A 110,919-nucleotide genomic window follows, 5' to 3' on the forward strand; every position below is an offset into this window, starting at 1 on the left:
CCAGGTCCGTACGAACGATGTCGACGGCTACGAGTCCGTCCAGATCGCTTTCGGCGAGATCGACCCGCGCAAGGTGAACAAGCCCCTCAAGGGCCACTTCGCCAAGGCCGACGTCACCCCCCGTCGCCACCTCGTCGAGATCCGCACCGCGGACGCCTCCGAGTACACGCTGGGCCAGGAGATCACCGCTGAGGTGTTCGAGGCCGGCGTGAAGGTCGACGTGACCGGCAAGAGCAAGGGCAAGGGCTTCGCCGGTGTCATGAAGCGTCACAACTTCAAGGGCCTCGGCGCCGGACACGGCACCCAGCGCAAGCACCGCTCTCCCGGTTCCATCGGTGGCTGCGCCACCCCGGGCCGCGTGTTCAAGGGCCTCCGCATGGCGGGTCGCATGGGCAACGAGCGGGTCACCACCCAGAACCTGACCGTCCACGCCGTTGACGCGGAGAAGGGTCTGCTGCTCATCAAGGGCGCGGTTCCCGGTCCGAACGGCGGCCTCGTCCTGGTCCGCACCGCGGCCAAGGGGGCCTGAGGTAATGAGCACTGTTGACATCCTTTCGCCGGCGGGCGACAAGGCCGGTTCCGTCGAGCTCCCCGCGGAGATCTTCGACGTCGAGAAGATCAGCATTCCGCTGATCCACCAGGTCGTCGTCGCGCAGCTGGCCGCTGCCCGCCAGGGCACGCACAAGACCAAGACCCGTGGCGAGGTCCGCGGCGGTGGCAAGAAGCCGTACCGCCAGAAGGGCACCGGTCGCGCCCGTCAGGGTTCGACCCGCGCGCCGCAGTTCGCCGGTGGTGGCGTCGTGCACGGTCCCGTGCCGCGTGACTACTCGCAGCGGACGCCCAAGAAGATGAAGGCTGCCGCGCTGCGTCACGCCCTCACCGACCGGGCCCGTCACAACCGCATCCACGTCGTCTCCGGCGTGGTCGAGGGCGAGACCCCCTCCACGAAGGCCGCCAAGAGCCTGTTCGGCAAGATCAGCGAGCGCAAGAACCTGCTCCTGGTCGTCGACCGCTCCGACGAGGCCGCGTGGCTGTCCGCCCGCAACCTGCCCCAGGTCCACATCCTGGAGCCGGGCCAGCTGAACACGTACGACGTTCTCGTCTCGGACGACGTGGTCTTCACCAAGGCCGCTTTCGAGTCCTTCGTCGCCGGCCCGAAGGCCAACGACACCGAAGGGAGCGAGGTCTGATGGCCATCCGTCACCCCGCTATCGCCTCGAAGGCCGCGAAGAAGGCCAAGGAGGCCCGCGTCAAGAAGGCGCGTCGCCACGCCACCGAGGGCAAGAACACCGTCGAGACCCCGCTGAGCAAGTCCTTCACGGACCCCCGTGACGTGCTGCTCAAGCCGGTCGTCTCGGAGAAGAGCTACGCGCTCCTCGACGAGGGCAAGTACACGTTCATCGTCGACCCGAGCGCCAACAAGACCCAGATCAAGCAGGCCGTTCAGTCGGTCTTCTCGGTCAAGGTCACCGGGGTCAACACGATCAACCGCCAGGGCAAGCGCAAGCGGACCCGCACGGGCTTCGGCCAGCGCGCGTCCACCAAGCGCGCGATCGTGACCCTCGCCGAGGGCGACCGTATCGACATCTTCGGCGGTCCGACCGCGTAAGCGGTCAGGATCGTCCGGAATCGGACGAGGACTGAGAAATGGGTATCCGCAAGTACAAGCCGACGACTCCTGGCCGTCGTGGCGCCAGCGTCGCCGACTTCGTCGAGGTCACGCGGTCCACGCCGGAGAAGTCGTTGGTCCGCCCCCTGCACAGCAAGGGTGGCCGTAACAACTCCGGTCGTGTGACCGTCCGCCACCAGGGTGGTGGCCACAAGCGCGCCTACCGTGTGATCGACTTCCGTCGTCACGACAAGGACGGCGTGCCGGCGAAGGTCGCGCACATCGAGTACGACCCCAACCGCACCGCGCGCATCGCGCTGCTGCACTACGCGGACGGCGAGAAGCGCTACATCCTCGCGCCGCGTGGCCTGTCGCAGGGCGACCGCGTCGAGAACGGTCCCGGGGCCGACATCAAGCCGGGCAACAACCTGGCCCTGCGCAACATCCCGGTCGGTACCACGCTGCACGCCATCGAGCTGCGTCCGGGCGGCGGCGCGAAGTTCGCCCGCTCCGCCGGCGCCTCGGTGCAGCTGCTCGCGAAGGAGGGCTCCATGGCCCACCTGCGCATGCCGTCGGGTGAGATCCGCCTGGTCGACGTCCGCTGCCGCGCCACTGTCGGCGAGGTCGGCAACGCCGAGCAGAGCAACATCAACTGGGGCAAGGCCGGCCGTAAGCGCTGGCTGGGCGTCCGCCCGACCGTGCGTGGTGTGGTCATGAACCCGGTTGACCACCCGCACGGTGGTGGTGAGGGCCGTACCTCCGGTGGTCGCCACCCGGTGTCCCCGTGGGGCAAGAAGGAAGGCCGTACTCGTTCGCCCAAGAAGGCGTCGAACAAGTACATCGTCCGCCGCCGCAAGACGAACAAGAAGCGCTAGGAGCGGGTTTAGATGCCGCGCAGTCTCAAGAAGGGGCCCTTCGTCGACGACCACCTGATCAAGAAGGTGGACGCCCAGAACGAAGCCGGCACCAAGAACGTCATCAAGACCTGGTCCCGCCGCTCGATGATCGTCCCGGCCATGCTCGGCCACACGATCGCGGTGCACAACGGCAAGACCCACATCCCGGTGTTTGTCACCGAGTCGATGGTCGGCCACAAGCTCGGCGAGTTCTCGCCGACGCGCACCTTCCGGGGTCACGTCAAGGACGACCGGAAGTCGAAGCGCCGCTAGCCAGCGGGGTGTGAATGATCATGACAGACACTGAAGGGACAACCATGGAAGCCAGGGCCCAGGCGCGGTACATCCGCGTCACGCCCATGAAGGCCCGCCGCGTGGTGGACCTCATCCGTGGCCTGAACGCCACGGAGGCTCAGGCGGTCCTGCGTTTCGCCCCGCAGGCCGCGAGCGTGCCGGTCGGCAAGGTGCTGGACAGCGCCATCGCCAACGCCGCGCACAACTACGACCACACCGATGTCGACAGCCTCTACATCTCCGAGGCCTACGTCGACGAGGGCCCGACCCTGAAGCGGTTCCGTCCGCGCGCCCAGGGCCGTGCCTACCGGATCCGCAAGCGGACCAGCCACATCACCGTGGTCGTCAGCAGCAAGGAAGGAACCCGGTAATGGGCCAGAAGGTAAACCCGCACGGGTTCCGGCTCGGCGTTACGACCGACTTCAAGTCGCGCTGGTACGCCGACAAGCTGTACAAGGACTACGTCAAGGAAGACGTCGCCATCCGTCGGATGATGACGTCCGGCATGGAGCGCGCCGGCATCTCCAAGGTCGAGATCGAGCGCACCCGTGACCGTGTGCGTGTGGACATCCACACCGCGCGTCCGGGCATCGTGATCGGCCGCCGCGGCGCCGAGGCCGACCGCATCCGCGGTGACCTCGAGAAGCTCACCGGCAAGCAGGTCCAGCTGAACATCCTCGAGGTCAAGAACCCCGAGACCGACGCTCAGCTGGTCGCCCAGGCCGTCGCCGAGCAGCTCTCCTCCCGCGTCTCCTTCCGTCGGGCCATGCGCAAGAGCATGCAGTCCGCCATGAAGGCCGGCGCCAAGGGCATCAAGATCCAGTGCGGTGGCCGCCTCGGTGGCGCCGAGATGTCCCGCTCGGAGTTCTACCGCGAGGGCCGTGTGCCCCTGCACACGCTCCGCGCGAACGTGGACTACGGCTTCTTCGAGGCCAAGACGACCTTCGGCCGCATCGGCGTGAAGGTCTGGATCTACAAGGGCGACGTCAAGAACATCGCCGAGGTCCGCGCCGAGAACGCCGCTGCCCGTGCGGGTAACCGCCCGGCCCGCGGCGGTGCCGACCGCCCGGCCCGTGGTGGCCGCGGTGGCGAGCGGCGCGGTCGCAAGCCGCAGCAGGCTGCCGGCGCCGAGGCCCCCAAGGCCGAGGCTCCCGCTGCCGCCGCTCCGGCTGAGAGCACCGGAACGGAGGCCTGACCGACATGCTGATCCCCCGTAGGGTCAAGCACCGCAAGCAGCACCACCCCAAGCGCAACGGCATGTCCAAGGGTGGCACGCAGGTTGCGTTCGGCGAGTACGGCATCCAGGCGCTGACCCCGGCCTATGTGACGAACCGCCAGATCGAGGCCGCTCGTATCGCCATGACGCGTCACATCAAGCGTGGTGGCAAGGTCTGGATCAACATCTACCCGGACCGCCCCCTCACCAAGAAGCCGGCCGAGACCCGCATGGGTTCCGGTAAGGGCTCGCCGGAGTGGTGGGTGGCCAACGTCAAGCCCGGACGCGTGATGTTCGAGCTGTCGTACCCCAACGAGAAGATCGCGCGCGAGGCCCTGACCCGTGCGGCTCACAAGCTGCCGATGAAGTGCAAGATCGTCAAGCGCGAGGCAGGTGAAGCGTGATGTCGGCCGGTACCAAGGCGTCCGAGCTGCGCGAGCTGGGCAACGAGGAGCTGCTCAACAAGCTCCGCGAGGCCAAGGAAGAGCTGTTCAACCTCCGCTTCCAGGCGGCGACGGGCCAGCTCGAGAACCACGGTCGGCTCAAGGCCGTCCGCAAGGACATCGCGCGGATCTACACCCTGATGCGTGAGCGCGAGCTGGGCATCGAGACGGTGGAGAGCGCCTGATGAGCGAGAGCAACGTGACTGAAGAGACCAAGACGGACCGCGGATTCCGCAAGACCCGTGAGGGTCTGGTCGTCAGCGACAAGATGGACAAGACCGTCGTCGTCGCCGTCGAGGACCGCGTCAAGCACGCGCTGTACGGCAAGGTCATCCGCCGTACGAACAAGCTCAAGGCGCACGACGAGCAGAACGCCGCCGGCGTCGGCGACCGGGTTCTCCTGATGGAGACCCGTCCGCTCTCGGCGACGAAGCGCTGGCGCGTCGTGGAGATCCTCGAGAAGGCGAAGTAACCAAGCGGGGGCGCAAGTCCCCGCTGACCCCCGCCGGGGGCGGTCATGCGGCCCCCGGCGTGGGTTTTCGCCCGCAGAGGCTTAAGTAATTCCTTCGGGGGCTACCCCGCAGGACAGTTCCGCCAGGCTCGCAGGTGCGTCCCGAAAGGGCCCTGCGGGAACCGGCAGACAACCAGGAGATAGACGTGATCCAGCAGGAGTCGCGACTGCGTGTCGCCGACAACACGGGTGCGAAGGAGATCCTCTGCATCCGTGTGCTCGGCGGCTCCGGTCGCCGCTACGCGGGTATCGGTGACGTCATCGTCGCCACCGTCAAGGACGCGATCCCCGGTGGCAACGTGAAGAAGGGTGACGTCGTCAAGGCGGTCATCGTTCGCACCGTCAAGGAGCGCCGCCGTCCGGACGGCTCGTACATCCGCTTCGACGAGAACGCCGCCGTCATTCTGAAGAACGACGGCGACCCTCGTGGCACCCGTATCTTCGGCCCGGTCGGCCGTGAGCTGCGCGAGAAGAAGTTCATGAAGATCATCTCCCTCGCGCCGGAGGTGCTGTGAGCATGAAGATCAAGAAGGGCGACCTGGTCCAGGTCATCACCGGTAAGGACAAGGGCAAGCAGGGCAAGGTCATCGCGGCCTTCCCCCGTGAGGACCGTGTCCTGGTCGAGGGTGTCAACCGGGTCAAGAAGCACACCAAGGCCGGTCCGACGGCTCGCGGTTCGCAGGCCGGCGGCATCGTCACCACCGAGGCGCCGATCCACGTCTCCAACGTCCAGCTGGTCGTGGAGAAGGACGGCAAGAAGGTCGTGACCCGCGTCGGTTACCGCTTCGACGACGAAGGCAACAAGATCCGCGTTGCCAAGCGGACGGGTGAGGACATCTGATGACGACCACCACCACTCCGCGCCTGAAGCAGAAGTACCGTGAGGAGATCACGGGCAAGCTGCGTGACGAGTTCAAGTACGAGAACGTCATGCAGATCCCCGGTCTCGTGAAGATCGTGGTCAACATGGGTGTGGGCGACGCCGCCCGCGACTCCAAGCTGATCGAGGGCGCCATCCGCGACCTCACCACGATCACCGGTCAGAAGCCGGCCGTCACCAAGGCCCGCAAGTCCATCGCGCAGTTCAAGCTGCGTGAGGGCCAGCCGATCGGTGCCCACGTCACGCTCCGTGGCGACCGCATGTGGGAGTTCCTGGACCGCACCCTGTCGCTGGCGCTCCCGCGCATCCGCGACTTCCGCGGCCTGTCCCCCAAGCAGTTCGACGGCCGTGGCAACTACACCTTCGGTCTCACGGAGCAGGTCATGTTCCACGAGATCGACCAGGACAAGATCGACCGCGTCCGGGGTATGGACATCACCGTGGTCACCACGGCGACCAACGACGCTGAGGGCCGCGCGCTCCTTCGTCACCTCGGCTTCCCCTTCAAGGAGGCGTGAGCGAGATGGCGAAGAAGGCTCTGATTGCCAAGGCTGCTCGCAAGCCCAAGTTCGGTGTGCGTGGCTACACCCGCTGCCAGCGCTGCGGCCGCCCGCACTCCGTGTACCGCAAGTTCGGCCTGTGCCGCGTGTGCCTTCGTGAGATGGCTCACCGTGGCGAGCTGCCGGGCGTGACCAAGAGCTCCTGGTAATCCCCCCAATCAGGGATTAGCAGGGCTCTCGGTAAGCATCTGGGGCGGCAGGACGTCCAGCTCACATGCCTTAGGCTTGTGGGGTTGGGCGTCTGCCGCCGCCCTTACGACTTACTACGCCGTAGGTCCACCGCGCCGCACCCGTCCCGTCTCGGATCGGGGAGAGGGATGGCGCACCAGGAAACCCCGGCGAGAGAGGCCGAAGGCCAATTCATGACCATGACTGATCCGATCGCAGACATGCTGACGCGTCTGCGGAACGCGAACTCGGCGTACCACGACACCGTGGCGATGCCGCACTCGAAGATCAAGTCTCACATCGCGGAGATCCTCCAGCAGGAGGGCTTCATCACGGGCTGGAAGGTCGAGGACGCCGAGGTCGGCAAGAACCTCGTCCTGGAGCTGAAGTTCGGCCCCAACCGTGAGCGCTCCATCGCGGGCATCAAGCGGATCTCCAAGCCCGGTCTCCGGGTGTACGCGAAGTCCACCAACCTGCCGAAGGTGCTGGGCGGCCTGGGCGTGGCGATCATCTCCACGTCCCACGGTCTCCTGACCGACAAGCAGGCGCAGAAGAAGGGCGTGGGTGGGGAAGTCCTCGCCTACGTCTGGTAGTTCGGGAACGGAGGAGAGACAACATGTCGCGTATCGGCAAGCTCCCCATCCCGGTTCCCGCCGGCGTGGACGTCACCATCGACGGCCGTACGGTCGCGGTCAAGGGCCCCAAGGGCGAACTGACCCACACCGTCATCGCGCCGATCGACATCGCCAAGGCCGAGGACGGCACCCTTCAGGTGCTGCGGCCCAACGACGAGCGGCAGAGCAAGGCCCTGCACGGCCTGTCCCGCACGCTGGTGGCGAACATGATCACCGGTGTGACCCAGGGATACGTCAAGAAGCTCGAAATCAGCGGTGTCGGCTACCGCGTCGTGGCGAAGGGCTCCAACCTGGAGTTCTCCCTCGGCTACAGCCACCCGATCCTGGTCGAGGCCCCCGAGGGCATCACCTTCAAGGTGGAGTCCCCGACCCGTTTCTCGGTCGAGGGCATCGACAAGCAGAAGGTCGGCGAGGTTGCGGCCAACATCCGCAAGCTGCGCAGGCCCGACCCGTACAAGGCCAAGGGCGTCAAGTACGAGGGCGAAGTCATCCGCCGCAAGGTCGGAAAGGCGGGTAAGTAAGCCATGGCATACGGACAGAAGATCCTTAAGGGCGACGCCTACAAGCGCGCCGCGATCAAGCGCCGCCACATCCGGATCCGTAAGCACATCAACGGTACGGCGGAGCGTCCGCGTCTGGTCGTTACCCGCTCGAACCGCCACATCGTGGCCCAGGTGATCGACGACATCAAGGGTCACACCCTGGCGTCGGCGTCCACCCTGGACAGCTCGATCCGCGGTGGCGAGGGCGACAAGTCCGCGCAGGCCAAGCAGGTCGGCGCCCTGGTCGCCGAGCGTGCCAAGGCCGCCGGTGTCGAGGCCGTCGTGTTCGACCGTGGTGGTAACCAGTACGCGGGGCGCATCGCCGCCCTGGCGGACGCCGCCCGCGAGGCCGGACTCAAGTTCTGAGTCCTGGTTCCGTAGCTAGCGGAGACAGAGAGAGGTAATTCCAATGGCTGGACCCCAGCGCCGCGGTGGCGGTGCCGGTGGCGGCGAGCGGCGGGACCGGAAGGGCCGTGACGGCGGCGCAGCTGCCGCCGAGAAGACCGCGTACGTTGAGCGCGTTGTCGCGATCAACCGCGTCGCCAAGGTTGTGAAGGGTGGTCGTCGCTTCAGCTTCACCGCGCTGGTCGTGGTGGGCGACGGTGACGGCACCGTGGGTGTCGGATACGGCAAGGCCAAGGAGGTGCCGGCCGCCATCGCCAAGGGCGTTGAGGAGGCCAAGAAGCACTTCTTCAAGGTCCCGCGTATCCAGGGCACCATCCCGCACCCGATCACGGGTGAGAAGGCTGCCGGCGTCGTGCTGCTCAAGCCGGCGTCCCCGGGTACCGGTGTTATCGCCGGTGGTCCGGTGCGTGCCGTGCTCGAGTGCGCCGGTATCCACGACGTGCTGTCGAAGTCGCTCGGCTCGTCGAACGCGATCAACATCGTGCACGCGACCGTGGAGGCCCTGAAGGGTCTGCAGCGTCCCGAGGAGATCGCGGCCCGCCGTGGTCTGCCGCTCGAGGACGTCGCCCCCGCGGCTCTGCTGCGTGCGCGTGCCGGGGCGGGTGCTGCGTGATGGCTCAGCTCAAGATCACGCAGGTGAAGTCCTACATCGGCAGCAAGCAGAACCACCGTGACACCCTGCGTTCCCTTGGTCTCAAGGGCATCAACACGCAGGTCGTCAAGGAGGACCGCCCCGAGTTCCGCGGCATGGTGCACACCGTCCGCCACCTCGTGACGGTCGAGGAGGTCGACTGATCATGGCGGAGAACAACCCGCTCAAGATCCACAACCTCCGTCCCGCCCCGGGCGCCAAGACCGCCAAGACCCGTGTCGGTCGTGGTGAGGCGTCGAAGGGTAAGACGGCCGGTCGTGGTACCAAGGGTACGAAGGCCCGCTACCAGGTTCCGGAGCGCTTCGAGGGTGGGCAGATGCCCCTCCACATGCGCCTTCCGAAGCTGAAGGGCTTCAAGAACCCGTTCAAGACCGAGTACCAGGTCGTGAACCTCGACAAGCTGGCCGCCCTCTACCCCGAGGGTGGCGAGGTCACCGTCGAGTCGCTGGTGGCCAAGGGCGCTGTTCGCAAGAACAGCCTCGTCAAGGTCCTCGGCCAGGGCGAGATCTCCGTGGCGCTGCAGGTGACGGTCGACGCCGTCTCCGGCTCCGCCAAGGAGAAGATCACCGCCGCCGGCGGTTCTGTCACCGAGCTCGTCTGAACACCACAGGCGTCTTGATGACCTGAGCGATCCCGACCGGGGATACCCCACAAATGGGGTATCCCCGGTTGGTCGTTCCTAGGGCGGCAGTCCCGCCGGTAAGGTGGCCTGCACTGCCCTCTTTTCACGGGGTGCTGCACTTCCGGCACTCCGAGCGGCAGTTGCCCGTTACCTATTCGTCGAACCTCAAGACCGTCACCCTTGACGCAGTTGCGCGGGGGTCGCAGGAGGCACCGTGCTCACCGCGTTCGCCCGGGCGTTCAAGACGCCCGACCTGCGCAAGAAGCTGCTCTTCACGCTCGGCATCATCGTGGTCTACCGGGTCGGTACGCATGTCCCGATCCCAGGCGTCGACTACCGGAACGTCCAGACCTGTATCGACAACGCTCAGGCCAACCAGGGCCTGTTCGGCCTGGTCAACATGTTCAGCGGCGGCGCGCTGCTGCAGATCACGATCTTCGCGCTGGGCATCATGCCGTACATCACGGCGAGCATCATTCTGCAGCTGCTGACCGTGGTGATCCCGCGCCTGGAAGCCCTGAAGAAGGAGGGCCAGGCCGGTACGGCGAAGATCACGCAGTACACCCGCTACCTGACGGTGGCCCTCGCCATCCTTCAGGGCACCGGCCTCGTCGCCACCGCCCGCAGCGGCGCCCTGTTCTCGGGCTGCCCGGTGGCCAGCCAGATCGTGCCCGACCAGTCGATCTTCGTCACCATCACCATGGTCATCACCATGACCGCCGGTACGGCGTTCGTGATGTGGCTCGGCGAGCTGATCACGGACCGCGGCATCGGCAACGGCATGTCGATCCTGATGTTCATCTCGATCGCCGCCACCTTCCCGTCCGCCCTGTGGGCCATCAAGGAGCAGGGCGACCTGGCCGGCGGCTGGATCGAATTCGGCGCCGTCATCGCGGTCGGCCTCGTCATGGTCGGCCTGGTGGTCTTCGTCGAGCAGGCTCAGCGTCGCATCCCGGTTCAGTACGCCAAGCGCATGATCGGCCGCCGCTCCTACGGTGGTACGTCGACGTACATCCCGCTGAAGGTGAACCAGGCGGGTGTGATTCCCGTCATCTTCGCCTCGTCGCTGCTCTACATCCCGGCGCTGATCGCCCAGTTCGCCGGAGGCAAGTCGGACTGGAAGATCTGGATCGAGCAGAACCTCGCGGATCCCAAGGCGCCGTCGCACCTTGTCCTGTACTTCCTCCTGATCGTATTCTTCGCGTTCTTCTACGTGGCGATCTCCTTCAACCCCGAGGAAGTCGCCGACAACATGAAGAAGTATGGTGGCTTCATCCCGGGCATTCGGGCTGGCCGACCGACCGCTGAGTACCTCAGCTACGTACTCAACCGGATCACCTGGCCGGGTTCGCTGTATCTGGGTCTGATCGCTCTCGTCCCGACAATGGCGTTGGTTGGTTTCGATGCAAACCAGAACTTCCCGTTCGGTGGGACCAGCATCCTGATCATCGTGGGTGTCGGTCTCGAGACGGTGAAGCAGATTGAGAGCCAGCTCCAGCAGCGCAATTACGAAGGGTTCCTCCGCTGATGCGTATCGTCCTCGTCGGGCCGCCGGGTGCCGGTAAGGGAACGCAGGCCGCGTTCCTGGCCAAGAACCTGTCGATCCCGCACATCTCCACGGGCGACCTGTTCCGGGCCAACATCAGCCAGCAGACGGAACTCGGCAAACTGGCGAAGTCCTACATGGACGCGGGCAATCTCGTACCCGACGAGGTCACGATCGCCATGGCGAAGGACCGCATGGAGCAGCCGGACGCCGAGAACGGCTTCCTGCTGGACGGCTTCCCCCGCAACGTCTCCCAGGCCGAGGCGCTCGACGAGCTGCTCGAGACCGAGAGCATGCAGCTCGACGCGGTGCTGGACCTGGAGGTCCCCGAGGACGAGGTGGTCAAGCGCATCGCCGGCCGCCGCATCTGCCGCAACGACTCCGCGCACGTCTTCCACGTGACGTACAAGCAGCCGGCCAAGGAGGGCGTCTGCGACGTCTGCGGCGGCGAGCTGTACCAGCGGGACGACGACTCCGAGGAGACCGTCCGCAAGCGGCTGGAGGTCTACCACACACAGACCGAGCCGATCATCGACTACTACAAGGCGCAGGGCCTAGTGGTCACGATCTCCGCGCTCGGCAAGGTGGAGGACGTCACGACGCGCGCCATGGAGGCGCTCAAGCGTGGCGAGGACGGCAAGTAGTCGTTCATGCGCAGCTACGGCCGCGGTTCCCCCTGGGGAGCCGCGGCCGCTGTGTGGGCGGGGTCCTCGCGCGGCCCCGTATCGTTGAAGGCATTCATGTTCTCCGAAGGTCCAGAAAGGCCGTAGCCCCCATGGTGCAGATCAAGACCCCCGAGCAGATCGCCAAGATGCGCGAGGCGGGGCTGGTCGTCGCCGCCATTCACGCGGCGACCCGCGAAGCCGCCGTGCCGGGGGCCACGACGAAGGACCTGGACCAGGTGGCCCGCAAGGTGCTCGCCGAGCACAACGCCAAGCCGAACTTCCTCGGCTACGGCGGCTTCCCCGCGACCATCTGCACCTCGGTGAACGAGGTCGTCGTCCACGGCATCCCCTCCGACGACGTGGTCCTCAAGGACGGGGACGTGATCTCCATCGACTGCGGCGCGATCATCGACGGCTGGCACGGCGACGCCGCGTACACGGCCTTCGTGGGCTCCGGTCACTCCCCGGAGCTGATCGAGCTGTCCCGGGTGACCGAGGAGTCGATGTGGGCCGGCATCGCGGCCATGAAGCAGGGCAACCGGCTGGTCGACGTCTCCCGGGCGATCGAGACGTACATCCGCCGCCAGCCCAAGCCCGGCGGCGGCCGGTACGGGATCATCGAGGACTACGGCGGTCACGGCATCGGCACCGAGATGCACATGGACCCGCACCTGCTGAACTACGTGGACCGTCGGCGCGGCAAGGGTCCGAAGCTGGTGCCGGGCTTCTGCCTCGCGATCGAGCCGATGGTCTCCCTCGGCACCCCGAAGACAGAGGTCCTCGAGGACGACTGGACGGTCGTCACGACGGACGGCACGTGGTCGTCCCACTGGGAGCACTCCGTCGCGCTGACGGAGGAGGGGCCGCTGGTGCTGACGTCTCCCGACGGGGGGAAGGCGAAGCTCGCCGAGCTGGGCATTGTCGCCGCTCCGGATCCGCTGGGCTGAGCGCCTGCCGGGGAGGGCGGTGCGGTCGTGCGGCGGCTGCGGCTTCGTCGTGGCTTGTCGCGCCCAGCGGCGGAGCCGCATATCGACACAGCCCCGCGCCCCTGAAGAGGCGCTTAAGGATCTGTCCGCTGGGGCAGACTCTCTCGATTCGTGTTTCCGAGGGCCCTGTCGTAGACTGACTCGTCGGCTCTTGTGCATCCGCATGTCTGCATGCACTCGCACTGAGTCGATCAAGGTAGTCGATTCGAAGGGCGAAGCGTGGCCAAGAAGCAAGGTGCCATCGAGATCGAGGGCACTGTCGTCGAGTCTCTTCCGAACGCCATGTTCAAGGTCGAGCTCCAGAACGGCCACCAGGTCCTGGCACACATCAGCGGCAAGATGCGTATGCACTACATCCGCATCCTCCCTGACGACCGGGTCGTGGTGGAGCTGTCTCCGTACGACCTGACGCGTGGCCGGATCGTCTACCGCTACAAGTAGATCTTGCCCGCGCCCCGGCTTCCGGGGTGGTGGCACTGACCCGGAGAACCTCACCCATGAAGGTCAAGCCGAGCGTCAAGAAGATCTGCGACAAGTGCAGGGTGATCCGCCGTCACGGCCGGGTCATGGTCATCTGCGACAACCCGCGCCACAAGCAGCGCCAGGGCTGACGCACGACCGATCCCTCTGCCTTCATCGCAGGGATTCGCGCGACGCAAGCTGAATATGTTCATACGCAGGACCCAGACCCCCGGGTCTGACACCCCCGGTCGGAGGCCGGGGACCCAGTTCGTACCTCATACGGCGGCTGGGAGTCGGTTCTGCGGAAGACCTCCGTCAAGTAACTGGAGCCATTGAATGGCACGCGTTTCCGGTGTTGACATCCCGCGCGACAAGCGCGTGGAGATCGCCCTCACCTACGTGTTCGGCATCGGCCGGACCCTCTCGCAGCAGACGCTGGCCGCCACCGGCGTCGACCCGAACACCCGCGTTCGCGACCTCTCCGAGGAGCAGCTCGTCGCGATCCGCGAGTACGTCGACAACAACATCAAGACCGAGGGTGACCTCCGTCGCGAGATCCAGGCCGACATCCGCCGCAAGGTCGAGATCGGTACTTACCAGGGTCTGCGTCACCGCCGCGGTCTGCCCGTCCGCGGTCAGCGCACCAGCACCAACGCCCGCACCCGCAAGGGCCCGCGTCGCGCCATCGCCGGCAAGAAGAAGCCGGGCAAGAAGTAGTCCTCAGCGGACGCTCGTCAGCGGTCTTCGCTGCAGGACCGACCACCTCCCGTAGGAGTTATAGATGCCCCCCAAGGGTCGTCAGGGCGCTGCCAAGAAGGTGCGCCGCAAGGAAAAGAAGAACGTCGCTCACGGCCACGCGCACATCAAGAGCACGTTCAACAACACCATCGTCTCGATCACGGACCCGTCCGGCAACGTGATCTCCTGGGCCTCCGCCGGCCACGTCGGCTTCAAGGGCTCCCGGAAGTCCACGCCGTTCGCCGCGCAGATGGCCGCCGAGTCGGCTGCCCGCCGCGCCCAGGAGCACGGCATGCGCAAGGTCGACGTGTTCGTCAAGGGCCCGGGTTCCGGTCGTGAGACCGCCATCCGTTCGCTCCAGGCGACCGGTCTCGAGGTCGGCTCCATCCAGGACGTCACCCCGACCCCGCACAACGGCTGCCGTCCGCCGAAGCGCCGCCGCGTCTGACGCGACGCCTTCGGGTTCAGGTTTTCGGGCGGTACGGCTCCTTCGGGCCGTATCGCCCGTACCCTTGCAGTACCCGTCCCTTTTCGTCGGGGACGGTCGAGTCGGGCGTCATATAGCGGGCGCCCCCGACTGAAGGATCTGATCCACACATGCTGATCGCTCAGCGTCCCTCGTTGACCGAAGAGGTCGTCGACGAGTTCCGCTCCCGGTTCGTGATCGAGCCGCTGGAGCCGGGCTTCGGTTACACCCTCGGCAACTCCCTGCGCCGGACCCTCCTGTCCTCGATCCCGGGTGCGGCGGTCACGTCCATCCGCATCGACGGTGTCCTGCACGAGTTCACCACCGTGCCGGGCGTCAAGGAGGACGTCACCGACCTGATCCTCAACATCAAGCAGCTGGTCGTCTCCTCGGAGCACGACGAGCCGGTCGTGATGTACCTGCGCAAGCAGGGCCCGGGTCTGGTCACCGCCGCCGACATCGCGCCGCCGGCCGGTGTCGAGGTGCACAACCCCGACCTGGTCCTGGCCACGCTCAACGGCAAGGGCAAGCTGGAGATGGAGCTGACGGTCGAGCGCGGCCGCGGTTACGTCTCCGCCGTGCAGAACAAGCAGGTCGGGCAGGAGATCGGCCGGATCCCGGTCGACTCGATCTACTCGCCGGTGCTCAAGGTCACGTACAAGGTCGAGGCCACGCGTGTCGAGCAGCGCACCGACTTCGACAAGCTGATCGTCGACGTCGAGACCAAGCAGGCCATGCGTCCGCGTGACGCCATGGCGTCGGCCGGCAAGACCCTGGTCGAGCTGTTCGGTCTGGCCCGCGAGCTCAACATCGACGCCGAGGGCATCGACATGGGCCCGTCCCCGACGGACGCCGCCCTCGCCGCCGACCTGGCGCTGCCGATCGAGGAGCTGGAGCTCACGGTCCGCTCCTACAACTGCCTCAAGCGTGAGGGCATCCACTCCGTGGGTGAACTCGTGGCGCGCTCCGAGGCCGACCTGCTGGACATCCGCAACTTCGGTGCGAAGTCCATCGACGAGGTCAAGGCGAAGCTGGCCGGCATGGGCCTCGCGCTCAAGGACAGCCCGCCCGGATTCGACCCGACCGCTGCGGCGGACGCCTTCGGTGCGGACGACGACGCGGACGCCGGGTTCGTCGAGACCGAGCAGTACTGAGAGCTCGGACCTTCCGGTCCGTACCCGGGCGCGGGTGCGCTGTGCCTGATCGCGCAGTTCCCCGCGCCCCTTCCGGGGCGCACCCCGGATCTCCGACGGGCAACCGCTCGCTCGGATACTGACCCCGGTACCTGATACGGCCGGGGCAGACACCTAGGAGAAACACCATGCCGAAGCCCACCAAGGGTGCCCGTATGGGCGGCAGCGCCGCGCACGAGAAGCTGCTCCTCGCGAACCTCGCGAAGGCGCTGTTCGAGCACGGTCGCATCACCACCACCGAGGCGAAGGCGCGCAAGCTGCGTCCGTACGCCGAGCGTCTGGTCACCAAGGCGAAGAAGGGCGACCTTCACAACCGCCGTCAGGTGCTCCAGGTCATCACGGACAAGAGCATCGTCCACACGCTCTTCACCGAGATCGGCCCGCGCTACGAGAACCGTCCGGGTGGCTACACCCGCATCACCAAGATCGGTAACCGTCGTGGCGACAACGCGCCCATGGCTGTCATCGAGCTGGTCGAGGCGCTGACGGTGGCGCAGGAGGCGACCGGCGAGGCGGAGGCCGCGACGAAGCGTGCCGCCAAGGACGCCGAGGCTGCTGAGGCTCAGGTCGACACGACCAAGGCCGAGGACGCCGAGGAGTCCAAGGACGCGTAAGCGTCTGCCGGGGGCTGTTTGCCGGCGGCTGCGGCTGTGTCGTGGTTGTTCGCGCAGTTCCCCGCGCCCCTTGAAGGGCGTTGGCGGGTCCGTTCCTCTCTGAGGGGCGGGCCCGCTTTTGTGTTGCTGAGAGGATCTGTACGTGAGTGATGAAGCAGCAGCCGGTTACGTGCGTGTGCGTCTCGACCTGTCGTACGACGGGAGTGAGTTCTCCGGGTGGGCCAAGCAGGCCGGGGGGCGGCGGACCGTGCAGGGGGAGATCGAGGACGCCCTGCGGACCGTGACGCGGTCGGGGCAGACGTACGAGCTGACCGTGGCGGGGCGTACCGATGCCGGGGTGCATGCCCGGGGGCAGGTGGCGCATGTCGATCTGCCGCGTGAGGTCTGGGCCGAGCACAGCCAGAAGCTGCTGAAGCGGCTCGCCGGGCGGCTGCCCAGGGACGTACGGGTGTGGGCCCTCAGGGAGGCGCCCAGTGGCTTCAACGCGCGGTTCTCGGCGATCTGGCGGCGGTACGCCTACCGGGTCACCGACAATCCCGGGGGGGTCGATCCGCTGTTGCGCAACCATGTGCTGTGGCACGACTGGCCCTTGGACGTCGACGCGATGAACGAGGCCGCCCGGCGGCTGCTCGGGGAGCACGACTTCGCCGCCTACTGCAAGAAGCGGGAGGGGGCCACCACCATCCGTACGCTTCAGGAGCTGAGTCTCGACAAGGGCGCCGACGGGATCATCACGGCGACCGTGCGGGCCGACGCCTTCTGCCACAACATGGTGCGCTCGCTCATCGGGGCGCTGCTGTTCGTGGGCGACGGGCACCGGCCGCCGGACTGGCCCGCGAAGGTGCTGGCGGCCGGCGTGCGGGACTCGGCCGTGCACGTCGTGCGGCCGCACGGGCTGACGCTGGAGGAGGTCGGCTACCCGGCCGACGCGTTGCTGGCCGCGCGCAACAAGGAGGCGCGCAACAAGCGGTCGTTGCCGTCGGCGTTGCCGTCGGCGGGGTGCTGCTGACCGCCTTGTGCTGTTCCTCACCGGCGGGCGGAGTTCCAGGTCGTGACCAGCCCTGAGAGGGCCCTGGCGGCGGCGTCGGCGTCGGTGCCGTCGCCGCGTGCCCTGGGGGAGAGCTCCACGTGGAGGAACCTGGCGTGGTGGCGCTTCGCGGCCTTGCCCTGGACGTTCGTGGTGCCTTCCAGGGGGCAGCGGGCCGACCACGCCCGGCAGACCCGCAGCCCGTCGGCCTGCATGCCGTCGGCCAGGGCGGCCGCCTCGGTGAGGGTGCTGCGCGCGGCTCCGGTGGAGAGGACCGCCTCGTAGGGGCGGTCCGAGTCCTTGGCGAAGCCGTGCAGTTGCACGCCCGGGACGTCGCGTTTCTGGAGCTCCACGACGATGGCGTGGAAGAGGCTGTCCGCCCGGTGGGCGACGTCGGCGGCATCGTCCCGGCCCGCCTCGCGGTGCGCGCCGGCCAGGACCAGCGAGCCGCCGGGGTTGTCCTCCAGCAGCCGCACGCCGAGGCGTTCCGTGTCCTGGTCGGAGACCGGGTGCGGCACCTGGGCGTTCCAGCGGACGTCGGAGTCGGCGGTCAGGTAGAGGCGCCCCCAGCGTTCGGCCCGGCCCGGGCGGGCGGCGGCGATCTCGTCGTACCTGCGTCCGGACTCGGTGTCGGTGAGGCGGGTGAGCTTCAGGCCGAGGGGGGCGAGCAGTCGCTCGGCCTGCGTGGCGTCGCCGTCCAGGAGGTGGCCGACGCTCTCGGCGGCGCGCTCGCGCTGGGTGTCGTCCGGCGGGGTGTACGCGGCGTCGGGCTCCAGGCCGGCCGTGTACGCGAGGATCCTGCTGCGGAGGTCCACCAGTTCCCTGGCGCCCGGAGTGGAGTCGTCCGTTGACCGGTCTGGTGCCGATTGACAGCCGAACAAGGCGAGGACGAGTCCGAATTGGACCAAAATACGAGCCAAATGTGACTGTCTTGTGACGGTAACTTCCGTGGTGCTTGTGTGCTTCATGTGAATATGATGCGGTGACACTTCGTAATCCTCTCCGGATCGCTCGGGCGGCAATCGCTTTCCTGGCCACCGTCGCCGTCGCGACCGCGTGCAGCTCCGCGGCCTCCGCGCCGCAGGTGAAGCCGGGCGGCCGCTCGTTCACCGTCGCCGCCGCCGGTGATGTGCTGATCCACCCCGAGCTGGTCGACCAGGCCGCCAAGGATGCCAAGAAGACCGGCGAGGGCGAGGCCGGGCTGGACTTCAAGCCCCTGCTCGCCGGGATCAAGCCGGTCATCAGCAAGGCGGACCTGGCGATCTGTCACATGGAGACGCCCGTCGGAAATCCGCGGGGCCCCTTCGAGGGGTACCCGGAGTTCCTCGTGCCGCCGCAGATCCTGACGACGCTCAAGGATGTGGGCTACGACACCTGCTCGACGGCCTCCAATCACACCTACGACCACGGCCTCGGGGCCGTGCGGCGCACCCTGAACGCCATGGACAAGGCCGGCCTCGGCCACACCGGCTCCGCCCGCACGCCCGAGGAAGCGGAACGGATCAACATCCGTGACGTCAACGGCGTCAAGGTCGCCCACCTCTCGTTCTCCTGGATGTCGTTCCTGAACCCGACGCCGGAGAAGGAGAAGTGGGCGTTCAACCAGATCGACACGGACGCGATCAAGGACGCCGAGGCCCGCGCCCGCGAGAAGGGCGCCGAGGTGGTCATCCTCTCGGTCCACTGGGGCCTTGAGCACTACAACGAACCGAGTGTTCCCCAGCTGCAGTTGGCGGAGCGGCTCACCGAGGAGACCGGGGTCGACCTGGTGATCGGGCACCACGCCCATGTGGTGCAGCCGATCCAGAAGGTGAACGGCACCTGGATCGCCTACAGCCTGGGCAACCAGGTCGCCCGGCACTCCTCGCCCACCGGGCTCACCGAGGAGGGCGCGATCGGCTGGTTCGAGTTCCGCGAGACGACCGACGGCTGGGACGTCTCCGCCCGCTACGCCACCACGCTCGTGGAGATCCCGCCCGAGGTGGAGGCCGGTGAGAAGCCGCCCGCCGGCGCGGTCGAGGACCACCGGCTGGTGGACGTACGGCGGGCGCTCGACGCGCCGGGTGACCTCTCCGAGGAGCGGCTCGCCCGCTACCGGCTGGCGGCCGACCGCACGCGCGGCTTCCTGTACAACCGCGGGGCGCCGGGGGGCGACGGCCTGAAGGAGCTCACGCTGGAGCGTGACTAGCGCCACAGCGCATCCGGGGCGACCGGCACAACTTCGGCGCTCCCCAACAGTCTTGTATACGGCGGTCCCTCACCTCTCCCGCGGGAGCGGTGTTCTGAGCGGCCGTTCTTCACCCAGAGAGGCCGGAGGAGACCACCGGTGACACCCACCCGCGCCGTGCGCCCCGTGAAGGGAGGACGGCGGCGCAGCCGGAGACGCGCGGACATGCCGCTGCTGGGCGGCGTCCGTCCCCCGATCGCGCTGCTGTGCGTGCTGGTGCTCGCGCTCGCGGGCCTCACCGCCCAGGTGCTCGGCCCCGCCGGCGAGCAGGCCGTACCGCAGGCGGTGCTCTCCTCGCAGCAGCACTTCGCGGAGGACGGTGCCATCGCCCTGCGCGCCTCCATCGACGAGCGGGTCACCGACCTGAACCGCACCGCCGCCGCGCTGAACGCGGGGCCGCCGGTCAAGCCCGAGCGCGTCCTGTCCGACCTGGGGAAGACCTACCAGAAGTGGACGGGCACCACCGTCCTGGACCTGGAGAGCGGCAAGGTGCTGGCCGCCAGGGGTGAAACGATTCCCCTCGGGTGGCTGGACAAGGACGTCCTCACCGGGGACAAGGCCCTCAAACCCCGCATGGTGCGGCTGGAGACCGGCGACGTACGTCTGATGACGATGGCGGTCCTGGACTTCGAGGACGGGCCGCAGCAGCTGCTGCTCGCCTCCAACAGTCTGTCCGTGCCCGCCATCAACCTGGGCCAGTTCCGCTCCATGGCGGTCGTCGCCACCGGCGGGGAGATCCTGGCCACGGCGGGCTTCGAGCAGTCCGAAGCGCTCAACTCCGACCAGGAGCGCAAGGAGCTGGGCTTCCTCCAGAAGCAGATGAGCGGGCTGTCCGCCCGGGCGGCACGCGAGACCGAGCAGGATCCGGTCAGCGCCAGGGAACCGGGCTCCCACGGCTACCCCGGTGTCAGCGGGACCCTGGTCGGCGCGAGCTACAACGGCCGTATCGCCACGGCCGGTTACGCCTCCCTCTCCTCCTCCGACCCGGAGGAGAAGAAGAGCGTCGGCGCGGGCCTCGGGCTCACCGTCGTCGCCCTGCTGCCCGTGGTCCAGCAGCATGCCGCCGGTCCGGACCGGGAGCTGTACGGGCTGCTGGCGGCCGGAGCCCTGGTGGTCCTCGGACTGCTCGCCGCGGCTGTGCTGTGGGCGACCGTGCAACGGCCGCTGCTGCGGCTGTTCCTGGAGTCCCGCCGACTGGCCCGGGGCGACCTGACCCGCCCGGTGGACGTGCCCCGCTGGGGTGAGGCCGCGCGCATCGGCTCCGCACTGGAGAGGCTGCGCGCGCAGCTGGGCGGCCCGAACGATGATCCCGGCGGGCGTCAGCGCGTCAAGGGGCGGTTCGGGGTGCGCGGGCCGCTCGCACTGACCGCCGTCCTGCTGTTGCTGTGGTGTCTGCCCGTCGGCCTGCTGCTGAACCGCACCGACGACTCCGTCAGCATTCCGGCCAGCATGGTCGCGGACCAGCGTGACCGCACCGACCTGGTCGCCGACCGGGTGCGCCGGGCGCTCAACGAGGCGCAGGCGGACCTGGTGTCCACGTCCCGGCTGATCGACCCGGACGACGCCGACGCCGGCCGCGCTCTGCTGGAGGAGACCCTGCGCGAGCACACCCGCTACCAGGCGCTGTACCTCCTCGACGAGGACGGCGAGGTCGTCGCCCGCGCCGGGAAGGAGCCGCGCGCCGACTTCGCCGACGGGGACGACCTGCCGCTGGTCCGGGTCGCCGGCAAGGGCGGGAAGAAGCCGGTCGTCCAGGCCGCCGCGCCCCTGCCGGACGACAAGGGCATGACCCTGGTCGGCGAGGTCCGGGTCGAGTTCCTCAACTCGCTGCTGAAGCGGCCGGGACTCGGCGAGGTCCGCGTGGTGGACGCCGAGGCGGAGACCATCGCCGCCAGCGACGGCTTCCTGGCCTTCGAGGAACTGCCGCGCGAGGCGCTCGCCGACCTCGTCCGGGCCGGCAGGGTCCACGCCGGCGCCGGTCCCGTCGAGAACGGCCTGCTGATCCGCGAGGGACGTGGGACCACGGTCGCCGCGGCCGCCCCGTTCTCCGGCGGCGGCGTGGCGGCCGACATCGGCTGGACCGTGGTCAGCTGGCAGAACGCCAAGGACTTCCAGATCACCCCGTACGAGCGCGAGGACCGCAGCGTCCTGGCCGGACTGCTCGGTCTGGCCCTGATCGTCGTCTGCCTCGGCTGGGTGTACCTGGTCGTGGCCCGGCCGATGCGGGCCCTGGCGGCCAGTGCGGAGAAGCTGGCCGACGGCGACCTCAAGTCCGTGCTCTACCCCCGCTACCAGGACGAGGTCGGCGCCGTCGTGCGCAGCCTCGAACTGCTGCGCCAGCAACTCCACGCCCGTAAGCAGACCCAGGCGCGCCGGCTCGCGGAGCCGGAAGCCGGCGTTCGGGGAAGGTGACCCAGCCGTGCTCTATCTGTACTTCGTCCTGCTCACCGGCAGCGTGCTGCTGCTCGTGGCGGGCATCGTCGAACAGCGCCGGCACTACGCCAGCCTGCACAGCATCCCGTCGCGCGTGCTCGTGAACGGCATCCGCGGCAAGTCCTCCATCACCCGGCTGTGCGCCGGGGCGCTGCGCGGCGGCGACCTGGTCACCGTGGCGAAGACCACGGGCACGGCGGCCCGGTTCATCCACCCGGACGCCACCGAGGAGCCGGTCTACCGCAAGTTCGGCATCGCCAACGTGGTGGAGCAGATCGGCATCGTGCGCCGGGCCGCCACCTACCGGCCCGACGCCCTCGTCATCGAGTGCATGGCCGTCATGCCGGCCCTGCAGGAGGTGAACCAGAGCAAGCTGATCCGCTCCACGATCGGCGTGCTGTGCAACGTCCGCGAGGACCACCTCGCCGAGATGGGGCCCACTCTCGACGACGTGGCGCGGTCGCTGTGCCGCTCCATGCCGGAGGACGGCATCTGCGTCACCGCCGAGAAGGAACGCTTCCACATCCTCCAGGAGGAGGCCGACGCCCGTAACTGCCAGTTGATCTACGCCGACCCGGAGACCGTCACCGACGAGGAGCTGCGCGGCTTCAGCTGGTTCACCTTCAAGGAGAACGTCGCCATCGCCCTCGTCGTGGCCGAACTGCTCGGCGTGGAACGGCGGGTCGCCCTCCAGGGCATGTACGACGCCCCGCCGGACCCGGGCGTGCTGTCCGTCGAGCGCTACGCGACCCCCGAGGGCAAGCGGCTCGCCTTCGCCAACGTCTTCGCGGCCAACGACCCCGAGTCGACGCTGATGAACATCAACCAGCTGCTCGACCTCGGAGCCATCCACCGGCCGCTGAACGTCGTGATCAACTGCCGGCCCGACCGCGTGGAGCGCAACGGCCAGATGGGCGAGATCATCCCCGACCTCCAGCCGGACCACGTCTTCGTCATCGGGCACCCGGCCAAGAGCGCGATCGACGCCATCCCCGCCGAGTGGCGCGACCGCGCGGTCGACCTCGGCGGCGAACGGCGGTCGGCCGAGGAGTTCATGCCCGCCCTGCTGGAGCGCCTGGCCGCCGACTCCTCCCTGGTCGCCATCGGCAACATCCACGGCCAGGGTGAGGAACTGCTGGAGTACCTGGCCGAACTCCCGGCGGACGAGTCCACCCCCGCCGACACCGCGCGGCCCTCGGCCACGGCCGCACCGGTCCAGCCGGCCCGACTGGACCCCTACGCCTCGTACCCCATGGCCTACGAGGAGCGCTACCAGGCCTCCCAGACCCAGGAGATCCCGGTGGTCCGCATCCCCGCCCAGCAGGGGCCGTACACCGGCGCCGGGTATCCCGAGCCGGCCCGCTACCAGCAGGGGCCGTACGCCGCTCCGGCCCAGCAGGGCTGGCAGTACGCCGACGAGCCCTACGGGTACGTCCCGGCCGACGAGGGGGGACAGCCTCCCCGTCCCTGACGTCCACGGGCGGGACCCACGACTCACGCCCACCGCCCGCCCCGCACCCGCACCCGTGCCCGGAGACCTTCGTTGACCACCGCCGCCCTGACCCCCGAGATGGCCGCCCTCGGCATCGCCATCGGCCTGTTCTTCTCGCTGCTGTGCTACCTGACCACCAACCTGTCGCCCGGCGGCATGATCACGCCCGGCTGGCTCGCCCTGACCCTCATCGAGGACCTCCAGCGGGCGGCCATGGTGGTCGGCGTCACCGCCCTCACCTACGCGGGCACCAAGGTCATGCAACGGCTGGTGATCCTCTACGGCAAGCGGCTGTTCGCCGCGGTGGTCCTGCTGGGCGTGCTGCTCCAGGCCACCGTGATGATCGTGCTGTCGATCGAGTTCCCGCTGCTCTACGGCAACCAGACCCTCGGCTTCATCGTGCCCGGCCTGATCGCCTACCAGATGGTCCGCCAGCCCAAGGGGGCGACGCTGCTGGCGACCGGCACCGTCTCGCTCATGGCCTACATCGTCGTCGCCGCCGGACTGCTGCTCGGCATCATGCCCACCGCCTGAGACCGGCGTCCCGGCGACTGAGAACCCAGGAGAGAACACATGGCAGGGAAGAAGAAATCGAGGCCGGTCCTGTCCGGGCTCGTGGTGCTGGGGCTCGTCGCGACCTCCGGCTACCTCACCGTGGAGCTCCGCAAGCAGGAGGAAAAGGGCGTCCCGGAGATCACGAACGTCGGCGTGCTGGACGGCTCGGACCGGGCCGGCGGCGCGGCGAAGACCCGCGACAAGGGCGGGGAGACCTGGTCCCGGCTGGAGAACCCCGCCCGCTCCGTGCTGCGCGGGTCCGACGGCCAGGTCAAGGCGGTGTTCACCGACGGGGCGCGCACCGCGACCCTGACCGGACCGGCCCGCACCTTCACCGAGCCGTCCTCGACGAGCTCGAAGGTCTCCACGACGGACTGGGTCCGCCTCATGCCCGAGCCCTGGAAGAAGGGCGCGGACAAGCAGAAGTGGTTCAAGGACTGGTACGCCGAGAACGAGTCCAACAAGGAGGACGACCTCCTGGCCATCGCCTTCCAGTACGTCGCGGGCGCCAAGCAGAAGAAGGACGAGAAGGGCACCGTCTACGCCGGTGACGCCAACTTCGGACCCCTCAACACGAACGGGGCGGAGGGCGGCGACCTGCGCCTTGAGCAGTCCGACTTCTACGACTACCTCGGCGTCCAGTACCCCTTCCGCGACGGCGTGATCGGGCAGCCGGAGGCCGCGCGCGCCCGGTCGGTCGACTGCTCGGGCTACATGCGGATGGTGTTCGGCTACCGCGCCCGCTACCCGCTGATGTCCTCGGACGAGTCGGGCGACGGCCTGCCGCGCACCGCCAACGGCATGGCCCGCTCCAAGCAGGGGACCGACATCCTGCCGCTCACCGGCATCTCGCCCGAGGACCGGCCCACCGGCATCGACCAGCTCCAGCCCGGGGACCTCGTCTTCTTCAAGCTCGACACCCGGACGAAGCAGCGCCTGGACCACGTCGGCATGGTGCTCGGCTACGACACCGAGGGCCACCTGCTCTTCGTCTCCAGCCGCGAGGAGGTCAACGGACCGACCATCGGCGACGTCGGCGGAGTGTCCCGGCTGGACGGCAACGGCTACTACGCCAAGACGCTGCGCAGCGCGAAGAGGCTGTGACCGGCCCGGCCGCGGCCGGTCACCCGTCGGCCGCGGCCGACGCCTGCGCCTGGCCGCGGCGGTGGATCTGACGGAACGTGAACAGCTGCAGGTTGTCGCCCGTGGCGAACACCTTCGTGTCCTTCGTCGTCACGTCCTTGCCGCTGGTGAAGCCGGCGTTGGTGAAGTAGGCGTAGCGGCCGTAGGAGTTGCTGGTCGTACGGCAGAACCCGGATTCGCAGAAGGGCTTCACACCGCCGCCGGAGAGCGACTTGACGAAGCTCTTCTTGTTGGTCTGGCCCTTGGCCTTGGCGGCCTGCGCCTCGGTGTCGAAGACCGCCACGCCGACCGTCACGGCTATGCCGTCCGTGGAGTAGGTGACGCGTATCAGGCGCGTGCAGTCGTTCGCCGTGAGGATCTTCGGCAGCGTGCCGCCCGAGGCCGAGGCGCAGTTCTCGGTGTCGGCCGTGGGGCCCTTCTTGTACGTCGTCTCGCCCATGGTCAGCTGCGTGCCGGGGAAGAGGGTGTCCGGGCTGAGCGGAGCCGTGTCCTTCTTCGCGCTGGCGATGAAGTCCTTCGGGTCCAGCGGGGGCGGGGCGCTGGTCGGGGCGAAGGACGGGGCCGAGGCGGACTCGCTCGGGATGTCGGCCGAGGGCACCTGGGAGGTCGGGCTGCCGGCCTGGCTGTCGCCGCCCGCGGAGACCACGGCCACGGCGACGGCGGCACCGATCGCGACGGTGGCCAGCGCGCCGCCGCCGACCAGGAACAGCCGGCGTCGTTTGTTACGGGCCTCGGACGCCTCGGCGAGCGCGGCCCAGTCCGGAGACTGGCCGCCACCGCTGCTCCAGGGCTGCTGCGACTGCGGTTTCCATGGATCCCACTGGGACTGGGGTCCCCCCTGCCCAAAGCTCATGGGGCGCATCTTAGACGGGACATGGGGTGTGCTGGTCCGCCTGGACGGGCCCCGGAGCCCCTAGCGTTCCTCTCATGCGGACGGGCAAAGGCGACATCTGCGGGTGGTTGGGGCGACTGCTGCCGACCGGGGTGCTGTTGGTGTGCCTGTGGTCCTGGCCGTCGGCCGCGGCCGCGATCGGGGTGTGGCCGTCGGTCGCGGCCGGGGTGCTGCGGGCGCTGCGCGGGCCGCGCGGCGGCGGCTCCCTGCCGCGCCGGTGCGCCGCGGTGCTCGCCGACGTGCTGCTGCCGGCGGTGTTCCCGTACGTGCGGCCGGTGCGGCGCCGGACGCTGCGCAGGGCCGTGACTGTCTGTGCCGTCCTGTGCGTCTCCGTAGCCGATCGCCGGCGATGATCCCGCGTTTTGACCCCTGTGGTGAGCCCCGGTATTCTGCTCTTTCGTTGTGTATTGGCTTGCTCATTCTCACGGGACGGGCCCTTACACCGGTCCACCGGGCCGATGACCAGCGACCAGCACGCGGTTTGCGTCACCGCAGTGCGGTCAAGGCTGTCGTGATCGTTTCGGTGACCTGTTCAGGACCATTCACTCGAAGCGAAGGCTACGAACCGTGCGTACGTACAGCCCCAAGCCCGGCGATGTGACGCGCCAGTGGCACGTCATCGACGCCCAGGACGTTGTCCTGGGTCGTCTCGCCACCACCGCAGCGACCCTCCTCCGGGGCAAGCACAAGCCGATCTATGCGCCCCACGTCGACGCTGGTGACTTCGTCATCATCATCAACGCGGACAAGGTGCACCTGTCCGGCAACAAGCGGACCCAGAAGATGGCGTACCGCCACTCCGGCTACCCGGGTGGTCTGCGCTCCGTCCGTTACGACGAGCTGCTCGACAAGAACCCCGAGAAGGCCATCGAGAAGGCCGTCAAGGGCATGCTCCCCAAGAACACTCTGGGCCGTCAGATGCTCTCGAAGCTGAAGGTCTACAAGGGTGACCAGCACCCGCACGGCGCGCAGCAGCCGCAGCCGTACGAGATCACCCAGGTCGCGCAGTAAGTCCGGCCACCCCCTAAGACTGAAGAGAATCTGAGGAGAATCGTGGCCGAGACCACTGCCGAGCAGCCGCTCGAAGAGCTTGACATCGACAGCTACACCACCGAGTCCGAGGTGCCCGTCGAGGGCGAGTACACCTCGGAGTCCATGGCCTCCCGCTTCGGCGAGCCCCAGCCGGCCGCCGGCCTGGGCCGTCGCAAGAACGCCATCGCCCGCGTCCGGATCATCCCGGGCACCGGCAAGTGGAAGATCAACGGTCGCACCCTCGAGGACTACTTCCCGAACAAGGTGCACCAGCAGGAAGTCAACGAGCCCTTCAAGGTGCTCGAGCTCGAGGGCCGCTACGACGTCGTCGCCCGCATCGCCGGTGGCGGTGTCTCCGGCCAGGCCGGTGCGCTCCGTCTCGGTGTCGCCCGCGCGCTGAACGAGGCGGACGTCGACAACAACCGCGGCGCCCTCAAGAAGGCCGGCTTCCTCCGCCGCGACGACCGTGCGGTCGAGCGCAAGAAGGCCGGTCTGAAGAAGGCCCGCAAGGCCCCGCAGTACAGCAAGCGCTAATCGCGTCGCTGTCGTTGCGACTGTCTTCGCAACGTTGCGCCTGATTTCGCAACGATCGCCCCGGCGGCACGTTCTGTGCCGCCGGGGCGTTCCCGTACACAACCCCTGCGGATGTCGGACCGTCCCCGGGGATGTACTGGAGCCGCACTCTCTCGCAATTCGGAGGACACCACAGTGGGACGACTCTTCGGCACGGACGGCGTGCGCGGTGTCGCCAACGCGGATCTGACGGCGGAGATGGCCCTCGGCCTCTCCGTGGCCGCGGCGCACGTACTGGCCGAGGCGGGCACGTTCGAGGGACACCGGCCGACCGCGGTGGTCGGGCGTGATCCGCGTGCGTCCGGGGAGTTCCTGGAGGCCGCCGTGGTCGCGGGCCTCGCCAGTGCCGGCGTGGACGTGCTGCGGGTCGGCGTGCTGCCGACGCCGGCGGTGGCGTACCTGACCGGCGAGCTCGGCGCCGACCTCGGTGTGATGCTCTCCGCGAGCCACAACGCCATGCCCGACAACGGCATCAAGTTCTTCGCCCGCGGCGGGCACAAGCTCGCCGACGAGCTGGAGGACCGGATCGAGTCCGTCTACGAGGAGCACCGCACCGGCGCCCCGTGGGACCGGCCGACCGGGGCCGGAGTGGGCCGCGTGCGCGACTCCGAGGAGGGCGCCGACCGGTACGTCGAGCATCTGCTGCGCGTCCTGCCGAACCGGCTCGACGGGCTGAAGGTCGTCCTCGACGAGGCGCACGGCGCCGCCTCCCGGGTCTCGCCCGAGGTGTTCCAGCGGGCCGGTGCCGAGGTCGTCACGATCGGGGCCGAGCCGGACGGGCTCAACATCAACGACGGCTGCGGCTCCACGCACCTGGACAAGATCAAGGCCGCCGTCGTCGAGCACGGGGCCGACCTGGGCATCGCGCACGACGGGGACGCCGACCGGTGCCTCGCCGTGGACCACACCGGCGAGGAGGTGGACGGCGACCAGATCCTGGCCGTGCTCGCCCTGGCCATGCGGGAGGCGTCCACGCTGCGGGCCGAGACGGTCGTGGCGACGGTGATGTCCAACCTGGGCTTCAAGCTGGCCATGGAGCGCGAGGGCATCCGGCTCGTGCAGACCGCCGTGGGCGACCGGTACGTGCTGGAGGAGATGAAGGAGCACGGGTACGCCCTCGGGGGCGAGCAGTCCGGGCACGTGATCATTCTCGACCACGCGACGACGGGCGACGGCACGCTGACGGGGCTGCTGCTGGCGGCGCGGGTCGCGCAGAGCGGGCGTCCGTTGCGGGAGCTGGCGTCGGTGATGGAGCGGCTGCCGCAGGTGCTGATCAATGTGCGGGACGTCGACAAGTCCCGGGTGACGACGTCGGCCGAGCTGTCCTCGGCGGTTGCCGACGCGGAGCGGGAGCTGGGCGCTACCGGGCGGGTGTTGTTGCGGTCCTCGGGGACCGAGCCGTTGGTGCGGGTGATGGTGGAGGCGGCTGACATCGAGCAGGCTCGGTCTGTTGCGGGGCGGCTCGCCGATGCGGTGAAGTCCGCGCTCGGTTAGGGAACGGGCCCGGGGGTGGAGGGTTCTGCTGGGGGCGGGCCGCGGGTCGTGTGTGGCTTGTCGCGCCCGCGCGGCGGAGCCGCATATGGATATACAGCCCCGCGCCCCTGAGGACGCTGCCCTTACGGCGTTTTCCTGTGCTGTGTGGACCAGAGCCATTTCTGGGTCAGCAACGTCAGTGTGCCGGCGACGATGATGCCCAGCAGGTTCAGCAGGAGTTGTTCCGTGGAGCCCCAGGTCTGTTTCGTGTCGCCGTAGCTCAGGGCTACGGCGGCGTTCGCGGCGGCCGGGACCGTGGTCACCGAGATGGCCACGCCCACCAGGGCGCCCGACTTGGCGGAGGTCAGGGAGAGCGTGCCGGCGATGCCGGCCAGGACCGCCACGACGAAGGAGAACCAGTCGGGGGCGTAGATGAAGCCCGTGTTGGGGCGGTCCGCCCTGAGTTGCTCCTCGCTGAACAGGTGGACCGCGTCCATGAAGAGGCTGAAGCCGACCGTCACCGCCATCGCCACCGCGAAGCCCACCAGGAGGGCGATCAGCGAGCGCAGGGCCAGGCGTCCCCTGCGGCGGACGATCGCGGTGCAGATGCCGGCGAGCGGGCCGAACTCCGGGCCCACCGCCATGGCGCCCACGATCAGGATCGCGTTGTCCAGGACCACGCCGCAGGCCGCGATCATCGTGGCGAGGGTGATGAACGCGAGGTAGGTGACGGAGAGGGTCGACTCCTCGTGCGTCGCGTCGCTGAGGTGCTCCCACAGGACCGCGTCGGCGCCCTCGCCGGGTGCGTCGGCCTCGGCCCGCTCGGCCCGCTCGGACAGGGACAGGTCGATGGTCTCGACGGCTATGGAACCGCTGGTGTCGATGCCGAGTTCCCGCAGGCCGGTGAGCAGTTCGTCGCCCGCCTCCCGCGCCACGTCGCACATCACGACGTCCCCGGCGGGGTTGCGGGCGGCGGCCGGCAGGACGACGACGTGGGTGGTGCCGACCGTCTTCTCGATCAGCCGCATCACGTCGTCGGTCTGCCCGGACGGCGTGATCAGTCGCAGGTGGAGCATGACGACTATCTAACAGGTCTTTCCCCCGGGCGTCACAGCTTGCGCAGGCTGAGGCGCTGCACCTTGTGGTCCGGGCCCTTGCGCAGGACGAGGGTGGCGCGGCCTCGGGTGGGCGCGATGTTCTCGACCAGATTGGGCTGGTTGATCGTGCGCCACATCGTCCGGGCGTAGTCGAGGGCCTCCTCCTCCGAGACCTGGGTGTACTTGCGGAAGTACGAGGACGGGTTCTGGAAGGCGGTCGCGCGCAGCTTGCGGAAGCGGTTGAGGTACCAGCGCTCGATGTCCTCGACCCGGGCATCCACGTACACGCTGAAGTCGAAGTAGTCGGCGAGACCGACCCGGGTGCGGCCGTCCTTGCCGGGGAGGGCGGGCTGGAGGACGTTCAGGCCCTCGACGATCAGGATGTCGGGGCGGCGGACGGTGAGCTTCTCGCCGGGGACGATGTCGTAGATCAGATGGGAGTAGACGGGGGCCGTGACCTCGTCCTTGCCGGCCTTGATGTCGGCGACGAAGCGGGTCAGCGCGCGGCGGTCGAAGGACTCGGGGAATCCCTTCCGCGACATCAGGCCGCGGGCCTGGAGCTCCTTGGTGGGCAGCAGGAAGCCGTCGGTGGTGACCAGCTCGACGCGCGGGTGTTCCGGCCAGCGCGAGAGCAGGGCCTGGAGGAGCCGGGCGACCGTCGACTTGCCCACGGCGACCGACCCGGCGACTCCTATGACGAACGGGGTGCCGGACTGGGAGCCCTGCTCGCCCAGGAACGTGTTGAGCGCGCCTCTGAGGCCGTCGGTGGCGCCGACGTAGAGGTTGAGAAGCCTGGACAGCGGGAGGTAGATGTCCCGCACCTCGTCGAGGTCGATGACATCGCCGAGGCCGCGCAGCTTCTCGACCTCCTCGGCCGTCAGCGGCAGCGGCGTCTTGTCGCGCAACGCGCTCCACTCGGCTCGGGTGAGGTCGACGTAGGGAGTCGCCTCCGGCCGCTGCCGGTGGGCGCTCCGGGGCATCGAGGAAGCCGGAGAGATCACAGTCCATTGTTACGGCCGTACGAACGGACGGTGAGGTGGGATCCGTCACGCAGCGTCCTCAGGCCTTCCCATTCGCGAGGAAAGCGACCAAGGGGAGGAATGTCAGTGGCGTGCGTCACAGTTGTGGGAGAGGTGGGCCCGGGCCGGGGTCCAGGAACGCCGAGGGGTGACCCATGACGTATGCGATAGAAGCGGAAGGCCTGGTCAAACGGTTCAAGGAGACCGAGGCGCTGGCCGGTGTCGATCTGGCGGCCCGCAAGGGCACGGTGCTTGGGCTGCTGGGGCCCAATGGCGCCGGGAAGACGACCGCGGTGCGGATCTTCGCGACGCTGCTGCGCCCGGACGGGGGCTCGGCCCGGGTGGCCGGTCACGACGTGGTCCGCGAGGCCGGGGTCGTACGGGCCACGGTCGGGCTGACCGGGCAGTACGCGGCGGTCGACGAGAACCTGACCGGCACGGAGAATCTCCTGCTCATCGGCAGACTGCTGGGTCTGCCGAGGCGGGAGGCCAAGGCGCGGGCCGGTGAGCTGCTGGAACGCTTCCAGCTGACGCACGCGGCCGGCCGGGCCGCGAAGACCTTCTCCGGAGGCATGCGCCGGCGCCTGGACCTCGCGGCCAGCCTGGTCGGACGGCCCAGCATCCTCTTCCTCGACGAGCCGACCACGGGCCTGGACCCCCACAGCCGCGGCGAGCTGTGGGACCTGCTGCGCGGCCTGGTCGCGGACGGTGCGACCGCCCTGCTGACCACGCAGTACCTGAACGAGGCCGATGTGCTCGCCGACGACATCGTGGTGATCGACAAGGGCCGGGTGATCGCCGAGGGCGCGCCGGACCAGCTGAAGGCCCAGGTCGGCGGCCAGGTGCTGGAGCTGCGGCCGATCCTCGGGCAGGACCTCGCGCGGGCGCACGCGCTGGTGGCCGGGGCCGCCGGCCCGGAGACCCGGATCGAGGGCGAGAGGATCACCGCTCCGGTGAAGGACCCCGAGCTGATGCCGGCCGTCGTGCGCGCGCTGGACCGGGAGGGGATCGCGGTGGGCGAGCTGGCCCTGCGCCGCTCCTCGCTCGACGAGGTCTTCCTCGCCCTGACCGGCCACCGGGCCGAACCGGGTGAGCCCGAACAGGACGGCGGCACGGCCGTCCGGGACGAGGGCGAAGGCGAGGGCGAGCTGGAGAAGGCGGTGAGCCGCTCATGACCGCCACCACCATCACCGCGCCGGTCACCGCGTCGGGCCGCGTGCCGCCCCTCGCCGGGCTGCGGCAGACCTTCACGATGGCCTGGCGGAGCCTGGTCGCCGTCAAGCACAACCCGCTCGAACTGGTCGACTACAGCATCACGCCGATCATGTTCGTCTTCCTGTTCACCTACGTGCTGGGCGGGCAGATGGCCGGATCGCCCGAGGCGTATCTGAAGTACGCGCTGCCCGGGATCATCGTGCAGAACACGCTGTTCATGACGATGTACACGGCCATGGCGCTCAACACCGACCTCACCAAGGGCGTCTTCGACCGGCTGCGCAGCCTGCCCATCGCGCGCTCCGCCCCGCTGATCGGGCGGATCACCGCCGACCTCGCCAAGCATGTGTGGGCGATGCTGCTGATGATCGGCCTCGGACTGGCCCTCGGCTTCCGCATCACCGGCGGCTTCGGCGGGTTCCTGCTCGGCGCGCTGCTGCTGGTGGTGTTCGCCGCGGCCGTGTCGTGGTGCGCGGTGCTGATCGGGATGATGGCCGGTGACGCGGAGAAGGTGCAGGCCTTCGCCTTCACCCTCATCTTCCCGATCACCTTCACCAGCAGCGCCTTCGTCGTCGTCGACACCATGCCGGGCTGGCTCCAGGCGTGGAGCGACGTCAACCCGGTCACCCACCTGTCCGACGCCTTCCGCGGGCTGCTGCTCGGCGGGGCGGTGGCGGAGCCGGTGCTGTGGTCGCTGGTGTGGGCGGCGGGGATCGCGCTCGTGTTCTATCCGCTGGCGATGAGGGCGTACCGCGCGAAAGTGTGAGAACGAGGGGTCAGGCCTTCGTACCCCGGTGGGAATTTCCGATTTCGGGCACGCAACGGCAGGTTCGGCGCGGGAAACGACCCTAAGCTTGCGGCCCATGTGTGGAATCGTGGGATACGTGGGGCTGCAGGCGGCGCTCGAGGTCGTGACGGCCGGGCTGAAGCGGCTGGAGTACCGGGGGTACGACTCGGCGGGCGTCGCCGTGCTGGCCGACGGCGGGCTGGCGACGGCAAAGAAGGCGGGCAAGCTCCTCAACCTGGAGAAGGAACTGGACGGCAGGCCGCTGCCGACGGGCACGACGGGCATCGGTCACACGCGGTGGGCCACACACGGCGGCCCGACCGACGCCAACGCCCACCCGCACATCGACAACGCGGGGCGGGTCGCGGTCGTCCACAACGGCATCATCGAGAACTTCGCCCTGCTGCGGGCCGAGTTGGAGGAGCGGGGGCACGAGCTGACCTCCGAGACCGACACCGAGGTCGTCGCGCATCTGCTCGCCGAGGAGTTCTCGTCGTGCGCGGACCTCGCCGAGGCGATGCGGCTGGTGTGCCGGCGGCTGGAGGGCGCGTTCACGCTGGTCGCCGTGCACGCCGACGAGCCGGACGTGGTGGTGGGCGCGCGGCGGAACTCGCCGCTGGTGGTGGGCGTCGGAGAGGGCGAGGCCTTTCTCGCCTCGGACGTCGCCGCGTTCATCGCCCACACGCGGTCGGCGATCGAGCTGGGACAGGACCAGGTGGTGGAACTGCGCCGCGACGGCGTGACGGTGACGGGCTTCGACGGCCGCCCCGCCGATGTCCGCTCGTACCACGTCGACTGGGACGCGTCGGCCGCGGAAAAGGGGGGCTACGACTACTTCATGCTCAAGGAGATCGCCGAGCAGCCCAAGGCGGTCGCCGATACGCTGCTGGGCCGGATCGACGGCTCGGGTTCGCTGACCCTTGACGAGGTGCGGATCCCCGCGGGGGTGCTGCGGGAGATCGACAAGGTCGTCATCGTCGCGTGCGGTACGGCCTTCCATGCCGGGATGATCGCCAAGTACGCCATCGAGCACTGGACGCGTCTGCCGTGCGAGGTGGAACTGGCCAGTGAGTTCCGGTACCGGGATCCGATCCTCGACGCGCAGACCCTCGTCATCGCCATCTCCCAGTCCGGCGAGACCATGGACACGCTCATGGCGCTGCGGCACGCCCGCGAGCAGGGCTCCAAAGTGCTGGCGATCTGCAACACCAACGGCTCGACGATCCCGCGCGAGTCGGACGCGGTGCTGTACACGCACGCCGGTCCCGAGGTGGCCGTCGCCTCCACCAAGGCGTTCCTGACGCAGCTCGTCGCGTGTTACCTGGTCGCCCTGTATCTGGGCCAGGTGCGGGGCACCAAGTGGGGCGACGAGATCCGGGCGGTGATCCGCGACCTGTCCTCGATCGCCGGAGCGGTGGAGCAGGTGCTGGGCACGATGGAGCCGGTGCGGGAGCTGGCGCGCACGCTCGCCTCGAAGAACACGGTGCTGTTCCTCGGCCGGCATGTGGGGTATCCGGTGGCGCTGGAGGGCGCGCTGAAGCTCAAGGAACTGGCGTACATGCACGCCGAGGGGTTCGCGGCGGGGGAGTTGAAGCACGGCCCGATCGCCCTGATCGAGGAGGATCTGCCGGTGGTCGTCGTGGTGCCGTCGCCGCGCGGGCGGTCCGTGCTGCACGACAAGATGGTGTCCAACATCCAGGAGATCCGGGCGCGGGGCGCGCGGACGATCGTCATCGCGGAGGACGGGGACGGGGCGGTGGCGCCGTACGCGGACCACTTGATCCGGGTGCCGGCCACGCCGACCCTGCTCCAGCCGCTCGTGGCGGCGGTGCCGCTCCAGGTGTTCGCGTGCGAACTGGCGACGGTTCGCGGGAACGAGGTGGACCAGCCCCGGAACCTGGCGAAGTCGGTGACGGTGGAGTAGCGGAACAACGGAAAAGGGCGAACGGCCGGTCGCCGTTCGCCCCCGTGCAGTCGGCGACTACCAGTTGATGCAGGTCTTCGGGACCCAGCCGTTCACCTTGTCGCCGCCGTAGTACCACATGTTGCTCTTCTTGCCGCAGGCCTTGTAGGAGCCACCCTTGTAGGCCTTGCCGTCGTTGCAGATCCCGCCCCGCTTGCCCTTGCCCCAGATGCCGAGGGCGGTGGCGGACGTCTTCGGCGAGGTGCGGACCTTGACGGTCTCCTTGGCCTTGACGTTGACGATCGCCTTGCTGCAGTCCTTCGGCGGGGCCGCGGCGGCGGTGCCGGCGGTAGCGACGGTGCCGGTGAGGGCAGTTGCGAAGAGAGCTATCGAAGTGGCCGCGGTCCCCAGCGACTTGAACTTCATGGTGGTGCGTTCCTCCCGTTGCGTGCGATGCGGTTTGCACATCGCGGTCATCCCGAACTGTACAAGGGGGAGGGGGAGTTCACGTTCAGGGGTTCAGTAGGGGAAGGTCCAGGGCGGCGGCGGCTTGGGGCTGTAGGGAAGCTTGGTCCAGCCGTCGGGGGTCACGTGGTAGAAGTCCCCGTTGTCGCCGTCCATCCGCGAGCTGCCGTGCACGTGCACGATGTCCGCGTGGAGGCGGTAGTGAAAGCCTCCCATCATGCCGACCACCCGGAAGAAGATCCGCACGTCCCGACCCTCCGTCAGGGGGGACAGCGGTGGCAGGAGGTGCTCGATCTCGTCGAAGCAGCTGCCGGTGCGCTCCCGCAGCATCGCGTGGAAGTGGCGCTCCAGCGCGTCGGCGGGGGTGGGAAGCTGCCGCACCGCGACCGGCTCCAGGAGCTCCAGCAGATGCGTGTGACCCCGCTCCCGGGCGATGTCCACCGGGCGCCGTCCGTCCCGGGCGCGCTGGGTGCGCCAGGCGCCGTGCGCGATCAGCCGGGAGACGACCGCGATCGTGGCGCCGTGCCAGGCGGCCTGGTGCAGCGGGGCGAACCCGCTGCGGTTCCCGGGGCGGGCGAGATTGACCCGCTCGGGATGCTGCGCCAGCTCCCCGAACAGGCCGTCCCAGTCGGCGTCCCGGGCCAGGTCCGAGAACCGGTCCCGCTCCTTCAGGTACCAGTCCCCGTAGCGCTCGCGGTCGGTGAGGCCGTCCCATTCCATGCCGATCATGCTAGTGCCGCGGCAGGCAACGTTCGCCCGTCAAGGAGCGGCGTCCGGTGCGTGCTCTGGGGGCCCCGGCCGAAGGCTGGGGGAGTGCCGGCCGGAAGCCCTCGTACGGGACGTACTCGGGCTTTCGGTCGGTGCGGCGAGTGGGGGCACCTCCCACGCCCTTGAGGCAGTGGGGGAGCGTGCCGGGCGTCGCGACGGGGCGGACGTTGCCTGCCGCGGCACTAGTCACCACCGTCGAGGCCGAAGGCGGTGGAGTCTCGCCGTAGGGTGCTGCGCATGAGCATCATCGGGGTCGGGATCGACGTTGCCGAGATCGATCGGTTCGCGGCATCGCTGGAGCGTACGCCTGCGTTGGCCGGACGGCTGTTCGTGGAGCGGGAGTTGTTGCTGCCCAGTGGGGAGCGCCGGGGGGTCGCCTCCCTGGCTGCGCGGTTCGCCGCCAAGGAGGCACTGGCCAAGGCGCTCGGTGCGCCGCCCGGGCTGCTCTGGACCGATGCCGAGGTGTGTGTCGAGGACAGTGGGCAGCCGTGGCTGCGGGTGACCGGGACCGTGGCCGCGCGCGCCGCAGAACTCGGCGTGCGGTCCTGGCACGTGTCCCTGAGCCATGACGCCGGTGTCGCCTCGGCCGTGGTGATCGCGGAAGGATGAGCCGGGTGGCCGGGGAGTTACGCGTGGACCACAGGAGCGCGCCGGAGGGCTTGGTGTGACCACGGTGAAGGGCGTCGACCCCCGCGGTACGCAGCACTGCGAGACGTCGGCTCTGGGTGTGCTGCTGCGGCATCAGGGGATCGACCTGTCCGAGCCCATGCTCTTCGGCCTCGGGTCCGGGCTGTCCTTCATCTACTGGGACAGCAAGAACATGGACTTTCCCTTTCTCGGCGGGCGGGTCAAGCCCTTCGAACTCACCAGGAACCTGGCCGCCGGGCTGGGGCTGGAACTCGCGGTCCAGGAGACCGGCTCCGCCCGTAAGGCCTGGGAGAGCGTGGCGAACGCCATCGACGCCGGACTGCCCGTCGGGCTCCAGCTCGACAGCCACCACCTGGACTACTTCACCTCGAAGGTGCACTTCGGCGGTCATGTCGTCGCCCTGTACGGCTACGACGAGCACGACGCCTACCTGGTGGACACCGGCCAGCAGGGCGGAGCCGTGTCCACCAGCCTGAGCAGCCTCGCCCGGGCCCGGGCCGCGCGCGGGCCGATGACCGCCAGGCACCGGTCCTTCACGCTCACCGTCGCCGGGAAGGTGCCCTCCCTGGAGAGCCGGATCATTCCGGCCATCACTCGATGCGCCGACGCCTTCCTCGACCCGCCCATCGCCAACCTCGGCCACCGAGGCATCGAGAAGGCCGGGAAGCTCGTACCCGGCTGGCTCCGGCGCACCGACGCCCCCCGGCGGGACCTGCCGCAGGCCGGCCTCCTCATGGAGAAGGCCGGCACCGGCGGTGCCTTGTTCCGCAACCTCTACCGCGACTTCCTCGCCGAATGCGCCCAGTTGGTCGACAGTGGCCGTCTGCGCACCGGCCACAGGCTGTACTCGGAAGCGGCCGGCTTGTGGACGCAGGTCGCGGCGCTCATCACGGACGCCGGTGAGTCGGGCGATGAGCAGTGCCTCGCACGGGCGGGCACCGTCCTCCACGACATCGCGCGCATCGAACGCGAAGCCATGGAGGCGCTGAGCCACCTGCGTGCCGAAGCCCCCGCCGGGTGAGGGCGAGGGCTCCACGGGCCAGGGCTTCGCGGGCGCGGCGTCAGCAGATCGTCTGGCTGCTGTTCACCCGCGTGATGTTGCGGAACGTCGTGTTCTCACCACACGGGCTCTCCCTGATGGCCGAGTTGGTGACCGTCAGGTTCTGGATGGTGATGTCCTTGTTGTTCGGGAACTCGGAGCGGGCGGCCAGGCGCAGTTCGCCGCCGCCCGAGATCGTGCCGCTCCGCGCGGCGAGGCTGACGTTGTAGCAGTTCTCGATCAGGACCGAGTTGTTGCCGGTATTGGAGATCGTCACCTTGTCGATCGTCGCCCCGCCGCTCTCCGAGACGCAGAACACCCCGCGTCCGCCGCCGCGCGCGATGACCTCGCCGACCCGGATGTTGGTCGGGTAGCCGCTGCCGACCCGGCCGTTGCGGTTGGCCATGCGGAAGGCGGCGTAGCCGGTGCCGGTGCCGGCGTTCTCGGCGTCCACCTTGGTGACGCTCGCGTTGATGGTCTGATTGAGCAGCAGGCCGGACTCGCCGACGTTGCGGGCGGTGACCGTGCCGATGGTGATGCCGTCGACGCCGTAGGTCTCGACCGCGTGGCTGGACGCGCCGGAGACGAAGACGTTGTCGATGCGGACGTTGCGCGTCCACTGGCTGGTGTCGCCGCGGTTGTCGATGCGGACGCCCAGGCCGCGGGTCAGGCGCATGTCTATCTGGCCGAGCACGACGTTCTGCACGTTGCGCAGGAAGATGCCGTAGAGCGGGGTGCCGGTGAGCTTGAGGTTCTGGACCTCGACGTCGCGGGTGCCGCGGGAGTAGACCGGCGCCTGGTCACCGGAGCCGCTGCCGGTGACGTTGATGGTGCCGCAGACGTCGAGGACGGTGTAGCTCGGGAGCGAGATGCGTGAGCCCGCCGAGATCGAGCCCGAGCCGCGGACCACGACCCGCTCCTTCGACGTGCGGCCCGAGGAGAGGCTGTTGACGGCCGCCTGGACGGCGGCGCGCATGTCGGTGCCGGTGTAGACCGTGCTGCCGCCGCGCCGGGTGGTCCAGTTGGCGCCGCTCTGCACGGCCTCGGCCTGGTAGGAGCCGTCCCCGCAGGCCGCCGCTCGTGTGGGCGCGGCGGTGGCGGGTGCGGTGAGGGTGCCGGCGGCGGTGAGGACGGCGGTGGCACCGGCGGCGGCGAGGAATGCGGCTCTGCGTCCCATGGTGGCCTCGGTTTCGTCGAATGTGGGGGGTGTGCAAGCGCTTTCTGCGCGGCCGGTGAGTCTGGCAAAGGGCAGGCAAAGCGTCAATGGACGCGACACGGTCCGCAGTTACGCGGGATACGGGGGAGTGGCCGGGCGGTCCTACGGGAAACTCGACCGCATGCGTAGTGCGTACAGCGTGGAGACGGTCAGGACCGCCGAACGGGAGCTGATGGCGCGGCTGCCGGAGGGGGCGCTGATGCAACGCGCCGCCGCCGGACTCGCCGCGGCCTGCGCCGACCTGCTGGGGCGGGTGTACGGGAGCAGGGTCGTGCTGCTGGTCGGGAGCGGGGACAACGGCGGTGACGCGCTGTACGCGGGGGCCCGGCTGGCCCGGCGCGGGGCCGGCGTCACTGCGGTGCTGCTCGCGCCGGAGCGGGCTCACGCCGGGGGCCTCGCGGCGCTGCGGCGGGCCGGGGGGCGGGTCGTGAGCGCCGGTGGGGCCGAAGGCGCCGGCGAGGGCGCGCAGGCTGTCGAGGAGCTGGTCGAGCGGGCGGATCTCGTCGTCGACGGCATCGTCGGGATCGGCGGGAAGGGCGGGCTGCGGCCGGACGCGGTGCCGCTGGCCGCCGCCGCCGAGCGGTCGCGGGGCGCCGTGGTCGCCGTCGATCTGCCGAGCGGGGTCGACGCCGACACCGGGGAGGTGCGCGGCGCCGCGGTCCGGGCCGATCTGACGGTGACGTTCGGCACGCACAAGCCGGGGCTGCTGGTCGATCCGGCGCGGGAGTACGCGGGGTCGGTGCGGCTGGTCGACATCGGTCTCGATCTGCCGGCCGAGCCGGAGCTGGAGGCGTTGCAGCACGCGGACGTGGCGCGGCTGCTGCCGGTGCCGCGGGCCGAGAGCGACAAGTACCGGCGGGGTGTCGTCGGTATCGCCGCGGGGTCCGCGCGCTACCCCGGCGCCGCCGTGCTCGCCGTCGCGGGAGCGCTGCGGGGCGGGGCCGGGGCCGTGCGGTACGTCGGGCCGGCCGGGGCCGCCGTCCTCACACGGTTCCCCGAGACCCTCGTGTCGGACCAGGGGCCGAATAACGCCGGGCGGGTGCAGGCGTGGGTCGTCGGGCCGGGGGCCGGGGACGACGCGGCGACGGTCGGGGAGGTGCTGGCGGCGGACGTCCCGGTGCTGGTCGACGCGGACGGGCTGCGGCTGGCCGAGGCGGCAGTCGTACGGGCGCGGCGGGCGCCGACGCTGATGACGCCGCATGCCGGGGAGGCGGCGGCGCTGCTCGGGGTCGACCGGGAGGAGGTCGAAGGCGGGCGGCTGGCCGCGGTGCGGGAGCTGGCCGGGCGGTACGGGGCGACCGTGCTGCTCAAGGGGTCCACGACGTTGGTCGCCGACTCGGGGGGCGGTGCGGTGCGGGTGAATCCGACGGGGACGTCCTGGCTGGCCACGGCCGGGAGCGGGGACGTGTTGTCGGGGCTCGCGGGGTCGTTGCTGGCGGCGGGGCTTTCCGCGGTGGACGCGGGGAGTGTGGGGGCGTATGTGCACGGGCTGGCCGGGAGGCTCGCGGCGGACGGGGCACCGGTGGGGGCGCATGACGTGGCGGAGGCCGTGCCGGAGGCTTGGCGGAATGTTCTGGGCTGAGTGAGAGGGCGTGCTGGGGGCCGGTGGGGTGCGCCGTGGGAGTGGGTCGCCCCCCTCTCCTCCCCTCCCCTTTCCCCTTCCCGTTCGCGTTCCGAGTCCGGGGCCTGCCGCGCCCGGGCCCCTGGGCGAGCTGGTCCCGGGCGTCGCGCCGGGGCCCGCGCGCCCCTGGTCCGTCGACACGCCCGGCCAGGCGCTGCCGCCGGTGGTGTACACGCCGTCGGCCGATGAGGAGGGCCGTCGAGCCGCGCGCCGCGGGGGAGGGGACGTACGCGCTCGTCGAGCACGTGCCGTCGGGGGCCGCCGCCTCGGGCGGGTCGGGCACCTCTGAGACACTGGGCGCGATGAGCGAGAGAACAGCCCCGCGGACCGCGCCCCTGCGGGCCCGAGCGGAGATCGACCTGGCCGCCCTGCGGGCCAATGTGCGGGCGCTGCGTGCCCACGCGCCGGGCGCTGCCCTGATGGCCGTGGTGAAGTCCGAGGCGTACGGCCACGGGGCCGTGCCGTGTGCCCGCGCGGCCGTCGCCGCGGGAGCGGACTGGCTGGGCACGGCGACGCCCGAGGAGGCCCTGGCCCTGCGGGCCGCCGGGCTGCCGGGCCGCATCATGTGCTGGCTGTGGACGCCGGGCGGGCCCTGGCGTGAGGCGATCGAGGCGGACGTCGACGTGTCCGTCAGCGGGATGTGGGCCCTGACGGAGGTCACCGAGGCCGCCCGGCGGGCGGACCGGCCCGCGCGTGTGCAGCTCAAGGCCGACACCGGCCTCGGACGGGGCGGCTGCCAGCCCGGGGAGGACTGGGCCGGGCTGGTCCGGGAGGCGCTGCGCGCCGAGGCCGAGGGGCTTGTGCGCGTCACGGGGCTGTGGTCGCACTTCGCCTGCGCCGACGAACCCGGCCATCCCTCCATCGCCGCCCAGCTCGGCCGCTTCCGGGAGATGGTCGCGTACGCCGAGGAGCGGGGCGTCCGCCCCGAGGTGCGGCACATCGCCAACTCTCCGGCCACGCTCACGCTGCCCGAGAGCCACTTCGACCTGGTCCGCACCGGCATCGCCACCTACGGCATCTCGCCCAGCCCCGAGCTGGGCACCCCGGCCGACTTCGGGCTGCGCCCGGTGATGACGCTCTCCGCCTCGCTCGCCCTGGTCAAGCAGGTGCCGGGTGGGCACGGTGTCAGCTACGGCCACCGGTATGTGACGCCCGGCGCGACCACTCTCGGCCTCGTCCCGCTGGGTTACGCCGACGGCATCCCGCGGCACGCCTCCTCGGCCGGGCCGGTCCTGGTCGAGGGCAAGTGGCGCACGATCGCGGGGCGGGTCGCCATGGACCAGTTCGTGGTCGACCTGGGCGGCGACGAGCCCGCGCCGGGCGCCGAGGCGGTGCTCTTCGGCCCGGGGGACCGCGGCGAGCCCACGGCCGAGGACTGGGCGCAGGCGGCCGGAACCATCGCCTACGAGATCGTGACCCGGATCGGAACGCGCGTTCCTCGCGTCTATGTGAATGAGGAACAGGACGGGTAACTCGCACAGAGGACCGGTCACGCCCAGCACGACACGCACCCTGACAACACCAGCACCATCAGCACCACCATCAGCACCACCAGCAGCAGCATCGGCAGCAGCCCGGCGAAGAGGAGCGGTACGTGAGCGAGAGCAGTGCGGAGGTCGTCGCGAATGCCGCCACCGCGGCCGTCGCGGTCTCCGCCGCGGGGGCGGCGGGGGGCTGGCGCAGGGCGACCGGCATCGCCGGTGTCGCGATAGGCGTGGTGGCCGCGGGCGCGGCCGCGGGCGTCGCCCTGGAGCGCATGACGGTCGGCCGGGGCATGCGCCAGAAGGCCCGGCTCGCCCTCGACTCCGCGGGGCCCTACGGCTCGCTGCGCGGCATGCCAGGCAAGGCGTTCGCCGACGACGGCACGGAGCTGTACTACGAGGTCGACGACCTCGACCCGGAGGCCGCGCCCGCCGCCATCGGCCCGCGCCGCCGCAGGCTCTTCGGCCGGAAGGCCCCCGCCCCCGTCACCGTCGTCTTCAGCCACGGCTACTGCCTCAGCCAGGACTCCTGGCACTTCCAGCGGGCGGCGCTCAGAGGCGTCGTACGGACCGTGCACTGGGACCAGCGCAGCCACGGCCGGTCCGGGCGGGGCGTGGCCCAGGGGCGGGACGAGCCGGTCACCATCGAGCAGCTGGGCCGCGACCTGAAGGCCGTCATCGACGCGGCCGCGCCCGAGGGGCCGCTCGTGCTGGTCGGGCACTCGATGGGCGGCATGACGGTGATGGCGCTGGCCGACCAGTACCCCGAGCTGGTCCGGGAGCGGGTCGTCGGGGCCGCCTTCGTGGGGACGTCGTCGGGGCGGCTCGGCGAGGTCAACTACGGGCTTCCGGTGGCCGGGGTCAACGCGGTGCGGCGGGTGCTGCCCGGCGTGCTGAAGGTGATGGGGCAGCGGGCCGAGCTGGTGGAGAAGGGGCGCCGGGCCACGGCGGACCTGTTCGCCGGGGTCATCAAGCGGTACTCGTTCGCGTCCCGGGACGTCGACCCGGCCGTCGCCCGGTTCGCCGAGCGGATGATCGAGAGCACGCCCATCGACGTGGTCGCCGAGTACTACCCGGCGTTCAACGACCACGACAAGACGGAGGCGCTCGGGTGTTTCGCGGACATGCCGGTGCTCGTCCTGGCCGGGGTGCAGGATCTGGTCACGCCGAGTGAGCACAGCGAGGCCATCGCCGATCTGCTGCCGGAAGCCGAGCTGGTGCTGGTGCCGGACGCGGGGCACCTGGTGATGCTGGAACACCCGGAAGTGGTCACCGACCGCCTCGCCGACCTGCTCACCCGCACGGGTGCCGTGCCCGCAGGAGCTACCGTGAAGGGCTATGGAAGCACCAGCAGCACCGCACAACCCGGCTGAGCCCGGATCCGTCCAGATCGTCGTCACCTCCCCCGAGCAGATGCGGGAGCTGGGCCGCCGGCTCGCGAAACTGCTGCGCGCCGGTGACCTGGTGATGCTCAGCGGGGAGCTCGGGGCGGGCAAGACGACGCTGACGCGTGGGCTGGGCAAGGGGCTCGGCGTGCGCGGGGCCGTGACCTCGCCGACATTCGTGATCGCCCGGGTGCATCCCTCACTGGGCGAGGGGCCGCCGCTGGTCCATGTCGACGCGTACCGGCTGTCCGGCGGGCTGGACGAGATGGAGGACCTCGATCTCGACGTCACGCTGCCCGAGTCCGTGGTCGTCGTGGAGTGGGGCGAGGGCAAGGTCGAGGAACTGACCGAGGACCGGCTCCAGGTGGTGATCCACCGCGCGATGGGCGACACGACCGACGAGGTCCGGCAGATGACGATCACCGGTGTGGGGGAACGCTGGGCTTCGGCGGACCTGAGCGTGCTCGCGGCGTAGCTCCTGACGCGTGGTGTTTTGATGAACGTTCCGACAAGGCGTCGGCAAAATGTTGCGTACGGCGTCTTGTGCGTGGTCACATGGTATCCAGTCCGTAGTTAGGTGTACCTAACTACGTCCGCCCCGCCTTCGGGAGGCGTCCATGTCGGCTACAGAGAGCAAGGGGCAACCGCTGCCGTTCGCGGTCGCCGGGGTGTCCATGCGCGACCTGCTGGCGGCGGGCGAGGCGGCTGCCCTGATCTCCACGCCCCCGCGGGCACCCGAGCCGGAGCTCACGGAGCCGGCGGCGGACCACCGCGAAGCGGCGTAGCGGCCCGGCGGACGATCACGGCCTTGCCGTCCCGGTGGCCTAGCGGCCGGCGGCCCGGTGGTCTTGCCGCCTTGCCGTCCTGGTGGCCTAGCGGCCGGCGGCCCGGTGGTCTTGCCGCCTTGCCGTCCTGGTGGCCTTGCGGCCCAGGGGTCCGGCGGCCCGGTGGCCCGGCGACTGGGCGGCCTTGCGTCCCGGCGGCCTAGCGGCCCGGCGGACGATCGGCGACCTGGCGACTCTGCGGCCAGGTGGCCTAGGACGTTTCCTCCGGATCAGTGACGGGAGCATAGGCAGCTGGCGAGCCGATACCCGGTGGGGATGGGGGCCGTACGTGTTCGAGCGAGGCGTACGATGCCTGCCGTGGATGCCTCACACGACAACTTGCGGTGCGGGCTCTGTGGGCAGGTTATGGATGCCCAGCACGAGCAGAACCATGAGGAACCGGTGGTCAGCGCCGGCAGGAGCATGGAGTACGTCGTTATCGAACTGCGTGGAGCAACTGCTCATTGTCAAGCCATCCATGACCCGTCTCGAATGTTCAAGACCGGGGCCGACGTGCTGGCGGAGCAATTGGGGATTGCCCTGCCCAATCTTCTTGGCTGCCACTACACGTGCTGGGAGACGCCTGGGGAATACGGTATCTTCCGGCGTGCCTTCGAACTGGTCTGACCTGTGACAGTGCGCCGGACCGTTTCAATTGGATCATCTGATCGTTGACTGATGTGTGTCGTTGAGTGACGCCCAGTGGGCAAGGATCGAGCCGTTGCTGCCGGACCGGGCTCCGAGGCGGGGCGGGCGGTGGCGGGATCACCGGCAGTTGATCGACGCGATCGCGTTCAAGTACCGCACCGGCATACCGTGGATGGACCTGCCCAAGCGCTTCGGGTCGTGGAAGGGCGTCCACAACCGGCTGCGGAAGTGGGCCGCCGACGGCACCTGGGAGCGCGTGTTCACCGCTCTGCTGGCCCAGGCCGACGCCGAAGGCGATCTCGCCTGGGTCGTCGCGGTCGACTCCACCATCGTCCGGGCTCATCAGCACGCCGCCGGGGCCCGTCAAAAGGGCCCCGGCCGGCGAGCCGGACCATCATGCGCTCGGACGGTCCCGCGGCGGTCTGACCACGAAGATCCACCTCGCCGCGGACAGCCGCTGCCGTCCGCTCGCTTTCGTCCTCACGCCCGGCCAGGCAGGGGACGCCCCCGCATTCGCCCAGGTCATGGCCCGCCTGCGAGTGCCGCGGCCGGTCGGCCGGAAATGGCCCTGGCCGATAAGGCGTACTCGTCCCGGGCGATCCGCGGTCATCTGCGGCGGCGTGGGATCCGGGCAGTGATCCCGCAGCCCGCCGACCAGGCCGCGAACCGCAAACGGCTCGGCCGCTTCGGTGGCCGTCCGCCGGCCTTCGACAGCGAGGCATACAAGCAACGCAACACAGTCGAGCGGTGCATCAACAGGCCCAAGCAGTGGCGCGGTCTGGCCACCCGCTACGACAAGACCGCCACCATCTACCTCGCCGGACTCCACATCGCCGCCATCTTCATCTGGTCCGCGCGGTGATCCGAAAGAAACTGCCTAGGGGTCCGAGGTCCGCGGCGTGCGGCCTGGCGTGCCCCTGACCCAGCGGCCCGGCCGCCTAGCGCACCACCACGACCTTGCGGCCGATCGTCGCGAACGTCCACATCGCCTCGCCGTCCGCGCGGGACTCGCGGATGCCGCCCGTGCGGGCCTTCGGGGCCGGGGCGGGGGGCGAGTCGTTCACGGCTGCGCTGAAGCCGATGACCACGTCGTCCACGGTGGTGAAGCGCACGACGTGTTCGACGGGGACGCCGTCGGAGCCGGTGACCGCGTTCGAGCGGGACGTGACCGAGTAGGAGCCCGGGGCCGGGTCCACCGCGCTCGGGGCGACCTTGAACGTGCGGGTGACCGCCTCGTCCCCGCCGACCAGCCACACCCGGTTGGCGCGCAGGGAGTAGACGACCCGTGCGCCCTTGCCGGAGCCGTCGGGCAGTGCGGCGGGGTCCTTCCTGGCCTGGTGCGGCGGCTTCGAGACACCGGCCGCCGGGGCGGCGCCCGCCTGTGACCTGCCCAGGCCGGCCGGGAGCGTCTGTGACGCCTGGTGGGCGAGGTAGCCGACCGTCGCCAGGGCCGCGGCGGTGAGCGCGGCCACGATCCCCGAGCTGCTGACTGCCACCGGCTCCCACCTCCGTGATGTACGTCCCTGTCGCGCACGGTGCGTATGCGGCGCCGTGACGGAAGGTGACGGTAGCAGCAGGTGACGGCCCGACAGGTACGTCCGACACGAGCCCCGGGGAGCCGTAGGCTGTTTGCGTGCTCTTGCTCGCTCTGGATACCGCCACCCCCGCCGTCACCGTCGCGCTGCACGACGGCCGGGACGTCATCGCCTCGTCGAGTCAGGTGGACGCGCGCCGGCACGGGGAACTGCTGCTGCCGGCGATCGACCGGGTGCTCGCCGAGGCCGGTCTGAAGCTCGACGCCGTCACCGGGGTCGTCGCCGGCATCGGGCCGGGCCCGTACACCGGGCTGCGCGTCGGTCTGATGACCGCCGAGACCTTCGGGCTCGCGCTCGGCGTCCCCGTGCACGGCGTGTGCACGCTGGACGGCCTCGCCTACGCCGCCGACCTGGAGGGCCCGTTCGTCGTGGCGACCGACGCCCGCCGCAAGGAGGTGTACTGGGCCCGCTACGCCGACTCCCGCACCCGCGTCACCGACCCGGCGGTCGACCGGCCCGCCGACATCGCCGAGCAGGTCGCGGGGCTGCCCGCGGTCGGCGCGGGCGCGCTGCTGTACCCGGACACCTTCCCCCAGGCGTACGAGCCCGAGCACGTGTCCGCCGCCGCGCTCGCCCGGCTGGCCGCACAGCGGCTGGCGGCGGGCGAGGAACTCCCCGCGCCTCGGCCGCTGTATCTGCGCCGCCCCGACGCCCAGGTCCCCAAGAACTACAAGGTGGTCACCCCCAAGTGACCGGGTCCGAGACGTGTGTGCTGCGCGAGATGCGCTGGTGGGACATCGACCCCGTGCTGGAGCTGGAGCGGGACCTGTTCCCCGACGACGCCTGGTCGCGGGGCATGTTCTGGTCCGAGCTGGCCCATGCGCGCGGGCCGGATGCGACCCGGAAGTACCTCGTGGCCGAGGCGGGGGAGCGGATCGTCGGGTACGCCGGTGTCGCCTCCTCCGGCGAGCAGGCCGACATCCAGACCATCGCCGTCACCCGGGAGTACTGGGGGACGGGACTGGGCGGCCGGCTCCTCACCGAACTGCTGCGGGCCGCGACCGCCTTCGAGTGCGCCGAAGTGATGCTGGAGTGCCGGGTGGACAACGTCCGCGCGCAGAAGCTCTACGAGCGCTTCGGCTTCGAGGCCATCGGCTTCCGGCGCGGCTACTACCAGCCGGGGAACGTGGACGCCCTGGTGATGCGACTGACCACGAAACCCGACAGCGGCTCCGCCGCGGGTTCGGCTCCCGTACAAGGAACCCAGACCAATGACTGACTCTCGCGACGAGCCGCTCGTCCTCGGCATCGAGACCTCCTGCGACGAGACCGGCGTAGGCATCGTCCGCGGTACCACCCTGCTCGCCGACGCCGTCGCCTCCAGCGTCGACGAGCACGCCCGCTTCGGCGGTGTCGTGCCCGAGGTCGCCTCCCGGGCGCACCTGGAGGCGATGGTCCCCACCATCGACCGCGCGCTGAAGGAGGCGGGCGTCAACGCCCGCGACCTCGACGGCATCGCCGTCACCGCCGGTCCCGGCCTCGCCGGTGCCCTGCTGGTCGGCGTCTCGGCGGCGAAGGCGTACGCGTACGCGCTCGGCAAGCCCCTGTACGGCGTCAACCACCTCGCCTCGCACATCTGCGTCGACCAGCTGGAGCACGGCCCGCTGCCCGAGCCGACCATGGCGCTGCTGGTGTCCGGCGGCCACTCCTCGCTGCTGCTGTCCTCGGACATCACCTCCGACGTCCGCCCCATGGGCGCGACCATCGACGACGCGGCCGGTGAGGCCTTCGACAAGATCGCCCGCGTGCTGAACCTGGGCTTCCCGGGCGGCCCGGTCATCGACCGGTACGCACGCGAGGGCGACCCGGACGCGATCGCCTTCCCGCGCGGCCTGACCGGTCCGCGCGACCCGGCTTACGACTTCTCCTTCTCCGGGCTGAAGACGGCCGTGGCGCGCTGGATCGAGGCGAAGCGGGCGGCGGGGGAGGAGGTCCCGGTGCGGGACGTGGCGGCCTCCTTCCAGGAGGCGGTCGTGGACGTGCTGACCCGCAAGGCCGTCCGGGCCTGCAAGGACGAGGGCGTCGACCACCTGATGATCGGCGGCGGGGTGGCCGCCAACTCCCGGCTGCGCGCCCTGGCCCAGGAGCGCTGCGAGGCGGCCGGGATCCGGCTGCGGGTGCCACGGCCCAAGCTGTGCACGGACAACGGCGCGATGGTCGCCGCGCTCGGTGCGGAGATGGTGGCCCGGAACCGGGCCGCGTCGGACTGGGACCTGCCGGCCGACTCGTCCCTGCCGGTGACGGAACCGCATGTCCCGGGCCACGACCATGTGCACGAGATCAGCAAGGAGAACCTCTACTCGTGACGGTCGCCCTGATGTGGGAGGCGCGGGCCGTGCCCGGCCGGGGCGAGGACCTGCTGGCCTGGGCACAGGCGCAGGAGCTGCCCCGCGCACCCCTGCGTCGGGAGACCCTGCGCGCTCCCCAGGACCGGGTCCTCGTCATCACCTGGTGGGACGCCCCCTACGATGCCGAGCTGCCGGAACTGCCGGAGCCGGACGGGGAGTTGGTCACACGGGCCGTGCACCGGTGGCGGTTCGAGTCGGTCGGCGCCGACTGACCCGCACCGTCACCCGGCGTCCGTCACCTCCGTCTCGCACCGCAGCCGCCGGTCGGTGCCGAGCACCCGGACCGGGCCTGTGAGCGTGAGGTGGGCCGTGTGGCGTACGTCCGCGCTGGACGCCGCGAGCCGTAGTTCCAGGGCGCCCGGTTCGACCACCCTGCGGCCTGAACGGTCGGTGAACGCCGACAGGTCCGTGTGGAAACGGAACCGCACCCGGGCCGCCTCCCCCGGCGCCAGCCGCACGCGCTGGTAGCCGATCAGCCGTACGTCGGGGCGGGTCACCGACGCCACCGGGTCGTGGAGGTACAGCTGCACGACCTCCGCGCCCTCGCGGTCGCCGGTGTTGCGGACGGTCACCGAGACGTCGTACGTCCCGTCCGTGCCGATCTCCGCCGGCTCCGCGCCGCCCGTGCCGTCCTCCCACGCGAACGTCGTGTACGAGCGGCCGTGTCCAAAGGCGTACAGCGGAGTCGGGTCGAGGTTGCTGACCTCGCCCGCGAGGCCGAGGGGCGGCTGGAGATAGGTCCAGGGCTGGCCGCCGGGTGCCTGCGGGACGCTCACGGGGAGGCGGCCCGAGGGGGTGACGCGGCCCGACAGCACTCCCGCCACCGCCGGGCCGCCCTCCTCCCCCGGGAAGAACGCCTGGACGACCGCGCCCAGGCGGCCGTGCCAGCGGCCGAGGGCGTAGGGACGGCCGGTCAGCAGCACCAGCACCACGGGCACGCCCGTGGCCACCAGTGCGTCCAGCAGCTCGCCCTGGGCGCCCGGCAGGGCGAGGTCCGTCGCGTCGCAGCCCTCGCCCGAGGTGCCGCGGCCGAACAGGCCCGCCCGGTCGCCGAGGACCGCCACGCACACGTCCGCCTCGGCGGTACGGGCGACGGCCTCCTCGAAGCCGGAGGTGTCCGGGTCCGTCACGTCGCAGCCCGGCGCGAACGTCACCTTGGCGTCGGGCAGTTCGGTGCGCAGGGCGTCGAGGACGGTCGGGATCTCGATGCCGGTCGGGACGCCGGGGTGGTGGGTGAGGACGTGGGAGGGGAAGGAGTAACAGCCCAGCATGGCCAGGGCGTCGGCCGCCCTGGGGCCGATCACCGCGATCCGGGTGTCGGGGGCGAGCGGGAGCAGGCCGTCGGGGTTGTCGAGCAGGACGACGGACTCCTCGGCCATGCGGCGAGCCAGGATCCGGTTGCCCGTCGAGTCGAGGTCGACCGTGCCGGCCGGCTCGGGGGTCCAGTCCTCGTCGAGCAGGCCCAGTTCGCACTTCTGGAGCAGGACGCGGCGGGCCGCGCGGTCCACGAGCTCCTCGGGGATCTCGCCCGAGCGGACCGCGTCCACCAGCGGATCGCCGTAGCACTTCAGGCTCGGCAGTTCGACGTCGATGCCGGCCTCCAGGGCCGCGTGGGCCGCCTCGGCCGGGGTGCCGGCGACCCGGTGCAGGGTCTGCAGGAAGCCGATGCCGAAGTAGTCCGCGACGACCGTGCCGGTGAAGCCCCACTCCTCGCGCAGGAGCCCGGTCAGCAGCTCGGGGTCCGCCGAGGCCGGCACGCCGTCCCGCTCCGTGTAGGCGGCCATCACCGAACGGGCCCCGCCCTCGCGCAGCGCCATCTCGAAGGGCGGGAGCGTGACGTCCGCGAACTCGCGGGTGCCGGCCCGTACGGGCGCCAGGTTGCGGGCGCCGGCCGAGGAGGCGTACCCGGCGAAGTGCTTCAGCGTGGCGACGACCCCGGCCGACTCCAGGCCCCGCACATAGGCCGTACCGACCGTGCCGACCAGATACGGGTCCTCGCCGATCGTCTCCTCCACCCGGCCCCAGCGCGGATCGCGTACGACGTCCAGGACGGGCGCGAGCCCTTGGTGCACGCCGGCCGAGCGCAGGTCGGCGCCGATGCGGCGGGCCATCTCCTCGACCAGCGGGGGATCCCAGGTCGCTCCCCAGGCCAGCGGGACCGGGTAGGCCGTGGCCTGCCAGGCGGTGAAGCCGGCCAGGCACTCCTCGTGCGCGACCGCCGGGATGCCGAAGCGGCCGGCCTCGGTGATACGGCGCTGGGCGCGGGCCAGAGCCTGCGCGCCCAGCGCCGGGTCCACCGGGGCGGTGCCGAAGGAGCGCGTGAGCTGGCCCAGGCCGCGGGTGATCAGTTCGGCCCATGCCTCGTCGGAGTACTCGACCGTCATGTCGTGCTGATGCGGAGCGACTCCGTCGCCGTCCGTCGCGGCGCCCACCCACACGCCGTACAGCTGGGCGGCCTTCTCCTCCAGGGTCATCCGGGAGAGCAGATCGTCGACGCGGGCGGCGGCGGGCAGGGCGGGGTCACGCCAGGGCGCGGTGGTCATGAAGCTCCTGTCGGGTGGACGGACGGCCCTCTCACGAACGGTGCTCACGAGCGTTCTCACGCCCGGTTCAGCGAATGTTTCGGTCAGTATGTCGAATGTTCCGGGAACCTATGGCGCCACGGGGACTTCGTCAAGGGGGCCCGCAGGGATACGATCGCCGCCATGACATCCCCGGAGCCGGTTGAAAGCCGGACGCAAACCCGGACGCAGGGGCGCAGCGCGCAGACCGCGACGCTCGCCGAGATCGCCCGTGAGGCCGGTGTGTCGGCACCGACTGTTTCGAAGGTGCTGAACGGCCGGGCCGACGTAGCCCCCGCCACGCGGGCCCGCGTCGAGGAGCTGCTGCGGGCCCACGGCTACCGGCGCCGCCGTGCCGAGGCGACCCGCTCACCCCTCATCGACCTGGTCTTCCACGAGCTGGAGAGCGCCTGGGCGCTGGAGGTCATCCGGGGCGTGGAGAACGTCGCGCGGGACGCGGGGCTCAGCGTGGTGCTGTCGGAGAGCGCGGGGCGGCTCACCCCCGGGCGGACCTGGGCCGACCAGGTCGCCGCGCGCCGCCCGCACGGCGTGATCCTGGTCCTGTCCGGGCTCGACGAGTCGCAGCGGGCGCTGCTGACCAGCCGTGCCATCCCGTTCGTGGTGATGGACCCGGCCGGCGACCCGGGGGCCGACGTGCCCTCGATCGGCGCGACCAACTGGCAGGGCGGTCTCGCCGCCACCCGGCATCTGGTCGAGCTGGGGCACCGCAGGATCGGCGCGATCAGCGGGCCGACGCAGATGATGTGCAGCCGCGCCCGGGTCGACGGCTACCGGGCCGCGCTGGAGACAGCCGGGCTGCCGGTCGACCCCGCGCTGATCGCGAACGGCGACTTCCACCACGAGGCCGGCTACCGGCTCGGTCTGGAGCTGCTGCGCCGCCCGGACCGGCCGACCGCCGTCTTCGCGGGGAACGACCTCCAGGCGCTCGGGCTGTACGAGGCCGCGCGCGAGCTGGGGCTGCGCATCCCCGAGGACCTGAGCGTCGTCGGGTTCGACGACCTGCCGGTGGCGCCCCTGGTCGGGCCGCCGCTGACGACCGTACGGCAGCCGCTGACGGAGATGGCCGAGGCGGCGGCCAAGCTGGTCCTCGACCTCGGCCGCGAGGCCGGCACCCCGGCGGCCACCCGGGTGGAGCTGGCGACGAGCCTGGTGGTGCGCAGCAGTACGGCGGCGGTGCCCGTGGGCGGCTGACCACTGATGCTGTATTGACGGGTCTTCCGGGCGCCTCCACACTGCACCGAAGCCAATCGGTTGCACCACCGAAACTTTCGGAGGCACCGCAATGAGATCGCTGAGATCGGGCTTACTCACCTCCCTGTTGGCCGGAGTCGTCACGGCCGGTTCCCTGCTGCTCACGGCCCCCGCGTCCCACGCCGCCGACGCCCCGCTGCGCGACCTGGCCGAGGCCAAGGGCAAGGTCATGGGCACGGCGGTCACCGGTTCGAAACTCACCGGCACCTACGGCGAGATCGCCGGCCGCGAGTTCAACTGGCTCACCCCCGGCAACGCCATGAAGTGGGGCTCCGTCGAGCCGAGCCGGGGCGGCCACAACTGGGCCGAGGCCGACCAGATCGTGAACTTCGCCGAGGCCCACGGCCAGCAGGTGCGCGGGCACACCCTGCTCTGGCACCAGCAGAACCCGGGCTGGCTGACGAACGGCAGCTGGACCCGGGACCAGCTCAGCACCATCGTCCAGGACCACATCGCCACCGAGGTCGGCCGCTACAAGGGGCGGCTGGCCGCCTGGGACGTGGTGAACGAGCCCTTCAACGAGGACGGCACCTACCGCCAGACCCTCTTCCACAACACCCTCGGCCAGGACTACATCGCCCAGGCCCTCACCTGGGCCCGGGCCGCCGACCCGAGCGCCAAGCTGTACATCAACGACTACAACGTCGAGGGCGTCAACGCGAAGAGCACGGCCCTGTACAACCTGGTCAAGTCGCTGAAGGAGCGCGGAGTCCCGATCGACGGAGTCGGGCTTCAGGCCCATCTCATCGTCGGCCAGGTGCCCTCCACGCTGCAGCAGAACATCCAGCGCTTCGCCGATCTGGGCGTCGACGTGGCGATCACCGAGCTGGACATCCGGATGCAGCTGCCGGCGACGCGGGCGAAGCTGACCCAGCAGGCCGCCGACTACCAGGCGGTCATGAACGCCTGCGTGGCGGTCGCGCGCTGTACCGGTGTCACCGTCTGGGGCTTCACCGACTCCGACTCCTGGATCCCGGACACCTTCCCCGGGCAGGGCGCGGCGACCCCGTACGACGAGAACTACCAGCCGAAACCGGCGTACCACGCCATCGCTGAGGCCCTCGGCGGGACGACGACCCCGCCGCCGACGGGCGCCTGCTCGGCGACGTACAGCGTCACCAGTCAGTGGAGCAGCGGCTACACGGGCCAGGTGCGGATCGCCTGCTCGGGGGCCTCGCTGTCGTCGTGGAAGGCGGACTGGACGTTCGGCGCCGGGCAGCGGATCACGCAGGCCTGGAACGCGAACTGCACGCAGTCGGGCGCGGCGGTCAGTTGCACGAACGCCCCGTACAACGGGTCGGTGCCGGACGGCGGTTCGGTCACCTTCGGCTTCAACGGCTCGTGGAACGGGAGCAACCCGGTGCCCGTGGTGACGCTGGGGTGAGACCGGACCGAGAAGTCTGAGAATTTCCGAAGAAAGTCGTCCTGGGGGTCCTGCCCGTAATAATTCGGACTTACGTTCCTGCCCGTGACGGGACGTGACGGACACGGGGACGGGAACGGGGACGCGGGCAGAGCGGTGGGCCGGCGGTCGAGAGCGCTGCGGATCGCCGGTCTCGCCCTGGCGGGAGCCCTGGTGCTCGGCGTCGGCTCGGCGGGCTGGGCCTACTGGCATCTCAACGACAACATCAAAAGCGTCGACATCGACAACGCGCTCGGCGGCAACCGCCCGCCGAAGCCGGTGGTCACGCCGTCCCCCTCCGCACCGGCCCTGCCCGGCGAGGCCCTCAACATCCTGGTCCTGGGCTCCGACTCGCGCAGCGGCGAGGAGAACCAGCGGCTCGGCGGCGGCGACAGCTCCGGCGCCCGCTCCGACACGGCGATGGTCGTCCACCTCGACGCCGGGCGCACCAGCGCGACGGTGGTGAGCATCCCGCGCGACACCCTGGTCACCCGCCCCTCCTGCCCGCGCCCGTCCGGCGGCTCGACGGCCGTCGCCCACAACTCCATGTTCAACAACGCGTACGCGGTGGGCGGACCGGCCTGCGCGGTGAAGACGGTCGAGTCGATGACCGGCGTCCGCATGGACCACTACATCGAGATCGACTTCTCCGGCTTCGCCAAGCTCGTGGACGCACTCGGCGGCGTCACCGTCACCACGGACGAGGACATCGCCGACGACGACAGCCATCTGCACCTGAAGGCGGGCACCCACCACCTGGACGGCACGCGGGCCCTCGCCCTGGCCCGCACCCGGCACGGCATAGGCGACGGCAGCGACCTGGGACGGATAGGCCTCCAGCAGAAGCTGGTGAAGGCACTGCTGGACCAGATCGCCGCGCAGGACCTGCTCACCGACCCGGCGAAGCTGTACCGGGTCGCGGACGCCGTGACCGCCGGCCTCACCACCGACACCGGCCTGGACTCCCTCGCCGAGCTGACCCGGCTCGGGCAGAGCGTGCAGGGTCTGTCGGCGAGCGCGGTGCGGACGGTGACGATGCCGGTGGTGCCGGCGCCGTCGGATCCCAACCGGGTGGTGGCCGAGCAGCCGGAGGCCCGGAAGCTGTGGGAGTCGCTGCGCTGACCCGCTCTGCGCGGCGACCCCGCCCTGCGGGACTACCACCTGCTGCCCAGCGTCCGTGGCGGCGTCCTCGCCCGCCTCGGCCGTACGGCGGAGGCCCGGGCGGAGTTCGAACGGGCGGCGTCGCTGACGCGGAACGAGCGGGAGCGGGAGCTGCTGCGGCGGCGGGCGGCGGAGCAGGCCTGAAGGTCAGGCCGGGTGCCCGATGAGCATCGCCGGCGCCCCCGCCACCCGGGTCAGGAACACCGTCGCCGCGTGCGGCCCCTGCGGCTTGACCTTCCTGCGGAGTTCCTCCGGCTCGACCGCCGAGCCCCGCTTCTTCACCGTGAGGTTCCCGACCTCCCGCCCCCGCAGCAGCGCCTTCAGCTTCTTGACGTTGAAGGGGAGATGGTCGGTGATCTCGTAGGCGGTGGCGTACGGCGTCGGGCGCAGCTCGTCCGCGGTGACGTAGGCGATCGTCGCGTCCAGCAGCCCGCCGTCGAGCTCCTCGGCCACCTCGGCGACCAGGTGGGCCCGGATGACGGCGCCGTCGGGCTCGTACAGGTAGCGGCCGGGCGGGCGGACCCGCGGGTCGGGCAGGCCGCGGGAGAGCAGGGTGCGGGGGCCCGGCAGCAGGGTGGCCCGTACCGCCCCGGGCGCGGTGCCGAACCACAGCACCGCCTCCTTCACGTCGCCGCCGTCGGAGATCCACTCGGCCTCGGCGTCCTCGGGGACCGCCTCGTGCGGGATGCCGGGGGCGATCTTCAGTGCGGCGGCGCGGGGGGCGCGGCGGGCCGCGGAGACCGCCCAGGACAAGGGCGGCGAGTACGCCTCGGGGTCGAAGATCCGGCCCCGGCCGCCACGCCTGGCCGGGTCGACGAACACGGCGTCGTAACCGGCCGTGTCCACCTCCGTGACATCCGCCTCCCGCACCTCGATCAGGCCGTCCAGCCCCAGCACCTCGGCGTTCGCCCGAGCCGCCGCGGCCGTCGCCGGGTCCCGGTCGACGGCCAGGACCCGGATCCCGGCCCGGGCCAGTGCGATCGCGTCACCGCCGATGCCGCAGCACAGGTCGGCGACCGAGGTCACGCCCGACTCCGCGAGCCGCCGCGCCCGGTAGGCCGCCACGCTCGCCCGGGTCGACTGCTCCACCCCGTTCGGCGTGAAGAACATCCGCCCCGCGTCCTGCGCCCCGAACTTCACCACCGCCCGCTGCCGCAGCCGCGCCTGCCCCAGCGCCGCCGACACCAGCTCGGCGGGGTGCTCACGGCGCAACCGGGTCGCGACGGCCAGCTCCCGCGCCGGATCGGTGTCCCGCACCTCGTCGAGGAGGGCGCGGCCTTCGGGGGTGAGGAGGAGGGCGAGGTCGTTCACCGGATCATTGTGGGCCACGGGGTGGTGCGGGTCGCGTGCGCGGTGAAGCGGTCCGGGCCGGGGTGCCGGTCGGTCCGGGCCCGGGACGGCCGGCGGGTCCGGGCCGGCACGCGGGTCGGCCCATGGCCGCGCGGGGAGCGGTGGTCCGTCGTGCGGCGTGCGGTGGGCGGCGGGGTCCCGCTCTGCGGGCGTCCGTTGCTCCGGCGGCACGGGACGCGGAGCCGGCTCCGGCCCGGCACCCTGCGGCACCGCCGGAACGGGGCGCTCGGCCCGGTGGTCCGTCGTGCCGCGGAGGCCGGCCCGTCCGGGGCTGGGCGGCGGGGCGGCTGTGTCACTCCGTGCGCGCTCGAAGGCCCGCCGCCCCGGGTCCGGGCGGACCCGGGTGATCCGTCCGCGTCCAAGAGGAGCGAGCCCGGACCTGTCGGCCACTCGGTGGATGCTGCGCCGTCCGTCGCGGTGTCGGGGCCGGTCCCGGGACGCCGGCTGGGAGGATCCCGCATCATGCGAGCAGTCGTACAAAATGACAAAAGGCGGGCATCTGGCGGTGTGCGGATCTGCCTCGCCGTGCTCATCCTCGCCACCATCGCCTCGGGCTGCGCGCAGGGCGACAACGGCCGGATCACCGCGGCCGGCGGCCAGCAGCCCCTCGACGCGCCCCCGGCCCGCGCGCTCGACTCCTACGCCTCCAGACTGCGCGCCGCGCACGCCGCCCGGGTCGCCGCCGCGCAGCGCTGGGGGCTGCGGACCGTCCCGCTGACCGCCCCGCCGGCCCCCGCGAAGAAGCCGAGGATCAGGACCCGCGCGGGCTTCGAGGTGAAGGGCCACCGGAGACTGAACCTCCCGCCCGTCTTCACCACTGTCCCCACCCGGGACAAGGTCGTCTTCCTCACCATCGACGACGGCGCCGAGAAGGACCCGGCGTTCCTGCGGATGATGAGCGACCTGAAAATCCCGTACAGCGCCTTCCTCAGCGGCTACCTGATCAGGAACGACTACGGCTACTTCGAGAAGATGCAGGACCGGGGCGTGGTCCTGAACAACCACACCCTCCGCCACCGCCTCATGCGGGGCCTGCCCTACCGCGCGCAGAAGCGCGAGATCTGCGGCATGCAGCGCCTCATCGAGAAGCGTTACGGCAAGCGCCCGACCCTCTTCCGCCCGCCCTACGGCAGCTACGACCGGGCGACCCTGCACGCCGCCAAGGCCTGCGGCATCGAGTACGCCCCCCTCTGGAACGAGGAGGTCTTCGCCGACCACTGGGAGTACCGCGAGCGGGACCGGAGACTGCACCCGGGCGACATCGTCCTCACCCACTTCCGCGGCCGCGACCACTGGCAGGGCACGATGCCCGACATGATCCGCCGCTTCCTGAACAAGGTCACGGCCGAGGGGTACGCGGTGGGCCGGCTGGAGGACTACCTGTGAGGCGGCGATCGCCGGCCGCCATGGTGTGCGCGGGCGCGATCCTGCTGGCCGGCTGCGCCGGGGCCGCGGGGGAGCACACGGGCGCGGACGGCCGGGGCCAGTCCCCGGCGCACGCGTCGAGCGACGTCCGCGGGCCGGACCGGGGCGGCCTCCCGCCCGTCCTGGACCACGTCCGCACCCGGGACCGGGTGGTCTTCCTGACCTACGACGACGGCGCCGAGCGCGACCCGCACTTCGTCACCCTCGTCCGCGAACGGCGGCTTCCGGTCAGCATGTTCCTCACGGACAGCGTCGTGGGGCCCGGCTACGGCCACTTCGCCCGCCTGCGCGCGGTCGGCGCGTCCATCCAGAACCACACCCTCGACCACCCCGCCCTGCGCGGTCTGCCCTACGCCGGCCAGCGCGCCGAGATCTGCGGCCAGCAGCACAAACTCCGCTCCCGCTTCGGCATCCGCCCCCACCTCTTCCGCCCGCCCTACGGCACGTACGACACGACGACCCTGCGCGCCGCCGCCGACTGCGGCATCCGGGCGGTCGTCCTCTGGAGGGCCTCCCTGAACCCCGACGGCACCCTGACGTACACCCGCGGCAAGCCCGCGCTGCGCCCCGGCGACGTCATCTCGGTGCCATCCGGTGAGAGCGCGTCCCTGACGCTCACGGAACAGACGGAGCGCCTGCTGAGGGAGATCGAGGGAAGGGGGCTGCGGGTGGGGCGGTTGGAGAACTACGTCTGACTCCTGAGCGCCCGGTGGTGCCGATGCTCAGCCGAGGCCGGGTGCCCAGCACATACGTACGACGGCCCGGTTCCACGGCCGACGCGCCGCCGGCAATTGGCACTCCGCTTGACCGAGTGCTAATCGCAGTCATAGTCTCGGCTCTGGCACTCCCCACTGGAGAGTGCCAACACAGCGACGGGCAGGTCCGGCACCCGCGACGACGGATCCACCTGGTCGCCACCTCAGACAGTTAACCCCGTGAGATCTCCGAAGGGGGAGGTCGGATCGTGACGACCACCAGCTCCAAGGTTGCCATCAAGCCGCTCGAGGACCGCATCGTGGTCCAGCCGCTCGACGCCGAGCAGACCACCGCCTCTGGCCTGGTCATCCCGGACACCGCCAAGGAGAAGCCCCAGGAGGGCGTCGTCCTGGCCGTGGGCCCGGGCCGCTTCGAGGACGGCAACCGTCTTCCGCTCGACGTCTCCGTCGGCGACGTCGTGCTCTACAGCAAGTACGGCGGCACCGAGGTGAAGTACAACGGCGAGGAGTACCTCGTCCTCTCGGCCCGTGACGTGCTCGCGATCGTCGAGAAGTAATTCACCCCAAGCACATTGCTTTGAGCTGCGCCCCTGGCCCCCCGCGATCGATAAGAAGCCGGGCGCCCGGGGCGCAGTGCCGTTACCCCTGATTCCGGAAGAGGGCTCACGCTCCCATGGCGAAGATCCTGAAGTTCGACGAGGACGCCCGTCGCGCCCTCGAGCGCGGCGTCAACAAGCTTGCCGACACGGTCAAGGTGACGATCGGCCCCAAGGGCCGCAACGTCGTCATCGACAAGAAGTTCGGCGCCCCCACCATCACCAACGACGGTGTCACGATCGCCCGCGAGGTCGAGATCGAGGACCCGTACGAGAACCTCGGTGCCCAGCTGGTCAAGGAGGTGGCGACCAAGACCAACGACATCGCGGGTGACGGTACGACCACCGCGACCGTGCTCGCCCAGGCGCTCGTGCGCGAGGGCCTGAAGAACGTCGCCGCCGGTGCCTCCCCGGCCGCCCTGAAGAAGGGCATCGACGCCGCCGTCGCCGCGATCTCCGAGGACCTGCTCGCCTCGGCCCGCCCGATCGACGAGAAGTCCGACATCGCCGCCGTCGCCGCGCTGTCCGCCCAGGACCAGCAGGTCGGCGAGCTCATCGCCGAGGCGATGGACAAGGTCGGCAAGGACGGTGTCATCACCGTCGAGGAATCCAACACCTTCGGTCTGGAGCTGGACTTCACCGAGGGCATGGCCTTCGACAAGGGCTACCTGTCGCCGTACTTCGTGACGGACCAGGAGCGCATGGAAGCCGTCCTGGACGACCCGTACATCCTCATCACGCAGGGCAAGATCTCCGCCATCGCGGACCTCCTGCCGCTGCTGGAGAAGGTCATCCAGTCCAACTCCTCCAAGCCGCTGCTGATCATCGCCGAGGACGTCGAGGGCGAGGCCCTGTCGACCCTCGTCGTGAACAAGATCCGCGGCACCTTCAACGCCGTCGCGGTGAAGGCCCCCGGCTTCGGCGACCGCCGCAAGGCGATGCTGCAGGACCTGGCGGTCCTCACCGGCGCCACGGTCGTCTCCGAGGAGGTCGGCCTCAAGCTCGACCAGGTCGGCCTGGACGTGCTCGGCTCCGCCCGCCGCGTCACCGTCACCAAGGACGACACCACGGTCGTCGACGGTGCCGGCAACAAGGACGACGTGCAGGGCCGCGTCGCCCAGATCAAGGCCGAGATCGAGACCACCGACTCCGACTGGGACCGCGAGAAGCTCCAGGAGCGCCTCGCGAAGCTGGCCGGCGGCGTGTGCGTCATCCGTGTGGGTGCCGCCACCGAGGTCGAGCTCAAGGAGCGCAAGCACCGTCTGGAGGACGCCATCTCCGCGACCCGCGCCGCGGTCGAGGAGGGCATCGTCTCCGGTGGTGGCTCCGCTCTGGTCCACGCCGCCAAGGTCCTCGAGGGCGGCCTCGGCAAGTCCGGCGACGAGGCCACCGGTGTCGCGGTCGTCCGCCGCGCGGTCGTCGAGCCGCTGCGCTGGATCGCCGAGAACGCCGGCCTGGAGGGCTACGTCATCACCTCCAAGGTCGCCGAGCTCGACAAGGGCCAGGGCTTCAACGCCGCCACCGGAGAGTACGGCGACCTGATCAAGGCCGGCGTCATCGACCCGGTCAAGGTCACCCGCTCCGCCCTGGAGAACGCCGCCTCCATCGCCTCCCTCCTGCTCACGACCGAGACCCTGGTTGTCGAGAAGAAGGAAGAGGAGGAGCCGGCCGCCGCGGGCCACGGCCACGGCCACGCCCACTGACGCACGATGCGTGACGGCTGACGACCTCAGTCGGCCCGAGCCCGAGCGAAGGCCCGGCACCCCGGAGACGGGGCTGCCGGGCCTTCGCCGTGCCGTCCGCCGGTCAGGGAACCGTGACGGGGCCGGCGACGGTCTACCCACAAGAACGGGCGGATCATGAGGGGGTAGGGATGAACCAGGTGCTCTATGGGGAAAGTTCCCGCAACCCGCTGGCGCGGACCGTGCGGCTCACCGAGGACGGACTGCGCAGGGGCGGCAGGACGACCCCCCTGGACGAGCTGAACCTCGCCGCCATGGCAGAAGCGTTCCTGCGGGGCCGCTGGCTCGGCGGTGGGGGCACCGAACGCCCCCTGGCGGCGCTGCCGCAGGGCCCCGGCGTCGTCCCGGTCACCCGCGTGACCGGCACCACCACCCCCCTGAAGGCCCGTCAGGCCGCCGAGTTCGCCCACGCGCTGGGCGAACTGGCGGTGCGCAGATGCGGCGGTCCGGACCACGTCGCCGCTCTCACCTCGCAGGCGCAGGCGGAGGGCGTACCGCTGTGGATCGCACGCCGCTACGCGCCCGGCCCCGCTGGGCGGGTGGCCGTCGCCGTGGACCGGCGCCTGGTCCGCGTGGATGTCTGGGGCCCGCACGCCCCCGCCGTACGGCTCAGGGCACCGTACGGCTACCGCCCCGACAGCGCCGACAGGGCCGGCGGCCTGGTCATGACCGTCGGTGACACCGCCGCACGGCTCGAACTGAGCAGGAGGATGCGCAAGTCCAAGAGCAAGGTCGAGATCCGCCTGCCCGACCGGCTCTGGACCCTGCGCCGCGAGGACGCCGAGAGCTCGTGCCTGCTGCGCGACGACCGCCGGGTCGCGCTGTTGACCCGCCCCTCACGGTGGCCCGGCCCCCCGCCCGGCTCGGTGCTGCTGCCGCTGGCCGACGTGCACCACGAGAGCCCCGACCCCTTGGACGCCGTCATGGCCCACGCGGTCGCGGTGTCCTTCGGGCTCGGCGACACGACTGGCCTGGCCAGATTCCGCGCCGTGAAGACCCGCAGGGACACGGACGACGACATCTGGGAGCGCCCCTGGTTCAGCAACCTCGGCAGGGACCGCACCGACAACGAACCCGGGGGCGGCGACGGCTGGGGCAGCGACGGCGGGGACGGCGGCGACGGAGGAGGGGGCGGCAGCGACGGCGGCGGGGACGGAGGAGGCGGGGGCGGAGGCGACTAGCCGCCCGGCGGCGGAACCTCACTCGGCTCCGGGGGAGTCGTAGAGCCGCTTGCCGTCGTCCGGGGCCACGGCTTCCCACTCCCCGGTATGGTCCGACTTTTCCGCACTCCGGTTCCTGATCGTCCAGGTGACCCGGACGTTCTCGAACTCCCGGGCCCTGGGCCGGCTCGCCGCCGACGGCCTCGCGGGCCCGGACGCCTGGTCGGCCTTCGTCAACCCCACGTGACCACCGCTGCCCCGAAAGGGGACAGCGGACTCCGGCGCCGCAGGAACGATGCATCCGCGCGCCCCCAGTGAGGACGGCCGCCGCGGCGTCACCCACCGGTTGTGGCGTGTGCGCCGGCCAGGAGCGCCGATATGTACCTTCTGACCGACACCGTCACAGATCACGGGAGCCGGTGACTCCCGGGGAGGACGCCATGCTCAAGAAGACGCTGGGTATCGTCACGGCGGCCGTGGCCCTGACCGCGCTGCTGCCCATGGGGACGGCACAGGCCGCCACCTGTAAAGGCTCCGACTGCACGGGCAGGAACCCGCAGGCGACGGGCTGCGGCGCCGATGCCCGCACGCTCAAGGGCAGCAGGATCCCGCCGGCCGGCGGCGGCCCGGCGGTCGAGCTGCGGGTCTCACCGTCCTGCAGCGCGGCCTGGGCCCGTATCGACAAGGCCAACAGCAACTGGCGCTTCAAGATCGAGACCAAGAAGGGTCCCACGTACACGGAGCACGCCTCGCCCAACTACCCGGCGTACACCGCCATGGTGTGGAACAGCTACGCCTACCGGGCCTGTGTCGAGCAGTACGACGGCGCGGGCGGTTCCTGGACCTGCACGAAGTGGTTCTGACGGCGGGGCCGGCCACCGACGGCGCCGAAGCCCCCGCACCGGGCGGACCCGACGGGCCGGGGCACGGCTCCCGGCCCGCCACGACGTGCTGCGCGGGCCGGACGGGCCGGCCCCGGAAACGTCCGGGGGATGCCACGGACGTGCGGCGCCCGGCCGGACGACGGAAGGCCGTCAGTCCTCGTCCGGGAGCGCCTCGGCGCCGTTCCGCCCGTGCATCCCGGTGAAGAACGGGTTGGCCGCGGCGGTGCCGCTCTCCAGGGCGGCGGCCTCGCCGGACCGGCCCTCCGCCCGCAGGGCACGGACGACGTCGTGGACCACCGCCGCCTCGTTCCACCGGTAGACATCGAGGGCGGCGTCGAAGTCGGCGTGCGCCTCCGCGTAGTGACCGAGGTCGCGGTGGGCGACCCCGCGCAGATGACGGGCCATGGCATTGGCGTAGGCGTCACCGGCGCGTTCGGTCACCTCGACGGCATGGGTGAGCGGTCCGCGGGCCTCCGCGGGCCTACCTGCCTTCAGATGCAGCCAGCCGGCGTCCCGCTGGGTGTGGGCGACCCACATCTCATCGCCGACCTGCCGGAAGATCCCGATCGCCGTCCCGGCCGTCTCGCTGGCCGCGTCCAGGTCGCCCAGGCCCGCCAGGACGCGGATCCTGGCGTTGGCGACCCGCCCCACCCGGTGCCGTTCGCCCATCGGCCCGAAGATCTCCTCCGCCCGCCGGTAGCAGTCGAGCGCTTCGTCACGGCGGCCGAGGAGACGGTAGATCTTTCCGAGGGCGTAGAGGGAGGCGCCCTCCCATCTGCGGTCGTTCAGCACACGGAAGTCGTGGATCGCCGCCTCCAGCAGCGGTGCCGCCTCCTCCGGCCGCCGCAGGTAGCCGAGGGTTTCCGCGAGCGTCCGCCGCAGCCGGGCGCACGCCCGGAGGTCACCGGCCTGCTCGGCCAGCCGCAGCGCCTCCCGCTGGCTCCGCTCCGCGAGTTCCGGCTTCCCCCGCCACCTCTGGAACTCGCCCAGCCTCTCGAGGGAGTTCAGGACGTGCCAGGAGTCACCGACCGTCCGTAACCGGTCCACCGCCGCGGTCATGTGCCGCAGGGCGTCCCGGAAGTCGTGCTTCGCCGCGTGTGCGGTGGCGACGACGATCTCGTCCCGGGCCCGGTCCACCGCGTCCGGCGTCTCCCCGTCCTCCGTGTCGCCGGTCACCAGCAGCTCCAGTGCCGTGTCCGGGGTGAGTTCTCACGGGGCTGTAGTTCAGAGGAGTACCGAGGTCACAGCTCCGTAGGCTCCAGAGCCCCCAGCTGCTGCATCAGCCCCAGCCGGTCGTACTGCCACCAGCCCTCGGCGAGCTTCCCGTCCGGCGTGCAGCGGTGGACGGTCGTCCCGGTCATGGTGACGTCCTTCCCGGTCGGCGGAATCCCGAGGAACTCCCCCTTGTGGTGCCCCTTCCAGGTCCACCGCGTGCACACCCGGTCACCCTGGGCGATCTGGTCCTCGATCGTGAACGAGAAGTCGAACCCGCCCCGCCACACCTCCACCTCGCGCCGCAACGCGTCCAGCCCGATGACGTCCTGCACATTGGCCGGATCATGGTCGTGGTAGTCCTCGATGAACACGTCGTTGAACGCGGGCGCCGCACCCTGCCCGGGCGCCAGCTCGAAGAACCTGCGCGCCGTGGCCGCGTTCAGCTGCTCGTCCCGCACCACGTCCAGGTCCGTGAACGTCGGCGCCTCGTCGCAGAGCGCCACCATGTCCTGGAAGATCCGGTCGGTCTCCGGAAGCCCGGAGTTGCGCATCGCGTCCTCGTACGACGGGAACTCCACGATCTCGACGATGTGCGAGGAGTCGGCCCGGTCCTTCGCCACCACACTGTGCGTAGCGGTCCGTTTTCCCTTGGTCTGCTCGACCCACCTGTCCATCAGCCGGTTCATCTCGTCGAGCCGGCTGGTCCTGCATTCGATGAGCTGTACGAAGGTCATGGCCTCGCCTCCGGCCCCCCTGGGTCCGGCTGAACAGTTCCATTGTCCCCACCAGAGCCGCTCGCCGCCTCCCGGCCCTTTGGCATCATGAGGCCATGCGCTGGTGGGGGAAGCGGGGGGAGCGGTCGGTGGCCGCGGGTGGTGACATCGCCCTGGCCGTCACCGGCGATCACAACCGCATCCTGCTCGCCCCGGCGGTGCGTTCGGCGTACTGGGAGCAGGTCCGCCGCATCGCCCCGCCCCGACTCGTCGACCGCGAGGAGGAGTTGGCCGAGCTGTCCGCCTTCGCCACGGCGGACTCCGGCGCTGCGTACGCCTGGTGGCGCGCGGGCGCCTGGGCCGGCAAGACGGCACTGCTGTCATGGTTCGCCCTGCACCCTCCGCAGGGCGTACGGATCGTGCCGTTCTTCATCACGGCCCGCCTGGGCGCCCAGAACGACGTCGCGGCGTACGTGGACGTCGTACTCGAACAACTGGCGGAACTCGCCGGAGAGGCCCTGCCCGCCCACCTGACCGTGGCGACCCGCGAGGCCCACCTCCTGTACCTGTACGGCGCCGCCGCCCGCGCCTGCGCCGAGCGCGGGCAACGCCTGGTCCTCCTGGTCGACGGCCTGGACGAGGACCGCGGCGTCACGACCGGCCCGGACGCCCACAGCATCGCGAGCCTGCTGCCCGCCCGCCCGGAGGCCGGCATGCGGGTCCTGGTCGCGGGGCGGCTCAACCCGCCGCTGCCCGGTGACGTACCCGAGGACCATCCGCTGCGCGACCACGCGATCGTACGGACGCTGTCGCCGTCCCCGTACGCCCGGGCGATCCGCGCGGAGGCGGAACGCGAACTGAAGCGGCTGATCGGGACGGGTGGCCTGGAGCACGACCTGCTGGGCCTGGTGGCGGTGGCGCGCGGCGGCCTGACCGCCGAGGACCTGGCGGCCCTGACCGGAGCGGTTCCGTACCGGGTGCGGGATGTCCTGAGGACCCGGGCGGGGCGGACCTTCGGCCTGCGTGTCAACGTCTACCTGCTCGGTCACGAGGAGCTGCAGTCCCAGGCGGAGGAGATGCTCGGTCCGTCCGAGACGGGCCTCTACCGCGCGAAGCTGCACGCCTGGGCGGAGGAGTGGCGCGGGCGCGGCTGGCCGGAGGATACGCCGGAGTACCTGCTGCGGGGGTACTTCCGGATGCTCCGGTCCACCGGTGACCTGGAGCGGATGCTCCGGTGCGGGGCGGACATCCGACGGCAGGAACGCATGCTGGCCCTGACCGGCAGTGACGCGTCCGCCGTGACCGAGATCCACCTCACCGAGGACCTGATCATCGAGCGCGGTGCGCGACGGCCGCTCGACTCACTGCGCCTGGCGGTCCACCGGGAACGGCTGGTCGACCGCAGCGCGGGCGCACCGGACTCCCTTCCGCACGCCTGGGCCCTGGCCGGGCAGACCGGCCGGGCCGTCGCACTGGCCCGCAGCCTCCCGAACGGCCATCGCCGGGGCATGGGCCTGGCCGCCGTCGCCGATGTACTGCTGGAACGGGGAGACGGCGACGGGACGCTGGAACTGCTCGCCGAGGCGGAGCAGGCCGCCCGCCAGGGCGAGGGGCAGAGCCGGGACGACCTGGCACGCTGCACGGTGGCGGACCTCTTCGCCCGCGCCGGGCAGTTCGACAGGGCGGCAGCGCTGGCGCGGACGGTCAGCACCCAGTACTTCGACATCCACACCTACGTTCAGGTCGGCAATGCCTGCCTCGCGGCCCAGCGCTGGGATCTCGCACAGGAGCTGGTCGACGGCGCGCCGAACCAGGAGTGCCGCACCGGGATGAGGAACACCCTGATCGAGGCCCACGCGGCGGCAGGCCGTCATGCCGAGGCGGAAACGATGGCCAGAGCGAGCGAACCGGGCGCCCGCGCCGACGCGCTGATCACCCTGGCCTCCGCACTGCGCGAGTCGGGGCAGCGGCAACGCGCTGATGCCCTGTGCGCCGAGGCCGTGGCGTCGGTGCGGGGCCGTGCGGAGCCCGAAGAGGTGGTGAACCTCCTGGCCGGGGCGGGCGAGTTCGACCAGGCCGAGGCGTTCCTGGCCGGCCTGCACGGCGAGGCGGGCCACGGGGAGGCCACGGAGCGGCTGGCCGGGTGGCTGGCGTGGGCCGGGCAGCTCGACCGGGCCGAGGCACTGCTCGACACGGTCGGGCATGGCAGAGAGAACCACGTGCTGCGGGAGGTGGCACAGGCCCGGGCGAGAGCCGGGCGCTACGAGCAGGCCGAGGAACTGGCCCGGCAGATCCCCGCCGCGGATGTCGCGTGGGCGACGCTCTGCTCGGTCGTGCGCATCATGGCGGACGGGGGCGAGGCCGACCGGGCCGAGGCGTTGGCACGCACCCTCGGCCCGCGGACGGAGGGCCCGTCGGCCCTCTACGAGGTCGTCGAATCCCTCGCGCAGTCCGGAGACCCGGACCGGGCCCGGACGCTCGCCGACTCCCTGGCCCACCCGGTGGAGCACACGCACGCGTCGGTCGAAGTGGCTGCCGCACTGGCGCGGGCAGGACGGAGCGAGGAGGCCGCGCGGCTCCTGCTCGACGTCGAGAGCCGGACCCGAGTGCTCCATCCGCTGACGGCCGCCCGGAAACTCGGCGTCGCCGCCACTGCTCTGGCCGAAGCGGGGCACCCCGAAGCGGCGCTGGCGGTGCTCGACGGGACCGAGACGCTGGTCGCTGACCACCGGAGCGAGCCCGACGTCTCTCCGGGGGAGTACAGCACGTCCCTGCGGGCGCTGGCCGCCGCCCGCACGGCCACCGGAGAGCCGGACCGGGCGGAGCGGCTGGCAGGGCGGGCACCTGACGACGTCGAGCGGCGCTATCTCCTGGCCCCGGTGGTGCGGGCATGGGCCAGATCCGGCGAGGTGGCACGGGCCGAAGCGGTGATGAGGGCCGAGGCGGAGGCGGATTCCACCCTCGCGGGAATCCTGGCGCCGCTGGACGTGCCGTTCGCTCGTGGTCTGGCCGAAGCCGGCCATGCCGCACGGGCCGAGGCCTATGTGCGCGAGAACTCCCGGCCCGGCGCCCGTACCTCGGCACTCTGCGAACTCGCCGTGACGTTGACCGAAGCGGGTCACCTCGACAGGGCGCGGCACATCGTCCACGAAGTGATCACGCTCGCGGGCGCGTACGACCGCCCCTCCGCGATGGAACTGAGTGCTCTGGTCAGGGCCCTGGCCGCGGCGGGGGAGACCGAGGCCGCCCGGGCCGCGCTCGACGCGATGCCGCCACCGGGCCCGCCGATCGGTTCCACCTGGTACATCGGGGCCATAGCGGTGGCCGAGGCCCTGACCGCCCTCGGGCACCACGAGCGTGCCGGAGAAACGCTGCAAACCATCGAGGACCCGTATGACCGCGCTCGGGGGACGCTCGCCCTGGTCGACGTGCTGGCCGCTTCGGGAGAGTGCTCCCGCGCCGAGGAACTCGCACGGACGCTGTCCGCTCCCGCGACGCTGTCCAGGGCCTGGGCGGGCATCGCGGCCGCGACGACCGACGGTGAACAGGCCCGGCGCCTGGCTGCCCTGGCCCTCCAGGGCGGTGAGTGGGTGTCGGTCCTGCCCGCCCTCCTCAGGCAGGCACCGGACGTGGTGCCGCTCGTGGTGGAGGCGGCCGACGCGATGAAGTCCGCCTGCGGGCAGCACACCGGGGCTTCTACTGCGGCCCGTACTTCCGCCCCGTCCTAGACGACACCGCGCCGAGCATCCCCCGCGGCACCAGCTTCGCCGCCCCCATCAGCGCCTTGTAGCGGGGGTCCGGGATGGACAGCGTCTTGCCGCGGGCCAGGTCGTGCAGTGCCGCCGCCACCAGCTTGTCCGCGTCGAGCCACATCCAGGCCGGGATGTTGTCCGTGCCCATGCCGGCCCGCTCGTGGAACTCGGTGCGCACGAAGCCGGGGCAGAGCGCCATCAGCCGTACGCCGCTGCCGGCCAGGTCGCGTGCGGCACCCTGGGTGAACTGCACGACCCAGGCCTTGGAAGCGCCGTAGGTGCCCCGCGGGACGAACGCGGCCACCGACGCGACGTTCACGACGCCACCGCGGCCGCGCTCCCGCATGGCCTCCGTCGCCGCGGACGTCAGCCGCAGCACCGCCTCGCAGTGCACCTTCAGCATCCGCAGCTCGTCGGCCATGGGAACGTCGAGGAAACGGCCCTTGTTGCCGAATCCGGCGTTGTTGACCAGCAGGTCGACGGGGTTCTTGCGGTCGCCCAGCCGGTCGGCCACCGACTTGATGCCCTGGTCCTCGGCGAGGTCGGCCGTCAGCACCTCGGCCTCGATGCCGTGCCGGTCGTGCAGCTCGGTCGCCTGCTCCCGGAGCCGCTTGGTGTCGCGGGCCACCAGCACGAGGTTGTGTCCGTCCGCCGCCAGCCGCCGCGCGAACGCGGCCCCGATGCCTGCCGTCGATCCCGTAATCAGAGCCGTTGTCATGGCAGAAGGTTAGTGACCTGCACCATGTGCATCCGCTTGTCCGCGGGGGTCTCGCCGGTGAAGGGTCGGTGGAGACCGTGCGGCGAGCGGCCCAGCCGTCAGACCCCGTGCTGCTCCGCGTACTCCCGCGCCAGCCTCAGGGACTCCGGGTGCAGCGCCTCGCCCGCCGGCAGCAGCCGCGGCAACAGCGTCCGCTCGGTGGTCACCGCCCGGAACTGGAGAGCCACGGTCACGTCGTGCTCCGGCCGGTGCACGATCTCCACGGGGTCGCCGGCCCGAATCTCGCCGGGCTCGATCACCCGCAGATACGCCCCGGGCGCGCCCCGCTGCGTGAACCGCCTCACCCACTGCCTCTCGTCCAGATGGCCCTGGAACGTGCGGCACGGGATCCGCCCGCAGGTGACCTCCAGCACCACCTCGGGCCCGACGCGCCAGCGCTCGCCGATCCGCGCGCCGGACACGTCGAGCCCCTGTGTCGTGAGGTTCTCGCCGAACGACCCGGCGGGCAGCGGCCGGCCCAGCTCGCGTTCCCACGCGTCCATGTCCTCGCGCGCCATCGCGTAGACCGCCTGGTCGTCGCCGCCGTGGTGCTCCAGCTTGCACACCGCGTCCCCGGCCAGCCCGCTCCCGCCGACGCCCTTGGGCCCGGGGGCCGAGACCCGCACCGGCCCGTCCACCGGCCGCTTGTCGATTCCGGTCACACCCTCCGGGTTGTCCGTGTACGGCACGGGCTTGGCGCGGCCCAGATTCACAGACAGAAGCCTCATGCCCGCACGGTAGGGGAATCGGCCCCAAAGCGTCGACGCATTATTCGGAGCGGCTTCAAAGGGTCGCTTATCCTCGAAGGGTGATCGAAGCCCGTCATCTCCGTGTCCTGCGCGCCGTCGCGGCCACCGGCTCCTTCTCCGCCGCGGGCCGCGAACTGGGGTGCACCCAGCCCGCCGTCAGCCAGCAGATGAAGGCCCTGGAAGCCTCCGTCGGCACACCTCTGCTGATCCGTACGGGACGCGAGATGCGCCTGACCCAGGCCGGCGAGGCGCTGGTGCGGCACGCCGCCGGGATCCTCGCCGGGCTCACGGCCGCGGAGGAGGAGGTCGCCGCCATCGCCGGGCTGCGCGCGGGCCGGGTCCGGCTCGTCTCCTTCCCCAGCGGCAGCTCCACGCTCGTACCGACGGCCCTCGCCGCCCTGCGCGACGCCCACCCCGGCACCCGGGTCTTCCTGGAGGAGGCCGAACCGCCCGCCTCCGTCGGCATGCTGCGCGAGGGCGACTGCGACGTGGCGCTCGCCTTCCGCTACGAGGGGGCGGCGGGCGCCGAGGAGTGGGAGGACCTGGTCGTACGGCCGCTGCTGACGGACCGGCTCGTCGCACTCGTTCCGGAGCGGCACCGGCTCGCGGGCGCGCAGTCCGTCGCGATCGGCGAACTCGCGCGGGAGCCGTGGATCGCGGGCTGCCCGCGCTGCCGCGGCCAGCTCGTCGAGGTGTGCGCGGTTGCCGGCTTCACCCCGCGCATCGACTTCGCGACCGACGACTACCCGGCGGTCGCCGGCCTGGTCGGCGCCGGCCTGGGCGTGGCCGTGCTGCCCCAGCTGGCCATCGAGTCCGTACGGCCCAGGGGAGTACGGACCGTGACGCTGGAACCGGCGGTGCGCCGGGAGATCGTCGCGCTCACCCTGCCCGACCTCGCACAGGTCCCGGCGGTGGCGGCGACGCTCGGCCAACTGGCACGGGCCGCCCGCCGCTAGCCACAGCGCAGGCACGTCCGGCCACACAGCGCAGGCGCGTCCGGCCACAGCGCAGGCGCGTCAAAAACCGACGGCACGCGTGCGCGTGCCTGTTTGCAGAAACGTTCCTTCAGTTGTTCGAGGCGGCGTGCCCGCCGGATGTCGACGCCGACACCAGCCGGTTGCGCGCCCGTCCCATCAGCTCTTCGCGCTCGTCCTCGGTCAGCCCGCCCCACACGCCGTACGGTTCCCGCACCGCCAGCGCGTGGGCGGCGCACTCGGCACGCACAGGGCACCTCATGCAGACCTCTTTGGCCGAGTTCTCGCGAGCGCTCCGAGCCGCACCGCGCTCGCCCTCCGGATGGAAGAAGAGCGAGCTGTCCACCCCGCGACAGGCAGCCAGCAGCTGCCAGTCCCACAGGTCCGCGTTCGGTCCGGGAAGGCGGGAGAAATCTGCCATTACGTGACCCCTTGTAGCCGTTTTGGGCGGATCCGGTGTCCACGACCGTACAACTACGATCTAAGGAGATGAAAATATGACTCATTGCGAATCTAGCTCCAGACACTGGCAAAGCGGAAGAAATGGATCCGAACGGGGCATAGGTTGTGATGAAAGTTCGAGGGTCTGTTGCGCATGTCTGCACCGTGTCCGGCCCCTCACGTAGAGTGCCGAAGATGTCAGCCGCCCCCGTAACTCTTTCGAGTGACCGTCGTTGAGAGTGCGAGGCGGTTGAAGGAACAAGCGCTCGGGCAGGCGTCCGAGACGGTCGACCGCACAGGTGACGATTTCGTACCAGCCTGGAGGCTCAAGGTGACGCGCATCAGCTGCGGAGGGCGGCCATGACTTCCGTCCTCGTCTGCGACGACTCCCCGCTTGCCCGAGAGGCGCTCCGCCGCGCGGTCGCGACCGTGCCCGGCGTAGAGCGCGTGACGACGGCGGCCAACGGCGAGGAAGTCCTCCGCCGCTGGGGGGCCGACCGCTCGGACCTGATTCTGATGGACGTACGCATGCCCGGCCTGGGCGGCGTCGAGACGGTCCGGCGGCTGCTGTCCGCCGACCCCGGTGCGCGCATCATCATGCTCACCGTCGCCGAGGACCTGGACGGTGTGGCCCTCGCGGTCGCCGCCGGTGCCCGCGGCTATCTGCACAAGGACGCCTCCCGCGCGGAGCTCCGCGCGACGGTGACGCAGGCGCTGGCCGACCCGACCTGGCGGCTCGCCCCGCGCCGGCTGCGCTCGGCCGAGATGGGCGCCGCGCCGACGCTCACGGCGCGTGAGATCCAGGTCCTCGAAGGCATGAGCCACGGCCGCTCGAACGCCGAGATCGGCCGCGAGCTGTTCCTCTCTGAGGACACCGTCAAGACGCACGCCCGGCGCCTGTTCAAGAAGCTCGGCGCCTCGGACCGGGCCCACGCCGTGGCGCTCGGCTTCCGGTGGGGTCTGGTGCGCTAGGGCCTGTCCTTCGGATCGGGCCGGCTTCGACGCGCGGGCTCCGGCCGGGGCCGGAGAGCGGGGGCACCTGGATGCCCCCGCGCGAGCCGTACACGCGGGCGCCGAGGCCGGCGGCCGACGACAGCCCTGGAGGGGATCCGTCCCCGCCCGGCCTAGGTCGAGAGCTCGGCCGGGTGCACGCGAGAACCCACGGACCCGGGATGATCCGAACGGCAGGCCCCAGCGGTCGCAGTGGGGGCACGGAAAGCCAGGTCGGCGGGGGTGGACCCGGGGTCCGCCGGGAGCCCGCTGCTCGTTTCGCCGCGGATGCCGCATCCTTGAGGGTGTGGAGTTCCTCGGGGACGAGTCGGTCGAGCGGAAGGGGAGGGCGCAGGGGATGAGTTCCGGCGCACCTGCTCATAACGCTTCGGTGCACAACAACGGGCGCGGTGCCACGGACCCGGCGGCCGCAAGGCACCATGGACCGATGCGCGACGACGAGGCGGTCAATGCCCAAGGGGCGATCGGCGCGCTCGTCCACCGCGCCGTCGACGGGGACGAGCAGGCCACGCACGACCTGCTCGCCCATGTCCACCCCCTGGCCCTGCGCTACTGCCGGACCCGTCTGTCCCGCCTCCCGGGCGACGCCCGGCACTTCGTGGAGGACCTCGCCCAGGAGGTCTGCGTGGCGGTGCTCCTCGCACTGCCCCGCTACCGGGACACCGGGCGCCCCTTCGAGGCGTTCGTCTTCGCCATCGCCGCCCACAAGGTCGCCGACCTCCAGCGCGCGGCGATGCGCCACCCCGGCTCGACGGCCGTCCCCTCCGACGAGATGCCGGAGCGGCCCGACGACTCCCTGGGACCGGAGGAGCGCGCCCTGCTCAGCAGCGACGCGGAATGGGCCAAGAAACTGCTGGCCAACCTGCCCGAGAACCAGCGGGAGCTGTTGCTGCTGCGGATCGCGGTGGGTCTGACGGCCGAGGAGACGGGCCAGATGTTGGGAATGTCACCCGGCGCGGTCCGGGTGGCGCAGCACAGGGCGCTGAGCCGGCTGCGGGCGCTGGCCGAGCAGTAGTCCTGTGTGAACAACCCCTTCACTGAACAGGCGGTGTGCTGCTTCCGTACGAACATACGAAGCCCGGAGCCAGGCGGAACCGTGGAATGAGACAGCTGCGCTTCCCGTTAGCATGGACATCCGCACCGATCAAGGCCATTTGGGGAAGGTGTCATGACTGCCAACGTCGACGGAGTGCCCGGTAAATTCGCGACACTCGGGCTGACCTACGACGACGTGCTGCTGCTGCCGGGTGCATCCGAAGTGCTCCCCAACGCGGTCGACACCTCGTCCCGCATCTCCCGCAACGTGCGGGTCAACATCCCGCTGTTGTCCGCCGCCATGGACAAGGTCACCGAGTCGCGCATGGCGATCGCCATGGCCCGCCAGGGCGGCGTCGGGGTCCTGCACCGCAACCTCTCCATCGAGGACCAGGTCAACCAGGTCGACCTGGTGAAGCGGTCCGAGTCCGGGATGGTCACCGACCCGATCACGGTGCACCCGGACGCGACGCTCGGCGAGGCCGACGCCCTGTGCGCCAAGTTCCGCATCAGCGGCGTCCCCGTCACCGACGGCAACGGCAAGCTGCTCGGCATCGTCACCAACCGCGACATGGCCTTCGAGACCGACCGCTCCCGTCAGGTGCGCGAGGTCATGACCCCCATGCCCCTGGTGACCGGCAAGGTCGGCATCTCCGGCCCCGACGCCATGGAGCTGCTGCGCCGCCACAAGATCGAGAAGCTTCCGCTGGTCGACGACGCGGGTGTCCTCAAGGGCCTCATCACGGTCAAGGACTTCGTCAAGGCCGAGCAGTACCCCAACGCGGCCAAGGACGCCGAGGGCCGTCTCCTCGTGGGCGCCGCCGTGGGCGCCAGCCCCGAGGCCCTGGAGCGGGCCCAGGCGCTCGCCGCCGCCGGCGTGGACTTCCTGGTCGTCGACACCTCGCACGGCCACAACAGCAACGCCCTCAGCTGGATGTCGAAGATCAAGTCGAGCGTCGGCGTCGACGTGATCGGCGGCAACGTCGCCACGCGCGACGGCGCCCAGGCGCTGATCGACGCCGGTGTCGACGGCATCAAGGTGGGCGTCGGCCCCGGCTCGATCTGTACCACCCGGGTCGTCGCCGGTATCGGCGTCCCGCAGGTCACCGCCATCTACGAGGCGTCGCTCGCCGCCCGTCCGGCCGGCGTGCCGCTGATCGGTGACGGCGGCCTGCAGTACTCGGGCGACATCGGCAAGGCGCTCGCCGCGGGCGCCGACACGGTCATGCTGGGCAGCCTGCTCGCCGGTTGTGAGGAGTCCCCGGGCGAGCTTCAGTTCATCAACGGCAAGCAGTTCAAGTCGTACCGCGGCATGGGCTCGCTCGGTGCGATGCAGTCCCGCGGCCAGGCCAAGTCGTACTCCAAGGACCGCTACTTCCAGGCCGAGGTCGGCTCCGACGACAAGCTGGTGCCCGAGGGCATCGAGGGCCAGGTGCCCTACCGCGGCCCGCTGGCCAACGTGCTGCACCAGCTCGTCGGCGGTCTGCGCCAGACGATGGGCTATGTGGGCGCCGCCTCCATCGAGGAGATGGAGACCAAGGGCCGCTTCGTCCGGATCACCTCCGCCGGTCTCAAGGAGAGCCACCCGCACGACATCCAGATGACGGTCGAGGCGCCCAACTACAGCCGTAGTAAGTAGTCCCCAGGCCTGCCGAGGGCGGTTCCGGAGCATCCGGGGCCGCCCTCTCCATGCCCGTCGGCGATACTGGAAGACGCTGAAACGCAAAGGGAAAGGCCACCAACGTGACTGAGATCGAGATCGGGCGCGGCAAGCGCGGCCGCCGGGCGTACGCCTTCGACGACATCGCCGTCGTCCCCAGCCGCCGTACGCGGGACCCGAAGGAGGTCTCGATCGCCTGGCAGATCGACGCCTACCGCTTCGAGCTGCCGTTCCTGGCCGCCCCCATGGACTCGGTCGTCTCCCCGGCCACCGCCATCCGCATCGGCGAGCTGGGCGGCCTCGGCGTGCTGAACCTCGAAGGTCTGTGGACGCGCTACGAGGACCCGCAGCCGCTGCTCGACGAGATCGCCGAGCTGCCCGCCGAGGCCGCCACCCGGCGCCTCCAGGAGATCTACGCCGCGCCCATCAAGGAGGAGCTGATCGGCGCGCGGATCAAGGAGGTGCGCGACTCGGGCGTGGTCACGGCCGCGGCGCTCTCCCCGCAGCGCACGGCCCAGTTCTCCAAGGCCGTCGTCGACGCGGGCGTGGACATCTTCGTCATCCGCGGTACGACGGTCTCCGCGGAGCACGTCTCCGGTTCGCACGAACCGCTGAACCTGAAGCAGTTCATCTACGAGCTGGACGTCCCGGTGATCGTCGGCGGCTGCGCCACGTACACCGCCGCTCTGCACCTGATGCGCACCGGTGCGGCAGGCGTGCTGGTCGGCTTCGGCGGCGGTGCCGCGCACACCACGCGCAACGTGCTGGGCATCCAGGTCCCGATGGCGACGGCGGTCGCCGATGTGGCCGCGGCCCGCCGCGACTACATGGACGAGTCCGGCGGCCGGTACGTGCACGTGATCGCGGACGGCGGTGTCGGCTGGTCCGGCGACCTGCCCAAGGCGATCGCCTGCGGCGCCGACGCGGTCATGATGGGCTCCCCGCTCGCCCGCGCGACCGACGGGCCGGGCAAGGGCCACCACTGGGGCATGGAGGCCGTGAACGAGGAGCTGCCGCGCGGCCAGAAGGTCGACCTCGGCACGGTCGGCACGATCGAGGAGATCCTCACGGGCCCGTCCCACACCCCCGACGGATCGATGAACCTCTTCGGCGCACTGCGGCGGGCGATGGCCACGACCGGGTACAGCGAGCTGAAGGAGTTCCAGCGGGTCGAGGTGACGGTGGCGGACTCGCAGCACCGGCGGTAGTCCGTTCCAGGACTGAGAAGGGCCTGGTCACTCGGGGGAGTGGCCGGGCCCTTTCGCATGCCCAACTGGCTTGCGCGGGGCGCGTGTTGCCGTAGGGGGGCGCACGGTTGCCTTCGGGCCGGTTGGCCCCGTTGAGGGCGGTTTCGAGGCGCTAGTGTCCGTGATCGGCGCCCCAGGTTCTTCTGGGTGCCCCCTTCCAAGGACACGGTTCCGGACCCCGGCCCTCGGGGCCCGGCCCGAATCCGACGTGCTGTCTACCGGGTCAATGGGCAGCGTCGTGGAAGGGGGCGCCCATGGGACGCCACCGCAAGCCCACCCGCTGGGACCGACTCCGTCTTCGGATGGTGCAGTGCCGGAGGAGGTGGATCTTGCGGATTTTCGGATGGTGAGCGGCCGCCCCCACGAAGACTAGGGGCGGACACTCCGTGATCCATCCTGGAGCCTGCCCGCAGCGACCACTGCGGTGGGCTCCACCTTGTTTCGGATGGTGAGCGGCCGCCCCCAAGAGAGCTAGGGGCGGACACTCCGTGATCCATCCAGGAGCCTGCCGCAGCGACCACTGCGGTGGGCTCCGCCTTGTTTCCGTAAGGTACCCGCGCCGCGTGCCGCATGCCACCAGCCCCAGGGCTCACGCACCCCGCACGCCCCTCTTCACAACCGATGCGCCGCCCCCGTGGGCGCCGCTCCCCGCGTGTCCAGCAGCAGCTGTGCCTTCACCGACAGGCCTTGCAGGTCGTACGTGCGGTGCTGCTGGAGGAGGATGGTCAGGTCCGCGTCGGCGACCGCCTCGTAGAGGGAGTCCACTCGGGGGACGGGGCGGTCCAGGACGCTCCAGGCGGGGACGTGCGGGTCGTGGTAGCTGACCGAGGCGCCCAGTTCCATCAGGCGCAGGGCGATCTCCTGGGCGGGCGTGCCGTGCAGGTCGGCGAGGTCGGGCTTGTAGGTGACGCCCAGGAGCAGCACGCGTGCGCCGCGGGCCGACTTGCCGTGCTCGTTGAGGAGCGTGGCGGCGCGCTGGACGACGTAGCCGGGCATGCGGCTGTTGACCTGCTGGGCCAGTTCCACCATGCGCAGGGTGCGGCCGCCGCGGGTCGTCAGGTCCTGCGGGACGGCGTGGCCGCCGACGCCGGGGCCGGGGCGGAAGGCCTGGAAGCCGAACGGCTTGGTCTCCGCGCAGCGGACGACGTCCCACAGGTCGACGCCCAGGTCGTGGCAGAGGACGGCCATCTCGTTGACGAGGGCGATGTTGACGTGCCGGTAGTTGGTCTCCAGCAGTTGCACGGTCTCCGCCTCGCGGGGTCCACGCGCGCGTACCACCTTGTCGGTGAGCCGTCCGTAGAAGGCGGCGGCCGACTCCGTGCAGGCCGGGGTGAGGCCGCCGATGACCTTGGGGGTGTTGGCGGGCGTGAAGTCGCGGTTGCCGGGGTCGACGCGGCTGGGGGAGTAGGCGAGGTGGAAGTCGCGGCCCGCGCGCAGCCCCGATCCCTCTTCGAGGAGAGGGCGCAGGAATTCCTCTGTCGTCCCCGGGTACACAGGGGACTCCAGGATCACAGTGGTGTGCGGGCGCAGGTGCGCGGCCAGGGTGCGGGCGGCCGCCTCCAGCTGGCTCAGGTCGAGTCCGCCGTCCATGCCCCGCGGGGTCGGTGCGCAGATGACCGCGGTGCGCACCCGGCCGAGCTCGGCCCCGTTCGTGGTCGGCCGGAAGCCCCCCGAGAGCATCCGGCGCTGTTCGGCGGCGCTGAGGGAGCCGGCCTCGGGGCCGGTCCGGTAGCCGATGGTGGCGACGCCTGCGGCGACGGCGGCCTGGGCCAGGGGCAGGCCGTACGGGCCGAGTCCGATGACGGCGAGATCTGCGGGCATGGCGTGGCCGTCCTTCCCGATAGCCGAAGTGGGACAGGTGCGCAAGCCCTGTGGACAGGACGGGCGAGCGCAATGTCAGACTAGGAGTAAATATGACCGATATGCGGGATTGCTCGCCCGAGTTTCGGTGAGTGTCCCGTGGGCGTTGTCCACAGGCTGATGGCCCGTGGTGGCTGAAGTCGGGCAACGCGGTCAGAATTTGGGCATGGGATACGGACGGGGTCTCACCCGACGGGTGCGGCCGGCGCGACCGAGGCGGCACCAGCCGCCGCGATGAGCGGGAGGCAGCGGTGAGGACAGCGACACTCGGGCCGGCGCAACGCGCCGAGTCACTCGCATCTATGGCCGAGCGCGAGCTGGACGTGCTGGTGGTGGGCGCAGGCGTGGTCGGTGCGGGTACCGCCCTCGACGCCGCGACCAGAGGCCTGTCCACGGGACTGGTCGAGGCGCGTGACTGGGCGTCGGGCACCTCCAGCCGGTCCAGCAAGCTGATCCACGGCGGCCTGCGCTATCTGGAGATGCTCGACTTCGCGCTCGTCCGGGAGGCCCTGAAGGAACGCGGCCTGCTCCTGGAGCGGCTCGCCCCGCATCTGGTGAAGCCCGTGCCGTTCCTGTACCCCTTGCAGCACAAGGGCTGGGAGCGGCTGTACGCCGGGTCGGGCGTCGCGATGTACGACGCCATGTCCATGGCCCGGGGGCATGGCCGGGGCCTGCCCATGCACCGCCATCTGACCCGCTCTCACGCCCTGCGCGTGGCGCCCTGCTTGAAGAAGGACGCGCTGGTCGGGGCGCTGCAGTACTACGACGCCCAGATGGACGACGCCCGATACGTGGCGACCCTGGTGCGCACGGCGGTGGCGTACGGCGCGCAGGCCGCCAACCGCGCCCGTGTGACGGGTTTCCTGCGCGAGGGCGAGCGGGTCGTCGGTGCGAAGGTGCAGGACGTGGAGGGCGGCGGCGAGTACGAGATCCGTGCCAAGCAGGTCGTCAACGCGACCGGCGTGTGGACGGACGACACCCAGGCGATGGTCGGGGAGCGCGGCCAGTTCCACGTCCGGGCGTCCAAGGGCATCCATCTGGTCGTACCGCGCGACCGGATCCACTCCACGACCGGGCTGATCCTGCGCACGGAGAAGTCCGTGCTGTTCGTCATCCCCTGGGGCCGGCACTGGATCGTCGGCACCACGGACACCGACTGGGACCTCGACAAGGCCCACCCGGCCGCGTCCAGCGCGGACATCGACTACCTGCTGGAACATGTCAACTCGGTGCTCGCGGTGCCGCTCACCAGGGATGATGTCCAGGGCGTGTACGCGGGCCTGCGGCCGCTGCTCGCGGGCGAGTCGGACGCCACCAGCAAGCTGTCGCGCGAGCACACGGTGGCGCATCCCGTGCCCGGGCTCGTCGTCGTGGCGGGCGGCAAGTACACGACCTACCGGGTCATGGCCAAGGACGCGGTGGACGCGGCGGTGCACGGGCTGGACATGCGTGTCGCCGAGTGCGTCACCGAGGACGTGCCGCTGCTGGGTGCCGAGGGCTACCGGGCGCTGTGGAACGCGCGGGCGCGGATAGCGGCCCGGACCGGACTGCATGTGGTGCGGGTGGAGCACCTGCTCAATCGGTACGGGACGATGGCCGAGGAACTCCTCGCGCTCATCGCCGAGGACCCTTCCCTGGGCGAGCCCCTGCCGGCGGCCGACGACTATCTGCGCGCCGAGATCGTCTACGCGGCCTCGCACGAGGGGGCGCGGCATCTGGACGACGTGCTGACCCGGCGGACGCGCATCTCCATCGAGACCTTCGACCGGGGCACGCGCAGCGCCCGTGACGCCGCCGAGCTGATGGCTCAGGTCCTCGGCTGGGACAAGGACCAGATCGAGCGCGAGGTGCAGCACTACGAGAAGCGGGTGGAGGCCGAGCGGGAGTCGCAGCGCCAGCCGGACGACCTGACGGCGGACGCGGCGCGGCTGGGGGCGCCGGACATCGTGCCGCTCTAGGTGGCTGTTCCCGCGATTGGGGCGGCGCGTTCGACATCACCCGAACGAGTGTCAGAAACCGGGATCCTCGTTCGGAACCCGGTCGTTCTACGAGGTGCGGGGGCAGAACTCGGCCGCGAGCACCGCGGGTTCGAGACCGGGATCCGCGATCGCGTCCGTGTTCACGCGGAAGGTGAGGACACGCCGGCCGTCGACGGTGGCTGCGGTGCGCACGTAGCTGCCGGATATGTGCCCGTTGTGCCCCCACACCGTCGTGCCGCACGGCAGTTTCTCGGGAAACAGGCCCATGCCGTACGCGCCGTGTGCCGCACGGGTGTCGAGCATCTCGCGCAGCCGGTGCGGGGGCAGCAGCCGCCCGCCGAGCAGGGCCGAGTAGAAGCGGTTCAGATCGGCGAGCGTGGACACCAGCTCGCCCGCGGCGCCGGCCCCCCGCGGGTCGAGATCGGTGACGTCGGTTCCGTCGGCGGCGTAGGCGCGGCCGTGCGGGGAGGGCAGCGAGGAGCGGGATCCGGGGAAGGAGGTGCCCGTCAGACGCAGGGGAGTGATGATGCGGCGCTCGGCCTCGACGGCGTACGAGTGGCCGGTGACCTGCTGGACGACCAGGCCGAGCAGGACGTAGTTGGTGTTCGAGTAGGAGAAGCGGCCGCGTTCGGCCGGGGGGTGGGTGACCGCGATGCGTATGGCCTGACGGGGTGTGACGGGTGCCGTTCCGCCGGTGGCCGCGGTGTAGTCGTACAGGCCGCTGGTGTGGGTGAGCAGGGAGCGCAGGGTCAGCGCGCGGCCGTCGTTGCCCGCTCCCCGCACCAGGCCCGGCAGGTGCTGCTCCACGGTGTCGGACAGCGACAGCCGGTGCTCGGCGGCCAGTTGCAGCACGACCGTCGCGATGAACGTCTTCGTGACGCTGCCGGCGCGGAAATGGTCCGACCGGGCGATTCCCTGCCCGGCGTGGGCATAGCGGGCGGTTGCCTGCTCCTGGGCCAGCAGGGCCGCGGCCGGTGCCCTGCCCCGGGTCACCAGCAGCGGAAGCACCGCGTCCGTCGGCGGAGCCGAGAGAGCCGACGAGTCGGCCGGAAGCAGGCCGAGGAGGGCCACGGACACAGGCAGGGACAGCAAGGTCCGAAAGGGCGGCACACGGGCTCCTCCCTGGTCGGGGCGTCGGGGGCCCATCATGCAGGGCGGCGCGCCGGGCGCCGCGACCGGGTTCCGGATGGGCGGGGCCGAGGGGGCGTTTCACCAGAGGGCCCCTGGGGCGCTGGGCACTTGTCGGGTGAGAGACAATGGAGGCTCTGTCAGGGCGGGTTGTATGAGGGGACGCATGTCGGAGGCGGAGCGGGCGGGCACATCTCGTCAGGACACTCGTCAGGACAACAGGGAGCGTCTCCTCGCGGGGCGTTACCGGCTGGGCGAGGTGCTCGGCCGCGGTGGCATGGGCACGGTGTGGCGGGCCCAGGACGAGACCCTGGGGCGGACGGTCGCCGTCAAGGAGCTGCGGTTCCCGTCGAACATCGACGAGGAGGAGAAGCGGCGGCTGATCACGCGGACGCTGCGCGAGGCCAAGGCGATCGCGCGGATCCGCAACAACAGCGCGGTGACGGTCTTCGACGTGGTCCAGGAGGACGACCGGCCCTGGATCGTGATGGAGCTCGTCGAGGGCAAGTCGCTCGCCGAGGTCATCCGGGAGGACGGCCTCCTCGAACCGAAGCGGGCCGCCGAAGTCGGGCTCGCCGTCCTGGACGTGCTGCGCTCCGCGCACCGTGAGGGCATCCTGCACCGCGACGTGAAGCCGTCGAACGTGCTCATCGCCGAGGACGGCCGGGTCGTGCTCACGGACTTCGGCATCGCCCAGGTCGAGGGTGACCCGTCCATCACCTCGACCGGCATGCTCGTCGGCGCGCCCTCCTACATCTCCCCGGAGCGGGCGCGCGGGCACAAGCCGGGTCCGGCGGCCGACCTGTGGTCGCTCGGCGGGCTGCTGTACGCGGCGGTGGAGGGCACGCCGCCGTACGACAAGGGGTCGGCCATAGCGACTCTCACGGCGGTGATGACCGAGCCGTTGGAGGAGCCGAAGAACGCCGGCCCGCTGAAGGACGTCATCTACGGGCTGCTCACCAAGGACCCCGCCCAGCGGCTCGACGACGCGGGCGCCCGGGCGCTGCTGAACTCGGTCATCCACGCCCCCGCGCCGGCCGAGCCGGAGCCGATGGACGCGACGAAGGTCGTGCCGCTGCCGGCGCAGCCGGACAAGTCCTCGCGCAAGGGGAGTCCGGCCGGCTCCGGGAGCAAGCGGAGCGAGGAGCCCGGGGAGCGGCTGCGCGGGGCGCTGCGTTCCGTGCGCAAGGCCGCCGTGGGGACGGGCGGGGCCTCGGCCGCGTCCCGGACCCGGTCCGAGGAGGGCACGGCCTCTTGCGGACCGGAGGGCGCGAAGGCCGGGGCCGGAGACGCGGGTGCCTCCGTGTCGACGCCCGGTTCGGCGTCGGCCTCGGGGGCCGCTGCCGGTGCCGGGGCCGGTGCGCAGGGGGCGAAGGCGACGTCCGAGGGCCGGAGTTCGGGATGGCCCGTCATGCCGCGGCCGGACCTGCCGCCGCGGCCGACGCCCAGGGCGCCGCTCACCGACGTGGTGCCGCGGCGCACCATGGTGATCATCGCGGCGGTCGTGGTGCTCGCCGTGATCGGCACGGTGCTCGCCATCGCGCTCGGCGGAGACGACAAGGACTCGAAGGGGTCCGCCGGAGGGAACGGCGGCAAGGCCGTCGCCACCGCGCCCAGCAGCGCCGACACCAAGGGCGACGAGAGCGACGGCACGCGCACCGACAGCGCGGCGACGCAGCCCACGCCGTCGGAGCCCGCCTCGAACAGCACGGCAGGCGACCGGGCGAGCGAGTCCTCCGCCGGCGGCAAGGGAACCGCCGCGGTGTCGACGCACCAGGGCAGCCAGGGCTACTCGATCGGTCTGCCCAAGGGGTGGAAGTACGGGTCCACGGGTGCCGCGGGCGACCGGTTCACCGGGCCCGACGGGCAGAAGCTGCTCATCGCCTGGACATCCACGCCCAAGGGCGACCCGGTGGCGGACTGGAAGAGCCAGGAGCGCTACATGCAGCGCGCGCAGTACAAGAAGATCCGGATAGAGCAGGTGGACTACCGCGGCTGGAACACGGCCGACTGGGAGTTCACCTACGTGGAGAGCGGCACCAAGTACCGGACCATCGACCGGGGTTTCGTCGTCGACGACCGGCAGGGCTACGCGCTGATGTACACGGCGAAAGCGGCCGGCTGGGGCGATGAGCTGCGCAAGGAGACCTGGCGGACGCTGACCAAGACCTTCGAACCCAAGTCCTGAGCATGAGCGGCCCCGGGTTTGGGGAGGCAGATCTGGCATCCCCACATTGCGGGTTGCCTGCGGCACGTATCGTAAATGTTTGCGGACCGTGCGCAGCCGGAACGGACCGTGGGGCGAACGGATGTGACCGACCAGGCTGCCGGGGGAGGCATCGTGGACGACTATGCGGGACGGGTGCTCGCCGACCGCTACCGCCTGCCGCTGCCGCCGTCCGACGAGTACGAACTCACCGAGTCCCGGGCCTTCGACACCTACAGCGGACAGGAAGTCCTGGTCAGGGCAGTGCCGTTGCCGGAGGTGGTCGAGGCGGAGGTCCTCGACGCGGAGGGGCTGCCCGACGGCTTCACGGCCCGTGACGGCGGCGCGCGCAGGCCCGGCGCCCGTGCGGGCATCCGGCGACCCACGGACCCGGTCGTACGGCGCGCGGTCGAGGCCGCGCAGTCCGCGGCGGCCATTCCTGACCATCCCCGACTCGACCAGGTCTTCGACGTGTTCGCCGAGGGCGGCTCGCTGTGGATCGTCAGTGAACTGGTGGCCGCGCGTCCGCTGGCGGCGCTGCTCGCCGAGAAGCCGCTGACGCCGTACCGGGCGGCCGAGGTGGCCTCCGACGTCCTCATGGCGCTGCGGGTGCTGCACGGGCACGGCTGGGTGCACCGGAACATCACCGCGCGGACGGTCCTCGTCTGCGACGACGGCCGGGTGATGCTGACCGGACTGGCGGTGGGCGCGGCGGAGGAGGCGCTGTGCGGGTACGACCCCGTTCCGGCTCCGGCCCTCGGCGAGCCCGGCCAGGAGACCAGTGGCGCCGGGCCGGCCGATGGCGTCGGCGGTCCTGGCGGTGCCGGTGGCTCAGGAGGCGTCGGTGGCCCGGGTGTCGCCGGTGTATCGGGCAGCGGTGGCGCGGGTGACCCCGAGGCCGCGCGGCGGGCCGCCATCGAGGCTCGGGAGGCCCGGGGACTGCCGGCGGTCGGAGCCGACGCGGGGAGCGGGGTCTCGCCCGTGCCGGCCCGCAGGAGCGAGGCCGACAGCGCGGACCCGCGGGCCGCGCGAGCCGGGGCGATCGCGGCCTACCGGGCGGGTGCCCGTGCCGCGGCCCGGGTCCATGAGACGCAGCAGAACGGCCGGGCGGCGCTGCCCGGCGCCCGGCCCGCCCCGGACGGCGGAGCCGGGCCCCACGTCAACGGCTCGGCGCAGTCGCCGTACGTCCCCGGGCAGAGCACAGGGCCCGGCGGGGCCGCACCGGGGCAGACAGCCGGCCCCTACGGCGTGAGCGGTGGCCCCCGGACGACCGCTTGGCACGGCGCCACGCCCCGCGGCGCAACGGGCAGCGTGCCCTCGCCGGGACAGGAACAGACGGCGCTCCCGGCCCCGGAGCCCGCTGCTTCCGGCGAGCCCACCCGGTGGGACGACCTGGTCGCCCACAGCCCCGCGCCCCGGCGCGGCCCGGCCACGGCGCTGGCCGCCGAGCGGGCGCGGCAGGCGCGGATGGCCGTAGTGGGCCCCGTGACGGAGCGCTGGGCGCCGGAGCAGGCCGGACCCGTGCACGAGAACTGGCAGTTGGCCGCGCCGATCGGTCCCGCCACCGACCTGTGGGCGCTCGGCGCGCTGCTCTTCCGGGCCGTACAGGGGCATGCGCCCTACCCGGAGGAGTCGACGGCCGAGCTGGTGCAGATGGTGTGCGCGGAACCGCCCGCGTACGCCGAGGAGTGCGGGCCGCTCAGGCCGGTCGTGGAGTCGCTGCTGCGACAGGACCCGACCGAGCGCCTCGACGTCGAGGAGCTGCGCGGCTGGCTGCGCTCGCTGGTGCGCTCGGCGCCCGAGCCGGAGGCCGGTGTGCACGTCGTCGCGGCGCCGCCCGTCGACGCGAGCCGGCTGCCCGTCGTACGGCGCCGGGGCGAGCTCGTGCGCAGGCGGCGGGCCGGACTGCCCGCGCACCACGGACGGCACAAGCGGGCCAGGAAGGAGTCCCGCTCGCCGCACCGCCTCGGCCGCACCCTGCTCCTGCTCGTCCTGCTCGTGATGGCCGCGGCGATCGCCTACGCCATGCTCTTCATGCCCAAGTCGCAGACCGACGGCGCGCAGGGCACGGACCGCACCGGAGCCGCCGGTGAAGTCAGCCAGGCGCCCGAGCCGGAGGCCAGCGGCGAGCCCCGGCCCGACCGGGCGTCGCCCGAGCCGGAGAAGAGCCCGTCGACATCGGCCGGTTCCACGCAGACCCAGACCACCGGCCCCGAGGTCGCCGACGGCTTCACCCTGCGCAAGGACTCGGCGGGCTTCCAGGTCGCCGTCGCCAAGGGCTGGGACCGTACGCCGCGGGGCGGCAGCGGCCAGGTCGTCTACGCGAAGGGCGACTTCGAGCTCATCGTCGTACCGGGCCGGGACAGCGCGTCGGAGTACGGCAGCGATCCGATGGTCTACCAGCGGGAGAAGGAGCGCGAGTTGCAGCCGTACCGCGACTCCAGCTGGGCCACCTCCACAGGGCTGAAGACGATCGAGGTGGGCGGACGGACCATGGCCGAGGGGCAGTTCACCTGGAGCGGCGACGACGGGGGCGAGCTGTATGTGCGCAACCTGGCGATGCTGGTCGACGGGCGGTACCACGTGGTCCAGGTGCGCGGACCGGAGTCGGAACGGGACGAGGTGACGCGGCTGTACGAGCAGGCGGCGGCGACGTACAGGACGACGAAATGATCTCCTGACGCGCCGGCCGTGCAGGGGCGTTCACCTCACGGTTCCCTCCTGTCCCAGGTGGCGACAACCGTCACAGTGCGGTCACCGTGGTACCCCGCTTGTTCCCTGGGGAAGGGCGGGTCCTTACGCTGACCCTGTCAAGACCATTGCGGGGCAACGTGAATCAGATGCAGGGCCTGCTCGTCGCGGGCCGCTACCGGCTCGCCGACTCCATCGGCAGTGGCGGCATGGGCCGGGTATGGCGAGCACATGATGAGGTGCTGCACCGGTCCGTCGCCATCAAGGAGCTGACGGCCGCCCTCTACGTCTCCGAGAGCGAGCAGGCCATCCTGCTGGCGCGCACCCGGGCCGAGGCCAGGGCCGCCGCGCGGATCAACCACTCCGCGGTCGTCACCGTGCACGACGTGCTGGAGCACGACGGCCGCCCGTGGATCGTGATGGAGCTGGTCGAGGGCCGCTCCCTGGCCGACGCGGTCAAGGAGGAGGGGCGCGTCGAGCCGCGCGAGGCGGCGCGCATCGGCATGTGGGTGCTGCGGGCCCTGCGCGCCGCGCACACCGCCGGCGTCCTGCACCGCGACGTCAAGCCGGGCAACGTCCTCCTCGCCCGGGACGGACGTGTCCTGCTCACCGACTTCGGCATCGCCCAGATCGAGGGCGACACCACCATCACCCGGACCGGAGAGGTCGTCGGCTCGGTCGACTATCTGGCGCCCGAGCGCGTGCGCGGCCATGACCCGGGCCCGTCCTCCGACCTGTGGGCGCTCGGCGCGACGCTCTACACGGCGGTCGAGGGCCGCTCGCCGTTCCGCCGCACCACACCGCTGACCACCATGCAGGCCGTGGTCGAGGAGGAGGCCGCCGAGCTTCAGCACGCGGATGCGCTCACTCCGGTCATCACCGCCCTGCTGCGCAAGGATCCGGCCACCCGGCCCGACGCGTCCGAGGCCGAGCAGATGCTCGCCGAGGCGGCGGAGGGGCGGCGGCCGAGCGAGGCGCAGGCGTATGTGCCGACGCAGTACGGGGGACCGTCGCCGTACCGGGACGCGCACAGCGGCACGGGCACGTCCGGCACGAACCCTTCGAGCACGAACCCGTCCGGCACGGGCACGGCCGCTGCCGGCTCGGGATCGCACACCCGGACGCCGCTCCCGCCGCCGGCCGGGACGCGCGCCGGCGGGACGCCGACGACCGGTGCCGCCACGGCCGGCACCGCGGCAGCCGGGGCCTTCGCCACCGGGCACGGGATGCCCGATCCCATCATGGTCGGCCCGATGGCGGCGGGTGCGCGGCCGGCCGGTCCGGGCCGGCGCCGCCGGCTTCGCACCCTCGCCCTCGTCGTCGCTCTCGCGGCCATCATCGGCGGAGGCACCGCGGTGGTGCTCCAGCAGTGGAACGAGAGCCGGCAGACGGCGGGCTCCGCATCCGGTACCACCCGCACGGAGCGGCCCGGGGGCTCGGTGCCCGACGGCTGGACCCGCCGCGACGACCCCGTGGGTTTCAGCCTCTACCTGCCCAAGGGCTGGAAGCGTCAGACCTTCGGCCCGCAGGGCGAGCTGAAGCAGATCGACTACACACCCGACGGCGGCCGCCACTTCGTCCGGATCGCCGTCGACACCTCCCCGGACTTCGCCGACCCGTACGCCCACCAGCTCGACCTGGAACAGCAGTTGCAGCGGCTGGTCCACTACAAGCGCGTGAAGCTGGAACGCAACGTCTACCGTGACCGGGACGGTGCGCTGTGGGAGTACACATGGACCGCGCAGGCGAAGGACACCGAGTTCCCCGGTCCGCGCCGGGCCATCGAGGAGACGTACGTCGCCCGCGACGGCACCGAGTACGCGCTCTACATGTCGGCGCCCGCGCAGGACTGGGCGAAGGCGCGCAAGCAGTTCACGGCGCTGTTGCAGGGCTGGCAGGAGAAGACCCCTGACGCGGGAGGCTCCTGACGTGGGCTCCTGACGCGGGCCCCGAAGCGGGAGGCCTCTGACCCAGGGCCGTGTGTTTCGGCCACCCGCGGTCCGCTGCCCCGGAGGCCGTCCCTCCGTTGGGGCATGATTGCCGCATGGGGACCGAGGGGCACAACATGCGTGTCATCGCGGGCCGTTACCGGCTCGAGGCGAGGCTCGGGCGCGGTGGCATGGGCGTGGTCTGGCGGGCGACCGACCAGCTGCTCGGCCGGGGCGTGGCCGTCAAGGAACTCCCCTTCGACGAGACGCTCTCCGAGGCGGAAGCGCGTCGGCAGCGGGACCGTACGCTGCGCGAGGCGCGGGCCGTCGCCCAGCTCAGCCATCCGCACATCATCGTCGTCCATGACGTCGTCGAGGACGACGAACGCCCGTACATCGTCATGGAGTTGATCGAGGGCGGCTCGCTCGCCGACCGGCTCGCCACCGAAGGCCCGGTCGACGCCGCCGAGGCCGCACGGATCGGCATCGCCCTGCTCGGCGCGTTGCGCGCCGCGCACGCGGCCGGGGTGCTGCACCGCGACCTCAAGCCCGACAACGTGCTGCTGGAGGCCGGTACCGACCGGGTCGTCCTCACCGACTTCGGTATCGCCCAGGTCGCGGGCGCCCCCACGCTCACCGAGAACGGTTCTTTCGTCGGCTCGCCCGAGTACACCGCGCCCGAGCGGATGTCGGGAGTCAGGACCGGGCCCGAGTCCGACCTGTGGTCGCTGGGCGCGCTGCTGTGCGCGGCCCTCAGCGGCGAGTCGCCGTTCCACCGCGACTCGCTGGGCGGCGTCCTGCACGCGGTCGTCGTCGGCGACATACGCCCGCCCGCGCAGGCCGGCCCGCTCCTGCCCGTCGTCCATGGCCTGCTGGAACGCGACCCGGACCGGCGGCTGGACGCGGACCGGGCGGAGCGGATGCTGCGGGCGTTCCGCGAGACGGGCAGTACGCCGCAGGCTCCGCCGCCCGGGTACCCGCCGACGGTGCGGGACGCCTCGTACGGACGGCCGCCGGACGGCGCCTATCGGCGACCGCCGATGCCGCCGATGCCGCCGATGGGCCTGCCCGGCCCGGACCAGCGGTACGAGCAGGTGCTCCGGCAGCCCACGCGCCGGGTGCTCGTGGCCGCGCTGCTGGTCGCCGCGATGGCCGGGGCCGGTGTGTCGGCGGCGGCGCTGCTCATGGACGAGGGCGGCGGGGACGGCGGCCGTACGCCGAAGAGCTCGGCGCCGAGAACGCCGTCGGCCGGCCCGTCGTCCCACGGTACGCGCACTCCCAGCACTCCGGCGGTCACCAGCGCCACCACGACCGCCGCCCCCTCGGCCTCGCCTTGACATGGTGCGCGGCCGATGAGCCTCGTACCGGACAAAGGGGAGGTAGTGACCGGATCACGTCACGGGTCTGTGACCGGGACGCGTCCGTGCTGGATGCGCAAGCGCTTGGCGCGATATGGATGACCTCATGAGCAGCAACGGGGGAGCCCGATCCGGGGCCGACGAGCCAACGAGTTTCGCTCTGCAACCACCGAATCCACCGGTGCCGGTACCAGGGAACCCGTACGCGACGCCCACCCAGGTCGTGTCCACCGAGGTCGTACCGCCCCCGTCTGCGGCAGCGGTCCAGGATCCCGGAGCCGGGCGGCTCATCGCCGGGCGTTACCGGTTGATCGCCAAACTCGGGCACGGCGGCATGGGCACGGTGTGGCGCGCCAAGGACGAGACGGTGGACCGGGAGGTCGCCGTCAAGGAACCCCGCGTCCCGGAGCATCTTCCCGAACGCGAACGCGCCAACGCCTTCGAGCGGATGCGCCGCGAGGCACGTGCCGCGGCCCGGCTCGATCATCCGGCGGTGGTCGACGTCCACGATGTCGCGGTCGTGGAGGGGCAGCCGTGGATCGTGATGGAGCTCGTGCGGGGCCGTTCGCTGGGCGACGCGCTCCAGGAGGGCACCCTGTCCGCGCGCGAGGCGGCCCGGATCGGCCTGGAGGTGCTCGGCGCGCTGGAGGCCGCGCACGCGGCGGGCATCCTGCACCGTGACGTGAAACCGGACAACGTGCTGCTCGGCCGCTACGACCGGGTCGTCCTCACCGACTTCGGCATCGCGCAGATCGAGGGCGAGACCAACCTGACCGACACCGGCGGCTTCGTCGGCTCGCCCGAGTACATCGCGCCCGAGCGGGTGCTGGGCCAGCGCCCGGGGCCGGCCAGTGACCTGTGGTCCCTCGGCGTGGTGCTCTACGCGGCGACGGAGGGCGTCTCGCCGTTCCGCCGCAGCAACACCCCGGCCACGCTCCAGTCCGTCCTCAACGCCGCGCCCGCGCCGCCCACCTCCGCCCAGGGCCCGCTGGCCGAAGCCATCACCGGCCTGCTGCACAAGGACCCGGCCCGCCGCCCGGACGCCGCCCGGGTGCGCGCCCTGCTGGAGGCCGCGGCGAACCCGCCGGCCGTCCAGGCCACGCAGGTCGTCCCCATGACGGGTGGTCAGGATCGAAGACTCCGGCTCGGCCGAAAGGGGTGGGCGGGACTCGGTGCGGCGGTCGTCGCGGTGGCGGTGACGGCGTACCTGGTGCTGGCGAACCCGTTCGCCGGGCCGCTGCCCGAGGGCTGGACGACACGCCAGGAGAAGGACCTCGCCGCGTCGCTGGCCGTTCCCGGCGACTACCAGCGGACCGTGCCCGACCGGCAGTCGGACCAGGGGCACGGGGTCAGGTACACCGACTGGAGCGGCAGCATCTGGATCGGCCTGACGCTCGAAAAGAAGTCGGAGGACACCGGCCGCGCCATCGCCGGCTCCGCGGCCGCCGAGATGTACGACGACGACACCGGGTTCAAGGACACCGGCAGCTACAGCCTGGACATGCCCGAGAACCCGAAGACGGCTCCCAAGGACACCACCTACAGGGGGAAGAAGGCCGCCGAGAACACCGTCAAGTACCTCACCGACGACACCGAGAACGCCCGTCCCCGCGAGCTCAGGATCTTCTACTACCGGACCTCCGGCGGCGACATGTACAAGCTCACCGTCAGCTACCCGGGCAGGGGCGACTTCACCAAGCGCGGACGAGAGGTGGCCGGCACGGCGATCGCGAACCTGGACATCGACGGGACCTGAACCGCCCTGCCGCCACTGCCTCGCGTCGACAAGGAGCCGCTCCGCGGGGTACTGATGGGGCATGAGCAACGACGGGGGCGGGACGGGCGCCCAGGGCCGGTCGGTCGGTGGGCGATACCGGCTGATCGAGCGCATCGGCTCCGGCGGAACGGGCACCGTCTGGCGGGCCTACGACGAGCTCGTGCAGCGGGAAGTCGCCGTCAAGCAGCCCCGGTTGCCGGGCGACCCGGGCGACCGGGAGGACGACGGCCACCGGCGTGCGGCCCACCGGCTCTTCCGCGAGGCCCGCGCCGCCGCTCGAGTCGACCACCCCGCGGCCGTCACCATCCACGACGTGGTCGTCGAGCCCGAGCGGCAGCCGGACGCCCGCGCCGGGCGGGCCGATCGCCCCGGCCGGTGCGGACGCGACGGGCTGGACGCGGTCGACGCGGTGCTCGACGGACTCCCCTGGATCGTCATGGAGTTGGTGCCGGGCGAGTCCCTGCACGAGGTGCTCCGGCGCGGCCCGGTCGAGGCGCGCGAAGCCGCCCGGATCGGCCTCGCCGTCCTCGGTGCCCTGCGTGCCGCGCACTCCGTCGGCATCGTGCACCGGGACGTGAAACCGGCCAATGTGCTCCTCGGCCCCCGCCGGCGGGTCGTCGTCACGGACTTCGGCACCGCCCACATGCCGGGCGAGGAAGCGCTCACGCCCGGAGGGGAGTTCACCGGCTCGCTGGACTTCGTCGCGCCCGAGCGGATGTCCGGCCGCATCGCCGGGCCCGCCTCCGACCTGTGGTCCCTGGGCGTCCTGCTGTACGCGGCCGTCGAGGGGGCGTCCCCGTTCCACCGGGACACGCCGGAGGCCACGCTCGCCGCGATCCTCGCCTGTGAGCCGCCCGAACCGAAGCAGGCCGGACCGCTCGGACCGCTGATCGGGCGGCTGCTGGTGCGGGACCCCGAACGGCGGCCGGACCCCGAGGAGGTCGCGAAGGCGCTGAAGGCGGCGGCCGGGCAGTGGCCGGCGGCGGAGGAGATTTCGAAGGAGACCCAGCAGGCCGCTGACATACGGGAGTCGTCGGATCTACGGGAGCTGTCGGATATACGGAAGTCGTCGGATATATGGGAGTCCTCGGGTGTACGGGAGTCCTCGGCCATACGGGATTCTCCAGGTGCCATGGATTCCGCGACGGAGGGCCCCGACCCGCTCCGGCTCACCGACGGCAAGGCCGCGCCACCGGAGGAACCCCGACCCGGCCCCGAGGCGCGGAACCGCCCCGCACCCCCGAAGCTCCAGAGCCTTCTCCGCCCCGGTCCGCTCGCCCTGATGAGCGCACTGCTCGCCGGCGGCATGGGCGCCGCCACCCGCCTCGGCGACACCAGCGGCACGCAGACCGCCGAAGCGACGGAGTCCTGGACCCCGCACAGTGATCCGGACCTGGCGGCCGTACTCCATCTCCCGAGCCGCTACCGCGAACTCGACCGGACCGGCAGCGCGACCGACCAGCCCCGCACGGTGCTCTACGGCGACGAACAGGGCGGCACCGTCCAGGTCCGCCTCCTCCTGTGGGACCGGGCCCCGGGCTCCCCGATGGACCAGGTCCGGAACGCACCCGTCGTGCGGGGGGACACGCAGTACTCCCGCACCGGCGTCCATGGCTACGAGGCCGTCCTAGCCGACACCGCCTACCACTTGGACGAGGACCCCAGACGGGTCATGCGGGTGCTGATCCGCACCGACGACGACCGCATGTACGAACTGCGCGTCGACATGCCCAAGGGCACGCCCGAAGAGGAGGAGGGCATCTCGGTGTTCGAGGGCGCCCGGGACCGGCTCGGGATCGTAAAAGGCTGAATCACACCAACTGGTCACCGCACAACGGCCTGATCAGGGCGTTCGTTGCCAGCAGCCACTGGCGCCTTGTGTGCACTCGGTGAAGCCGTATTACCGACGGGTACCCAAAGGCTCCGCCGGGGCATACCCTGCGGCTCATGACGGACGCGCACGCCCCGGAGAAGACCGGCACGGCACTGGCCGGCACGAACCCCCTCGCCCCCGCCCCGGAGGGCGCCCGCACCGCCGCCGACGTGGTCACCCCCGAGCTGGTCGCCCAGCTCACCAAGGGTGTGTCCGGCTCCGGCCGGACCGCCAACCACACGCCGTTCACCGGCGAGAAGCTGGCCGACCTCCCCGAGTCGACGCCCGAGGACGTGGCCCGGGCGTTCGAACTGGCCCGCGCCGCCCAGGCCGTGTGGGCGCAGACCCCGGTGCGGCAGCGCGCGGCCGTCCTGCTGCGCTTCCACGACCTGGTGCTGGAGCGCCAGGCCGAGGTGCTCGACCTGATCCAGCTGGAGACCGGCAAGGCCCGGCTGCACGCCCACGAGGAGGTCCAGGCCGTCGCGGTCGCCGCCCGGCACTACGGCCGCAAGGCCCCCGCCTATCTCCGCCCGAAGCGGCACGCCGGTGCGATGCCGACCCTCACCAAGGTCATCGAACGGCGCCATCCGCGCGGTGTCGTCGGCCAGATCGCGCCCTGGAACTACCCGCTGGAGCTGTCGGTCGGCGACGCGCTCCCCGCCTTCGTCGCGGGCAACGCGGTCGTCATGAAGCCCGACACGGAGACCTGCCTGACCGCCCTGTGGGCCCGTGACCTGCTGATCGAGGCCGGACTGCCCGCCGACGTCTTCCAGGTCGTCCTCGGTGACGGCCCGGTCGTCGGTCCGGAGGTCGTCCGGCACGCCGACTACGTCTCCTTCACCGGCTCCACCCGCACCGGCCGCGAGGTCGCCCAGGGCGCCGCCGCCCGGCTGGTCGGCGTCTCCCTCGAACTCGGCGGCAAGAACGCCATGCTGGTGCTGGAGGACGCCGACATCGAGAAGGCCGCGGCCGGAGCCGTCCGTGCCTGCTTCTCCTCCGCGGGCCAGCTGTGCATCTCCATCGAGAGGCTGTACGTCCACGAGTCGATAGCGGACGCCTTCCTGGAGCGCTTCGCCGCCCGTACGAAGGCCATCCGCCTCGGCACGTCCCTGGCGTACGGCGCCGACATGGGCTCCCTGGTCGGCGAGCGCCAGCTGGAGACCGTCACCCGGCACGTGGAGGAGGCGGTCGCCAAGGGCGCGAAGGTCCTCGCGGGCGGCGTGGCCCGACCGGACATCGGCCCGTACTTCTTCGAGCCCACGATCCTCGACGAGGTCGCCACGGACATGTCCGTCTGCACAGAGGAGACGTTCGGCCCGGTCGTCTCGGTCTACCGCTTCACGAGCGAGGACGAGGCGATCGAGCGCGCCAACGCCACGGCGTACGGCCTGAACTCCTCGGTGTGGACGAAGAACGGCCGACGCGGCCAGGAGGTGGCTGCCCGTCTGCGCACCGGCACCGTCAACATCAACGAGGGGTACGCCCCCGCGTACGGCAGCGTCCAGTCGCCCATGGGCGGCATGAAGGACTCCGGCCTCGGCCGCCGCCACGGTGCCGAGGGCATCCTCAAGTACACCGAGGCCCAGACGGTCGCCCATCAGCGAGTCCTGCCGATGGCCCCCTCGCTGGGCATGGACGACGAGAAGTACGCCCAGTTCATGAGCAGGAGCCTGCGCCTGATGAAGGCGTTCCGGTTCCGGTGATGCAGCGAGGAGAGCACGTGCCTCAGGACGCTTACGACTACGACGTCATCGTGGTCGGCTCCGGCTTCGGCGGCTCGGTGACCGCCCTGCGCCTCACGGAGAAGGGCTACAAGGTCGGCGTCCTGGAGGCCGGCCGCCGCTTCACCCGCGAGTCCCTCCCGAAGAACTCCTGGGACCTCAAGAACTACCTGTGGGCGCCGAAACTCGGTATGTACGGCATCCAGCGCATCCACCTCCTGGGCAACGTCATGGTCCTGGCCGGAGCGGGCGTCGGCGGCGGCTCCCTCAACTACGCCAACACCCTCTACGTCCCGCCCAAGCCGTTCTTCGAGGACCCCCAGTGGCGGGACATCACGGACTGGCAGGAGGAGCTGAAGCCGTACTACGACCAGGCCCGGCGCATGCTCGGCGTCCGGCTCAACCCGACCATGACCCCGTCCGACGTGCACCTGAAGGCCGCGGCGGAGCGCATGGGCTGCGGTGACTCCTTCCACCTCGCCCCGGTCGGCGTCTTCTTCGGCGACGGCGAGGACGCGGACGGCACGGCGAAGGCGAAGCCGGGGCAGGAGGTGCCCGACCCGTACTTCGGCGGGGCGGGCCCGGCCCGCAGGGCCTGCGCGGAGTGCGGCGAGTGCATGACCGGCTGCCGCCACGGCGCCAAGAACACCCTCAACGAGAACTACCTGTACCTCGCCGAGAAGGCCGGCGCGGTCGTCCACCCCCTGACGACGGTCGTCTCCGTCACCGACGACTCGCGCGGCGGGTACGCGGTCGCCACCCTGCCCACCGACGACCGCCGCAAGGCCGAGGGCCGCACCTACAGGGCCCGCCAGGTCGTCCTCGCCGCCGGCACGTACGGCACCCAGACGCTGCTGCACCGTATGAAGGCCGGCGGCCAGCTGCCGTACATATCGGACAAGCTGGGCGGGCTGACCCGCACCAACTCCGAGGCCCTGGTCGGCGCCCAGACCGACGACCGGCGCTACCGCAAGGCGCACGGCGCGCCGAAGGCCGACTTCACGCGGGGCGTGGCCATCACGTCGTCGATCCACCCGGACGAGAACACCCACATCGAGCCCGTCCGCTACGGCAAGGGCTCCAACTCGATGGGCAGCCTGTCGATCCTCCAGGTCCCGTACGCCGGGAACAACTCGGGCACCTCACGGGTCCTGGGCTTTCTCGCCCACGCGGCGAAACACCCCTTGCTGGTGCTGCGCTCCCTGTCCAACCGCCGCTGGTCGGAGCGGACCATCATCGGCCTGGTGATGCAGTCGCTGGACAACTCCCTGACGACGTACCTGAAACCGTCGGGCGTCGGCCGCGGGCTGCTCACCGCCCGCCAGGGCCACGGCGCGCCCAACCCGAAGCAGATCAGGGCGGCCACGGAGAGCGCGTCGGCACTCGCCGCCGAGATCAACGGCTTCGCGGGCTCGAACGTCGGCGAACTGATGGGCACCCCGCTCACGGCCCACTTCCTGGGCGGCTGCCCGATCGGCGACTCCCGCGAGACCGGCGTGATCGACCCCTACCACCGCCTCTACGGGCACCCCGGCATCTCGGTCGTCGACGGCGCCGCCGTCTCCGCCAACCTGGGCGTCAACCCGTCCCTCACCATCACCGCCCAGGCCGAGCGGGCCATGTCGTTCTGGCCCAACAAGGGCGAGCCCGACCCGCGTCCGCGGCAGGGCGCGGCCTACGAGCGTCTCCAGCCGGTCGAGCCGAAGTCCCCGGCGGTCCCGGCGGACGCGTTCGGCGCGCTGCGGCTGCCGTTCCTCGGTCTGCCGGCCGTACCGCCGAAGAACTGACCGGCAGGCGGCAGCGGAAGAGGGACCTGCGCCCCCCTCCGAGCACAGGTCCCTCTTCCGCTGGTGCAACGGCCTGCCGGCCGCCATGGCTTACGCCTGGACGCCCGCCTTGCGGCGGCGCACGACGAAGACCGCACCGGCACCGGCGACGACCGCGGCACCGCCGACGAGGCTGATCATCGGCAGGGCGGAGCTGGAGCCGGTCTCGGCGAGGCTGCCGGTGACCTCCGGCGTGTTGCCGCTCGGCTTCTCGTCGGTGACGGGCGCCTTGCCGCCTTCCTGCGGCTTGGTGCCGCCGGTGTCCGTACCGGCCGGGACGATCTGGAACTTGTACGACACGTCGCCGAAGCCGGTGCACTCGGCGTCGTTGTCGCCGTAGATCGTCGCGCCGAGCGAGAAGCCGGCGCCGACCGGGGCGGACTTGCTGACGCTGAGACGCAGCGGGATGTTGACCTCGTAGTCGGGCTTCAGCTCGTCGGTGTAACCGACATAACCGACCGCGTAGCCGCCCGCGTTGAGGTCGACCCAGATCTTGTCCTGGGGGTCCCAGGCCTGGAGCTTGACCTGCTTGCTGGAGAACAGCTCCTCGCCGTTCTTGTCGGGGGAGGCCCCGGCGAAGAAGTCGAGGTCGTTGAGGGTGGAGTCGGAGTTGTTGAGCACGTTCAGCGAGAACTTGTGCCAGCCGCTGCCCGCCGCGATCTTGCCGGGAAGGCCGGTGATGCTGACGTCGACCTTGGTGTCCTCGCACACCGAGGGCTCGGGGTCGGGGGACTCCGACTCCTCGGGCTCGGAGGCGCTCGGCGCCGGGGAGGACTCGCTGGTGGAGGGGCTCGGCGACGTGGACGCTTCGGGAGCGGACTCGCTGGTGGAGGGGCTCGGCGACGCGGACGTCTCGGGAGCGGACTCGCTGGTGGAGGGGCTCGGGGACGTGGATGCCTCGGGAGCGGACTCGCTCACGGACGTGCTCGGCGACGGCGTCGTTTCGTCGGTCGCGTATGCGGCCGGTGCCGCGAGCAGTGCGACCGGGGCTATGACCGCCGTAGCGGCCGCTGCTGCCATGGCGCGGCGAAGCTTCATGAAGACCTCGGAGAGTCCGGGCGTACCGCAGGGTGCGGTACGAACGTTGGGGGAGGCCTCCGCGTGTGGGGCGCGGGAGTGCCCTTGGTTCGGCAGGTTTGATCCGTGAAGCCTGTGAATGGTTGTGTTGGCATTCACAGAATTCTTATGTGGCCTGAGTCACACTCAAGACGTTCTTGTGAAGGCGCCGCCCGCCCGCTTAGATCTTGACTTCGTGTCTGAAAAGCCGTCCGACGATCAGCCGTCGGCCTCGGAGTTCCCCGACGACGTCTGGGAGCAGTTCATCCGCGACGCCGAGCGGAACAACCATGCCGCAGCCCCGAAGGAGCCGTCCGCACGGGCGCGCATGGTGACGGAGCGGCTGAGACAGCAGGAGGCCCGGGGCGAGTCGCCTCCCGGGTGGCGAACGGGCCCGGCCTGGCAGGAGATGAACGGCCGGGCGGCGAGGCGCCGCAAGCTGTGGGCCGTACTCGGCGTGCCCCTCGCCGTCGCCGTGGCGCTGGTGGCGCTGAAACCGTCGCTGCTGCCCGGCGACCCCTTCGGCGCGGACGAGTCATCGGCCGCGGCCTCACCGCTGCCCGACGAGACCGCGGCCCCCAGCGCCGCGCCCGGGGCGGCGGACCCCGAAATGCCCACCCTGGACGAGCCGTTCGCCGGCTCACCGGCGCTGCGCTGGGCCGACGGCGAGGCCGGCATCGTGCTGCCCGAGGCCAAGGCCGTCGGGCCGGTCTCCAAGGACCGTGTGGAGCAGGCGCTGAGGCTGACGAAGAAGCTGCTGGTGGGAGCCAACCTCGACCCGAGGGCGGTGCGCGGCGCCCGTCCCGAGGCCGCGCTCTCCGTGCTCGACCCCAAGCAGCCGGACGTCCTCGACGACCTCGGCACCGCCCTGCGCTCCCCGAGCAGGAAGCACGACCCGGTGACGCTGTTCAGCCGTTTCGACCCCGACGAGGTGCGTCCGGCCGGCGACGTGATCAAGACCCGCGGCCGCATGACGTTCGGGAAGGGATCGCACGGGGGCGTCGCCGTGCGTGCCGACTACACCTTCGTCTACCCCGTCGTACGGGCCGACGGCCCCACCGAGGTCACCCGCACCATCGTGCGCCGGGTGCTCGACGTCGAACTGGCCGACCCCGCCCGGTACCAGGTCACCGAGGGCCGGCTGCTGCTCCTGGAGTACGACCAGGAGATCGGCAACTCCTCCTGCGACGTCCACGACGGGTATCTGCACCCGGAGTTCCCGTCGAGCCGGCCCTCGGGCGCGGTGCCGAGCGGGCCGACGACGGATCCGTACGACCGGAGCAGGGACATCGACCGCGACCCGGACGAGTGCGGGACGGTCTCGCGCACCTGACGGCCCTCGGGACGACCGGCGACGCAGGCGAAGGGCCCCGCGGGGTGGAGCCGCGGGGCCCTTCTTCTGGTCAGCACCGACGTCAGGGCAGCGCCGGTGCCTTGGAAGCGGCGCCGGGGGGTGCGCCGCTGGTCTGTACCTCTGGCAGTGGGGCAATGCGGGTGCCCGCGAGGGGGACTTGGGCTGTCTACGCATCGTGCTGGATGAACGCGGCGCCCGCAACCTTTCGATCCAGCCTTGTGCATTTTTGCAAGGTCCGCCGGTCGGCCCCGGGCGTCCCCGGAGCCGACCGTTCTCTTGGGTGACCGGGCTGCTGTCCCCTGCCGTCCGGTCACTTCCCTGGAGCGAGGTCCCACGACGCACGGCACGATCCGTACGTCTCATCGCTCCAGCGGGCCACGCGTGGTTTCTCTCGGGCCCGCGCCTGGCTGGCACGGACACCGGGACCAACGAAGCGGCCCGCGGGACGGTCACGCGCCGCACGGGGGGAGAAGAGGGCGCACGTCTGTCCTGGGAACGGGGTTTCAGATCCTGCCCCGGCACAGCTCCAGCAGGGTCATCGCGAGGGCCGTGCCCGGCTTGCCCAGAGCCTCCCGGTAGTGGCCGAGGACCTCCATCTCGCGGGAGAGGTTCACGCGCCGGCCGCCGGAGGAGATCCGGGCCTCCTGGATGACGGCGGAGACGGCCACCCGTTCCTGGATCAGGCCGATGATCCGGTCGTCCAGCGCGTCGATGCGCTCACGCGCGCCGGTGATCACGCCGGCGGCCTCGGGGGTACGGGCGCCGGTCACGTCGGTGGCGTTCATGGGGGCTCCTTGTCGTCGAGCGGTGCCCCGGAGCGGCAAGGCCCGGACGACGGCAGACGCCCCGGACCTTGTCGGCCCGGGGCGCCTGGGAAGTCGCTTGTCAGTTGCTCAAGCAGCACGACCATGGCAGCCGGCGGGCCGGGTGCCATAGGTAAAGACGAACGTCTGGTGCTGGAGCATGGGGCAAGTATGCCCCGCTCCCCGGGGGCGTCCAACACGGTTCGCATCCTGAGACGGTCCCGGCTCCCGGCGCCCGGACGACGCCCCCCGGCACCCCGGTAGAATCGGGTGGCACAAGACCCCCGCCCCACCGCCGGAAGGCACCCTGTGTCATCAGCGACTCCCGCTGCCAGCGCCGCCGACACCGTCCTGGTCGTCGACTTCGGCGCGCAGTACGCCCAGCTCATCGCCCGTCGTGTCCGCGAGGCGCGGGTCTACAGCGAGATCGTGCCGAGCACCATGCCGGTCGCCGAGATGCTCGCCAAGAACCCCGCGGCGATCATCCTCTCCGGCGGCCCCTCGTCGGTGTACGAGGAAGGCGCGCCCCGCCTCGACCGCGCGCTCTTCGAGGCCGGCGTCCCCGTCTTCGGCATGTGCTACGGCTTCCAGCTCATGGCGCAGAGCCTCGGCGGCACCGTCGACAACACCGGAGCCCGCGAGTACGGCCGCACCGAGCTGCACGTCTCCAAGTCGTCCTCCACCCTCTTCGAGGGCACCCCCGCCGAGCAGACCGTCTGGATGTCGCACGGCGACGCCTGCTCCGCCGCCCCCGAGGGCTTCTCCGTCACGGCCTCCACGGACGTCGTCCCGGTCGCCGCCTTCGAGAACGACGAGAAGAAGCTGTACGGCGTCCAGTACCACCCCGAGGTGATGCACTCCACGCACGGGCAGCAGGTGCTGGAGCACTTCCTGTACCGGGGCGCCGGCCTGACCCCGTCCTGGACCACGGGCAGTGTCATCGAGGAGCAGGTCGCCGCCATCCGCGAGCAGGTCGGCGACAGGCGCGCCATCTGCGGGCTGTCCGGCGGCGTGGACTCCGCGGTCGCCGCGGCCCTCGTCCAGAAGGCCATCGGCTCCCAGCTGACCTGCGTTTACGTCGACCACGGGCTGATGCGCAAGGGCGAGACCGAGCAAGTCGAGAAGGACTTCGTGGCCGCGACCGGCGTGCAGCTGAAGGTCGTGGACGCGGAGGAGCGGTTCCTCAAGGCGCTGGCCGGGGTCTCCGACCCCGAGGAGAAGCGGAAGATCATCGGCCGCGAGTTCATCCGGGTCTTCGAGCAGGCCCAGGCCGAGATCATCGCCGACCAGGGCCCGGCCGTGGAGTTCCTCGTCCAGGGCACCCTCTACCCCGACGTGGTCGAGTCCGGCGGCGGCACCGGCACCGCCAACATCAAGTCCCACCACAACGTCGGCGGCCTCCCCGAGGACCTCGAGTTCAAGCTCATCGAGCCGCTGCGCAAGCTCTTCAAGGACGAGGTCCGCATGGTCGGCCAGGAGCTCGGCCTGCCGGACGAGATCGTCCAGCGTCAGCCCTTCCCCGGCCCCGGCCTCGGTATCCGGATCGTCGGCGAGGTCACCAAGGAGCGCCTGGACCTGCTGCGCGAGGCCGACGCCATCGCCCGCGAGGAGCTCACGGCGGCCGGCCTCGACCGGGACATCTGGCAGTGCCCGGTGGTCCTCCTCGCGGATGTCCGCAGCGTCGGCGTCCAGGGCGACGGCCGTACGTACGGCCACCCGATCGTCCTGCGGCCCGTCTCCTCCGAGGACGCGATGACCGCCGACTGGTCGCGCCTGCCGTACGACGTCCTCGCCCGGATCTCCACGCGCATCACCAACGAGGTCAAGGACGTCAACCGGGTCGTCCTCGACGTCACCTCGAAGCCGCCGGGGACGATCGAGTGGGAGTAGCTCCCAGGCCCTATGTGCGCTTGATCGTGCGCAGGGGCTCGCCGGGCGTCCAGATCTGGACGACGAGGAACTTGTCGTCCTCGACGTAGGTCCGTACGACCTCCGTGAGCTCGGTACGGAAGAGGTGGAACGGCTCCGGCGGTTCCACCTCTTCGACGTACCGCGCCTTCGTCTCCGCGTCGTCGACCTCGATCGCCCGCCCGCTGATCCGCACGTCGCCGCCGCCCATGCCCGTGCCCTCCCCTGGGTTCGCCTGGAGCGCGAAGCGCGGGTCGCGGCGCAGGTCGAGCGCCTTGAGCGAGTCCGGCATCATGCCGAGCCACAGCTCGCCGTTCAGGAACCGCACCTCCAGGCCGCTGGTGCGGGGCGAGCCGTCCTTCCGGAGGGTGGCGAGGACGTGGTGGGTGTAGGCGCCGAAGCGCTTCTCGACGGTGTCGGCCATGTCCGGTTCGGTGGTGGCGAAGGCCGCCCAGTTCGCTGTCATGGGGAGAGTGTCGCGCCGAAATCCGACATCTTCTGTCGGCTATTCGTGGGGTCGGGGAGACCGGGGGCGAAAGGGGTGCGCACGGATGCGTACAGGCGCGTACAGGTGCTCACGGATGCTCAAGGGTGCTCACGGGTGCTCGCGCTGGCCACGGTTGCTCGCGGCTGCTCGCGGCTGCTCACGGGTGCTCGCGGCTGCTCGCGGCTGCTCACGGGTGCTCGCGGCTGCTCGCGGCTGCTCACGGGTGCTTGCGGCGGTTCACGGTGCTCAGGCGTCCTCGCGGGTACTCACGAGGCGTCCGCCGGGGCGCCCCTCTCATCTTCACGGAACGGTTCTGTTCTTCCCGGCCCGACCGGCGGTAGCTTCCGCCCCGTACGTAGAACCAGCGCTGGAGGACCTATGCACGGGCCCACCCCGCCCCTGCCGCTGCCCACCGACCGGCTGCGGTTCGCGATGCCGCCCATGCACGAGTCGGTGGAGGACGAACGCCGGCACCGCAAGGAACGGCTCGCGGGCGCCCTGCGGATCTTCGGGCGGCTCGGCTACGAGGACGGCGTGTCCGGGCACATCACCGCCCGCGACCCCGAGTACACCGACTGCTTCTGGGTCAACCCGTTCGGGATGCCCTTCCGGCACGTCACCGTGAGCGACCTGGTGCTCGCCAACCAGGACGGCCAGGTCGTCGAGGGCGGCTACCACGTCAACCAGGCCGCCTTCACCGTGCACGCCCAGGTCCACGCCGCCCGCCCCGACGTGGTCGCCGTCGCCCACTGCCACTCGGTGCACGGCCGGGCGCTCGCCGCCCTCGGCGAGCTGCTGGAGCCGATCACCCAGGAGAGCTGCGCCTTCTACGAGGATCACGCCCTCTACGACGCCTACACCGGCGTCGCCGTCGACGCCGAGGAGGGACGGCGCATCGCGGCCGCGCTCGGCTCCCGCAAGGCGCTCGTGCTGCGCAACCACGGGCTGCTGACCGTCGGCGACTCGGTGGACGCCGCCGCCTGGTGGTTCGTGTCGATGGAACGGTCCTGTCAGGTCCAGCTGACCGCGCAGGCCGCCGGGCGGCCGGTCCGCATCGACCACCGGATGGCGGTGGCGACGCGAGAGCAGTTGGGGGGCGACCTGGTGGCGTGGATCAACTACCAGCCGATGTGGCGGGAGGTCAGCCGGAGCGAGCCGGATCTGCTGAGCTGAGCTGACCTGAGCGGCCCGCCCGTCAGAAGCCGCGGAGCACCGCTGCCTTCGTCCTGGCGAACTCCTCGTCGGTGAGCACACCCTCCCGGTACAGCTCGCCCAACTGCCGGAGGCGGCGCACCAGCACGTCGTGGTGGTCGGCCGCGGGCGGAACGGCGCCGGCCGGGCGGGAGCCGTGCGCGCCGCCTTCGTGGGTCCCGGCCGCGGCGCGGGTGGACGGGTGCGGCAGCCGGGCGGTGACCGCCGTCGCCACAAGCGCGGTCAGCAGGTCGCGGCGGACGCTGCCCCACAGGTTCGAGGACGACACCCGAGACCGCCTCCAGCGGCACGGCGATCTCTCCGTACGTCTGCCGGAACAGCGGCACCGAGCGGTGCAGACCGGGCGTGATCCGGACCGTACTGCCGTCGAAGGCCCAGGTCCCGTCACGCTGGATGATCTCGGCCATAAGGGAATTCTCCCGGTTGGGTCAACACGGCGTGCCGAATTTCACCCGTGTTGACCAGGTCGGGCGGACGCGGACCAGGTGGTGAAGGGATAATCCGCTGTCGTCGCACGGGAGTTGTGCAGCGGTGTTTCCGGGGTCCGGAAGACCGACGGTGGTTGGGTCGCGGGAAGGCGGGCGTCGGGCGTGACGGTGTGCGAGGTGGGACAGGGCGGTGCGCCCGGAGGTATGCAGGGCGGTGCGCACGGCAGTGTGAACGGCGGTGTGCGCGGAGGTGGGTGCGCCTGCGGGGACTGTCCGCACGGGGCGCGTGAGGGGCATCGGAGGGCCGTCGCCGGGTTTCTGCGCAGGCGCGACGAGTTCGCGGCCGGGCAGGGGCTGCCGGCCGCGGTGGCCCACTCCGCCTCCGCCTCCCGGCAGTGGGTCTCGGAGGAACTGGCGCAGTCCGCGGAACTCGTCGCCGAGCGCGGCCGGGCCGAGGGGCGGGCCTGGCTGGCTGGCCTCTGGCGCCGCACGGCGGGGGCCGTGTGGGCGGTCGTCGTGCTGTTGCTGCTCGGGCAGTCCCTCACCGCGGTCGGCGCGGGCTGGACGGCGGCCCGTACGGCCGGGCTGGCCGCCGCGCTGGTGGTCGCCGGGGCGCTGACGGCGGCGTCGTGGTTCCACCGGGCGAAGGGCGGTGCGCTGGCGCCCCTCATCGGTGAGGACAACCGGCTGTCCACCTCCCGTACGGTGGCCGGGGCGTGGGTGCTCTTCGTGGCCTACTCGGTGCTCTTGCTGGCGGCGCGGCTGGCGGGCGCCTCCCGGCACGCCGACCGGGACGCGCTGCTCTCGGGGCTGGAACTCGCCCGTGGGGCGGGGATCCTGACCGTGCTCGCCGTGGTGTGCGGGATCGCCGTGCTCGTGCGGCGGGTGGTCGGACTGCGGGTGCTGGCGCAACGGCTCCAGAAGGTACCCGCCGACCGGCCGCGAGCCGCCGACCTGCTGACCGACGACGCGGGCCGGGGCACCTTCGCCGACATCCAGTACGTCGTGGTCAGCGCCGTCGCCCTGGTCTTCGCGGCGGTACGGCTGGCCCGGCGGCCGGACCAGTTGCCGGATCTGCCGTGGGGGCTGGCGGTGGTCGTCCTGGTGTCGGCGGCGACGTACCTGGCCGGCAAGTACGCGGAAGGGGGCCGGCCGGTCATCCTCTCCGTCGTACGGTCGCGGGAGGCGGGGGATCTGGACGGGCCGATTCGCACGGGCGACGACATCGAGATCCGGGGCGCCGGGTTCGTACCGCCGGGTGCGCAGAGGGCCGACCGGCTGGCCCGGATGGTCGTCCGCGTCGGTGCCGTGCATGTCCACGTCCCGTTGGTGCCGGTGCCCGGGGGTTTCGACAACCCGACGGACACACTGCTGACCGTGCCGGTACCGGCGGATGTGGAGCCAGGGCGGGTGGAGGTACAGGTGGTCACGGCGGCGGGGGTGGAGACGAACCGGTATGCGGTCGACGTGACGGAGTGACGGAGTGACGGACTGACGAAGTGATGGGGTGCCGGTTGGCGCCTGCGGATGGCTTGCAGGGGTGCCGCTGCGCCGGTTGTGCGACGCCCCGGCCCCGGCACCGACGCCGAGCACCTGGAAGCGCTAATCGCCTGGCCGCCAGTAACAAAAGCCGCCGCACAGGATTGAGCTGGGTCGGTTTGTCGTACGTATGGTCGTTGAGGGGGTCTCGGCACCGGCGGGCGAGAGGCGGCTAGCAGCGATGACTCACGGCATGAGAACGGACACGCACACCCCCCACTTCGGCAGCGGAGGAGACTGGCGGGACACCGCCGTCCGCTACGCCCTCCTTCCCCTGCGGTTCTTCCTCGGCATCACCTTCATCTACGCCGGCCTCGACAAACTCACCGACAGCGCCTTCATGAAGGACTCCGGTTCCGGCTCCATCGGCGACATGATGCGCGCCGTCCGCGACTCCTCCGCCATCCCCGCCCTGGTGGACCTCTCACTGAAGAGCCCTGTCGGCTTCGGCTACGCCATCGCCTTCGGAGAACTGGCCGTCGGTATCGGCACCCTGCTCGGCCTGCTCGCCCGGCTGGCCGCACTCGGCGGCGCGCTGATCTCCCTCAGCCTGTGGCTGACCGTGAGCTGGGCGTCCGACCCGTACTACTACGGCAACGACCTCGCCTACCTCATGGCCTGGATCCCCCTCGTGCTCGCGGGCGCTCCTCTGTTCTCCCTCGACGCCGCCTTGCGGTCGCGGCGACGCCAGAGGACAGGGGACTACCGGTAGCGCACGTCCGTGGGCGTGCGGCGGCGTGGCCTGTCGTCAGGCGGCGATGTCCGGGCCGGGCTCGTCGGTGGTACGGCCCGACCCCCGGCGCCGGCGTATCCGGCCCGTCAGGAACGCCACTGCGCCGGCCAGGAACAGCCCGCCCATGACGAGTGGTAGCGCCACGAACCACGGGGTCTCCCAGGCGCCGCCCGCGTCACCGGCGTAGAGGACGCCCACCAGGGTGAGGACGGTGCCGGCGACCAGCTTTCCGGGCTGGAGTTCATGACGCAGCACGGGCCACCTCCGCCTGTCCCATGCCGACCTGGAGATCCAGGTCGAGGGTGCCCGACTTCTTGACGCCCTGGGCGGGGGAGAGGGTTATCTCCTTGTGCTGGCCCGGTTTCACGTCCACGTCCTTCGTGTCGTCGCCAGGCAGCTGCAGGTCTCCGAGCCCTACGTCGACGCTCAGCCGCACGGTCACGTCCTCGGGCACCACCACCTTCACCCGGCCCACACCGACGTCGGCGCGGGTCGTGACCGTCCTGTTCCGATCCACGTCCACCCTCGACAGATCCAGGGTGCCGACGCCCGTGCCCAGGTCGTACCGCCGGTGTACGTCCGCCACCGTCGTGGGCTGCCAGGTCGTGCGGGTCCACTGCGTGCCGATGTTCTTGGGCAGTGCCGCCGAGCCGGCGAGCAGGCCCGCCGTGATGATCGCCAGGAGGATCGAGCCCGCGCCGGTCCGCCCCAGGAAGGCGCTGACCGCTATGCCCAGGCCCAGAACGGCGAGCGCGCAGGACAGACCGGTCTGCACACTCGTGCCGAGCGGGTGGTGGTCCCAGGTCAGGATCGTGCCCAGGGCGCCCGCGAGCAGGGCCAGCAGGAAGACCCAGCCGCCGATCCAGCGGGGCCCGCGCGGCTCGGGCGGCCGGGTGCGCGGGACGGGTATGTCCTCGCGGTCGGGGGCCTCGGTGCCGCGGCTGATGTTGATGGCCGCGGCGACGTCAAGGTCGCGGGTGTCGCGCGGGCCCCAGAGGTAGCCAGTGCCGCCGACGTGGGTGCCGTCCTTGACGATGGGGTCGCGCCACCAGGACGGGTAGGTGATGAACACCGGCGGTGCCTGGGGTTCGGGCGGGGCGTCGGCGACGGCCTGGGCGGCCAGCGGGTCGGGGCTGGGGGCGCCGCGCTGGCGCGACCAGTAGCCGGCGCCCGCGAGGAGGAGGGAGAGGACGACGGCGAAGGTCAGTACCCCGCCGTTCTTCAGCATGGTCAGGAACACGCCGCAGCCGACCAGCGCGAACAGCACCGCTGTCAGGGCCTGGCCGTCGACGCGGCCGGTCAGCAGCTTGCGCACCTCGTTCTCTTCCTCGTCGTCGTAGGGCACGACGAGCCAGGCGAAGCCGTAGAAGAGGAGGCCGATGCCGCCGGTGGCCGAGAGCACCGCGAGGGTGATCCGGAAGATCACCGGGTCCATGTCGCACTGCCGCCCGAGCCCGGCGCAGACGCCGGCCAGGGCCTTGTTGCGGCGGTCGCGCCGGAACCTGTGCGGTGGCCCGGGCGGGGCGGCCTCCCCCGCGGGGCCGGCCGCGCCGGGCGTGGCTCCCTTCTGTTCTCCCGCGCCCGCGGGCCCGTGCGCGCGGGAAGGCGCGGGGGAGCCGGCGCCCGCGGCGGGCGCGGCATCCTGCGGCCCGGCGCCCGGTGCGGGGCGCGGGCCGGAGCCGGGTCCCGGACCCGTCGCGGCGTGCTCGTGATCGGTCATGGGTCCATGGTGACGGGCGCGGCGGCGCCGCGGCAGCCGGAATGACCCTGGCCCGACCCTGATATCGGCCCTGAGGACCGGCTCGGGAAGCGTTCGAAGGCCCGGGTCCGGAGATCAGGGGAGTCTCCGGGGCCGACCCTGATGCTCCGGTCTGCCGGCCGTGTGACCATCAATGGCATGTCGGAAGCCGCAGCAGCGCCACTCGCCGAACCGCGGCCGCCGCGCAAGCTCTACCGCAGCAGTGACGGACGCTGGCTCGGTGGTGTGGCGCGAGGGCTCGCCGGGCACCTCGGGCTGCCCGTGATCTGGGTACGGCTCGTCTTCGTCGGCCTGTTCATGGCCGACGGCCTCGGTGCGCTGCTGTACGCCGCGTTCTGGTTCTTCGTCCCGCTCGGCGTCGGAGGCGTCGAGGCGCAGAAGCAGAAGCCGCCCTCGCTGGTCGCCTCGGAGACCTCGCCCGACGGCCGCCGCAGACTCGTCGCCCGCAGGCCCGACAAGGGCCAGATCGTGGCCCTGCTCCTCATGGTCGTCGTGGCCATGGTGTTCGTGGGCAATGTGAACCTCAGCGGCGGTGCCAGGGCCTACCTCTGGCCGGCGGTGCTCGTCGGCGCGGGCGTCGCCCTGGTCTGGCGGCAGGCCGACAACGCCCGCCGGGCCCGCTGGGTCGAGGTCGGCCGCCGGCGGCGCACTCTCACGCTGCTGCGCTCGGTGGGCGGTGTGCTGCTGGTGACGGCCGGCGTCTCCGGCATCTTCGTCCTGCAGGGCTCCGCCGCCCACCTCGGCTCCGTCCTCCAGGCGGCCCTCGCGGTCCTCGTAGGGATAACGCTTCTCGCCGGGCCGTATCTGGTGCGCATGACCCAGGACCTCTCGGAGGAGCGCCTGATGCGCATCCGCGCGCAGGAGCGCGCGGAGGTCGCCGCGCATGTGCACGACTCGGTGCTGCACACCCTCACCCTGATCCAGCGCAACGCGGAGAACGCGAGCGAGGTGCGCCGCCTCGCCCGCGCCCAGGAGCGCGACCTGCGCACCTGGCTGTACAAGCCGGAGGGCACCGGCAAGGAGGAGGCCGACGAACCCACCACCCTCGCCGACGCCGTACGGCGCAACGCGGCCGAGGTGGAGGACAAGCACGGCGTGCCCATCGAGGTCGTGGTCGTGGGCGACTGCCCGCTCGACGAGAGAATCAGCGCGCAGATGCAGGCCGCGCGCGAAGCAATGGTGAACGCCGCCAAGTACGGTGGCGAGGGCGGAGCCGTACAGGTCTTCGCCGAGGTCGAGGGGAAGACGGTCTTCGTGTCCGTCCGGGACCGCGGCCCCGGCTTCGACCTCGACTCGATACCCGCCGACCGGATGGGTGTCAGAGAATCGATCATCGGCCGCATGGAGCGCAATGGCGGTACGGCGCGACTGCGCGCGGTGCCGGACGGCGGCACGGAGGTCGAGCTGGAGATGGAGAGGGCGGAGAAGACGTCATGAGCGACCCGACCGAGGCGAACGGTACGGCGGGATCGGCGGAGGCGCCCGGGCCCGCGGAGTCGGACGGCGGCACCGGCGGGCGTCGCGTGCGCGTGGTCCTCGTCGACGACCACCGCATGTTCCGTACGGGGGTCCAGGCCGAGATCGGCCAGACCGAGCAGACCGGTGTCGAGGTCGTCGGCGAGGCCGCGGACGTCGACCAGGCGGTCACGGTCATCACCGCGACCCGCCCCGAGGTGGTCCTCCTCGACGTGCACCTGCCCGGCGGCGGCGGTGTCGAAGTGCTGCGCCGCTGCGCCCCGTTGATGACCGACGCCGAGCAGCCCGTCCGTTTCCTGGCGCTGTCCGTGTCGGACGCCGCCGAGGACGTGATCGGCGTGATCCGCGGCGGGGCCCGCGGATACGTCACCAAGACGATCACCGGCACGGACCTCGTCGACTCCATCTTCCGTGTCCAGGAGGGCGACGCCGTCTTCTCTCCGCGGCTGGCCGGGTTCGTCCTCGACGCCTTCGCCTCCACGGACGCGCCGCCGGTCGACGAGGACCTGGACCGCCTCACCCAGCGCGAGCGCGAGGTGCTGCGGCTCATCGCCCGGGGGTACGCGTACAAGGAGATCGCCAAGCAGCTGTTCATCTCCGTGAAGACGGTCGAGTCCCATGTCTCGGCGGTCCTGCGCAAGCTCCAGCTCTCCAACCGGCACGAACTGACGCGCTGGGCGACGGCCCGCCGGCTGGTGTGACCCCGAGCGCCGCCCTGGTCACACCACCCGGGTGGCGCCCGTGAACGGCATCTCGTCGAGCGGGGCGACCCGTACCGGGGCGGAGGGGTTCGGGGCGTGGATCATCCTGCCGTTGCCGACATAGATGCCGACGTGACTGATGCCGGCGTAGAAGAACACCAGGTCCCCGGGAAGCAGTTCGGAGCGGGAGACACGGCGGCCCGCGTCGATCTGGGAGTACGTCGTGCGGGGCAGGGAGACGCCGGCGGAGCGGTACGCGGCCTGGACGAGGCCCGAGCAGTCGA

The 110,919-nt window shown here is 71.2% G+C and carries 108 protein-coding genes and 4 pseudogenes (2 of these 112 cut by a window edge); 87 read left to right on the top strand and 25 right to left on the bottom strand.

Annotated elements, in window-relative coordinates; all coding sequences use genetic code 11:
• The 30 genes from rplC to truA form a co-directional block, all read left to right on the top strand.
• A protein-coding gene (rplC, locus tag AC07F0_RS10040) for a 50S ribosomal protein L3 (RefSeq protein WP_086601018.1) crosses the window boundary here: on the top strand, window positions 1-529 show its 3' portion. Its footprint begins 116 nt before the window's first position; the window shows 529 of its 645 coding nt (coding positions 117-645); the start codon falls outside the window, past its left edge; its stop codon occupies window positions 527-529.
• A 4-nt stretch (window positions 530-533) separates the two neighbouring features.
• Window positions 534-1,190: a 50S ribosomal protein L4 gene (gene rplD / locus AC07F0_RS10045; protein WP_436725696.1), complete on the top strand. Its 657-nt coding sequence runs from the start codon at window positions 534-536 to the stop codon at window positions 1,188-1,190.
• Window positions 1,190-1,609: a 50S ribosomal protein L23 gene (gene rplW, locus AC07F0_RS10050; protein WP_338782539.1), complete on the top strand. Its 420-nt coding sequence runs from the start codon at window positions 1,190-1,192 to the stop codon at window positions 1,607-1,609. Before rplD ends, rplW begins: the two co-directional genes overlap by 1 nt.
• Window positions 1,610-1,647: 38 nt before the next feature.
• On the top strand, window positions 1,648-2,484 hold the full coding sequence (gene rplB, locus AC07F0_RS10055; protein WP_006140909.1) for a 50S ribosomal protein L2: 837 nt from the start codon (window positions 1,648-1,650) through the stop codon (window positions 2,482-2,484).
• 12 nt (window positions 2,485-2,496) lie between these two features.
• The gene (gene rpsS, locus AC07F0_RS10060) at window positions 2,497-2,778 is read left to right on the top strand and encodes a 30S ribosomal protein S19 (RefSeq protein ID WP_010036728.1); all 282 of its coding nucleotides are present in this window, start codon (window positions 2,497-2,499) and stop codon (window positions 2,776-2,778) included.
• A 44-nt stretch (window positions 2,779-2,822) separates the two neighbouring features.
• Window positions 2,823-3,170 (top strand): 50S ribosomal protein L22, encoded by a 348-nt coding sequence (rplV, locus tag AC07F0_RS10065; RefSeq protein WP_010036727.1) that lies wholly within the window; start codon window positions 2,823-2,825, stop codon window positions 3,168-3,170.
• The gene (rpsC, locus tag AC07F0_RS10070; protein ID WP_010036723.1) at window positions 3,170-3,994 is read left to right on the top strand and encodes a 30S ribosomal protein S3; all 825 of its coding nucleotides are present in this window, start codon (window positions 3,170-3,172) and stop codon (window positions 3,992-3,994) included. Before rplV ends, rpsC begins: the two co-directional genes overlap by 1 nt.
• A gap of 5 nt (window positions 3,995-3,999) precedes the next feature.
• Window positions 4,000-4,419 carry a 50S ribosomal protein L16 gene (rplP, locus tag AC07F0_RS10075; RefSeq protein WP_004984526.1) on the top strand — a complete coding sequence of 140 codons (420 nt, stop codon included), beginning with the start codon at window positions 4,000-4,002 and terminating at the stop codon, window positions 4,417-4,419.
• Entirely contained in the window at window positions 4,419-4,643 is a 225-nt protein-coding gene (rpmC, locus tag AC07F0_RS10080) for a 50S ribosomal protein L29 (protein ID WP_010036720.1), read from the top strand. Before rplP ends, rpmC begins: the two co-directional genes overlap by 1 nt.
• On the top strand, window positions 4,643-4,930 hold the full coding sequence (gene rpsQ, locus AC07F0_RS10085; RefSeq protein WP_010036717.1) for a 30S ribosomal protein S17: 288 nt from the start codon (window positions 4,643-4,645) through the stop codon (window positions 4,928-4,930). Before rpmC ends, rpsQ begins: the two co-directional genes overlap by 1 nt.
• Window positions 4,931-5,115: 185 nt before the next feature.
• A complete protein-coding gene (rplN, locus tag AC07F0_RS10090) occupies window positions 5,116-5,484 on the top strand; it encodes a 50S ribosomal protein L14 (RefSeq protein WP_003998823.1) in 369 nt (122 codons plus the stop codon).
• Window positions 5,485-5,486: 2 nt separating this feature from the next.
• Complete coding sequence (rplX, locus tag AC07F0_RS10095; protein WP_010036713.1) at window positions 5,487-5,810, top strand: 50S ribosomal protein L24; 324 nt, start codon at window positions 5,487-5,489, stop codon at window positions 5,808-5,810.
• Entirely contained in the window at window positions 5,810-6,367 is a 558-nt protein-coding gene (rplE, locus tag AC07F0_RS10100; protein ID WP_010036711.1) for a 50S ribosomal protein L5, read from the top strand. The genes rplX and rplE overlap by 1 nt, the downstream gene beginning before the upstream one ends.
• Window positions 6,368-6,372: 5 nt before the next feature.
• Window positions 6,373-6,558 (top strand): type Z 30S ribosomal protein S14, encoded by a 186-nt coding sequence (locus AC07F0_RS10105; protein WP_003948630.1) that lies wholly within the window; start codon window positions 6,373-6,375, stop codon window positions 6,556-6,558.
• Window positions 6,559-6,771: 213 nt separating this feature from the next.
• Window positions 6,772-7,170, top strand: a complete 399-nt coding sequence (rpsH, locus tag AC07F0_RS10110) for a 30S ribosomal protein S8 (RefSeq protein ID WP_086601011.1) — start codon at window positions 6,772-6,774, stop codon at window positions 7,168-7,170.
• A gap of 23 nt (window positions 7,171-7,193) precedes the next feature.
• Window positions 7,194-7,733: a 50S ribosomal protein L6 gene (rplF, locus tag AC07F0_RS10115; RefSeq protein ID WP_010036705.1), complete on the top strand. Its 540-nt coding sequence runs from the start codon at window positions 7,194-7,196 to the stop codon at window positions 7,731-7,733.
• 3 nt (window positions 7,734-7,736) lie between these two features.
• On the top strand, window positions 7,737-8,120 hold the full coding sequence (rplR, locus tag AC07F0_RS10120; protein ID WP_003992369.1) for a 50S ribosomal protein L18: 384 nt from the start codon (window positions 7,737-7,739) through the stop codon (window positions 8,118-8,120).
• 43 nt (window positions 8,121-8,163) lie between these two features.
• Complete coding sequence (rpsE, locus tag AC07F0_RS10125; protein WP_030671799.1) at window positions 8,164-8,772, top strand: 30S ribosomal protein S5; 609 nt, start codon at window positions 8,164-8,166, stop codon at window positions 8,770-8,772.
• On the top strand, window positions 8,772-8,954 hold the full coding sequence (gene rpmD / locus AC07F0_RS10130) for a 50S ribosomal protein L30 (protein WP_003974250.1): 183 nt from the start codon (window positions 8,772-8,774) through the stop codon (window positions 8,952-8,954). Before rpsE ends, rpmD begins: the two co-directional genes overlap by 1 nt.
• A gap of 2 nt (window positions 8,955-8,956) precedes the next feature.
• Window positions 8,957-9,412, top strand: a complete 456-nt coding sequence (gene rplO / locus AC07F0_RS10135; protein WP_338782542.1) for a 50S ribosomal protein L15 — start codon at window positions 8,957-8,959, stop codon at window positions 9,410-9,412.
• Window positions 9,413-9,647: 235 nt separating this feature from the next.
• Window positions 9,648-10,961 carry a preprotein translocase subunit SecY gene (gene secY / locus AC07F0_RS10140; RefSeq protein ID WP_478976664.1) on the top strand — a complete coding sequence of 438 codons (1,314 nt, stop codon included), beginning with the start codon at window positions 9,648-9,650 and terminating at the stop codon, window positions 10,959-10,961.
• Entirely contained in the window at window positions 10,961-11,623 is a 663-nt protein-coding gene (locus tag AC07F0_RS10145) for an adenylate kinase (RefSeq protein WP_436725694.1), read from the top strand. Before secY ends, AC07F0_RS10145 begins: the two co-directional genes overlap by 1 nt.
• Window positions 11,624-11,754: 131 nt before the next feature.
• A complete protein-coding gene (gene map / locus AC07F0_RS10150; protein ID WP_478976666.1) occupies window positions 11,755-12,591 on the top strand; it encodes a type I methionyl aminopeptidase in 837 nt (278 codons plus the stop codon).
• A gap of 258 nt (window positions 12,592-12,849) precedes the next feature.
• Window positions 12,850-13,071, top strand: a complete 222-nt coding sequence (gene infA / locus AC07F0_RS10155; protein ID WP_003948620.1) for a translation initiation factor IF-1 — start codon at window positions 12,850-12,852, stop codon at window positions 13,069-13,071.
• A 56-nt stretch (window positions 13,072-13,127) separates the two neighbouring features.
• Window positions 13,128-13,241 carry a 50S ribosomal protein L36 gene (rpmJ, locus tag AC07F0_RS10160; RefSeq protein ID WP_003974245.1) on the top strand — a complete coding sequence of 38 codons (114 nt, stop codon included), beginning with the start codon at window positions 13,128-13,130 and terminating at the stop codon, window positions 13,239-13,241.
• Window positions 13,242-13,428: 187 nt separating this feature from the next.
• Window positions 13,429-13,809 carry a 30S ribosomal protein S13 gene (gene rpsM, locus AC07F0_RS10165; protein ID WP_010036675.1) on the top strand — a complete coding sequence of 127 codons (381 nt, stop codon included), beginning with the start codon at window positions 13,429-13,431 and terminating at the stop codon, window positions 13,807-13,809.
• 64 nt (window positions 13,810-13,873) lie between these two features.
• The gene (gene rpsK, locus AC07F0_RS10170) at window positions 13,874-14,278 is read left to right on the top strand and encodes a 30S ribosomal protein S11 (RefSeq protein WP_003956432.1); all 405 of its coding nucleotides are present in this window, start codon (window positions 13,874-13,876) and stop codon (window positions 14,276-14,278) included.
• A 149-nt stretch (window positions 14,279-14,427) separates the two neighbouring features.
• Window positions 14,428-15,450: a DNA-directed RNA polymerase subunit alpha gene (locus AC07F0_RS10175; RefSeq protein WP_003966937.1), complete on the top strand. Its 1,023-nt coding sequence runs from the start codon at window positions 14,428-14,430 to the stop codon at window positions 15,448-15,450.
• A gap of 167 nt (window positions 15,451-15,617) precedes the next feature.
• The gene (gene rplQ, locus AC07F0_RS10180; RefSeq protein WP_354740797.1) at window positions 15,618-16,103 is read left to right on the top strand and encodes a 50S ribosomal protein L17; all 486 of its coding nucleotides are present in this window, start codon (window positions 15,618-15,620) and stop codon (window positions 16,101-16,103) included.
• A 142-nt stretch (window positions 16,104-16,245) separates the two neighbouring features.
• Window positions 16,246-17,112, top strand: a complete 867-nt coding sequence (gene truA, locus AC07F0_RS10185) for a tRNA pseudouridine(38-40) synthase TruA (RefSeq protein ID WP_478976669.1) — start codon at window positions 16,246-16,248, stop codon at window positions 17,110-17,112.
• Between the two features lie 17 nt (window positions 17,113-17,129).
• Here the strand turns inward: truA and AC07F0_RS10190 are convergent, their stop codons facing one another.
• Entirely contained in the window at window positions 17,130-17,945 is an 816-nt protein-coding gene (locus AC07F0_RS10190) for a hypothetical protein (RefSeq protein ID WP_436725691.1), read from the bottom strand.
• A 215-nt stretch (window positions 17,946-18,160) separates the two neighbouring features.
• On the opposite strand from AC07F0_RS10190, the gene AC07F0_RS10195 reads away from it, so the two are divergent.
• The 5 genes from AC07F0_RS10195 (at window position 18,161) to AC07F0_RS10215 (ending at window position 24,941) form a co-directional block, all read left to right on the top strand.
• The gene (locus AC07F0_RS10195) at window positions 18,161-19,318 is read left to right on the top strand and encodes a CapA family protein (RefSeq protein ID WP_436725819.1); all 1,158 of its coding nucleotides are present in this window, start codon (window positions 18,161-18,163) and stop codon (window positions 19,316-19,318) included.
• Between the two features lie 204 nt (window positions 19,319-19,522).
• Complete coding sequence (locus AC07F0_RS10200; protein WP_478977251.1) at window positions 19,523-21,769, top strand: HAMP domain-containing protein; 2,247 nt, start codon at window positions 19,523-19,525, stop codon at window positions 21,767-21,769.
• Window positions 21,770-21,776: 7 nt separating this feature from the next.
• Complete coding sequence (gene pgsB / locus AC07F0_RS10205) at window positions 21,777-23,261, top strand: poly-gamma-glutamate synthase PgsB (protein ID WP_478976671.1); 1,485 nt, start codon at window positions 21,777-21,779, stop codon at window positions 23,259-23,261.
• Between the two features lie 72 nt (window positions 23,262-23,333).
• Window positions 23,334-23,816, top strand: a complete 483-nt coding sequence (locus AC07F0_RS10210) for a poly-gamma-glutamate biosynthesis protein PgsC/CapC (RefSeq protein ID WP_478976674.1) — start codon at window positions 23,334-23,336, stop codon at window positions 23,814-23,816.
• 39 nt (window positions 23,817-23,855) lie between these two features.
• Window positions 23,856-24,941 (top strand): NlpC/P60 family protein, encoded by a 1,086-nt coding sequence (locus tag AC07F0_RS10215; RefSeq protein ID WP_478976677.1) that lies wholly within the window; start codon window positions 23,856-23,858, stop codon window positions 24,939-24,941.
• Window positions 24,942-24,960: 19 nt separating this feature from the next.
• On the opposite strand, the gene AC07F0_RS10220 is transcribed toward AC07F0_RS10215, so the two are convergent.
• Window positions 24,961-25,833 (bottom strand): hypothetical protein, encoded by an 873-nt coding sequence (locus tag AC07F0_RS10220; RefSeq protein ID WP_436727523.1) that lies wholly within the window; start codon window positions 25,831-25,833, stop codon window positions 24,961-24,963.
• A gap of 74 nt (window positions 25,834-25,907) precedes the next feature.
• Here AC07F0_RS10220 and AC07F0_RS10225 point away from each other — a divergent pair, with 74 nt between their 5' ends.
• From AC07F0_RS10225 to glmM, 4 genes are all read left to right on the top strand, one after another.
• A complete protein-coding gene (locus AC07F0_RS10225; protein ID WP_436727524.1) occupies window positions 25,908-26,225 on the top strand; it encodes a hypothetical protein in 318 nt (105 codons plus the stop codon).
• A gap of 214 nt (window positions 26,226-26,439) precedes the next feature.
• On the top strand, window positions 26,440-26,883 hold the full coding sequence (rplM, locus tag AC07F0_RS10230; RefSeq protein WP_010036634.1) for a 50S ribosomal protein L13: 444 nt from the start codon (window positions 26,440-26,442) through the stop codon (window positions 26,881-26,883).
• 42 nt (window positions 26,884-26,925) lie between these two features.
• Window positions 26,926-27,438, top strand: a complete 513-nt coding sequence (gene rpsI / locus AC07F0_RS10235) for a 30S ribosomal protein S9 (RefSeq protein ID WP_356925149.1) — start codon at window positions 26,926-26,928, stop codon at window positions 27,436-27,438.
• 174 nt (window positions 27,439-27,612) lie between these two features.
• Window positions 27,613-28,971 carry a phosphoglucosamine mutase gene (gene glmM / locus AC07F0_RS10240; protein WP_436727525.1) on the top strand — a complete coding sequence of 453 codons (1,359 nt, stop codon included), beginning with the start codon at window positions 27,613-27,615 and terminating at the stop codon, window positions 28,969-28,971.
• A gap of 122 nt (window positions 28,972-29,093) precedes the next feature.
• Here glmM and AC07F0_RS10245 read toward each other — a convergent pair whose 3' ends face one another.
• Both AC07F0_RS10245 and coaA read right to left on the bottom strand, forming a co-directional pair.
• Window positions 29,094-30,026, bottom strand: a complete 933-nt coding sequence (locus AC07F0_RS10245) for a DUF389 domain-containing protein (protein ID WP_478976680.1) — start codon at window positions 30,024-30,026, stop codon at window positions 29,094-29,096.
• 32 nt (window positions 30,027-30,058) lie between these two features.
• Window positions 30,059-31,027 (bottom strand): type I pantothenate kinase, encoded by a 969-nt coding sequence (coaA, locus tag AC07F0_RS10250; protein WP_436727564.1) that lies wholly within the window; start codon window positions 31,025-31,027, stop codon window positions 30,059-30,061.
• 194 nt (window positions 31,028-31,221) lie between these two features.
• On the opposite strand from coaA, the gene AC07F0_RS10255 reads away from it, so the two are divergent.
• From AC07F0_RS10255 to glmS, 3 genes are all read left to right on the top strand, one after another.
• Complete coding sequence (locus AC07F0_RS10255; protein WP_478976683.1) at window positions 31,222-32,241, top strand: ATP-binding cassette domain-containing protein; 1,020 nt, start codon at window positions 31,222-31,224, stop codon at window positions 32,239-32,241.
• Window positions 32,238-33,047, top strand: coding sequence for an ABC transporter permease (locus AC07F0_RS10260; RefSeq protein WP_478976686.1), 810 nt, complete (start codon window positions 32,238-32,240; stop codon window positions 33,045-33,047). Before AC07F0_RS10255 ends, AC07F0_RS10260 begins: the two co-directional genes overlap by 4 nt.
• 97 nt (window positions 33,048-33,144) lie before the next feature.
• Window positions 33,145-34,992 (top strand): glutamine--fructose-6-phosphate transaminase (isomerizing), encoded by a 1,848-nt coding sequence (glmS, locus tag AC07F0_RS10265; protein WP_478976689.1) that lies wholly within the window; start codon window positions 33,145-33,147, stop codon window positions 34,990-34,992.
• 57 nt (window positions 34,993-35,049) lie between these two features.
• Here glmS and AC07F0_RS10270 read toward each other — a convergent pair whose 3' ends face one another.
• Together AC07F0_RS10270 and AC07F0_RS10275 are read right to left on the bottom strand one after the other, a co-directional pair.
• Window positions 35,050-35,397 carry a hypothetical protein gene (locus AC07F0_RS10270; RefSeq protein ID WP_150482538.1) on the bottom strand — a complete coding sequence of 116 codons (348 nt, stop codon included), beginning with the start codon at window positions 35,395-35,397 and terminating at the stop codon, window positions 35,050-35,052.
• 93 nt (window positions 35,398-35,490) lie between these two features.
• Window positions 35,491-36,156 carry an ankyrin repeat domain-containing protein gene (locus AC07F0_RS10275; protein ID WP_478976691.1) on the bottom strand — a complete coding sequence of 222 codons (666 nt, stop codon included), beginning with the start codon at window positions 36,154-36,156 and terminating at the stop codon, window positions 35,491-35,493.
• A 285-nt stretch (window positions 36,157-36,441) separates the two neighbouring features.
• Here AC07F0_RS10275 and AC07F0_RS10280 point away from each other — a divergent pair, with 285 nt between their 5' ends.
• A complete protein-coding gene (locus AC07F0_RS10280) occupies window positions 36,442-36,813 on the top strand; it encodes a holo-ACP synthase (protein WP_086565408.1) in 372 nt (123 codons plus the stop codon).
• A 55-nt stretch (window positions 36,814-36,868) separates the two neighbouring features.
• Window positions 36,869-37,873 carry a BtrH N-terminal domain-containing protein gene (locus AC07F0_RS10285; RefSeq protein ID WP_478976693.1) on the top strand — a complete coding sequence of 335 codons (1,005 nt, stop codon included), beginning with the start codon at window positions 36,869-36,871 and terminating at the stop codon, window positions 37,871-37,873.
• A gap of 40 nt (window positions 37,874-37,913) precedes the next feature.
• On the opposite strand, the gene AC07F0_RS10290 is transcribed toward AC07F0_RS10285, so the two are convergent.
• Complete coding sequence (locus AC07F0_RS10290) at window positions 37,914-39,068, bottom strand: hypothetical protein (protein ID WP_478976696.1); 1,155 nt, start codon at window positions 39,066-39,068, stop codon at window positions 37,914-37,916.
• Between the two features lie 160 nt (window positions 39,069-39,228).
• Here AC07F0_RS10290 and AC07F0_RS10295 point away from each other — a divergent pair, with 160 nt between their 5' ends.
• The 7 genes and pseudogenes from AC07F0_RS10295 (at window position 39,229) to AC07F0_RS10325 (ending at window position 45,928) form a co-directional block, all read left to right on the top strand.
• A complete protein-coding gene (locus AC07F0_RS10295) occupies window positions 39,229-40,689 on the top strand; it encodes an NAD(P)H-hydrate dehydratase (RefSeq protein WP_478976699.1) in 1,461 nt (486 codons plus the stop codon).
• Window positions 40,690-41,030: 341 nt separating this feature from the next.
• Window positions 41,031-42,200, top strand: coding sequence for an alanine racemase (gene alr, locus AC07F0_RS10300; protein ID WP_478976702.1), 1,170 nt, complete (start codon window positions 41,031-41,033; stop codon window positions 42,198-42,200).
• A gap of 122 nt (window positions 42,201-42,322) precedes the next feature.
• Window positions 42,323-43,582 (top strand): alpha/beta fold hydrolase, encoded by a 1,260-nt coding sequence (locus AC07F0_RS10305; protein ID WP_478976705.1) that lies wholly within the window; start codon window positions 42,323-42,325, stop codon window positions 43,580-43,582.
• Window positions 43,548-44,069 (top strand): tRNA (adenosine(37)-N6)-threonylcarbamoyltransferase complex ATPase subunit type 1 TsaE, encoded by a 522-nt coding sequence (gene tsaE / locus AC07F0_RS10310; RefSeq protein ID WP_478976707.1) that lies wholly within the window; start codon window positions 43,548-43,550, stop codon window positions 44,067-44,069. The genes AC07F0_RS10305 and tsaE overlap by 35 nt, the downstream gene beginning before the upstream one ends.
• Window positions 44,070-44,211: 142 nt before the next feature.
• Complete coding sequence (locus tag AC07F0_RS10315; protein ID WP_436727538.1) at window positions 44,212-44,379, top strand: hypothetical protein; 168 nt, start codon at window positions 44,212-44,214, stop codon at window positions 44,377-44,379.
• 357 nt (window positions 44,380-44,736) lie between these two features.
• A complete protein-coding gene (locus AC07F0_RS10320) occupies window positions 44,737-45,045 on the top strand; it encodes a hypothetical protein (protein WP_478976709.1) in 309 nt (102 codons plus the stop codon).
• Window positions 45,046-45,100: 55 nt separating this feature from the next.
• Window positions 45,101-45,928, top strand: a pseudogene (locus AC07F0_RS10325) (IS5 family transposase).
• 76 nt (window positions 45,929-46,004) lie between these two features.
• On the opposite strand, the gene AC07F0_RS10330 reads toward AC07F0_RS10325, so the two are convergent.
• The gene (locus tag AC07F0_RS10330) at window positions 46,005-46,562 is read right to left on the bottom strand and encodes a hypothetical protein (protein ID WP_478976711.1); all 558 of its coding nucleotides are present in this window, start codon (window positions 46,560-46,562) and stop codon (window positions 46,005-46,007) included.
• A 137-nt stretch (window positions 46,563-46,699) separates the two neighbouring features.
• On the opposite strand from AC07F0_RS10330, the gene tsaB reads away from it, so the two are divergent.
• From tsaB to AC07F0_RS10350, 4 genes are read left to right on the top strand one after another with little or no spacing between them, the layout of a single operon-like run.
• Entirely contained in the window at window positions 46,700-47,353 is a 654-nt protein-coding gene (gene tsaB, locus AC07F0_RS10335) for a tRNA (adenosine(37)-N6)-threonylcarbamoyltransferase complex dimerization subunit type 1 TsaB (RefSeq protein ID WP_436727540.1), read from the top strand.
• A 29-nt stretch (window positions 47,354-47,382) separates the two neighbouring features.
• Window positions 47,383-47,880, top strand: a complete 498-nt coding sequence (rimI, locus tag AC07F0_RS10340; RefSeq protein WP_478977254.1) for a ribosomal protein S18-alanine N-acetyltransferase — start codon at window positions 47,383-47,385, stop codon at window positions 47,878-47,880.
• A complete protein-coding gene (gene tsaD, locus AC07F0_RS10345) occupies window positions 47,873-48,967 on the top strand; it encodes a tRNA (adenosine(37)-N6)-threonylcarbamoyltransferase complex transferase subunit TsaD (RefSeq protein ID WP_478976714.1) in 1,095 nt (364 codons plus the stop codon). The genes rimI and tsaD overlap by 8 nt, the downstream gene beginning before the upstream one ends.
• Window positions 48,964-49,221: a hypothetical protein gene (locus tag AC07F0_RS10350; RefSeq protein ID WP_478976717.1), complete on the top strand. Its 258-nt coding sequence runs from the start codon at window positions 48,964-48,966 to the stop codon at window positions 49,219-49,221. The genes tsaD and AC07F0_RS10350 overlap by 4 nt, the downstream gene beginning before the upstream one ends.
• 9 nt (window positions 49,222-49,230) lie before the next feature.
• On the opposite strand, the gene AC07F0_RS10355 is transcribed toward AC07F0_RS10350, so the two are convergent.
• Window positions 49,231-51,552: a beta-xylosidase/alpha-l-arabinosidase gene (locus tag AC07F0_RS10355; protein WP_478976720.1), complete on the bottom strand. Its 2,322-nt coding sequence runs from the start codon at window positions 51,550-51,552 to the stop codon at window positions 49,231-49,233.
• 162 nt (window positions 51,553-51,714) lie between these two features.
• Here AC07F0_RS10355 and AC07F0_RS10360 point away from each other — a divergent pair, with 162 nt between their 5' ends.
• The 4 genes and pseudogenes from AC07F0_RS10360 to AC07F0_RS10375 all read left to right on the top strand — a co-directional run.
• Window positions 51,715-52,782, top strand: a complete 1,068-nt coding sequence (locus tag AC07F0_RS10360) for a LacI family DNA-binding transcriptional regulator (RefSeq protein ID WP_478976722.1) — start codon at window positions 51,715-51,717, stop codon at window positions 52,780-52,782.
• Between the two features lie 91 nt (window positions 52,783-52,873).
• Window positions 52,874-54,226, top strand: coding sequence for a glycoside hydrolase family 10 protein (locus tag AC07F0_RS10365; protein ID WP_478976725.1), 1,353 nt, complete (start codon window positions 52,874-52,876; stop codon window positions 54,224-54,226).
• 135 nt (window positions 54,227-54,361) lie between these two features.
• Window positions 54,362-55,366 (top strand): LCP family protein, encoded by a 1,005-nt coding sequence (locus AC07F0_RS10370; RefSeq protein WP_478977257.1) that lies wholly within the window; start codon window positions 54,362-54,364, stop codon window positions 55,364-55,366.
• Between the two features lie 3 nt (window positions 55,367-55,369).
• Window positions 55,370-55,549: pseudogene (locus AC07F0_RS10375) on the top strand (RNA polymerase subunit sigma-24); the annotation flags it as partial.
• A gap of 3 nt (window positions 55,550-55,552) precedes the next feature.
• Here the strand turns inward: AC07F0_RS10375 and AC07F0_RS10380 are convergent.
• The gene (locus tag AC07F0_RS10380) at window positions 55,553-56,716 is read right to left on the bottom strand and encodes a THUMP-like domain-containing protein (RefSeq protein ID WP_478976728.1); all 1,164 of its coding nucleotides are present in this window, start codon (window positions 56,714-56,716) and stop codon (window positions 55,553-55,555) included.
• A 501-nt stretch (window positions 56,717-57,217) separates the two neighbouring features.
• Between AC07F0_RS10380 and AC07F0_RS10385 the strand changes: the two genes are divergently transcribed.
• The 6 genes from AC07F0_RS10385 to AC07F0_RS10410 all read left to right on the top strand — a co-directional run bounded on the left by AC07F0_RS10385 (window position 57,218) and on the right by AC07F0_RS10410 (window position 63,257).
• Window positions 57,218-58,141, top strand: coding sequence for a polysaccharide deacetylase family protein (locus AC07F0_RS10385; protein ID WP_478976731.1), 924 nt, complete (start codon window positions 57,218-57,220; stop codon window positions 58,139-58,141).
• A 20-nt stretch (window positions 58,142-58,161) separates the two neighbouring features.
• On the top strand, window positions 58,162-58,875 hold the full coding sequence (locus AC07F0_RS10390; RefSeq protein ID WP_478977260.1) for a polysaccharide deacetylase family protein: 714 nt from the start codon (window positions 58,162-58,164) through the stop codon (window positions 58,873-58,875).
• 269 nt (window positions 58,876-59,144) lie between these two features.
• Window positions 59,145-59,453: a co-chaperone GroES gene (gene groES, locus AC07F0_RS10395; protein ID WP_003974211.1), complete on the top strand. Its 309-nt coding sequence runs from the start codon at window positions 59,145-59,147 to the stop codon at window positions 59,451-59,453.
• 116 nt (window positions 59,454-59,569) lie between these two features.
• Window positions 59,570-61,195, top strand: coding sequence for a chaperonin GroEL (gene groL / locus AC07F0_RS10400; RefSeq protein WP_436727551.1), 1,626 nt, complete (start codon window positions 59,570-59,572; stop codon window positions 61,193-61,195).
• Between the two features lie 170 nt (window positions 61,196-61,365).
• Window positions 61,366-62,415: a hypothetical protein gene (locus AC07F0_RS10405; RefSeq protein ID WP_478976734.1), complete on the top strand. Its 1,050-nt coding sequence runs from the start codon at window positions 61,366-61,368 to the stop codon at window positions 62,413-62,415.
• Window positions 62,416-62,834: 419 nt separating this feature from the next.
• A complete protein-coding gene (locus tag AC07F0_RS10410) occupies window positions 62,835-63,257 on the top strand; it encodes a DUF2690 domain-containing protein (RefSeq protein ID WP_478976737.1) in 423 nt (140 codons plus the stop codon).
• 171 nt (window positions 63,258-63,428) lie between these two features.
• Here AC07F0_RS10410 and AC07F0_RS10415 read toward each other — a convergent pair whose 3' ends face one another.
• Entirely contained in the window at window positions 63,429-64,454 is a 1,026-nt protein-coding gene (locus AC07F0_RS10415) for a tetratricopeptide repeat protein (protein ID WP_478976740.1), read from the bottom strand.
• Window positions 64,455-64,519: 65 nt separating this feature from the next.
• The gene (locus AC07F0_RS10420; RefSeq protein ID WP_478976743.1) at window positions 64,520-65,227 is read right to left on the bottom strand and encodes an ester cyclase; all 708 of its coding nucleotides are present in this window, start codon (window positions 65,225-65,227) and stop codon (window positions 64,520-64,522) included.
• 95 nt (window positions 65,228-65,322) lie between these two features.
• On the opposite strand from AC07F0_RS10420, the gene AC07F0_RS10425 reads away from it, so the two are divergent.
• Window positions 65,323-68,934 (top strand): hypothetical protein, encoded by a 3,612-nt coding sequence (locus AC07F0_RS10425; RefSeq protein WP_478976746.1) that lies wholly within the window; start codon window positions 65,323-65,325, stop codon window positions 68,932-68,934.
• Here the strand turns inward: AC07F0_RS10425 and AC07F0_RS10430 are convergent.
• Window positions 68,903-69,676, bottom strand: coding sequence for an SDR family NAD(P)-dependent oxidoreductase (locus AC07F0_RS10430; RefSeq protein ID WP_478976749.1), 774 nt, complete (start codon window positions 69,674-69,676; stop codon window positions 68,903-68,905). The two genes, AC07F0_RS10425 and AC07F0_RS10430, sit on opposite strands and share 32 nt — an antisense overlap.
• Window positions 69,677-69,774: 98 nt before the next feature.
• On the bottom strand, window positions 69,775-70,443 hold the full coding sequence (locus AC07F0_RS10435; protein ID WP_478976752.1) for an MOSC domain-containing protein: 669 nt from the start codon (window positions 70,441-70,443) through the stop codon (window positions 69,775-69,777).
• Between the two features lie 80 nt (window positions 70,444-70,523).
• Between AC07F0_RS10435 and AC07F0_RS10440 the strand changes: the two genes are divergently transcribed.
• On the top strand, window positions 70,524-71,420 hold the full coding sequence (locus tag AC07F0_RS10440; RefSeq protein ID WP_478976755.1) for a LysR family transcriptional regulator: 897 nt from the start codon (window positions 70,524-70,526) through the stop codon (window positions 71,418-71,420).
• Window positions 71,421-71,529: 109 nt separating this feature from the next.
• Here the strand turns inward: AC07F0_RS10440 and AC07F0_RS10445 are convergent, their stop codons facing one another.
• On the bottom strand, window positions 71,530-71,859 hold the full coding sequence (locus tag AC07F0_RS10445) for a WhiB family transcriptional regulator (RefSeq protein ID WP_031119978.1): 330 nt from the start codon (window positions 71,857-71,859) through the stop codon (window positions 71,530-71,532).
• A gap of 380 nt (window positions 71,860-72,239) precedes the next feature.
• On the opposite strand from AC07F0_RS10445, the gene AC07F0_RS10450 reads away from it, so the two are divergent.
• The 4 genes from AC07F0_RS10450 to AC07F0_RS10465 all read left to right on the top strand — a co-directional run bounded on the left by AC07F0_RS10450 (window position 72,240) and on the right by AC07F0_RS10465 (window position 76,793).
• Entirely contained in the window at window positions 72,240-72,851 is a 612-nt protein-coding gene (locus tag AC07F0_RS10450) for a response regulator transcription factor (RefSeq protein ID WP_003948568.1), read from the top strand.
• 466 nt (window positions 72,852-73,317) lie between these two features.
• Entirely contained in the window at window positions 73,318-73,905 is a 588-nt protein-coding gene (locus AC07F0_RS10455; protein WP_010036508.1) for a sigma-70 family RNA polymerase sigma factor, read from the top strand.
• Window positions 73,906-74,058: 153 nt separating this feature from the next.
• Window positions 74,059-75,564 (top strand): IMP dehydrogenase, encoded by a 1,506-nt coding sequence (gene guaB / locus AC07F0_RS10460; protein WP_354740880.1) that lies wholly within the window; start codon window positions 74,059-74,061, stop codon window positions 75,562-75,564.
• 104 nt (window positions 75,565-75,668) lie between these two features.
• Window positions 75,669-76,793 carry a GuaB3 family IMP dehydrogenase-related protein gene (locus AC07F0_RS10465; RefSeq protein ID WP_020276389.1) on the top strand — a complete coding sequence of 375 codons (1,125 nt, stop codon included), beginning with the start codon at window positions 75,669-75,671 and terminating at the stop codon, window positions 76,791-76,793.
• Between the two features lie 651 nt (window positions 76,794-77,444).
• On the opposite strand, the gene AC07F0_RS10470 is transcribed toward AC07F0_RS10465, so the two are convergent.
• A complete protein-coding gene (locus AC07F0_RS10470) occupies window positions 77,445-78,653 on the bottom strand; it encodes a nucleotide sugar dehydrogenase (RefSeq protein WP_478976758.1) in 1,209 nt (402 codons plus the stop codon).
• A 290-nt stretch (window positions 78,654-78,943) separates the two neighbouring features.
• On the opposite strand from AC07F0_RS10470, the gene AC07F0_RS10475 reads away from it, so the two are divergent.
• The gene (locus AC07F0_RS10475) at window positions 78,944-80,650 is read left to right on the top strand and encodes a glycerol-3-phosphate dehydrogenase/oxidase (protein WP_436727558.1); all 1,707 of its coding nucleotides are present in this window, start codon (window positions 78,944-78,946) and stop codon (window positions 80,648-80,650) included.
• 87 nt (window positions 80,651-80,737) lie between these two features.
• On the opposite strand, the gene AC07F0_RS10480 is transcribed toward AC07F0_RS10475, so the two are convergent.
• Window positions 80,738-81,781, bottom strand: coding sequence for a serine hydrolase domain-containing protein (locus AC07F0_RS10480; protein ID WP_478976760.1), 1,044 nt, complete (start codon window positions 81,779-81,781; stop codon window positions 80,738-80,740).
• Between the two features lie 184 nt (window positions 81,782-81,965).
• Here AC07F0_RS10480 and AC07F0_RS10485 point away from each other — a divergent pair, with 184 nt between their 5' ends.
• The 8 genes from AC07F0_RS10485 to AC07F0_RS10520 all read left to right on the top strand — a co-directional run bounded on the left by AC07F0_RS10485 (window position 81,966) and on the right by AC07F0_RS10520 (window position 97,140).
• The gene (locus tag AC07F0_RS10485; protein WP_478976763.1) at window positions 81,966-83,987 is read left to right on the top strand and encodes a serine/threonine-protein kinase; all 2,022 of its coding nucleotides are present in this window, start codon (window positions 81,966-81,968) and stop codon (window positions 83,985-83,987) included.
• A gap of 153 nt (window positions 83,988-84,140) precedes the next feature.
• Complete coding sequence (locus AC07F0_RS10490) at window positions 84,141-86,678, top strand: protein kinase (protein WP_478976766.1); 2,538 nt, start codon at window positions 84,141-84,143, stop codon at window positions 86,676-86,678.
• 167 nt (window positions 86,679-86,845) lie between these two features.
• Window positions 86,846-88,624 carry a serine/threonine-protein kinase gene (locus AC07F0_RS10495; protein ID WP_478976769.1) on the top strand — a complete coding sequence of 593 codons (1,779 nt, stop codon included), beginning with the start codon at window positions 86,846-86,848 and terminating at the stop codon, window positions 88,622-88,624.
• A gap of 116 nt (window positions 88,625-88,740) precedes the next feature.
• The gene (locus AC07F0_RS10500; protein WP_478976772.1) at window positions 88,741-89,961 is read left to right on the top strand and encodes a serine/threonine-protein kinase; all 1,221 of its coding nucleotides are present in this window, start codon (window positions 88,741-88,743) and stop codon (window positions 89,959-89,961) included.
• Window positions 89,962-90,088: 127 nt separating this feature from the next.
• Window positions 90,089-91,738 carry a serine/threonine-protein kinase gene (locus AC07F0_RS10505; protein ID WP_478976775.1) on the top strand — a complete coding sequence of 550 codons (1,650 nt, stop codon included), beginning with the start codon at window positions 90,089-90,091 and terminating at the stop codon, window positions 91,736-91,738.
• A 61-nt stretch (window positions 91,739-91,799) separates the two neighbouring features.
• Window positions 91,800-93,569 (top strand): serine/threonine-protein kinase, encoded by a 1,770-nt coding sequence (locus tag AC07F0_RS10510; protein ID WP_478976777.1) that lies wholly within the window; start codon window positions 91,800-91,802, stop codon window positions 93,567-93,569.
• A 137-nt stretch (window positions 93,570-93,706) separates the two neighbouring features.
• Complete coding sequence (locus AC07F0_RS10515; RefSeq protein ID WP_478976780.1) at window positions 93,707-95,335, top strand: succinic semialdehyde dehydrogenase; 1,629 nt, start codon at window positions 93,707-93,709, stop codon at window positions 95,333-95,335.
• Window positions 95,336-95,352: 17 nt separating this feature from the next.
• Window positions 95,353-97,140 (top strand): GMC family oxidoreductase N-terminal domain-containing protein, encoded by a 1,788-nt coding sequence (locus tag AC07F0_RS10520; RefSeq protein WP_478976783.1) that lies wholly within the window; start codon window positions 95,353-95,355, stop codon window positions 97,138-97,140.
• Window positions 97,141-97,230: 90 nt separating this feature from the next.
• Here the strand turns inward: AC07F0_RS10520 and AC07F0_RS10525 are convergent, their stop codons facing one another.
• Window positions 97,231-98,217, bottom strand: coding sequence for an LAETG motif-containing sortase-dependent surface protein (locus tag AC07F0_RS10525; RefSeq protein ID WP_478976786.1), 987 nt, complete (start codon window positions 98,215-98,217; stop codon window positions 97,231-97,233).
• Between the two features lie 214 nt (window positions 98,218-98,431).
• Between AC07F0_RS10525 and AC07F0_RS10530 the strand changes: the two genes are divergently transcribed.
• Complete coding sequence (locus AC07F0_RS10530) at window positions 98,432-99,568, top strand: hypothetical protein (RefSeq protein ID WP_478976788.1); 1,137 nt, start codon at window positions 98,432-98,434, stop codon at window positions 99,566-99,568.
• A gap of 524 nt (window positions 99,569-100,092) precedes the next feature.
• On the opposite strand, the gene AC07F0_RS10535 is transcribed toward AC07F0_RS10530, so the two are convergent.
• On the bottom strand, window positions 100,093-100,374 hold the full coding sequence (locus AC07F0_RS10535) for a chorismate mutase (RefSeq protein WP_478976791.1): 282 nt from the start codon (window positions 100,372-100,374) through the stop codon (window positions 100,093-100,095).
• A gap of 327 nt (window positions 100,375-100,701) precedes the next feature.
• Between AC07F0_RS10535 and guaA the strand changes: the two genes are divergently transcribed.
• Window positions 100,702-102,282, top strand: a complete 1,581-nt coding sequence (gene guaA / locus AC07F0_RS10540; RefSeq protein ID WP_478976794.1) for a glutamine-hydrolyzing GMP synthase — start codon at window positions 100,702-100,704, stop codon at window positions 102,280-102,282.
• Window positions 102,283-102,292: 10 nt separating this feature from the next.
• On the opposite strand, the gene AC07F0_RS10545 is transcribed toward guaA, so the two are convergent.
• The gene (locus AC07F0_RS10545) at window positions 102,293-102,766 is read right to left on the bottom strand and encodes a pyridoxamine 5'-phosphate oxidase family protein (protein WP_478976797.1); all 474 of its coding nucleotides are present in this window, start codon (window positions 102,764-102,766) and stop codon (window positions 102,293-102,295) included.
• Window positions 102,767-103,165: 399 nt separating this feature from the next.
• Between AC07F0_RS10545 and AC07F0_RS10550 the strand changes: the two genes are divergently transcribed.
• Window positions 103,166-103,960, top strand: coding sequence for a class II aldolase/adducin family protein (locus tag AC07F0_RS10550; RefSeq protein WP_307177034.1), 795 nt, complete (start codon window positions 103,166-103,168; stop codon window positions 103,958-103,960).
• Between the two features lie 22 nt (window positions 103,961-103,982).
• Here AC07F0_RS10550 and AC07F0_RS10555 read toward each other — a convergent pair.
• Together AC07F0_RS10555 and AC07F0_RS10560 are read right to left on the bottom strand one after the other, a co-directional pair.
• Window positions 103,983-104,255: pseudogene (locus AC07F0_RS10555) on the bottom strand (SHOCT domain-containing protein); the annotation flags it as partial.
• 49 nt (window positions 104,256-104,304) lie between these two features.
• Window positions 104,305-104,406, bottom strand: a pseudogene (locus tag AC07F0_RS10560) (DUF4429 domain-containing protein); the annotation flags it as partial.
• 225 nt (window positions 104,407-104,631) lie between these two features.
• On the opposite strand from AC07F0_RS10560, the gene AC07F0_RS10565 reads away from it, so the two are divergent.
• Window positions 104,632-105,906, top strand: coding sequence for a hypothetical protein (locus AC07F0_RS10565; RefSeq protein ID WP_478977263.1), 1,275 nt, complete (start codon window positions 104,632-104,634; stop codon window positions 105,904-105,906).
• A 241-nt stretch (window positions 105,907-106,147) separates the two neighbouring features.
• Entirely contained in the window at window positions 106,148-106,678 is a 531-nt protein-coding gene (locus AC07F0_RS10570) for a DoxX family membrane protein (RefSeq protein WP_478976800.1), read from the top strand.
• Between the two features lie 36 nt (window positions 106,679-106,714).
• Here the strand turns inward: AC07F0_RS10570 and AC07F0_RS10575 are convergent, their stop codons facing one another.
• Both AC07F0_RS10575 and AC07F0_RS10580 read right to left on the bottom strand, forming a co-directional pair.
• A complete protein-coding gene (locus AC07F0_RS10575) occupies window positions 106,715-106,954 on the bottom strand; it encodes a hypothetical protein (protein ID WP_478976803.1) in 240 nt (79 codons plus the stop codon).
• A complete protein-coding gene (locus tag AC07F0_RS10580; RefSeq protein ID WP_478976806.1) occupies window positions 106,941-108,419 on the bottom strand; it encodes a PspC domain-containing protein in 1,479 nt (492 codons plus the stop codon). The genes AC07F0_RS10575 and AC07F0_RS10580 overlap by 14 nt, the downstream gene beginning before the upstream one ends.
• A gap of 177 nt (window positions 108,420-108,596) precedes the next feature.
• Between AC07F0_RS10580 and AC07F0_RS10585 the strand changes: the two genes are divergently transcribed.
• Entirely contained in the window at window positions 108,597-109,895 is a 1,299-nt protein-coding gene (locus AC07F0_RS10585) for an ATP-binding protein (RefSeq protein ID WP_478976809.1), read from the top strand.
• On the top strand, window positions 109,892-110,635 hold the full coding sequence (locus tag AC07F0_RS10590) for a LuxR C-terminal-related transcriptional regulator (protein WP_478976812.1): 744 nt from the start codon (window positions 109,892-109,894) through the stop codon (window positions 110,633-110,635). Before AC07F0_RS10585 ends, AC07F0_RS10590 begins: the two co-directional genes overlap by 4 nt.
• Before the next feature lie 18 nt (window positions 110,636-110,653).
• On the opposite strand, the gene AC07F0_RS10595 is transcribed toward AC07F0_RS10590, so the two are convergent.
• Window positions 110,654-110,919, bottom strand: the 3' portion of a protein-coding gene (locus AC07F0_RS10595) for a C40 family peptidase (RefSeq protein WP_478976815.1). It continues 802 nt past the right edge of the window; 266 of the gene's 1,068 nt are visible here — the last part of the coding sequence; its start codon lies off the right edge, out of view — the gene reads right to left on this strand; it ends in the stop codon at window positions 110,654-110,656.

This window comes from Streptomyces sp. NPDC045955 (genome assembly GCF_056430805.1).

What these genes read in the sequence shown, in the direction of transcription:
- coaA (WP_436727564.1), bottom strand. Translation starts at nt 31,027, where the DNA reads ATGCCCCGGAGCGCCCACCGGCAGCGGCCGGAGGCGACTCCCTACGTC.
- rplF (WP_010036705.1), top strand. Translation starts at nt 7,194, where the DNA reads ATGTCGCGTATCGGCAAGCTCCCCATCCCGGTTCCCGCCGGCGTGGAC.
- AC07F0_RS10495 (WP_478976769.1), top strand. Translation starts at nt 86,846, where the DNA reads ATGCAGGGCCTGCTCGTCGCGGGCCGCTACCGGCTCGCCGACTCCATC.
- AC07F0_RS10525 (WP_478976786.1), bottom strand. Translation starts at nt 98,217, where the DNA reads ATGAAGCTTCGCCGCGCCATGGCAGCAGCGGCCGCTACGGCGGTCATA.
- rplB (WP_006140909.1), top strand. Translation starts at nt 1,648, where the DNA reads ATGGGTATCCGCAAGTACAAGCCGACGACTCCTGGCCGTCGTGGCGCC.
- AC07F0_RS10430 (WP_478976749.1), bottom strand. Translation starts at nt 69,676, where the DNA reads ATGACAACGGCTCTGATTACGGGATCGACGGCAGGCATCGGGGCCGCG.
- map (WP_478976666.1), top strand. Translation starts at nt 11,755, where the DNA reads ATGGTGCAGATCAAGACCCCCGAGCAGATCGCCAAGATGCGCGAGGCG.
- rplV (WP_010036727.1), top strand. Translation starts at nt 2,823, where the DNA reads ATGGAAGCCAGGGCCCAGGCGCGGTACATCCGCGTCACGCCCATGAAG.
- AC07F0_RS10470 (WP_478976758.1), bottom strand. Translation starts at nt 78,653, where the DNA reads ATGCCCGCAGATCTCGCCGTCATCGGACTCGGCCCGTACGGCCTGCCC.
- guaB (WP_354740880.1), top strand. Translation starts at nt 74,059, where the DNA reads ATGACTGCCAACGTCGACGGAGTGCCCGGTAAATTCGCGACACTCGGG.
- AC07F0_RS10365 (WP_478976725.1), top strand. Translation starts at nt 52,874, where the DNA reads ATGAGATCGCTGAGATCGGGCTTACTCACCTCCCTGTTGGCCGGAGTC.
- rpsM (WP_010036675.1), top strand. Translation starts at nt 13,429, where the DNA reads ATGGCACGCGTTTCCGGTGTTGACATCCCGCGCGACAAGCGCGTGGAG.
- AC07F0_RS10500 (WP_478976772.1), top strand. Translation starts at nt 88,741, where the DNA reads ATGGGGACCGAGGGGCACAACATGCGTGTCATCGCGGGCCGTTACCGG.
- AC07F0_RS10355 (WP_478976720.1), bottom strand. Translation starts at nt 51,552, where the DNA reads ATGACCACCGCGCCCTGGCGTGACCCCGCCCTGCCCGCCGCCGCCCGC.
- AC07F0_RS10270 (WP_150482538.1), bottom strand. Translation starts at nt 35,397, where the DNA reads ATGAAGTTCAAGTCGCTGGGGACCGCGGCCACTTCGATAGCTCTCTTC.
- rplD (WP_436725696.1), top strand. Translation starts at nt 534, where the DNA reads ATGAGCACTGTTGACATCCTTTCGCCGGCGGGCGACAAGGCCGGTTCC.
- AC07F0_RS10275 (WP_478976691.1), bottom strand. Translation starts at nt 36,156, where the DNA reads ATGGAATGGGACGGCCTCACCGACCGCGAGCGCTACGGGGACTGGTAC.
- AC07F0_RS10420 (WP_478976743.1), bottom strand. Translation starts at nt 65,227, where the DNA reads ATGACCTTCGTACAGCTCATCGAATGCAGGACCAGCCGGCTCGACGAG.
- AC07F0_RS10515 (WP_478976780.1), top strand. Translation starts at nt 93,707, where the DNA reads ATGACGGACGCGCACGCCCCGGAGAAGACCGGCACGGCACTGGCCGGC.
- AC07F0_RS10245 (WP_478976680.1), bottom strand. Translation starts at nt 30,026, where the DNA reads ATGCTCCACCTGCGACTGATCACGCCGTCCGGGCAGACCGACGACGTG.
- AC07F0_RS10280 (WP_086565408.1), top strand. Translation starts at nt 36,442, where the DNA reads ATGAGCATCATCGGGGTCGGGATCGACGTTGCCGAGATCGATCGGTTC.
- rpsH (WP_086601011.1), top strand. Translation starts at nt 6,772, where the DNA reads ATGACCATGACTGATCCGATCGCAGACATGCTGACGCGTCTGCGGAAC.
- AC07F0_RS10535 (WP_478976791.1), bottom strand. Translation starts at nt 100,374, where the DNA reads ATGAACGCCACCGACGTGACCGGCGCCCGTACCCCCGAGGCCGCCGGC.
- rpmJ (WP_003974245.1), top strand. Translation starts at nt 13,128, where the DNA reads ATGAAGGTCAAGCCGAGCGTCAAGAAGATCTGCGACAAGTGCAGGGTG.
- rpmD (WP_003974250.1), top strand. Translation starts at nt 8,772, where the DNA reads ATGGCTCAGCTCAAGATCACGCAGGTGAAGTCCTACATCGGCAGCAAG.
- AC07F0_RS10255 (WP_478976683.1), top strand. Translation starts at nt 31,222, where the DNA reads ATGACGTATGCGATAGAAGCGGAAGGCCTGGTCAAACGGTTCAAGGAG.
- AC07F0_RS10590 (WP_478976812.1), top strand. Translation starts at nt 109,892, where the DNA reads ATGAGCGACCCGACCGAGGCGAACGGTACGGCGGGATCGGCGGAGGCG.
- alr (WP_478976702.1), top strand. Translation starts at nt 41,031, where the DNA reads ATGAGCGAGAGAACAGCCCCGCGGACCGCGCCCCTGCGGGCCCGAGCG.
- tsaD (WP_478976714.1), top strand. Translation starts at nt 47,873, where the DNA reads ATGACTGACTCTCGCGACGAGCCGCTCGTCCTCGGCATCGAGACCTCC.
- rpsC (WP_010036723.1), top strand. Translation starts at nt 3,170, where the DNA reads ATGGGCCAGAAGGTAAACCCGCACGGGTTCCGGCTCGGCGTTACGACC.
- AC07F0_RS10220 (WP_436727523.1), bottom strand. Translation starts at nt 25,833, where the DNA reads ATGAGCTTTGGGCAGGGGGGACCCCAGTCCCAGTGGGATCCATGGAAA.
- AC07F0_RS10295 (WP_478976699.1), top strand. Translation starts at nt 39,229, where the DNA reads ATGCGTAGTGCGTACAGCGTGGAGACGGTCAGGACCGCCGAACGGGAG.
- AC07F0_RS10585 (WP_478976809.1), top strand. Translation starts at nt 108,597, where the DNA reads ATGTCGGAAGCCGCAGCAGCGCCACTCGCCGAACCGCGGCCGCCGCGC.
- AC07F0_RS10565 (WP_478977263.1), top strand. Translation starts at nt 104,632, where the DNA reads ATGCAGGGCGGTGCGCACGGCAGTGTGAACGGCGGTGTGCGCGGAGGT.
- rplQ (WP_354740797.1), top strand. Translation starts at nt 15,618, where the DNA reads ATGCCGAAGCCCACCAAGGGTGCCCGTATGGGCGGCAGCGCCGCGCAC.
- rplE (WP_010036711.1), top strand. Translation starts at nt 5,810, where the DNA reads ATGACGACCACCACCACTCCGCGCCTGAAGCAGAAGTACCGTGAGGAG.
- rpsE (WP_030671799.1), top strand. Translation starts at nt 8,164, where the DNA reads ATGGCTGGACCCCAGCGCCGCGGTGGCGGTGCCGGTGGCGGCGAGCGG.
- AC07F0_RS10360 (WP_478976722.1), top strand. Translation starts at nt 51,715, where the DNA reads ATGACATCCCCGGAGCCGGTTGAAAGCCGGACGCAAACCCGGACGCAG.
- rimI (WP_478977254.1), top strand. Translation starts at nt 47,383, where the DNA reads ATGCGCTGGTGGGACATCGACCCCGTGCTGGAGCTGGAGCGGGACCTG.
- AC07F0_RS10105 (WP_003948630.1), top strand. Translation starts at nt 6,373, where the DNA reads ATGGCGAAGAAGGCTCTGATTGCCAAGGCTGCTCGCAAGCCCAAGTTC.
- AC07F0_RS10145 (WP_436725694.1), top strand. Translation starts at nt 10,961, where the DNA reads ATGCGTATCGTCCTCGTCGGGCCGCCGGGTGCCGGTAAGGGAACGCAG.
- rpsK (WP_003956432.1), top strand. Translation starts at nt 13,874, where the DNA reads ATGCCCCCCAAGGGTCGTCAGGGCGCTGCCAAGAAGGTGCGCCGCAAG.
- rplX (WP_010036713.1), top strand. Translation starts at nt 5,487, where the DNA reads ATGAAGATCAAGAAGGGCGACCTGGTCCAGGTCATCACCGGTAAGGAC.
- AC07F0_RS10215 (WP_478976677.1), top strand. Translation starts at nt 23,856, where the DNA reads ATGGCAGGGAAGAAGAAATCGAGGCCGGTCCTGTCCGGGCTCGTGGTG.
- glmS (WP_478976689.1), top strand. Translation starts at nt 33,145, where the DNA reads ATGTGTGGAATCGTGGGATACGTGGGGCTGCAGGCGGCGCTCGAGGTC.
- rpmC (WP_010036720.1), top strand. Translation starts at nt 4,419, where the DNA reads ATGTCGGCCGGTACCAAGGCGTCCGAGCTGCGCGAGCTGGGCAACGAG.
- rplP (WP_004984526.1), top strand. Translation starts at nt 4,000, where the DNA reads ATGCTGATCCCCCGTAGGGTCAAGCACCGCAAGCAGCACCACCCCAAG.
- rplO (WP_338782542.1), top strand. Translation starts at nt 8,957, where the DNA reads ATGGCGGAGAACAACCCGCTCAAGATCCACAACCTCCGTCCCGCCCCG.
- AC07F0_RS10445 (WP_031119978.1), bottom strand. Translation starts at nt 71,859, where the DNA reads ATGGCAGATTTCTCCCGCCTTCCCGGACCGAACGCGGACCTGTGGGAC.
- AC07F0_RS10580 (WP_478976806.1), bottom strand. Translation starts at nt 108,419, where the DNA reads ATGACCGATCACGAGCACGCCGCGACGGGTCCGGGACCCGGCTCCGGC.
- AC07F0_RS10455 (WP_010036508.1), top strand. Translation starts at nt 73,318, where the DNA reads ATGCGCGACGACGAGGCGGTCAATGCCCAAGGGGCGATCGGCGCGCTC.
- AC07F0_RS10175 (WP_003966937.1), top strand. Translation starts at nt 14,428, where the DNA reads ATGCTGATCGCTCAGCGTCCCTCGTTGACCGAAGAGGTCGTCGACGAG.
- AC07F0_RS10260 (WP_478976686.1), top strand. Translation starts at nt 32,238, where the DNA reads ATGACCGCCACCACCATCACCGCGCCGGTCACCGCGTCGGGCCGCGTG.
- AC07F0_RS10385 (WP_478976731.1), top strand. Translation starts at nt 57,218, where the DNA reads ATGCGAGCAGTCGTACAAAATGACAAAAGGCGGGCATCTGGCGGTGTG.
- AC07F0_RS10200 (WP_478977251.1), top strand. Translation starts at nt 19,523, where the DNA reads ATGCCGCTGCTGGGCGGCGTCCGTCCCCCGATCGCGCTGCTGTGCGTG.
- AC07F0_RS10485 (WP_478976763.1), top strand. Translation starts at nt 81,966, where the DNA reads ATGTCGGAGGCGGAGCGGGCGGGCACATCTCGTCAGGACACTCGTCAG.
- AC07F0_RS10390 (WP_478977260.1), top strand. Translation starts at nt 58,162, where the DNA reads ATGGTGTGCGCGGGCGCGATCCTGCTGGCCGGCTGCGCCGGGGCCGCG.
- AC07F0_RS10425 (WP_478976746.1), top strand. Translation starts at nt 65,323, where the DNA reads ATGCGCTGGTGGGGGAAGCGGGGGGAGCGGTCGGTGGCCGCGGGTGGT.
- AC07F0_RS10435 (WP_478976752.1), bottom strand. Translation starts at nt 70,443, where the DNA reads ATGAGGCTTCTGTCTGTGAATCTGGGCCGCGCCAAGCCCGTGCCGTAC.
- rpsQ (WP_010036717.1), top strand. Translation starts at nt 4,643, where the DNA reads ATGAGCGAGAGCAACGTGACTGAAGAGACCAAGACGGACCGCGGATTC.
- rplR (WP_003992369.1), top strand. Translation starts at nt 7,737, where the DNA reads ATGGCATACGGACAGAAGATCCTTAAGGGCGACGCCTACAAGCGCGCC.
- tsaE (WP_478976707.1), top strand. Translation starts at nt 43,548, where the DNA reads ATGGAAGCACCAGCAGCACCGCACAACCCGGCTGAGCCCGGATCCGTC.
- AC07F0_RS10225 (WP_436727524.1), top strand. Translation starts at nt 25,908, where the DNA reads ATGCGGACGGGCAAAGGCGACATCTGCGGGTGGTTGGGGCGACTGCTG.
- rplW (WP_338782539.1), top strand. Translation starts at nt 1,190, where the DNA reads ATGGCCATCCGTCACCCCGCTATCGCCTCGAAGGCCGCGAAGAAGGCC.
- AC07F0_RS10405 (WP_478976734.1), top strand. Translation starts at nt 61,366, where the DNA reads ATGAACCAGGTGCTCTATGGGGAAAGTTCCCGCAACCCGCTGGCGCGG.
- groL (WP_436727551.1), top strand. Translation starts at nt 59,570, where the DNA reads ATGGCGAAGATCCTGAAGTTCGACGAGGACGCCCGTCGCGCCCTCGAG.
- AC07F0_RS10510 (WP_478976777.1), top strand. Translation starts at nt 91,800, where the DNA reads ATGAGCAACGACGGGGGCGGGACGGGCGCCCAGGGCCGGTCGGTCGGT.
- AC07F0_RS10505 (WP_478976775.1), top strand. Translation starts at nt 90,089, where the DNA reads ATGAGCAGCAACGGGGGAGCCCGATCCGGGGCCGACGAGCCAACGAGT.
- AC07F0_RS10450 (WP_003948568.1), top strand. Translation starts at nt 72,240, where the DNA reads ATGACTTCCGTCCTCGTCTGCGACGACTCCCCGCTTGCCCGAGAGGCG.
- AC07F0_RS10315 (WP_436727538.1), top strand. Translation starts at nt 44,212, where the DNA reads ATGTCGGCTACAGAGAGCAAGGGGCAACCGCTGCCGTTCGCGGTCGCC.
- AC07F0_RS10410 (WP_478976737.1), top strand. Translation starts at nt 62,835, where the DNA reads ATGCTCAAGAAGACGCTGGGTATCGTCACGGCGGCCGTGGCCCTGACC.
- AC07F0_RS10570 (WP_478976800.1), top strand. Translation starts at nt 106,148, where the DNA reads ATGACTCACGGCATGAGAACGGACACGCACACCCCCCACTTCGGCAGC.
- AC07F0_RS10290 (WP_478976696.1), bottom strand. Translation starts at nt 39,068, where the DNA reads ATGGGACGCAGAGCCGCATTCCTCGCCGCCGCCGGTGCCACCGCCGTC.
- AC07F0_RS10545 (WP_478976797.1), bottom strand. Translation starts at nt 102,766, where the DNA reads ATGACAGCGAACTGGGCGGCCTTCGCCACCACCGAACCGGACATGGCC.
- AC07F0_RS10550 (WP_307177034.1), top strand. Translation starts at nt 103,166, where the DNA reads ATGCACGGGCCCACCCCGCCCCTGCCGCTGCCCACCGACCGGCTGCGG.
- rpsS (WP_010036728.1), top strand. Translation starts at nt 2,497, where the DNA reads ATGCCGCGCAGTCTCAAGAAGGGGCCCTTCGTCGACGACCACCTGATC.